Here is a 115,343-nt window from a genome sequence, read left to right as displayed (position 1 = left end):
GCGGCCGCTGCCGCCCGGCGGATCGGCTTCCCCGTGGTGGTCAAGCCGCTCGACGGCAACCACGGGCGCGGGGTGTGCCTGGACCTGCAGAGCGAGGACGACGTGCGGGCGTCCTTCGCCGTGGCGGAGGGCGAGTCCCGACGCGGCTCCGTCATCGTCGAGTCGTTCGTCACCGGTCGCGACTACCGCTGCCTCATCGTGGGCGGGAGGATGCAGGCCATCGCCGAGCGCGTCCCGGCCCACGTCGTCGGCGACGGCTCGCACACCGTCACCGAGCTCGTCGAGATCACCAACGCCGACCCACGCCGCGGGGTGGGGCACGAGAAGGTCCTCACCCGGATCAAGGTCGACGACGCCGCCGTGGCACTGGTGCGCGAGCAGGGCTGGGAGATGGACCAGGTGCCGCCCGAGGGCCAGATGGTCAAGCTCGCCCTCACCGGCAACATGTCCACCGGTGGCATCTCCGTCGACCGCACCTTCGAGGCGCACCCCGACAACGTCGAGATCGCCGAGGAGGCCGCCCGGATGATCGGGCTCGACGTCGCCGGCATCGACTTCATCTGCCCGGACATCGCCTCCCCCGTGCGCGAGACCGGCGGTGCGATCTGCGAGGTCAACGCCGCCCCCGGCTTCCGCATGCACACGCACCCCACGGTCGGCGAGCCGCAGTACATCGCCCGGCCCGTCGTGGACCTGCTCTTCCCGCCCGGCTCGCCGTCGCGCGTGCCGATCGTGGCCGTCACCGGCACCAACGGCAAGACGACGACCTCGCGGATGATCGCCCACATCTTCAAGGGGATCGGCCGCAAGGTGGGCATGACCTCGACCGACGGCATCGTCATCGACGAGCGGCTCGTATACAAGGCGGACGCCTCGGGGCCGCGCTCGGCCCGCATGGTCCTGCAGAACCCCCGCGTCGACTTCGCCGTGATGGAGGTCGCGCGCGGGGGCATTCTGCGCGAGGGCCTGGGCTACGACCGCAACGACGTCGCCGTCGTCACCAACATCGCCCCTGACCACCTGGGCATGAAGGGGATCGACACCCTGGAGCAGCTCGCCGACGTCAAGGCCGTCATCGTCGAGGCCGTCCCCCGCGACGGCTTCGCCGTGCTCAACGCCGACGACGACCTGGTGCGCAGGATGCGTCGTCGCTGCTCCGGCGGCGTCGTCTGGTTCTCGCTGCAGCCGCCGGGCAGCAAGGTCCGCGAGTACATCGACGACCACTGCCGCCGTGGCGGACGGGCCGTGGTGCTCGAGCCGACCGAGCGCGGCGACATGATCACCATCAAGCACGGCCGCCGGTCGATGCAGCTCGCGTGGACCCACCTGCTGCCGTCGACCTTCGGCGGCACCGCGAAGTTCAACGTCGCCAACGCCATGGCGGCCGCCGGCGCCGCCTTCGCGGCCGGCGCCGGGCTGCACGAGATCCGCCAGGGCCTGCGCACCTTCACGACGAGCTACTACCTCTCCCCCGGCCGCATGAACCTCGTCAACGTCCACAACGTCGACGTGTTCGTCGACTACTGCCACAACGCCCCCGGGATGCGGGTGCTGGGCGAGTTCGTCGACGGCTACGCCGAGCAGAAGTCCGGCCAGGCGGACCTGGGCAAGATCTCCCGGATCGGCATGGTCTCCACCGCCGGTGACCGGCGCGACGACGACATGCGGGAGCTGGGCGCCATCGCGGCACGGCACTTCGACGTGGTGGTCGTCCGCGAGGACAAGCGGCTGCGCGGGCGTGCCCTGGGCGAGACGGCCGAGCTGATCGCCGAGGGTGTGCGCTCGCAGATGGGCACGGAGGGGGTCCGCTGCCGCCAGGTCGAGGTCGTCCTCGACGAGGTGGACGCCGTCCGGCACTGCATGGCACGGGCCAACCCCGGCGACGTCGTCGTCCTGTGCGTCGACCAGCACGCCGAGGTGCTGGCCGAGCTCGAGACGATGACCCGGTCGGCCCAGGCCGGTGCGCACAACCGCGACGGCGTGAGCGACCCCGACCTCGACCCGGTGGAGCTGCAGAGCGAGGCCCAGGCGTCAGGTGACGAGGCCGCCGCCGAGGGCGAGCCCGTCACCGCCTGAGGCGGGCACGGCGCCCGGGCGGGGTCAGCGCGCCCGCAACTGCGCGGCGTACCGGGCCAGGGCCGGGCGGTAGGCCTGCGCGTCCTCGTCGCCGGCGTGGTGCAGCAGCACCTCGACGAGGTCGGCGACCGCCTCGCCCGCGCGGCCGCAGTCGTAGGCCGCGAGGGCCCGGAACGCCGCCACCGCCGCCGACCCGGGCCGCTCCGCCTCGAGCTCGGTCAGCAGGTCGTACGCAGCGACCGCGTCACCGGTGTTGCGCAGGCTCGACGCGAGCTGGATGCGGGCGCGGTGCCGCTGCGGCTCGCGCAGCCCGGCCGCCAGGGCCTGACGGTAGGCGGTCACCGCCTGGTCCTCCACACCCGCTGCGTCGAGGGCGGACGCGTACTCGTAGCCGAGGCGCGGGTCGGCGGGCCGTGCGTCGCGCAGGGCCTGCGCCGCCACGACCCGTGCCGCGTCGTCCTCGACCGCCCAGAGGGCCGCGATCTCCCGCTCGAGCTCGTGCTCGCCCCGCGCCGCCACCACCTTGCGGCGCACGTCGGCGGCCGTGTCGGAGGTGGCACCCTGCTCGGCCAGCCAGGCCGCCACCCCGGCCCGCTCCGAGTGGCACATCAGGGCGACCACATCGCCGTCGGCGGCCCCGGGCACGAGCGCCTGCAGGCCCTCCAGCTCGGTCTCGTAGGACTCGATGTCCGCCACCCCCGCGCGGGCCAGACCGACCCTCAAGTGGCCCTCCAGCTCCTCCATCGTGCGGCCCCGCAGGTAGTGCGCCTTGTGCGCGGCGACGACCCGGTCGGCCCGCAGCCCGGCGATCTCGCCCATGGCCTCGAGCAGCTCGTCGGTGCGGTCGCCGGCCAGGCCGAGGCCGAGGTGCACCTGCCCACCGGGGACCGTCAGCCCGTGGGCGACGTCGAGCAGCGCCTCGAGCCCGGCCTCGTTGTGCGCCAGGTCGACGATGACCGTGACCTCGGACCCGTCCTCGCGGCGGAGCGTGTAGGTGTTCATCCGGCCCGGGTTGAGCCGCTCGTCGGGGGCGAAGGTCCGCAGGCCCTCGACGACCGCCTCGCGCGGGATGCCCAGGCCCAGGGCCGCCGCGGCACCGGCGAGCACGTTGGCGAGGTTGTGGCGCGACAGGCCGGACAGGGTCGCGGGCACGTCGACGACGCTGACGAGCCGGTCGGGGTCACGGCCGGCCTCGAGGACGGTGACGTCGCCGTCGAGGACCGTGATGGCCCGGCCGCCGGCGTCCAGCGCCTGCCGGACGGCCGGGGCGTCCGGGCGGAGGGCGAAGACCCACGGCCGCGCGCGGGTGCCGGTGCGCATCGCCCAGACGCGGGGGTCCTCTCCGTTGAGCACCGCCCAGCCCCCGGGGCGGGTCGCCTTGGTGACGATGGCCTTGACCTCGGCCAGCTGGTCGACGGTGTCGATCCCCTGCATGCCGAGGTGGTCGGCGGAGACGTTCGTGACGACGCTGACGTCGTTGTGGCTGACCCCCATCCCCTTGAGCAGCATGCCTCCCCGGGCCGTCTCGAGGATGCCGAGCTGGACCCCCGGAGCGCCGAGCACGGCCCTCGCGCCGGCCGGCCCCGAGTAGTCTCCCGCCTCGACCAGCTCACCCTGCACCACGATGCCGTCGGTCGAGGACCACCCGGTGCGCAGGCCCGCCGTCATGCCGATGTGGCCCAGCAGCCGGGTGGTCGTCGTCTTGCCGTTGGTCCCCGTGACGGACGCGACGGGGATGGTGGGGCGCACGATCGACGGACGGTCACCGGGGGCGGCGCCGGCCACGAGCGCTCCCTGCTCGGCCACCGGGTCGCCACCGTCGAGCCACCCCTGCAGCACCGGGCCGGTGGCCTCCCCGAGGGCTCGCGCGCGCCCGCGGCGCCGCCAGACGAACGCCACGACCACCTGGTGGCGCGCCGAACCGGGGCGCACCCGCACGCCCAGCCGGGTCGTCCCGCTCGCCGCAGCGGTGGCGCGCACGGCCCGCACCACCAGCCGCATCACGAACCGCTGCCGCGCCTCGGTGCCCGGCGCGCCCGGCCGGGCAGCCGGCATACCGATCCTGGCGGCCAGGGCGACGAGGTCCTGCTCGTCCGCGGAGAGGTAGCCCGGCAGGTCGAGGGTGACCTTGACGGCCGGCTTGGCGAAGTACAGGTTCGGACCCTCGAGGACCCGGACCTCGCTCACGGTCACGGACGGGGCCACGCCGGGTGCGGAGGTCATGGCGTCAGACGCTACTGCCCGACGGGTGCTGTCGCGCCGCCGCTACTGGCCCATGGCGTGCACGCCGCCGTCGACGTGCACGATCTCGCCCGTCGTCGCGGGGAACCAGTCCGACAGGAGCGCCGCGCAGGCCTTCGCGGCGGGCAGCGGGTCGTTGACGTCCCAGCCGAGCGGCGCCCGCCGGCCCCAGGTGTCCTCGAACGCGACGAAGCCCGGGATGGACTTAGCCGCGGTGGTGCGGATCGGCCCGGCGGAGACCAGGTTGCTGCGGATCCCCCTGGGGCCGAGGTCGCGGGCGAGGTAGCGGTTGGTCGACTCGAACGCCGCCTTCGCGACGCCCATCCAGTCGTAGACCGGCCAGGCGAACTTCGCGTCGAAGGTGAGGCCGACGATCGCCCCGCCCTCGCGCATCAGCGGCAGCGCCGCCACGGCGAGCGACTTCAGCGAGTAGGCCGACGCGTGCATCGCGGTCGACACGTCCTCGAACGTGCCCTCCAGGAAGTTGAACGCACCCTGCGGCGCGAAGCCGATCGAGTGCAGCACCCCGTCGAGGTGGTCGACGTGCTCGCCGAGCCGCTCGGCCAGGCTGTCGAGGTCGTCCTGGTTGGTCACGTCGAGCTCGACGACCGGCGGCGTCGTGGACAGCCGCTTGGCGATGGTCTGGGTGATCCTGAAGGTGCGGCCGAAGGACGTCAGGACCACCTCGGCGCCCTGCTCCTGGGCCAGCTTGGCGACGTGGAACGCGATGGAGGAGTCCATGAGGACTCCGGTGACGAGCAGCTTCTTGCCCTCGAGCAACATGGGGACGTTCCCTTCTCGGTGGTGGGTCGCAGTGGCCCGGGTCAGTGGCCCATGCCGAGGCCGCCGTCGACCGGGATCACGGCGCCGGTGATGTATGCCGCGTCGTCGCCGGCGAGGAAGCGCACCGCCGCGGCGACCTCGTCGGCCTGGCCGAACCGGCCGGCCGGGATGCCGGCGAGGTAGGCCTTCTGCCGGTCCTCGGGCAGCGCCGCCGTCATGTCGGTCTCGATGAACCCGGGGGCGACGACGTTGGCGGTGATGCCACGGCCGCCGAGCTCGCGCGAGATGGAGCGGGCCAGCCCCACGAGCCCGGACTTGCTGGCCGCGTAGTTGGTCTGGCCGGGCGAGCCGTAGAGCCCGACGACGCTGGAGATGAAGATGATCCGGCCCTGGCGCGCGCGGATCATGCCCTTGACCGCGCGGCGGGCGCAGCGGAAGGAGCCGGCGAGGTTGGTGTCGAGGACGGTGTCGAACTCCTCGTCGCTCATCCGCATGAGCAGGGTGTCGCGGGTGATGCCGGCGTTGGCCACGAGCACCTCGACGGGACCACCCAGCAGCTCCTCGGCCTCGGTGAAGGCGGCGTCGACGCTGGCGGTGTCGGTGACCTCGCAGCGGACCGCCCGCAGGCCCTCGGGCGCCTCGCCGGACCGGTTCGTGACGACCACGTCGTCCCCCGCCGCGTCGAGGGCGCGGGCGATGCTCAGCCCGATGCCGCGGTTGCCCCCGGTGACGAGGATCCTGCGCCCAGCCATCGATCTCCTCCGTTGCCTCGCGGCGGTCGGTCGGTCGTGCGACGAGCCCCGTCCGGAGCCCGGTGCGACCCTACCGACTACCGATCGGTAGGCCGCATCCGTGACCACCCGGCCCCGACCGGTGCGTTGGTCCGTCGCGGCTTATCGTGGAGTGGTGCCGCGCACCCATCGTCCCCATCACGACGAGCCCGTCGTGCAGTCCGTGACCTCCGCTCCAGAGTCGCTCGCGGAGGAGCAGTCCCACCGGATCAAGCGCTACCTGCTGACGATGGCCGTGCGCACCGTCTGCTTCGTCGGGGCGGCGGTGACGGCGACGCGGGGGGCCTCCGCCTGGGTGTGGGGCAGCCTGTCGATCGCGGCCATCCTGCTGCCGTACATCGCCGTCGTCATGGCCAACGCCGTGAGCCCGCGGGCGCGCGGTGGCTCCCGGCCGGTGCTCCCGAACGGCGACGGGCCGCCGCAGATCGGGCCCCGGTGACCGAGCTCGTCTGCAGCGCCAAGGGCTGCCGTCGCGAGGCCACCTGGGCGCACCTGTGGAACAACCCCAAGCTGCACACGCCCGACCGGCGCAAGGTCTGGCTGGCGTGCGAGGACCACCGCGGCTCCCTCGGGGAGTTCCTGTCGCTGCGGGGGTTCCTCAGGGAGACCGTCGCAGCCGACGCCATCCCCGCGGACGCGGGCTGACCGGTCGGGGGGTCAGCCGCCGATCGCGGACATCGGCCGGGTCGGCTGGACGAACGCGTCGGTACCGATCCCGTGCCCGGGCGCCTTGCGCCACATCTCGCCCCGGATGAGGCCGGCGATCTCCTCGTCGCTCGCCCCGGCCCTCAGAGGACCGCGCAGGTCGGTCTCGGCCTGGGAGAACAGGCAGTTGCGCACCTGGCCGTCGGCCGTCAGCCGGGTGCGGTCGCACGCCGCGCAGAACGGGGCCGACACGCTGGCGATGATCCCCACGGTCTCGGGGCCGCCGTCGACGAGGAACCGCTCGGCGGGGGCGCTCCCCCGGTCCTCGGCGGGCAGCGGCGTCAGCGTGAACCGCTCGGCGAGCCGGTCGCGCACCTCGTCGGCGCCGATCATGGTCGAGGCGTCCCAGCCGTGCTGGGCGTCGAGCGGCATCTGCTCGATGAACCGCAGCTCGTAGCCCCGGTCCAGGCACCACTGCAGCAGCTCGCTGACGGAGTGGTCGTTGATGCCGCGCATCGCCACCGCGTTGACCTTGACCGGGGTGAGGCCGGCGGTGGCGGCGGCCTTGAGGCCCGCCTCGACGTCGTGCAGGCGGTCGCGGCGGGTGAGGTCGGCGAACTCGCGCGGGTCGACGGTGTCGAGGCTGACGTTGATGCGGTCCAGCCCGGCGTCGGCCAGCGGCTGGGCGAGCCGGTCCAGCCCCACCCCGTTCGTGGTCATGGCGATGGAGGGCCGCGGCTCGAGCGCGGCGATGCGCCGGACCACGTCGACCAGCGACCGGCGCAGGAGCGGCTCGCCACCGGTCAGCCGGACCTGGCGCACGCCGAGCCCGACGAAGATCCCCACGAGCCGGACGAGCTCGTCGTCGGTGAGCATCTCGGGCTTGGCGAGCCACGGCAGGCCCTCGGCCGGCATGCAGTAGCGGCAGCGCAGGTTGCACCGGTCGGTGACGGACACGCGCAGGTCCCGGGCCACCCGTCCGTACCGGTCGGGCAGTCCCGGCAGGTCGGCCGGCGGGCGTGCAGGGTCGCGCACCGTCGGGAAGGGGAGGCCGGTCATGACCCCCAGCCTAGGCCGGGTACCGTGAAGAAGTGTTCAGGACGCTCACCTCACGGCGCTGGCTGGGCGCCCTGGCGGTGGCCGCGGTGTTCGCCGTGGCAGCGTTCTACCTCGGCCGGTGGCAGTGGCACCGCTACGAGGCCAAGTCCGCGCGGGCCGACCGCATCCACGCCCACTACGGCGCCACGCCGCGCCCGGTCGGCGACGTCCTGGGACCCTCGCCGATGCCCCTCGCCTCGGACTGGACCCGGGTCACCATGACCGGGGCGTATGCCGCGGACGACCAGCTGCTCGTGCGCAACCGCCCGCACGACTCGGTCTACGGCTACGAGGTGGTCGTCCCGTTCCGGGCCCAGGGGGCCGGCACCGTGCTGCTCGACCGCGGCTGGGTCCGCAACGGGAAGACCGCCGAGACCCGCCCGGACGTGCCGCCCGTGCCGACCGGCCGGCTCACCGTCACGGGGTGGGTGCGCCAGGGCGAGCCGTCGCTGGGCCGCAGGATGCAGCCCGGGCAGCTCGCCAGCATCAACCTGCGTGAGGCGTCGGCCGCTGCGGGGACGCCGCTGCTGGGTGGGTACGTCATCGTCCAGCGGGAGCAGGCGGCCGACGGCACCAGCCCACCCCGGCCGGCTCCGCTGGAGGCACCGGACACCGACCTCGGCCCGCACCAGGCCTACGCGTTCCAGTGGTGGCTGGCCATGGTCGCGGGGTTCGTCCTCGTCTGGTTCGGCGCCCGGCGCGAGCACCTCGAGGCCGTCGACGCCGCCGCGGGCAACCGGTCGCCCGCGGGCGGCGGCACCGGACCCGGGGGCCGCGATGACGCCTCTGGGCCGGATGAGCCCGTCGAGCCCGTGGGGGCGCCGTCGGGACGCGGCGCCCGCTCCGGGAGGCCCAAGAAGGTCCGGATCTGGGACGAGGAGGACGGCTGACCCCGTCCTGGCAGGGATCCGGCGGACGTTGGCACCGGCGCAGTCGTGGCCGGCCGCGCCACCGCCTACCGTCGTGCTCGTGACGACTCCCGACCGCGACCGCGCGCTCACCCTCACGGCCGTCCCGGTCGTCCTCGTGCTGTGGGCCTCCGCGTTCGTCGCGATCCGGCACCTCGGTCCGTCGGTCTCCCCGGGCGCGCTCTCGCTCGGCCGCCTGCTCGTCGCCTCGGTGGTCCTCGGGGCCATGATGCTGACCCGTCCGCGCACCTGGCCCAGCCGGCGCGACGTACCGCTGCTCGTGGCCTGCGGGGTGCTGTGGTTCGGCGTCTAACGTCGCCCTCAACGCGGCCGAGCGCCGCATCGACGCCGGCACCGCGGCCATGCTGGTGCAGATCGGCCCGATCGTCGTGGCCCTGCTGGCCGCGGTGTTCCTCGGCAAGGCGCTCACCCGCTGGCTCGTCGCGGGCGCGGTGGTCGGGTTCGCCGGGGTGGTGGTGATCGGGCTGGCCGGGTCCGGGCACGCCGGGGGCGACGTGGCGGGGGTCGTGCTGGCCGTCGTGGCCGCCCTGACCTACGGCGCGGGCGTGGTCACCCAGAAGCCGCTGCTCTCCCGGCTCCCCGGCCTCGAGGTGACCTTCCTCGCCTGCGTGATCGGCGCCGTCGTCTGCCTGCCCTTCGCCCCCGACCTCGTCGGCACCGTGCACGAGGGCAGCGCGACCACGCTGCTGCTCGTGGCGTACCTGGGCGTCTTCCCGACCGCGATCGCGTTCCTGCTCTGGGCGTTCGCGCTCTCGCGGACCAACGCCGGGACGCTGGCGCTCACGACGTTCCTCGTGCCCGTGATCGCGACCGCGCTCGGCTGGCTCTTCCTGGACGAGCTGCCGCCTGCGGGCGCCTACCTCGGTGGAGCCCTCTGCGTCGTGGGGGTCGTGCTGACCCGTCGCCGCCCGAGGCCGGCGCGTCGCCCCGTCACCGAGGGCGAGCCGGAGCAGGACGCCGTGCGGTCCGCCTCCTGAACCGCGACCTGCGCGAACCGGGACCTACGCCGGGACGTCCGACTCCTGGTCGGCGAACTGCGTGGTGTAGAGGTCGCGGTAGAGGCCGCGCCGGGCCATGAGCTCGGCATGGGTGCCGCGCTCCACGACCCGCCCACCGTCGACGACGAGGATCTGGTCGGCCCCGCGCACGGTGGACAGGCGGTGGGCGATGACCAGGGCGGTGCGGCCGGTGAGCGCGGTGTCGAGCGCCCGCTGGACCGCGGCCTCGGACTCGCTGTCGAGGTGGGCCGTCGCCTCGTCGAGCACGATGAGGCCGGGGCCCTTGAGCAGGAGGCGGGCCAGGGCCAGCCGCTGCTTCTCGCCGCCGGAGAGCCGGTGGCCCCGGTCGCCGACGACCGTGTCGAGCCCCTCGGGCAGCGCGTCGACGAGGGACCAGACGTGGGCTGCCCGGAGCGCCTCGACCATGTCCTGCTCGGTGGCCCGGGGGGCGGCGTAGGCGAGGTTGGCCCGGATGGTGTCGTGGAAGAGGTGCGCCTCCTGCGTGACGACGCCGACGGTCGCGTGGACCGACTCGAGGGTCGCGTCCCGCAGGTCGACGCCGTTGATCCGCACGGCCCCGGTGGTGGGGTCGTAGAGGCGGGCGACGAGGCTGGTGATGGTCGTCTTGCCGGCGCCGCTCGGGCCCACGAGGGCGACGAGCTGACCCGGCTCCACGGTGAGGGTGACGTCGCGCAGGACCAGCCCGGAGCCCTTGCGGTCGCCGATGGCCGTGCTCTCGAGCGAGGCGAGCGACACGTCGTCGGCCGACGGGTACCGGAAGCCCACGCCGTCGAGCTCGACCGTCACCGGTCCCTGGGGCAGGGCGCGCGCGTCGGACCGCTCCTTCACCAGGGGCTCGAGGTCGAGGACCTCGAAGACTCGCTCGAACGACACCAGGGCCGTCATGACGTCGACCCGCACGTTCGAGATCGCGGTGAGCGGGCCGTAGAGCCGGGCGAGCAGCGCGGTGAGGGCGAGCAGGGTGCCGACGGTCAGGGTGCCGCTGACGGCCATGAGGCCGCCGAAGCCGTAGACCATGGCGGTGGCGAGCGAGGCCACGAGGGTCAGGGCAACGAAGAAGATGCTGCGGTTCATCGCGATCTTGACGCCCATGTCGCGCACCCCGGCGGCGCGCTCGGCATACTCCGCGTCCTCGCGGCGGGCGTCGCCGAAGAGCTTGACGAGCAGGGCGCCGGCGACGTTGAACCGCTCGGTCATGCGGGTGCCCATGTCGGCGTTGAGCCCCATCTGGGCGTGGCTGAGGCCGGCGAGCCGGCGGCCCATCCACCGGGCGGGGAGGATGAAGAACGGCACGAGCGCCAGCGACGCGAGGGTGAGCTCCCAGGACAGAGTCGCCATGGTGCCGATGATGAGGGTGAGCGACACGACGTTGCTCACCACGCTGGAGAGCACGGAGGTGAAGGCCTGCTGGGCACCCAGGACGTCGGAGTTGAGCCGGCTGACCAGCGCGCCGGTCTGGGCGCGGGTGAAGAACGCGATGGGCTGGCGCAGCACGTGGGCGAAGACCTCGGTGCGCAGGTGGTAGATCAGCCCCTCGCCGATCCGCGCGGAGTACCAGCGCTGCACGAGGGTGAGGGCGCCGTCGGCCACCGCGATCGCCGCCACCAGCAGGGCGAGGTCGACGACGACCGCACGGTCCTTGGGGATGATGCCGCGGTCGACGATGTCCTTGAGCAGCAGCGGTGTCGCCACGACCAGCGCGGAGTCGAGCACGACGACGACCACGAAGACGGCGATCTCGCGCTTGAAGGACCGGGCGTAGGAGAGGGTCCGCCGCGCCGTGCCCGGGGCCAGCTTGCGGTCCTTGACCGAGTCGTCACGGGTCAGCGAACGCATGGCCATCCAGCCAGACATGCTCATGCGTCACCTCCGAGTCGTTCCGGCGGGACAACGCCTGGGCGCCGGGTCGCATTCCCATGGTGCCGCCCGGCACCGACAGGCCCTCGGCGGGTCAGGTCCTCGCCCGCTGGAGCATCCCGTGCAGCAGCCGGCCCTGCGCCTCGCGCTCGAGCCGCAGCTGGGTCGCCGGGTCGCTGGTGGCGGCGGACCGCAGCAACGGCTTGAGCTCGCGCAGCGCGTCCGCGGGCGCCGACAGCAGCGCCGAGACCAGGTCGCCGGTGGTCGCCTCGAGCTCGGCGCGGGGCACCGCGACGTTGGCCAGACCCGTCGCGACGGCCTCCTGGGCCCCCACGAACCGCCCCGTCGCGCAGATCTCCAGGGCCCGGGCCGGTCCCACGAGCCGCACCAGCGGCCCGGTCCCGCCCAGGTCGGGGACGAGCCCGAGCGAGGTCTCGCGCAGGGCCAGCTGCACGTCGTCGGCGACGACCCGCAGGTCGGCGGCCAGGGCCAGCTGCATCCCTGCGCCGATCGCGTGCCCCTGGACGGCGGCGACCACGACCGCGGGCACGGACGCCCAGGTGGTGAAGCCGCGCTGGAACGCCTCGATCGCGTCGGCCGCGGCCGGCGCCCCGTCGACGGCGAGCCCGAGGATGTCCCGCTCCCCCGCGATCCCACCGGGGCGCAGCATGCCGCGGTCCAGCCCGGCCGAGAAGGACTGCCCCTCGCCGCGCAGCACGACGACCCGGACCGACTCGTCCAGGGCCTCGGCCGTCGCGGCCAGCGCCGCCCACAGGCTGGGCGCCTGGGCGTTGCGCTGCTCCGGCCGGTCGAGGCTGACGGTGACGAGCGGGCCCTCCCGGTCGACGCGCAGGTGCGGGTGGGGCCGGTCGGTCGTCGCGCTCACACGGGCAGGCTATCGGCGCGGGTCAGGACCAGCTGCGCCACCGCCTCGGTCTGGGCCAGCGCGCCGGGCACCATCATGACGCCGTGGCGCCCGCACTCCTGCGCCATGCGGTCGCGCAGGATCCCCTCCGCGACCATGAACGACACCGCGACGGTCCGCTCGGTCTCCCCCGGCAGCCGCCGGAGCACCTGGTCGAGGGTCGCTCCCCCGTCCAGGGCGGCGACGTCCCAGCGACCCCACCCCGGGCGCGGGTGCTCCTGGACCACGTGGGTCACGGCGGCCACCGCGTCGCTGTCGCTGGACCCCGCGGCATACAGCAGCACGGCGGTACGGGGGTCGGGCGCGACGCCGTGCGCGAGCAGGAGCTCCTCGGCCGCGTCGAGCAGGAGCGGGTGGGGCCCCAGGGGCTCCGCGAGGTCGACCCGCGAGCCCGACGTCGACGCGATCTGCTCGACGGCCGCGGGGACGTCCACCCGCGCGTGGTAGGCGGGGGTGATCAGCACGGGCACCACGACCGCGTGGTCGCCGAGCGCGGAGGCAGCCGCCGCCGGGGTCGGGTCGTGGTGGTCGAGGTAGGCCGTGTGGACGGGGCGCGCGGGCACGAGGGCCCGGACGTGGCCGGCCAGCGCCTCGACCCCGCGGGCGTGCCGCGGGTCGGGCGAGCCGTGGGCCAGCAGCACGATGTCGGGAGCACTCACCTGGGGGACGCTACTCCCCGGAGAGGTCGCCGAGGTGCTGGCGCAGCGACACGACCTCGCCGACGACCACGACGGCCGGTGCCCGGACCCCTGCCCGGGCCGCGTCGTGGGCAGCGTGCTCGAGGGTGCTCACCGTGGTGCGCTGCTCCGGCGTCCAGCCCCGCTCCACCAGGGCCACGGGGGTGCTCGCCGGGCGGCCCGCGCCGATGAGCGCCTGCGCCGTCTCGGCCAGCCGCGTCACCCCCATGAGCAGCACCAGGGTGGCGTCCGGGGCCGCGTCGGCCGCTGCCGAGAGCACGTGGTCAGCCCCCTCGTGGGCGGATGCCACGACGAACGAGGCGGTGACCCCGCGGTGCGTCACCGGGATTCCGGCGGCAGCCGGGACCGAGACGGCGGACGTGACGCCGGGCACCACCTCGACGGGTATGCCGTGCGCGGCGCAGTGCAGCGCCTCCTCGCCCCCACGGCCGAGGACGAACGGGTCACCACCCTTGAGGCGGACGACGTTCCGGCCCAGCGAGGCGTGGTGCACGAGCAGCTCGTTGATGCGGTCCTGGCCGACGGGGTGGTTGCCGGCGGTCTTGCCCACGTCGACGACCTCCACGTCGGCCGCGAGGGTGGCCAGCAGCCCCCGGGGGCCGAGCCGGTCGGTCACGACCACGTCGGCCGCCGCGAGCAGCGCGCGGCCGCGCACGGTGATGAGGTCGTCGGCGCCCGGGCCGCCCCCGACGAGGGCGACCCGCCCGGGACCGGCCGACGCCTCGTCCCGGACCCGGGCCGGGGCGGTCCGCCGCTGCCTGCGCACCGGCAGGGTGCCGGAGTCGAGGGCCGCGAGGACGGCGTCCCGGACCGCGGCGGCCCGGCGGGGGTCTCCCCCGGCGTTGACGGCCACGGTGACGCCCTCGCTCGCGGTGCCGGCACGGCCTCTCGCGACGGCCGGCGTCCACGCGGTGGAGGCGGTGGCGTCGTCGGCGCGGACGCACCAGACCCGGGCGGCCTCGGCCTCGCGGGCGACCTGGGCGTCCGTCGCCGGGTCGCCGGTCGCCGTGTGCACGAGCCACGCGGGCTCGGGCTCCAGCAGGTCCCCGGCCACGTAGTCCCGGTCATGCCACCGGACCGCGCCGTCCCCGGCAGCCTCCGCCAGGTCCTCGCACAGCCAGGGGGCCACGACGTCGACGCGGGCCCCTGCCTCGACCAGGCCACGGGCGCGACGCGCGGCCACGGGACCGCCGCCCACCACCACGGTGCGGCGGCCGTGGAGGTCGAGGGTGAGGGGGTAGTCAGCGTGCGCGGTCATCAGATGCCCTCGCCGGCCGCGCGGTCCGGGGCGTCGGCCATGCCGGCCGCGAGCGTCGCACCGTCGGCCTCGTCGATGAGCAGGAAGGCGCCGGTGCGCCGCAGGACCCGGTAGTCGTCGACGGGGACGTCCTCGGCGAGACGGATGCGCACGCGCCCGATCGCGTTGAGCGGCAGGCCGTCCGGGGCCGTGCGGTGCTCCATCGTCTCGATGTCGAGCTGGTCGACGACGTCCTCGACCAGGGCCCGCGCCGTGCGGGTGCCGACCCGGAGCAGCACCCGGTCGCGCCGGCGCAGCGGGCGGTCGGAGAGGACCGCCACCGTGCCCGCGACTGACCGGGTCAACAGGCCGGGCTCCTCGGCCGAGGCGATGAGGTCACCGCGCGAGACGTCGACGTCGTCGGCCAGCCGCAGGGTGACCGACTGGGGTGCGAAGGCCACGTCGAGCTGCTCGAGCGTCCCGTCGGCACGGGTGCGGTCGATGGCCTCGACGGTGGTCGCGCGGCCCGAGGGAAGGACGACCACGCGGTCGCCCGGGCGCACCACGCCGGAGGCGAGCCGGCCGGCATACCCGCGGTAGTCGGGGTGCTCGGAGGTCCGGGGCCGGATGACGTACTGCACCGGCAGGCGCAGCGGCTGGGTCGAGGGGTCGGTGCCCACGGGCACCGCCTCGAGGTGCTCGAGCAGGGTGGGCCCGGTGTACCAGGGCGCCCGCTCGGATCGGTCGACGACGTTGTCGCCGAAGAGCGCCGACACGGGCACGGCGACGACGTCCTCGATGCCGAACCGCGTTGCGTGCCGGGCGAACTCGGCCACGATCGCGTCGAACCGCTCCTGCGACCAGTCGACGAGGTCCATCTTGTTGACGGCGACCGCGACGTGCCGCACCCCGAGCAGGCCGGTCACCGCGAGGTGCCGCCGGGTCTGCTCGACGACCCCGTGCCGGGCGTCGATGAGGATGAGGGCCAGCTCGGCCGTGGAGGCGCCCGTGACCATGTTGCGCGTGTACTGGACGTGGCCGGGGGTGTCGGCCAGGACGTAGGAGCGGGTCGCCGTGGAGAAGTACCGGTACGCGACGTCGATCGTGATGCCCTGCTCGCGCTCGGCCCGCAGGCCGTCGGTGAGCAGGGCCAGGTCGGCCGCGTCGAGCCCGCGCTCCCGGCTCACGCGCTCGACCGCGTCGAGCTGGTCGGCGAGCACCGACTTGGTGTCGTAGAGCAGGCGGCCCACCAGGGTCGACTTGCCGTCGTCGACCGACCCGGCCGTCGCCAGCCGGAGCAGGTCGTGCCGTGCGGCGAGCGCCTCGGCGCGTACCGGGGAACCAGTATCGGCGGCGGTGACGGGAGCGGCCACGGCGGCCTCCTCGCGGGTGTCGACGGTGGTCATCAGAAGTACCCCTGCTTCTTGCGGTCCTCCATGGCGGCCTCGGACAGGCGGTCGTCGGCGCGGGTGGCGCCGCGCTCGGTCAGCCGGGAGGCGGCCAGCTCGAGGATGACCCCCGCCACGTCGACGGCCTCCGACTCGACCGCGCCGGTGCAGCTCATGTCGCCGACGGTGCGGTAGCGGACCCGGCGGGTCTCGACCGGCTCGGTGTCCCTGGGGCCGCCCCACTCCCCTGCAGTGAGCCACATGCCGTCGCGCTGGAAGACCTCGCGGTCGTGGGCGTAGTACAGCTCGGGCAGCGCGATCCGCTCGCGCTCGATGTACCGCCAGACGTCGAGCTCGGTCCAGTTCGACAGCGGGAAGACCCGCACGTGCTCGCCGGGTGCGTGCCGGCCGTTGTAGAGGTCCCAGAGCTCCGGACGCTGCCGGCGGGGGTCCCAGGCGCCGAAGGCGTCGCGCAGGCTGAACACGCGCTCCTTGGCGCGGGCCTTCTCCTCGTCGCGGCGACCACCGCCGAAGACCGCGTCGAACCTCCCCGCCTCGATGGCGTCCAGCAGTGGCACCGTCTGGAGGGGGTTGCGGGTGCCGTCGGGACGCTCGCGCAGCCGGCCGTCGTCGAGGTAGTCCTGGACGTTCGCCACCACGAGCCGGACCCCCAGGCGCTCGACCGTGGCGTCGCGGTAGTCGAGCACCTCGGGGAAGTTGTGCCCGGTGTCGACGTGCAGCAGCGCGAAGGGTAGGGGCGCCGGCGCGAACGCCTTGAGGGCCAGGTGCACCATGACGACCGAGTCCTTGCCGCCGCTGAACAGGATCACGGGACGCTCGAACTCGCCCGCGACCTCGCGGAAGATGTGGATCGCCTCGGACTCGAGGTGGTCGAGGTGGTCCAGGACCAGCGGCGTGGCTGTCGTGAGTGTCCGTGTCACAGCGTTTCCCGCCTCCGTCGTCGTGGTCATGTGTGCAGCCCGCACTCGGTCTTGTCCTTGCCGGCCCACCGGCCGGCCCGGGCGTCCTCGCCCGCGGCCACCGGGCGCGTACAGGGCGCGCACCCGATCGAGGCGTAGCCCTCCTGGCGGAGCGGGTTGAGGAAGACGCCGTTCTCCGCGACGTAGCGGTCGACGTCGTCGTCGGTCCACCCAGCGAGGGGGTTGAGCTTGACCAGGCCACGGCGGGCGTCCCAGCCGACCAGGTCGATGTCCGTGCGGGTCGGGGCGTCCGCCCGACGCATCCCGGTGGCCCACGCGGCATACCCCTGCAGCGCCCGGTCGAGGGGCTCCACCTTGCGCATCGCGCAGCAGGCGTCCGGGTCGCGGTCGTGCAGCCTGGGGCCGTGCTCGGCGTCCTGCTGGGCGACCGTGAGCACCGGCAGGATCGTGCGGATCCGCAGCGGCAGCATGGCCTGGTAGGCGTCACGCGTGCCGAGCGTCTCGGCGAAGTGGTAGCCGGTGTCGAGGAAGAAGACGTCGGCCCCCGTCAGCGTGGTGCCGACGAGGTGGACGAGCACCTCGTCACCCATCGACGAGGCGACCGTCAGCCCGTCGCCGTAGGTGTCGTACGCCCACCGCAGCACCTCGCGGGTCAGCTCGACCTTGTCGGCGTGTGCCGTGGCGTGCGCCTCGCGGGCGGCGAACCGTGCGGTGGCCTCCAGGACGGCGGTCACGGCTGCTCCTCTCGTCCGAGAGCGGCCTGCTCGGCCACCCGTCCAGGGATGTGCTGCGCCTCGACCCGGTCGAGCCGCACGGTGAAGACGCGGGCGCAGGCCCGGCACTCCCAGCCGCCGGACGGGTCCTCGACCGGCCAGAGGTCCTCCTCGGCGCAGAACGGGCAGTGCCGGACGACCCCGCGCGGGCTGTCGCTCATCGCAGGTCGTCCTCCTCGGCCCGGTGGGCCCAGTGGGCGAAGGACTCCTCGCCCTCGCGCTGGGCGAGGAAGGTGCGGGCCAGCCGCTCGAGGTAGTCGGGCAGGTCCACCGCCCGGATCTTGAGCGCGCGGGTCTTGCGCGCGAGCTGTGGTTCGGTGCCGAGGCCGCCGCCGAGGTGGACCTGGAAGACCTCGACCAGGGTGCCGTCCTCGTCGGTCTGCACCATCCCCTTGAGGCCCACGTCGGCGACCTGGAAGCGGGCGCAGGAGTTGGGGCAGCCGTTCACGTGGATGGTGAAGGGCACGTCGAAGTCGGGGAGGCGGCGCTCCATCTCGGCGATGACGGTGTTCGCGCGGCCCTTGGTCTCGACGAGGGCCAGCTTGCAGAACTCGATGCCCGTGCAGGCCATCACCCCGCGACGCCACTCCGACGGGTCGGCGGGCAGGCCGAGGTCGGCCAGACCCGCGGTGAGGGCGGCCAACTCACGCTGCGGCACGTCGAGCACCAGGAGCTTCTGGTGGGCGGTGAGCCGCACCCGGCCGGAGCCGTGCCGCTCGGCGAGGTCGGCGACCGCCGACAGGGTCGTGCCGCTGACCCGCCCGGCGAGGGGGGCCACCCCGACCCAGAAGCGGCCGTCCTGCTGCGGGTGGACCCCGACGTGGTCACGCCGGTGGGCGCTCGGGGCCTGCGGTTCCGGTCCGTCGGCGAGGCGGCGGCCCAGGTAGTCCTGCTCGAGCACCTCACGGAAGCGCTCGACGCCCCAGTCGGCCACGAGGAACTTGAGCCGGGCGCGGTTGCGCAGCCGGCGGTAGCCGTGGTCGCGGAAGATGGAGACGACGCCCTTCCACACCTCCGGCACGTCGGCCAGCGGGACCCAGGCGCCGAGCCGCTGGGCGAACATCGGGTTGGTGGACAGGCCGCCCCCGACCCACAGGTCGAAGCCGGGGCCGTGCTGGGGGTGGACCACCCCGACGAAGGAGACGTCGTTCGCCTCGTGCGCCACGTCCAGGCTGGGGCTGCCCGAGATCGCCGTCTTGAACTTGCGGGGCAGGTTGGAGAACTCCGGGCTGCCGATGTACCGGCGGCGGATCTCCGCGACCGCGGGGCTCCCGTCGAGCACCTCGTCCGCGGCGATGCCCGCCACCGGGGAGCCGAGGATGACGCGCGGGGTGTCACCGCACGCCTCGGCCGTCGTCAGCCCCACGGACTCCAGCCGGCGCCAGATCTCGGGGACGTCCTCCACGCGGATCCAGTGCAGCTGGACGTTCTGCCGGTCGGTGATGTCGGCGGTGTCGCGGGCGAAGTCGCGGCTCACCCCGGCGACGGCGCGCAGCTGCTCGCCCGACAGGGCGCCGCCGTCGCTGCGGACCCGCAGCATGAAGTACTCGTCGTCGAGCTCGGCCGGGTCGAGCGTGGCGGTCCGGCCGCCGTCGATCCCGGGCTTGCGCTGGGTGTACAGGCCCCACCAGCGCATCCGCCCGCGCAGGTCCTCCCCCGGGATGCTCGCGAACCCCTCCTTGGCGTAGACCTGCTCGATCCGCGCGCGGACGTTGAGGCCGTCGTCCGCCTGCTTGAGCTCCTCGTTGGCGTTGAGCGGCGTCCGGTCGCCGTCTGCCCACGCACCGGTGGCCTTGTCGGCCTGCCGGCGGGGTCGGGTCGGGGTCTGCGTCACCCGCCCTATTCTGCACGGCTCGTTATGGATCGCATAACGGTCCATTATCCGACCGCAATTCCCACCGATCCAGTGGGAGTCGGGACCGACGGGTCAGGCCAGGGCGATGAGGTCCCGGTAGTCCTGACCCCAGAGGTCCTCGACCCCGTCGGGCAGCAGCAGGATCCGCTCGGGCTCGAGCGCGTCGACGGCGCCCTCGTCGTGCGTGACGAGCACCACCGCTCCCTTGTACGTCCGCAGCGCGCCGAGGATCTCCTCGCGCGACGCGGGGTCGAGGTTGTTGGTCGGCTCGTCGAGCAGCAGCACGTTGGCGCTGGACACCACGAGCATGGCCAGCGACAGCCGGGTCTTCTCGCCACCGGACAGCACGCCGGCCGGCTTGTCGACGTCGTCACCGCTGAACAGGAACGACCCGAGCACCTTGCGGACCTCGGTCTCGCCGAAGCTGTCCGGCGCCGCGGACTTCATGTTCTCGAGGACCGAGCGGGTGACGTCGAGGTTCTCGTGCTCCTGGGCGTAGTACCCGAGCTTGAGGCCGTGGCCGGGCTCGACCTGCCCGGTGTCGGGCTCGTCGACACCGGCCAGCATGCGCAGCAGCGTGGTCTTGCCGGCACCGTTGAGGCCGAGCACGACGACCCTGGACCCCCGGTCGATCGCCAGGTCGACGTCGGTGAAGATCTCCAGCGAGCCGTAGGACCGGGACAGCCCGCTGGCGCGCAGCGGGGTGCGGCCGCACGGTGCCGGGTCGGGGAAGCGCAGGCGCGCCACCTTGTCGGTGACCCGCTCCCCCTCGATGCCCGCGAGCATCCGCTCGGCCCGCTTGATCATGTTCTGCGCGGCGACGGCCTTGGTCGCCTTGGCGCGCATCTTCTCGGCCTGCTCCATCAGGGCCGCGGCCTTCTTGGTCGCGTTGGCGTACTCGCGCTTGCGGCGCCGCTCGTCGGTCTCGCGTGCCTGGAGGTAGGCCTTCCAGCCCACGTTGTAGAGGTCGAGCTCGGCGCGGTTGGCGTCGAGGTGGAAGACCCGGTTGACGACGGAGTCCAGCAGCGCCACGTCGTGGCTGATGACGACCAGGCCACCGGAGTAGCCCTTGAGGTAGTCGCGCAGCCACGCGATCGAGTCGGCGTCGAGGTGGTTCGTGGGCTCGTCGAGCAGCAGCGTCTCCGCGCCCGAGAAGAGGATCCGCGACAGCTCGACCCGGCGGCGCTGGCCACCGGACAGCGTGGCGAGGGGCTGGCCGAGGATGCGCTCGTCGAGGCCCAGCGCACTGGCGATGGACGCGGCCTCGGACTCCGCTGCATACCCGCCACGGGTGGTGAACTCGCCCTCGAGCCGGCCGTACCGGCGCATGGCCTTCTCACGGGTCTCGTCGTCGGCGCTGGCCATGCCGCCCTCGGCGGCGCGCATCTCGCGGACGATGCGGTCCAGACCGCGCGCGGACAGGATCCGGTCGCGCGCGAGCACCTGCAGGTCCCCGGTGCGCGGGTCCTGTGGGAGGTAGCCGACCTCGCCGGAGCTCGTGACCGAACCGGCGGCCGGCTGCCCCTGCCCGGCGAGCACCTTGGTGAGGGTGGTCTTGCCGGCGCCGTTGCGGCCGACCAGGCCGACGCGGTCCCCGGCTGCGATCCGGAAGGTGGCTCCGTCGAGCAGGAGTCGGGAGCCGGCACGAAGCTCGACTCCACTGGCGGCGATCACGACGGGGCTCCTGACCTCGGACGGCACCATGACTTCGCACGGCACGAGGGGGCGCCCTCCGCGAAGTTGCGGGGGCGCCGACTGGGGACTGAGATCACTAGTCTAGCGAGCGTGCGCCGCCCCTGAGCACACGCCCACAGGCCGCGGAGGTCAGATGAGCTTCAACGACGACGTCAAACTCGACACTTCGCAGGTCGGGGGCGGCGGAGGCGGCGGCGCCCCCGGGGGCCTCGTCGTCGGGGGCGGGGTCGGCGGCATCATCCTGCTCATCATCGGCCTCATCTTCGGCATCAACCCCGGCTCGGTGCCGAGCAGCCCCGGTGCGGGCAGCGACTCGGGCACCGGCTCGGTCCAGCCCGGGGGCCAGACGGATGCGTCCCAGTTCTCCGAGTGCAGGACGGGGGCCGACGCGAACCGCAGCGACACCTGTCGCGTCATCGCCACAGTCAACTCGGTCAACACGTTCTGGGGCAGCGAGCTGCCGCGGTACGGGCGCAACTACACCCCGGCCAGGACGATCCTCTACAGCGGCTCGACCCAGTCTGCGTGCGGCACCGCCTCCAACCAGGTCGGGCCGTTCTACTGCCCCCTGGACAAGCAGGTCTACATCGACGCCAGCTTCTTCCAGATCCTGTCCGACCAGTTCGGGTCGAGCAGCGGCCCCCTGGCCCAGGAGTACGTCGTCGCCCACGAGTACGGCCACCACGTGCAGGACATCCTCGGGCTCCTCGACCGGGCCCAGCAGGACCCGCAGGGCCCCAACAGTGGGAGCGTGCGCGTGGAGCTCATGGCCGACTGCCTCGGTGGTGTCTGGGCCAACCACGCCACGCAAACCAAGGGCGAGAGCACGAGCGGCGGCCAGGTGGCCTTCCTCAAGCCGCTCACCGACAAGGACATCGAGGACGCGCTCTCGGCCGCGTCGTCGGTCGGTGACGACCGGATCCAGCAGAAGACCCGGGGGCAGGTCAGCCCGGAGACGTGGACGCACGGGTCGGCTGCGGCCCGGCAGAAGTGGTTCACCACCGGCTACCGGTCCGGCGACCTCAACCAGTGCGACACCTTCAGCGTCGACAAGGTCGAGTGACGTCCCGCCCGACCGTCAGCGGTCCTCGATCGTGACGCGGACGGCGCGGCCCCGCCGCAGGGCGTCCTCGAGCACCGACCGGCGCGGGTCGGGCAGGTCGTAGAGCTCACGTCGCGGCAGGGCGGCGAGGACCGCCAGGCGCGGGTCGGCCAGCACGTCACGCACAAGGGCCTTGTCGCCGCCGACGACGAGCCCTGCCGGGGGTGGTGAGAGCAGGAGACGTGCGGCATGGTCGGCCACGGCACGGACGAGCTCGTCGGCCTGGTTGCCGCGACGCCGCGCGAAGCGCTGCTGGGACCAGCCGCCTGCCGCCGTGCGCGACTGGACGTGCCGGGTGCCCACCTTGGACGCCGTGTAGGCCGCGTCCTCCGCCAGCCCCACGGCATACCCACCGCGGCGCACCAGGACCACCGCGAGCGGCGCGTGGTCGAACCGGTCGGTGGAGACCACGCGCTGCCGCGGGTCGGGCCCCGGGTTGTTGGCGGCGAACCGCTCGCGCCAGCCCTCGAACCGCTCGGGGTCGACCTCGACGACGCGAGTGCTCACCGAGCAGCCGGGGTCAGCGAGTCAGCGGGTCAGAGGTTGAAGCCGAGCGCGCGCAGCTGCTCGCGGCCGTCGTCGGTGATCTTGTCCGGGCCCCACGGCGGCATCCAGACCCAGTTGACCCGGTAGGAGGCCACGAGCCCCTCGAGGGCCTGCGCGGTCTGGTCCTCGATGACGTCGGTCAGCGGGCAGGCCGCCGACGTGAGCGTCATGTCGAGCACGGCGTGGTTCTGCGCGTCGACGGTGATGCCGTAGACGAGGCCGAGGTCGACGACGTTGATCCCGAGCTCGGGGTCGACGACGTCGCGCATGGCCTCCTCGACGTCCGCGACGTTCGGCTGGGCGGTCGTGGTCTCGCTCATCGTCCTACCTTGTCCTCGGTGTGCTGCTCGCGGCCCGCGGCCGCGCTGGTGTCGATTCCTGCCTGGTGCAACGCGTCGGTGAGGGCCATCCATCCCAGCAGAGCACACTTCACCCGCGCCGGGTACTTCGAGACCCCCGAGAACGCGACGCCGTCACCGATGACGTCCTCGTCGCCCGGGTCCTGACCCTTGGAGGTGAGCATGCGCCGCATCGCCTCGTGCGTCGTCATCGCCTCGGCGACGGTGTGCCCGATGACCTCGTCGGCGAGCACGCTCGTCGACGCGGTGGAGATCGAGCAGCCCAGCGCGTCGTACGACACGTCGCGGACCACCGCGTCGGGGCCTTCGCCCTCAACCTGGACGCGCAGGGTCACCTCGTCGCCGCAGGTCGGGTTGACGTGGTGCACCTGCGCGCCGAACGGCTCGCGCAGGCCCGCGTGGTGCGGGCGCTTGGAGTGCTCGAGGATGAGCTCCTGGTAGAGGTCCACGTCAGACCGCCACCCCGAAGACGGCGGGCACCCGGTCGAGGGCCTCAAGCATGGCGTCGACCTCGCCGGGCGTCGTGTAGGCCGCGACGGAGGCTCGCGTGCTGGCGGTGACGCCCAGCCGACGGTGCAGCGGCCAGGCGCAGTGGTGGCCCACGCGGACCGCGACACCCTGGTCGTCGAGCACCTGGCCGACGTCGTGGGCGTGGACGCCCTGGACGTCGAACGCCACGGCACCGACCCGGTCGACGGCGTCGGCCGGTCCGACCACGCGGACCCACGAGCGCTCGGCCAGCCCGGCCAGCAGCCGCTCGGTGAGAGCGTGCTCGTGGGCGGCGATGCGGTCCAGGCCGAGCTCGCCGAGGTAGTCGATGGCCGCGGCGAGGCCCACGGCCTGCGCGGCGTTGGGCGACCCGGCCTCGAACCGCTGCGGCGGCGCGGCGTAGGTGGATCCCTCCATCCGGACGGTCTCGATCATCGAGCCGCCGGTGATGAAGGGCGGCATCGCGTGCAGCAGCTCGCTGCGGCCCCAGAGGACGCCGACGCCGGTGGGGCCGAACATCTTGTGGCCCGAGAACGCCGCGTAGTCCACGCCGAGGTCCCCGACGTCGAGCGCCAGGTGCGGCGCCGACTGGCAGGCGTCGAGCACGGTGAGGGCGCCGACCCCGCGGGCCGCGTCCACGAGCCGGCGCACGGGGTTGACCGTGCCCAGGACGTTGCTGACGTGGGTGAAGGCGAAGACCTTGGTGCGCTCGGTGAGCAGGTCGCCCAGGGCCGCACCGTGCCGGCCGTCGAGGTCGAGCCGCCCCTCGTCGGTGACGCCGACCCAGCGCAGCGTGGCGCCGGTGCGGCGGCAGAGCTCCTGCCACGGCACGAGGTTGGCGTGGTGCTCCATCTCGGTCACGAGCACCTCGTCGCCCTCGCCGAGCGTGAGGCGCGGGTCCTTGGGCTGGCCGGCCACCGTGCCCGAGAAGGCGTAGGCGACGAGGTTGAGCGCCTCGGTGGCGTTCTTGGTGAACACCACCTCGTCCTCGGCACCGCCGACGAAGTGCGCCACGGTCGCCCGTGCGCCCTCGTAGGCGTCGGTGGCCTCCTCGCTGAGCTGGTGCGCCCCGCGGTGCACCGCGGCGTTGACGTGCTCGTTGAACGCGCGCTCGGCGTCCAGCGCGCCGGCATACCGCTGCGAGGTGGCACCCGAGTCGAGGTACACCAGCGGCGTCCCGTCGCGCACGGTGCGCGACAGGATCGGGAAGCCGGCCCGGATGCGGGCCAGCTCCTCGTCGCCGAACGGGGTGGTCATGCGGTGCCGCTCAGGCCTGCGCGGTCGCGACGTAGCGGTCGTAGCCCTCGGCCTCGAGGCGGTCGGCCAGCTCGGGGCCACCCTCCTCGACGACCTTGCCGTCGATGAACACGTGCACGAAGTCCGGCTTGATGTACCGCAGGATGCGCGTGTAGTGCGTGATGAGCAGGACGCCGACCTCGGTCGACTCCTTCGCTCGGTTGACGCCCTCGGACACGATGCGCAGGGCGTCGACGTCCAGGCCCGAGTCGGTCTCGTCGAGGATCGCGATGCGCGGCTTGAGCAGCTCCATCTGGAGGATCTCGTGGCGCTTCTTCTCGCCACCGGAGAAGCCCTCGTTGACGTTGCGCTCCGCGAAGGCCTCGTCCATGCGCAGGTCCGCCATGGCGCCCTTGACGTCCTTGACCCAGGTGCGCAGCTTGGGGGCCTCGCCGTCGACCGCGGTCTTGGCGGTGCGCAGGAAGTTCGAGACGGTCACGCCGGGAACCTCGACGGGGTACTGCATCGCGAGGAACAGCCCGGCCCGGGCGCGCTCGTCGACGCTCATCGCGAGGACGTCCTCGCCGTCGAGGGTCACGGTGCCGCCGGTGACGGTGTACTTGGGGTGGCCGGCGATGGAGTACGCCAGGGTCGACTTGCCCGAGCCGTTGGGGCCCATGATCGCGTGGGTCTCCCCCGACTTCACCGTCAGGTCGACGCCACGGAGGATCTCCTTGGTGCCGTTCTCGGTCTCGACCGTGACCTGGAGGTTGCGGATCTCAAGAGTGGACATGCGGTAGGTTCCTCGTTCTTCTTCTCGGGAGGCTCAGGCGTTCAGGGGGGTCGTGCCGACGAAGACCTCGTCGCCCTCGACCTTGACGGGGTAGACGTTCACCGGGACCGTCGCGGGCGGCCCGGACGGCGTGCCGGTGCGGACGTCGAAGCGCGAGCCGTGCAGCCAGCACTCGAGCGTGTGGTCGTCGAGCTCGCCCTCGGAGAGCGAGACGTTGGCGTGGCTGCAGGTGTCGTCGAGGGCGTAGATCTCGCCGGAGCGGGTCCGGACGATCGCCATGAGCTGGCCGTAGACGTCCGCGGCGGCGGCGCCGTAGGCCGGCAGCTCGTCGACCCGGCAGACGCGCACGTAGTCGACGTCGTCGGTCTGGGTCACCTCGGCGGCGGCGCTCACGCGGGGACCTCGTCGGACTCGGTGACGGTGACCCGCGGGCGCTCGGTGCCGGCGAGCTCGGCGTCGATGACCGCCATCAGGTGGTCGGACACCTCGGGCACGCCGATCCGGGCCACGACGCTGGCGAAGAAGCCGCGCACCACGAGCCGCCGGGCGACGTCCTCGGGGATGCCGCGCGCCTGCAGGTAGAACAGCTGCTCGTCGTCGAACCGGCCGGTCGCCGACGCGTGGCCGGCCCCGACGATCTCCCCGGTCTCGATCTCGAGGTTGGGGACGGAGTCGGCCCGCGCCCCCTCGGTGAGGACGAGGTTGCGGTTGAGCTCGTAGGTGTCGGTGCCCTCGGCGCTCGCGCGGATGAGGACGTCCCCGACCCAGACGGTGTGGGCGGTCTCGCCCTGCAGCGCGCCCTTGTACTCGACGTTGGAGTGGCAGTGCGGCGCCTCGTGGTCGACGAACAGCCGGTGCTCCTGGTGCTGGCCGGCGTCGGCGAAGTAGACGCCGAGGCCCTCGAAGGAGCCGCCGGGACCGGCGTACCGGGCGTTGGTGGAGACCCGGACGACCTTGCCGCCGAGGGTCACGACGATGTGCCGCAGCCGCGCGTCGCGCCCGATGAGCGCGTCGTTCTGCGTGACGTGCAGCGTGTCGTCGTCCCACTCCTGGACGGTGACGAACGTGAGGTCCGCGCCGTCGCCGACCTTGATCTCGACGGCGGCACCGCACTCGGCGGAGCCGCGGTGCGTCAGCACGACGGTCGCCCTGGAGTGGCGGCCGGCGTCGATGACCAGGTGGCCGTTGACGCGCGCCAGGTCGCGGGCCTCGACGGTGATGTGGACGGGCTCGGCGAGCTCGGCCTCGGCCGGGATGCTGACCCGTGTGGCATTGGGCTCCCCCGCCCAGGCGACCGCAGCGGCCCGGTCGGCCGGGACGAGGACGCCCGTGGCCTGGGGGTCGACGCGGTCGGTGGTGACGCCCTCGGGCGCCCGCACCTCCAGGGTCAGCTTGTCGACCTCGGTCGCACCGGGCTGGAACAGCGCGGACAGCCGGTCCACCGGGGTGAACCGCCACTCCTCCTCGCGGCCACCGGGGACCGCGAAGTCCTCGAGGGCGTACGAGGTCTTGCGCTCGGCCCGCGACTGGTCGGGGACCATGGTCTCGCCACTGTGGGTGTGTGCCCCGCTAGTGGGCTTCCTGTCAGCCAGAAGGCTCATCAGCCGACGGCTCCTTCCATCTGAAGCTCGATCAGGCGGTTCAGCTCGAGGGCGTACTCCATGGGCAGCTCGCGCGCGATGGGCTCGACGAACCCGCGCACGATCATCGCCATGGCCTCCTCCTCGGTCAGGCCGCGGGACATGAGGTAGAACATCTGGTCCTCGGACACCTTGGAGACGGTCGCCTCGTGGCCCATCGTCACGTCGTCCTCGCGGATGTCGACGTAGGGGTAGGTGTCCGATCGGCTGATCGTGTCGACGAGCAGGGCGTCGCAGACGACCGAGGACCTCGAGCCGTGCGCGCCCTCCATGATCTGGACCAGGCCGCGGTAGGACGTGCGGCCGCCACCACGCGCCACCGACTTCGACACGATGGTCGAGGAGGTGTTGGGCGCGGCGTGGACCATCTTGGAACCGGCGTCCTGGTGCTGGCCCTCGCCCGCGAACGCGATCGAGAGGGTCTCGCCCTTGGCGTGCTCGCCGAGCAGGAAGACGGCCGGGTACTTCATGGTCACCTTGGAGCCGATGTTGCCGTCGATCCACTCCATCGTCGCGCCCTCGGCCGCGGTCGCCCGCTTGGTCACGAGGTTGTAGACGTTGTTCGACCAGTTCTGGATCGTGGTGTACCGGACGCGGGCGTTCTTCTTCACGACGATCTCGACGACCGCGGAGTGCAGCGAGTCGGACTTGTAGATCGGCGCGGTGCAGCCCTCGACGTAGTGCACGTACGAGCCCTCGTCGGCGATGATCAGCGTCCGCTCGAACTGGCCCATGTTCTCGGTGTTGATCCGGAAGTAGGCCTGCAGCGGGATGTCGACGTGCACGCCCGGCGGCACGTAGATGAACGAGCCACCCGACCACACGGCGGTGTTGAGCGCGGCGAACTTGTTGTCACCGGCGGGGATGACGGACGCGAAGTACTCGCGGAACAGGTCCTCGTGCTCGCGCAGGCCCGTGTCGGTGTCGACGAAGATGACACCCTTCTCCTCCAGGTCCTCGCGGATCTGGTGGTAGACGACCTCCGACTCGTACTGGGCCGCGACCCCGGCGATGAGGCGCTGCTTCTCCGCCTCGGGGATGCCGAGCCGGTCGTAGGTGTTCCTGATGTCCTCGGGCAGCTCGTCCCAGGTGGTCGCCTGCTTCTCGGTGGACTTCACGAAGTACTTGATGTTCTGGAAGTCGATGCCGGTGAGGTCGCTGCCCCAGCTCGGCATGGGCTTCTTGTCGAACAGGCGCAGCGACTTCAGCCGCAGGTCGAGCATCCACTGGGGCTCGTTCTTGCGGCCCGAGATGTCGCGGACGACGTCCTCGTTCAGGCCACGTCGGGCGGACGCGCCGGCCGTGTCGCTGTCGGCCCAGCCGTACTCGTAGCGCCCGAGGTCCTTCAGACCCGGGTTCAGCTCCTCGATGGTGCTCATCGTGAAGACCCTTCTGTTGGTGTGACAGCAGTCGGTCGGGTGGCAGCGGGGACTGCCGGGGTGGGGACGGACGGGCTCGTGGGGACGAACGTGGTGCACACGTGGTCGCCGTGGGCCAGGGTGGCCAGGCGCTGGACGTGGACGCCCAGCAGCCGCGAGAACGCATCGGTTTCAGCGTCGCAGAACGCAGGAAATTCCCGGGCCGCGTGCTGGACCGGGCAGTGCCCCTGGCAGAGCTGGATGCCGGTGAACGGGCTCGCGCTGCCGGGCTCGCCGACCGGGCGCGCCGTGGCGGCGAAGCCGTCGCGGGTGAGGGCGGCGACCAGGGCGTCCACGCGCGCCCCGGTGTCCGGGCCCGCCTCGGCGAGCTCCCCGGCATACCGCTGCTCCAGCTCGCCCACGCGGGACTCGGCGAACCGGCGCACCGCGCCGTCACCGGCCTCCGCGGCCAGGAAGCGCAGCGCCTGGGTGGCGAGGTGGTCGTAGTCGGACTCGAGGGCCTGGTGCCCGGCGTCGCTCAGGACGTACGCGCGGGCCGGCCGGCCGCGTCCCCGCACACCGTGCGTCGACTCGCGCTCGGCGATGAGGCCGGCCTCGGCGAGGTTGTCGAGGTGGCGCCGGACCGCGGGCGCGGTCAGGCCGAGCTCCTCGGCGAGGGTGGCCGCCGTGATCGGGCCCTGCTCGCTGATCGCCTGCAGCACCCGGTCGCGCGTGCGCGACTCGAGCACCTGGGGGGCGACCGCGATATTCACAACACCGATGTTACGTAATTGTCGGCAGCGAGCGAAAGCAAGGTCACCCTTACCCGGGCCCGGGCTCCCGGGCCATCGGTGCCCGGTCAGCCCAGCAGGCCCCGGTCGCGGGCCACGGCGACCGCCTCCCCACGGCCGGCGACGCCGAGCTTGGCCAGGATGTTGGAGACGTGGACGCTGGCCGTCTTGGTGCTGATGAACAGCTGCGTGCCGATCTGCCGGTTGCTGCGGCCGAGCGCCACGAGGGCCAGGATCTCCCGCTCGCGCGGGGTGAGCGCCTCGCCGTGCCGGTCCGCGGGACGGGAGGAGGCGGCGGCCCGCGCGCCGCCCGCAGCGCGGATCTCGGCCCGGAGCGGCTCCGCCCCGAGCTCGCGGGCCGTGCCCAGGGCAGCCTGGAGCACGGTGGACGCCTCGGGGTCGCCGACCGCCTGCAGCGCGGCGCCGAGCCGCACCTGCGACCGGGCCGTCTCGTACCGGTGCCCGTAGGCCGTGAACGCCTCGACCGCGCGGCGCCAGGCGGCGACGAGGGCCTCGCTCTCGACCTGCTCCCCGCCCAGCCAGCGCAGGCGCAGGGCCTCCGCCCGAGCGCGGGCGATCCACGCCTGGGCCTCCGGGCCGTGCTGGCCGGGCATCTCGGACACCCGTGACCACACCTGCTCGGCGTCGTCGGCGGCGGTGCGCCCCCGCGCGAGCAGCTCGGGGCGCTTGGCGGTGGGCGCGGCGGCGACGTGGCCGGCGAGCTGGCCCAGCAGGAGGGCGCTGAGCCGTGTCTGGGCCTGGAAGTGGCGGTGCCAGATGTCGGTGAGGACCTCGACTGCCTCATCGTGCACCGCGATGGTGGCGGCGAGGTCGCCGGAGTGGCCGTACAGGTCCACGGCGGCGCCGCCGGCGAACACGGCGACGAGGCCCTCCTCCTCCCACCACGGGCGGGTGGCTCGCACCGCGTCGGCGTCCGCGCGCTCACCGCGTGCAGCAGCGAGGAACAGGCGAGCGGCGGCGAGCAGCGCGCCGGCGGGTTGGGGCGGGTCCTCGCCCCGGGTGTCGAGCACGGCGTCCGCCTCGGCCCAGCGCCCCGCCTCGTAGGCCGCGACCCCGGCGAGCAGCCGGGCGTCGAACGCGTAGGGGGCCCAGGCGAGACCGGCCAGGCGCCCGGCCTCGGCACCCTGGCGGTAGACCTCCACGGCACGGTCCAGGCGGCCGACCCGGTGGTGCAGGGAGCCCAGGTGGTGCAGGGCCCGTACGAGGGCCGGGTCGCCGGCCGCTCCCCCCGTGGCGATGATCCGCTCGAGGGTGGCCTGGCTGGCGTCCGGGTCGCCCACCCGCTCCAGCACGCGTGCCTCGACGACCCGCACCTCGTCGGCGACCTCGGGCAGCCCCGCCGCGGTCGCCGCCTCGACCGCCTCGCGCGTGGCGGCCGCGGCCTCCTCGTCGCGGCCGCGGTCGACCAGCGCCTGGACCCGTGCGCCGAGGAGGCGGGCCCGGACCTGCGCGGCGCCCGGGTCGTCCGCGAGCCCGGCGGCGTCGAGCAGCCCGAGCCCCTCCTTGGTCGCGGCCAGCGTGTCGAGGGTGCTCTCGGTGAGCCGGGCGGTGGTCGCCAGCGCGGCGAGGAGCTCGGCCCGGCCGAGGGCGCCCGCCTCGGGGGTCCTGCGCGCGAGCCGCTCCTCGAGGAGCGCGAGCGCCTTGAGGGCGCGGCCCCGGGCGGTCGAGGCCGCCGAGGCCCGCAGCACGACGCGGTCGGCGTCGGGGTGCTGATCCGGCATGAGCGCGAGTGCACGCTGGTAGTGCCGCCAGGCCTCGTCCGGACCGCCGACCGACATCGCCGCGTCACCCGCGTTGATGCTGGCGGTGAGGGCGACCTCGCGGTCCCCGGCCACGGCGGCGTGGCGGGCGACGTCCGCCCAGGTGCCGAGCGACGGGTCGGACCCCAGCGCGGCGGCGTAGCGCTCATGGGCGCGCACGCGCTCCCCCGGCAGCAGGTCGTCGTAGACCGTCTCGGCGAGCAGGGCGTGCCGGAAGGCGTACCCGCCGGTCTCGGTCGGGACGAGCACGTGCTGCTCGACGGCGTCGCGCAGGCCCTGGTCGAGCTCGGCCTCGTCGAGCCCGGCCACGGCCGCCAGCAGCAGGTGGTGGACCTGACGCCCCGCGGCGGACGCCATCCGCACCACGTGCTGGCCGTGCGGCCCGAGCTGGTCGAAGCGGACCAGGAGCAGGCGGGAGAGGTCCTCGGCGACGCCCTGGTGCCCCAGCGAGCTGGCGGCCACGAGCTCCTCGACGAAGAAGGCGTTCCCCTCCGCGCGCTCGACCACGGCGCGCACCTGCCCGTCGGTCAACCGCTGCGGCGCGAGGCCGTGCACGAGCTCGCGGACGGCCGCCTCGGGCAGGGGCTCCAGCTCGAGGCGGTGCAGGTCACCCAGGCGGGACCAGTGGGCCAGGGTGGAGCGCAGCGGATGGCGCCGGTGCAGGTCGTCGCTGCGGTAGGACGCCACGACGGAGACGCGCCCGGAGAAGCCGCGGGTGAACAGCAGGGTCAGCAGGTCGCGGGAGGACTGGTCGGCCCAGTGGACGTCCTCGACCACGACGAGGACCGGGCGCTCGTGGGCGAGGTCCTCGAGCGCGGCGTGCACGGCCTCGACGAGCTCGGCCCGGTCGATGGCCTCCCGGCCCGGTCCGGGGGTCAGCTCGTCGGCCCGGCGCCGGCGGCTCGGGAACAGTCCGGCGAGGTGCGGGTGGGCCAGGAGCACGCGCTCGATGGCCTCGGGCTCGTGCACCTCGAGGCGGCCCAGCATCTCGCTGAACGGGAGGTACGGCAGGGCCTGGCCGGCCTCGCCGAGGCAGTGCCCCACGAGGACCGCCCACCCGGCGTCGCGGGCCCGGCCGGCGACCTCGGCCAGCAGCCGGGTCTTGCCGATCCCGGCGTCGCCGGAGAGCAGGACGAGGCCGGAGGCGTCGTCACGCGGGCCGAGCCCGACGAGGTCGGCGAGCCGCGCGGCATCCGCCTCGCGCCCGACGAACACTCCCCCGGCGGTACCGTCCAGTCCCACGCTCCCGATTATGTCGGGGCGGCCCGACACCGCGGGGGCGGTCGAGGCCACGCTCAGGCCGGGCGGGGGCTGGTGCGGGCCCGCCGGTGCCCGGTGCGCACGGTGCGCAGGGCCTCGCGGACGAGGCCCGCGTGGTGACGGCCCCCGGCGGCACGACCGGCGACGGTGCCGGCCAGCATGCGTTCGCGGCGGTAGGCCACCTCGGCCTGGACGAAGATCGGGTCTGCGATGGTGCTCATGGCTGCTGCTCCTTTGTCTGTTGCTTCCTGTGCTGATGGCTCCACGCTGCGCGCCTGAGGTGGGCGCCCACATGGGGCGGATGCCTTATCCCTGCGGCGGGGCGCACCCACCGGGGGCCTCACGTGCCGGCCCGGTGGGCGAGTGGCCCGCGAGCGGCTCAGGCCGGTCGAGGCGTGGGGCGCGCCGGCCCGCGGCCGGGGCGCCGCCGCCAGGGCAGGTGCCACTCCAGGGAGGGGCGACGCCGAGGCGTACGCCGGCGTGCGGCGTTGGCGCGCCCCAGTGACTCCTGCTTCCAGGCCAGCTCTGCGGCGACGGTGAGGGGATGGGCGGTGAGGTTCACGGCACTCTCCTGTGACTGGGCGCCGCCCACGGTGGGCGACGTCGGCAACGCTCCGCCCCTGAGGCCCCCCGCCACCCGGGGCAGATGCCCGATCCTGCGGCCACGGCCACCTCAGGTGTCGTCGGTCACGGTGCCCGCGCCCGAGGCGGGACCCCCACCGCGACCGACCTAGAATCGAGGGCGTGCCACCCGCCGTCTCCGTCTCCGCCGTCGCCAAGCGCTACGGCCCCGTCACCGCCCTCGACGGCGCCACCTGGACGGCCGGGTCCGGGCAGGTCACGGCGGTCCTGGGGCCCAACGGCGCCGGGAAGACGACGCTCGTCGAGTGCTGCGAGGGGCTGCGCCGTCCCGACAGCGGCGAGGTCCGCGTCCTCGGCCGCGACCCGTGGCACGCGTCCGCCGACCACCGCGCACGGGTCGGGGTGATGCTGCAGGACGGTGGCCTCCCCGCGTCGGCGCGCCCCGTGCGGCTCCTCGACCACCTGGCCCGGATGTATGCCGCCCCGGCGGCCGTGGACGACCTGGTCGAGCGGCTCGGCATCGGGGCCTTCGCCGGCACCTCGGTGCGGCGCCTCTCCGGCGGCCAGCGCCAGCGGGTCGCCCTCGCCGCCGCGCTCGTGGGCCGCCCCGAGGTCGCCTTCCTCGACGAGCCGAGCGCCGGCCTCGACCCGCACGCCCGCCTCGACGTCTGGGACCTCGTGCGGTCCGTCGCCGACGGCGGGGCGGCGGTCGTGCTGACGACGCACTCGTTCGAGGAGGCGGAGCGCCTCGCCGACCGCATCGTCATCGTCGCCGCGGGCCGGACGGTCGCGGAGGGCACGCCGGCCGAGGTGGCCGCCGGCGAGAGCCTCGAGCGCCGCTACTTCGCCCTGACCGGGAGGGCCGCCGCGTGACCGCCGCACCCACCCCTGCGCCCACGCCCGCGCTCACCGGCGGCAGCGACGCCGCCCCGGCGCTGCAGCGGGTCCTGGCCCAGGCCCGGTTCGAGGCCGGCAGCCTCCTGCGCAACGGCGAGCAGCTCCTCGTGGCGCTGGCCCTGCCGGTCGCGGTCCTCGTCGCGGTGGTGCACCTCACGGCGGTCTCGCTCGGGAGCGGGCCGCGGGTCGACCTCGCCGTCCCCGGGGTGCTCGCCCTGTGCGTCATCTCCTCGGCCTTCACCGGCCAGGCCATCGCCACCGGGTTCGACCGCCGCTACGGCGTGCTGCGGCTGCTCGGGGTGACCCCGCTCGGCCGCACCGGCCTGCTCGCGGCCAAGGCCGTGGCGGTGCTGGCCGTGGTCGCGCTGCAGGTCGTCGTCGTGGGTGGCGTGGGCCTGGCCCTGGGCTGGCACCCGGCACTCGCCGGCATACCGGCCGCGCTGCTCACCACGCTGCTCGGCACGTGGGCGTTCGCGGCGCTCGCCCTGCTGCTCGGCGGCACGGTGCGGGCCGAGGGCGTGCTCGCCCTCGCCAACCTGCTCTGGATCGCCTTCCTGGGGCTCGGCGGCGTCGTGGTCGCCGGCTCCGAGCTGCCAGGGAGGTATGCCGGGGTCGTGCGCCTGCTGCCGTCGGCGGCCCTCGGTGACGGCCTGCGTGCCGCCCTGGCCCACGGATCGGTGGACGCCGGCGCCTGGCTCGTCCTGCTCGTCTGGGCGGTGGCGGCCACGGCCCTGGCACGCCGGCTGTTCCGCTGGAGCGACTGAGCCGCCAGCGCCCGCCGGAAGGCCGTCACGGTCGCCAGCATCGCCAGACCGCCCCCGAGCCAGAACGGCTCGTAGAGGCCGAGCGACCACCGCACGCCGTCGGGGACGCCGTTCGCCCCACCGGCGAAGACGGCGGTCGAGGCCACGTGCCCCAGCATCACCAGGTGGGCCAGCGTCGCCGGCCACAGCAGCCACGACCGGGCCGCGAGCTTTCCCGGGCGCTGGTCGGGCCGGAGCAGCCACGACACGACCGCCCCGGCGAGGCAGAGCGGGATCGCCAGCAGGTCGATGACGAAGAGCGCGGTGCTGTCGAGCACCGACACCCAGCGCGGCAGCAGGGCCGTCCCCCCGAACCCCCAGTAGACGTGGACCGCCGCGAACAGCAGCATCCACCCGGCACTCGCCCGCCACGCGTTCCTCAGCATGTGACCAGTCAGCCAGCGGTGGGGCGCCGGCACCATGAGGTGGATCCCCCACCGGACCCCCAGCGGCCTCAGGGACAGCCCTGAGCCGTACCCTCGTGGGGTGGCCACAGCAGCACCCGCACCGCCCCGTCCGACCCCCGTGAGGACCTCCGGGTCACCGTGGCTGCCCCGCATCCTCCTGCTCAACCTCGTCGTCGAGGTCCTCATCGTCGTGACCGGCGGGCTGGTGCGCCTCACGGGCAGCGGCCTGGGGTGCCCGACCTGGCCGCAGTGCGTGCCCGGGTCGTACACCCCGGTCCCGCACCAGGCCGAGGGCTACCACCGCTACATCGAGTTCGGGAACCGCACCCTCACCAGCCTGGTCGGCGTGGTGGCCCTCCTGGCCGTCTACGCCGTGTGGCGGTGGAGCGGCCCCACCCGCACCCGCTGGTATGCGCTGGGCGAGCGTGGCGGCTCGCGGCGCGAGCTGCTGGTCCCCGCGGTGCTCGTCCTGGCCGGGGTCGTGGTCCAGGCGGTGCTGGGCGGGATCACGGTCCTCACCGGGCTGAGCCCGTTCACCGTCTCGCTCCACTTCCTCGTCTCCATGGTCCTGGTCGGGAGCGCGGCCTACGCCTGGGTCCGGGAGCCCACCCCACCGGGTCCCCGCCCCCTCACGGTGCACCCCCTCGTCGAGCGCCTCGGCTGGGTCACCTGCGGCGTCGGCGCGGTGGTGCTCGTGCTCGGCACCGTCGTCACCGGCAGCGGGCCGCACTCCGGCGACGCCGTGCACCCCGCGCGCTACGGCTTCGACCCGCGCTCGGTGTCGTGGCTGCACGCCGACGCGGTGATGCTGTTCGTCGGCCTCGTCCTGGCGGTCTGGCTGGCCGCCCGGCTCACGGGGACGGATGCCTCGTCGGCCCGGGCCTGGCTCGTCGTGCTCGGCGTGACGGCCCTGCAGGGCGTGGTCGGCTACGTGCAGTACTTCACCGGTCTGCCGTGGGGCGTGGTGCTCGCGCACATGCTCCTCGCCACCCTCCTCGTCGTGGCGCTGGTCCGGGCTATGGTCAGCCTGCGCGACCTCGGCGGAGCCGGCCAGACGGCGGGCTGACCCGGCCGGACGGGCGCTCGCCCAGTTACACAAGTGCTCTTGTGCGATATCTCTTGCACAACTAGTCTTGCGGACATGACCCCTTCCCAGACCCCGCGCAGCTCCCGCCCCGGCGTGCGCTCCGTCACCGATGCCAAGGCCCTGTCCGCCATGGCCAACCCGTTCCGGGCCCGGATGATGGACGCCCTCAAGGTCGACGGTCCGTCGACGGCCTCGCACCTGGCCCAGCGCACCGGCCAGGCGGTGGGCAGCGCGAGCCACCACCTCAAGGTCCTCGCCGAGGCCCGCCTGGTGGAGGAGGCCCCCGAGCTCGCCCGTGACCGGCGCGAGCGGTGGTGGCGGCTCGTCGACGCCGGGACGAGGTGGTCCCGCGCCGACTTCGCGGACGACACCGCGGCCGTGACCGCGGCCCACGCCGCCGAGGCGATGCACCTGCAGCGACAGTTCGAGCGCGTGCAGCAGTGGAACGCCCAGGCGCCCGACGTCCCCGAGTGGGACTCCGCGGCCTTCGCCACCCAGAACTGGCTGCGGCTGACCCCCGAGGAGCTCGGCCGGGTGGCCGAGGAGATCGTCGACGTGCTGATGCGCTGGGGCAACCGCGAGGTTCCCGACGACGGCGCCGAGCGCGAGCCCGTCCTGGTGTTCGCCCGAGGGTTCCCGGCCCAGCCGTGAGGACCCACCCCGCACCGGTTGCCGCCGCTCCCCCGCTGTCGCGCAACCGGGACTTCGGCCTGCTCTGGTTCGGCGAGGGCGTCAGCGTCCTCGGCAACGCCACGACCTCGGTCCTCCTGCCGCTGCTCGCCGTGGTGGGCTTCGACGCCGGGCCGGGCTGGATGGGGCTGCTCACCGCCGCGGCGTGGGCGCCGTGGCTCGTGGTCGGCCTGCCGGCCGGCGCGTGGGTCGACCGGCTCCCGGCCCGGCGGGTCATGGTCACCAGCGACCTCGTCGCCGCGCTGACCCTGGCCAGCGTCCCGGCGGCCTGGGCCCTGGACGTGCTGACCCTGCCGCACCTCGCAGCAGCTGCCTTCGCGAACGGCGTGTGCACCGTCTTCTTCCGCGCGGCCTACCCCGGCCTCGTGCGGCAGGTGGCGCCCCGCGAGCAGCAGGAGCAGGCCTTCGCCCGCCTCTTCGGCACCGAGTCGGCGATGCAGGTGGCCGGGCCCGGTCTCGGTGGCCTGCTCGCCCAGCTGCTCTCGGCGGCCTGGGGCCTGGCTGCCGACACGCTCAGCTTCCTCGTCTCCGCGGTCTGCCTGCTGCGGCTGCGGCTCGACCGCCCCGGCCCGGAGCAGCCCGCCCCGGTGCCGGCCGCCGAGACCGCCTCGCTGTGGGCGCGGATCCGCGAGGGCATCGACTATATCCGGCACGACCGGCTGCTCCGGTACTTCACCGTCGTCGGCGGCGTCAGCAACTTCGGCCTCACCGGGTACGGCGCCCTGCTCGTCCTCTTCCTCGTCCGCGAGGCCCACCTTGAGGAGGGTGCGGTGGGCGTCGTGATGGCCGTCGGGGCGGCCGGCGGCGTCGTGGGCGCGGCGGTCGCGACCCGGGTCTCACGAAGCCTCGGGTCGGCCCGCACGCTGCTGGCGCTGCAGCTGCTCGCCGGACCTCCTGCCCTCCTGGTCCCCCTGGCCGCCCCCGGACCGCGTCTCGCCGCGATGGTCCTCGGCATGCTGCTCGTCGGGATCGGCGTCGTCGCCGGCAACATCGTCCGCGGCGCGTGGCGCAACCGCTACGTCCCGGCCGAGATGGTGGCCCGGCAGGTGACGACCGCCCAGGTGGTCAACCTCGGGACGATGCCGGTCGCCGGGCTCGTCGCCGGTTGGCTCGGGTCCGCGGTCGGGCTGCGCGAGACCATCGCCCTGATGGCAGGGGTGCACGTGCTGGCGTGCCTGTCGATGTGGTGGAGCCCGCTGCGGGGCCTGCGCGAGCTGCCAGAGCCCGCCGCGAACCCGGCGGGCGAGGACCTCAGCGGCCGGTGACCGAGAGGTAGAGCAGCGGGTCCAGCGCGACGCCGAGGAACAGGATCGCGACGTAGCTGATCGAGAAGTGGAACAGCCGCATCGGCTTCAGGACGGTGGGCCCCGCACCCGCCTTGGCGGCGCGCAGCAGGCGGTACGCCTCGGCCAGGAAGAACCCTCCGGTCACCACCGCGGTCGCGAGGTAGAGCCAGCCCATCGGGTTGACCCACACCAGCGCCAGCGACGCGATGACCATCGCCCAGGAGTACGCGACGATCTGCCGGGCCACGACGACGAACCGCTCGACGACCGGGAGCATCGGCACGTGCGCCGCGGCGTAGTCGTCCTTGAACTTCATCGACAGCGGCCAGTAGTGCGGCGGCGTCCAGAAGAAGATGACGAGGAAGAGCATCACGGCCGACCACGAGACCGAGTTCGCCACGGCCGCCCAGCCGATGAGGACCGGCATGCAGCCGGCGGCCCCACCCCAGACGATGTTCTGCCGGGTCCGCCGCTTGAGCAGCATCGTGTAGCCCACGGCATACATGAGGATCGCGCCCAGGCTCAGGGCCGCGGACAGCACGTTGACGAAGGCGAGGAACCACGCCGTCGACGCGACGGTGAGGACCACGCCGAAGACCAGGCCCGCCCGCGGGCTCACCTCACCGGTGACCATCGGGCGGTTGCTCGTGCGGTGCATCTCCGCGTCGATGTCGCGGTCGTAGACGCAGTTGAACGTGTTGGCGGCGCCGGCACTCAGGGCGCCCCCGACGAGCGTCGCGACGATGAGCCACAGGGAGGGAACTCCCTTGTGGGCCAAGAACATCACCGGCACGGTCGTGACGAGCAGCAGCTCGATGATGCGGGGCTTCGTGAGGGCCAGGTAGGCCGCCGCCCTGCTGCGCCTCGCCGGCGCCGGGGTCGCGGGGACGCGGGCGGTCCCATCGAGTGCGGTCACGGCGTCCTTCGCAGGTGGAGCAGGTCTGTCTGGCCCGGCCAGTCTAGCCCCGCGCCCCCGGGCCCCGGCCCACGGGACTGGATGCGACGCAGGTCACGGCCGGGACTAGTCTCGGTGGCGTTGTCGTTGCCATCGGTGCAGCCGGCAGTGCACCCAGCGTGAGGAGACCTCTCAGTGCCCACAGCAGCCCGTTCGCCCCAGTCCCCGGCCACGGCCACCCGGAGCAAGTCGCTGAAGCGACCGGTCGCCCGGAAGGTGGGCTGGACGGACCTCGACGTCCGGGCCGTCGACACCGCGCGGGTCCTCGCGGCGGACGCCGTGCAGAAGGTCGGCAACGGCCACCCGGGCACCGCGATGAGCCTCGCCCCCGCGGCATACCTGCTGTACCAGAACGTGATGCGGCACGACCCGAGCGACCCGCACTGGCTCGGCCGCGACCGGTTCGTCCTGTCGGCGGGCCACTCCAGCCTCACCCAGTACATCCAGCTGTACCTCTCCGGCTACGGCCTCGAGCTCGACGACCTCAAGGCCCTGCGCACCTGGGGCTCGAAGACCCCCGGCCACCCCGAGGTCCACCACACCGACGGCGTCGAGATCACGACCGGGCCGCTCGGCTCCGGCCTGGCCTCCGCGGTCGGCATGGCCTTCGCCCAGCGCCGCCAGCGGGGTCTGTTCGACCCCGAGGCCAGGCCGGGCACGAGCCCGTTCGACCACCACATCTGGGTGATCGCCTCCGACGGCGACATCATGGAGGGCGTCACCCACGAAGCCTCCGCCCTCGCCGGCCACCAGGAGCTCGGCAACCTCACGGTCATCTACGACCAGAACACGATCTCGATCGAGGACAAGACTGAGATCTCCTTCTCCGAGGACGTCGCGGCCCGCTACGACGCGTACGGCTGGAACACCGTCACGATCGACTGGCGCGGTGACGGCTCCGCGGGCGGGTACGTGGAGAACGTGGACCAGCTGTACGGCGCGCTCGAGCGCAGCCGCACCTCGCGCCGGCCCACCCTCATCGTCCTGCGGACGATCATCGCGTGGCCGGCCCCGAACAAGCAGGACACCGGCAAGTCGCACGGCTCCGCCCTCGGCCCGGACGAGGTCGCGGCGACCAAGGAGCTGCTCGGCTTCGACCCCAAGAAGACCTTCGAGGTGCCCCGCTCGCTGCTGGCCCACACGCGCAGGGTGGGCAAGCGCGGCCAGGCCGCCCGCAAGCAGTGGGACAAGGGGTATGCCGCGTGGCGCAAGGCGAACCCCGAGCGCGCCACCCTGCTCGACCGGCTCGTCGCGCACGAGCTGCCCGCCGGCTTCGACAAGAAGCTGCCCGTGTGGGAGGCCGACGCCAAGGGCATCGCCACCCGTGCGGCGTCGGGCAAGGTGCTGGGCGCGCTGGCCGACGTCGTCCCGGAGCTGTGGGGCGGCTCGGCCGACCTCGCCGAGTCCAACAACACCACGATGGAGGGCCAGCCGTCCTTCATCCCCCGGGCCAAACAGACCCGCGAGTGGAGCGGCGACCCGTACGGGCGCACCCTGCACTTCGGCATCCGCGAGTTCGGGATGGGCTTGATCCTCAACGGGATCGCGCTCGAGGGGCTCACCCGCCCGTACGGCGGCACGTTCCTCGTGTTCTCCGACTACATGCGCCCGTCGGTGCGGCTCGCCGCCATCCAGCGCGCGCCCGTCACCTTCGTCTGGACGCACGACTCGATCGGCCTCGGCGAGGACGGCCCGACCCACCAGCCGATCGAGCACCTCGCGGCGCTGCGGGCGATCCCTGACTTCGACGTGGTCCGTCCCGCCGACGCCAACGAGACCGCGGCCGCCTGGGTCGCGATCCTGAAGAACCGTCGCCCGGCGGGCCTGGCACTCTCGCGCCAGCCGCTGCCCGTCGTCCCGCGCGGCGGTGCCGACGGTGCCGCGAAGGCCAGCAACGTCGCCAGGGGCGGCTACGTCCTGTACGACTCGAGCACCCCCACGCCGGACGTCATCCTCGTGGCCACCGGCTCGGAGGTGCAGCTCGCCGTCGCCGCCCGCGAGAAGCTGGAGAAGTCCGGCGTGGGCACGCGGGTGGTCTCCATGCCGTGCCGCGAGTGGTTCGACGAGCAGTCCGCGTCCTACCGCGAGAAGGTCCTGCCCGCCGCGGTCCGGGCGCGCGTGTCCGTCGAGGCCGGGGTGCCGCAGGGCTGGCGCGAGATCGTCGGCGACGCCGGCGAGATCGTCGCCATCGACCACTTCGGCGCCTCCGCCGACGCGGCGACCCTCTTCCGCGAGTTCGGGTTCACCCCGGAGACCGTGGTCGCCGCCGCCAAGAAGTCCCTCAAGACCGTCAAGGGAAAGTGATTCCGATGACCGAGAACGCAGCACTGAAGGCTCTCGCCGACAACGGCGTGTCCGTGTGGCTCGACGACCTCTCGCGGGACCGGATCGAGACCGGGAACCTGCAGGAGCTCATCGACACCAAGGGCATCGTCGGCGTGACGACCAACCCCTCGATCTTCCAGGCCGCCCTCGCCAAGGGCGACCGCTACGACGCCGACCTGCGCAAGCACGCGGCCGCCGGCGACACCGTCGACCAGGCCGTCTTCGGCCTCACCACGGACGACGTGCGCAACGCCGCCGACATCCTCCGGCCGGTGTTCGAGAAGACCCACGGCCGCGACGGCCGGGTCTCCATCGAGGTCGACCCGCGCCTGGCCCACGACACCGCCAAGACGGTCGAGCAGGCCAAGCAGCTGTGGACCACCGTCGACCGGCCCAACGTGCTCATCAAGATCCCCGCCACCGTCGAGGGGCTGCCGGCCATCTCGCAGGTGCTGGCCGAGGGCATCAGCGTCAACGTCACCCTGATCTTCTCGCTCGACCGGTACCGCGGCGTCATGAACGCGTTCCTCACCGGCCTGGAGCAGGCGCGCGAGGCCGGCAAGGACCTGTCGCAGATCCACTCCGTCGCCTCGTTCTTCGTCTCCCGGGTCGACACCGAGGTCGACAAGCGGCTCGACGCGCTCGGCACCGACGAGGCCAAGGCCCTCAAGGGCCAGGCCGGCGTGGCCAACGCGCGCCTGGCCTACCAGGCGTACGAGGAGGTGTTCTCCACCCCGCGCTGGAAGAACCTCTCCGACGACGGCGCCAACGCCCAGCGTCCGCTGTGGGCCTCCACCGGGGTGAAGAACCCCGACTACTCCGACACGCTCTACGTCACCGAGCTGGTCGCCCCCAACACGGTGAACACCATGCCGGAGAAGACGCTCGAGGCCGTCCTCGACCACGGCGACATCCGCGGTGACGCCGTCACCGGCGCCTACGCGCAGGCCGGCGAGCTGCTCGACCACCTCGAGTCCCTCGGGATCTCCTACACCGACGTCACCGACGTGCTGGAGAAGGAGGGCGTGGAGAAGTTCGAGGTCTCGTGGCAGGAGCTGCTCGACGAGGCCCAGCACGACCTCGACCTCGCGCGCGCCGACGTCGACGCCGAGGGCAAGGCGGAGGACAGCCAGGACCAGGACGTCCGCACGACCGCCCAGGGCGGCGCCGAGGGCGACAAGTGAGCGCACTCGGCGTCGTCGCCTCGGGCGCGGCCGCCGACGCGATCGCGGCCAAGGTCCCCGACCTCGTCGAGGCGCAGTTCGCCAGCCACCTGTTCGCCCAGGACGCCACCCTCTGGGGCCCCGACGCCGAGTCCGAGGCCGCGATCCGCCTCTCCTGGGTGAACCTGCCGCGCTCCTCGCGCCCGCTCGTCGGTGAGGTGGCCGCCCTGCGCGACCAGCTCCGGGGCGAGGGCGTCGACCGCGTGGTCCTCTGCGGGATGGGCGGCTCCTCGCTGGCCCCCGAGGTGATCTGCGCGACGGCCGGGGTCGACCTGGTCGTGCTCGACTCCTCGCAGCCCGACATGGTCCGCGACGCGGTCACCGACCTCGAGCGCACCGTCGTGGTGGTCTCGAGCAAGTCCGGCTCCACCGTCGAGACCGACTCCCAGCGCCGCGCCTTCCAGGCCGCGTTCGCGGACAAGGGCATCGACCCGACGACCCGGATCGTCGTGGTGACCGACCCGGGCAGCCCGCTGGACGAGCAGTCCCGCGCCGACGGCTACCGCGTCGTCAACGCCGACCCCAACGTCGGCGGCCGCTACTCCGCGCTCACCGCGTTCGGGCTGGTCCCCTCCGGCCTCGCCGGCGCGGACATCGAGGCGCTGCTCGACGACGCCGAGGCAGTCGCCGACGTCCTCAGCGCCGACGACGACGCCAACCCGGGCCTGCGCCTCGGCGCCGCGATCGCGGGCACCGACCCGCTGCGCGACAAGCTCGTCCTCGTCGACGCCGGCTCGGGCATCGTCGGCTTCGCCGACTGGGCCGAGCAGCTGATCGCCGAGTCCACCGGCAAGCAGGGCACCGGCATCCTGCCCGTGGTCGTCGGCGCGGAGGACGACCCCGAGGTGCGGCGGCCCGCCCCCGACGTCACCGTGGCCCGCCTCGTGGGCGACGACGACGACACCGACTCACCGGGCGAGCCGGTGCACGCCGACCACTCGACCGTCGAGGTCAGCGGCCCGCTCGGGGCCCAGCTGCTCCTCTGGGAGGTCGCGACGGCGGCAGCCGGGCGGCTGCTCGGCATCGACCCGTTCGACCAGCCCGACGTCGAGAGCGCCAAGAAGGCCGCGCGGACCCTGCTCGACCAGGGCATGGGCGCCGCCGACGCGCCGGCCGCCACCGACGGAGCCATCGAGATCCGCGCCCTCGGCGGGGACTGGCTCAGCGGCGCGAGCACCGTGCCGGACGCGCTCGCCGCCCTGTTCGGGCAGCTCGACGCCGACCGCGGCTACCTCGCCGTCATGGCCTACCTCGACCGCATCGCGGACGCCGACCTGGCCTCGGTGCGACCCGGGCTGGCCCGGCACACCGGCCGCCCCACCACCTTCGGGTGGGGGCCACGGTTCCTGCACTCCACCGGGCAGTTCCACAAGGGCGGGCCCGCCACCGGCGTGTACCTCCAGGTGACCACCGAGCCGCACGAGGACCTCGCGGTCCCCGGTCGCGAGTTCAGCTTCGGCGACTTCGTGGCGGCCCAGGCCGCCGGCGACGCCCAGGTTCTGGCCGAGCACGGCCGCCCCGTGCTGCGGCTGCACCTCACCGACCACGACGCCGGCCTGGCCCAGCTCACGTCGGTCCTGCGGGAGCTCAGCGGCGCCGAGGGCACCGCATGAGCCCCACCAGGGTGACGCAGGACCAGAACCCGCTGCGCGACCCGCGCGACAAGCGGCTCCCCCGGATCGCCGGGCCGAGCGGCCTCGTGCTCTTCGGGGTGACCGGCGACCTGGCGCGCAAGAAGCTCATGCCGGCCATCTACGACCTCGCCAACCGCGGCCTGCTGCCGCCGGGCTTCGCGCTCGTCGGCTTCGCCCGGCGCGACTGGGCCGACCAGGACTTCGGCAAGATCGTCTACGACGCGGTCAAGGAGCACGCCCGCACCCCGTTCCGGGAGAGCGTGTGGCGCAACCTCGCCGAGGGGTTCCGCTTCGTGCCGGGCACCTTCGACGACCCCAACTCCTTCGACCTGCTGTCCCACACAGTGAAGTCGCTGGAGGAGGAGCGCGGGACCGGCGGCAACCTCGCGTTCTACCTGTCGATCCCGCCGTCGTCGTTCTCCGTGGTGTGCGAGCAGCTCGAGCGCTCGGGCCTGAGCCGTCCCGAGGGCGACTCGTGGCGGCGGGTCGTCATCGAGAAGCCGTTCGGCCACGACCTCGAGAGCGCGCGGGAGCTCAACTCCATCGTGGAGAGCGTGTTCCCGCCCGACTCGGTCTTCCGGATCGACCACTACCTGGGCAAGGAGACGGTGCAGAACCTGCTGGCCCTGCGCTTCGCCAACCAGATGTTCGAGCCGGTCTGGAACGCCAACTTCGTCGACCACGTGCAGATCACCATGGCCGAGGACATCGGCATCGGTGGCCGCGCGGGCTACTACGACGGCATCGGCGCCGCGCGCGACGTCATCCAGAACCACCTGCTCCAGCTGCTCGCGCTCACCGCGATGGAGGAGCCGGTGTCGTTCCAGGCCGACCACCTGCGCGCCGAGAAGGAGAAGGTCCTCTCCGCCGTCCGGCTGCCCGAGGACCTCGGGAAGGCCACGGCCCGGGGGCAGTACGCCGCCGGGTGGCAGGGCGGCGAGCAGGTCATCGGCTACCTCGACGAGGACGGCGTCGCGGCGACCTCGCGCACCGAGACGTATGCCGCGATGAAGCTCGAGATCGACTCGCGCCGCTGGGCGGGGGTCCCGTTCTACCTGCGGACCGGCAAGCGGCTCGGCAAGCGCGTCACCGAGATCGCGGTCGTCTTCAAGAAGGCGCCGCACCTGCCGTTCGAGCACACCGCCACCGAGGAGCTCGGCCAGAACGCCATCGTCATCCGGGTCCAGCCCGACGAGGGCATCACCATGCGGTTCGGCGCCAAGGTGCCGGGCGCGCAGATGGAGGTCCGCGACGTCACGATGGACTTCGGGTACGGCCGCTCGTTCACCGAGTCCAGCCCCGAGGCGTACGAGCGGCTCATCCTCGACGTGCTGCTCGGCGACCCGCCCCTGTTCCCCCGCCACGAGGAGGTCGAGCTGTCCTGGCAGATCCTCGACCCGGTGGAGCGCTACTGGGCCAAGCAGAAGGGCCGCGTCGAGCCGTACGCGGCCGGCGGCTGGGGCCCCGAGAGTGCCGACGAGATGATGCGCCGTGACGGCCGCGTCTGGAGGATGCCTTGACCACCCCATTCAGTTCACCCACGCAGAGCGTGGGACCCTCCCCGCTGCGCTCCTCCGATACTGAACGGGGACCCCGGTGATCGTCGACCTGCCCAGCACCACGACGGTGGCGATCAGCAAGAAGCTGGTCGCCCTGCGCCAGGACACCGGGGCGATGGCCCTCGGCCGCGTCCTCACGCTGCTCATCGTCGTGGACGAGAAGGATGCCGAGGAGGCCATCGAGGCCGCCAACGACGCGAGCCGGCAGCACCCCTGCCGCATCATCGCCGTGGTCCTGGGCAACCGGCGCGGCCAGTCCCGCATCGACGCCCAGATCCGGGTCGGCGGCGACGCCGGCGCCAGCGAGGTCGTCGTGCTCCGGCTCTACGGCGCGCTGACCCAGCACGGCCGCAGCGTGGTCATCCCGCTCCTGCTGCCCGACTCCCCCGTCGTGGCCTGGTGGCCCAAGGACGCCCCGACCGACGTCGCCGCCGACCCCATCGGCGAGATGGCGCAGCGCCGGATCACCGACGCCGCCGAGTCGAAGAACCCGCGGGCCACGCTGAAGAACCGCGCGAGGACCTACACCAAGGGCGACACCGACCTGGCCTGGACCCGGATCACCCTGTGGCGCGGGCTGCTCGCCGCGGCGCTCGACCAGGCGCCGTTCGAGCCGGTGCTCGAGGCGACGGTGACGGGTGGCTCGGACTCGCCCTCCACCGACCTGCTCGCCGCCTGGCTGGCGCAGACGCTGCGCTGCCCCGTGCAGCGGGCCAGGACCCGTGCGGGCACCGGCCTGGTGAGCGTGCGCCTGGACCGGCGCAGCGGCGCCGTGGACCTCGTCCGCCCCGACGGGGTCATCGCGACGCTGAGCCAGCCCGGGCAGCCGGTGCGCCGGATCTCCCTCGCGCGTCGGGGGACGGCCGAGTGCCTCGCCGACGAGCTGCGGCGGCTCGACCCCGACGAGATCTACGAGGAGACGATCAGCAAGGGCCTGGCGCGGGTCGGGACCAAGTCGGTCACGGCGAGCGAGGCGGTCCGCGAGGGCGAGGCGCCCTCGGTCAAGGAGGCCGAGCGCGAGTCCCGCAGGATCGCCCGCGCCAACTCGCACGCGGGCAGCGCGCAGATGGTCAGTGCTTCCCCGCCGGCGGAGCGGGCGGACGACACCGCCGTGCGCGACGCCGCCGCCCGCAAGCTCGCGTCCACGCGCGAGGGCGGTGACGGCGCGACCACCCCGGCGACCACGAAGGCGGCTGGCACGAAGGCGGCGGCCACCAAGGTGGCCGGTGCCAAGGTGGCCGGTGCCAAGGCGAAGGCCGCGGCCGCGCGCACGAAGGCGGCGACCACCCAGGCGAAGACCACCAGCAGGAGCAAGGCCGAGGAGGCTGCGTCATGACCGGGACCCGCGTCGTCGTCCACCCGTCCCAGCAGGCGTTGGCCGACGCCGCCGCGGCCCGGCTGGTCACGGCCCTCGTCGACGTCCAGTCCCGTGGGCGGGTGCCCCAGGTGTCGCTGACCGGCGGCTCGATGGGCTCGGCGATCATCGCCTCGCTCGCGGCCCTCCCGGCGCGTGACGCCGTCGACTGGTCGTCCGTGTCCATCTGGTGGGGCGACGAGCGCTACCTGCCCTCCGGCGACCCGGACCGCAACGACACCCAGAACGACGAGGCGGGCCTCAGCGGGCTCGGGCTGGACCCCGAGCGCGTCCACCGCGTCCCGGGGCCGGACGCCTCCGAGTCGGCGGAGCAGAGCGCCGAGGAGTATGCCGCCACCGTGCGCGCGACGGGGGCCGGCGAGTTCGACGTGATGATCCTGGGGGTGGGACCCGACGGTCACGTCGCGTCGCTGTTCCCCGGCCACCCGGCCCAGCAGACCACCGGGGTCATCGCAGTCGCCGTCCACGGCTCCCCCAAGCCCCCGCCGGACCGGGTCTCCCTGACGTTCGAGTGCCTCAACCGTTCCGAGCGGGTGTGGTTCCTCGTCGCGGGCACGGACAAGGCCGAGGCCGTGCGCAACGGCGTGGAGGGCGCGGGACCGGACCGGTCCTCGGCCGCGCAGGTGCACGGGTCCACCGAGACGCTGTGGCTCGTGGACGTGGACGCCGCGTCCGCGCTCGAGTCCCGACGCAGCAGCTGACGGGGCCGGGCGCCTCCTCCCGGTCGACGGTCGCGGCGGCTGGTCAGGTCCCCGCGAGTGGCTCGGCGTCCGCGACACCGAGCTCCACCGCGAGCCGCCGCAGGTAGCCGGCGAACCCGCCCTCGGCCACCCGTCCCGTGCCTCGCGCGGACGTCCGCACGCGGGTCGTGTCCGTGGCGACGCAGCGCCGGCCTGCAGCACGCAGGGCCGCGACGAGGTGCACGTCCTCGTCCACGCCCAGTGACGGGAAGCCGCCCGCCGCCGCGTAGGCGTCGCCCCTGACCCCCAGGTTCGCGCCGTGCACGTGCGGGTGGCCCTCGCCCAGGGTGTGGCGCGCCCACCAGCGGGATCGCAGCTCACCCGGCAGGCCGGCCGGCTCCACCGTGCCGAGGACGAGCTCCGCCCCGGCCTCCGCCAGCTCGACCTGGCGTCGGAGCCAGTGGCGGGGCACGGTGGTGTCCGCGTCGGTACAGGCGAGCCACGTGTGCCGCAGGAGAGCGGCCGGCGTCCCCTGGAGCACCGCGGCCGCGCCGGCAGCGCGGACCGCCCCCACGACGCCCGCGTCGGACGACAGGGCACGCACCCCCCGACGCGCCGCGACGACGGCGGCGGTGCCGTCGGTGCACCGGTCGAGCACCACCAGCACGGTCACGTGGGTGTCCGGGCGCCAGGCCTGCAGCTCGGCGCGTGCCAAGTCGATGCTGTCGAGGCAGGCCGGCAGCAGCTCCTCCTCGTCGCGGGCGGGGACGACGACGGCGACCGTCCCGACCCGCCCCGTCGGGGCCGGGGCCGTCCCGAGGCGCTCGGCGGCGCCCGTGCTCACGCCCTGCCCTCCCGGCGCGCCGGCGTGGGCGTGCCGGGCGCTCCGAGCAGCTCCACGAGGAAGTCCTGCTCCTCGTGCCGGACGAGCACCTCGAGCCCGGCGACGGCGCGCACCGCTGCGTGCACGTCCTCGCCGTCGAGCGGCCACCCCTCCACCGGGTACCGCCAGTCGCAGAGCAGGACCGTGCCGCCGGGAGCCAGGGACGAGGGGATCCGCTCGACGACCCCCGAGAGCTCCTCGGGGGTCCAGAAGTAGCCGACCTCGGACAGGACGACCAGGTCGAACCGGCCTTCGGGCCAGTCGCGCGGCACCCTGGCCCGGCGCAGCTCGACCCGGTCGCCCCGGGGGCCCAGCCGTTTCGCGGCCCTGCGCAACGCCTCGGTGCTGACGTCCAGCGCGAGCACCGACTCGGCCCGCGCGGCCAGCTCGGCGGTGAGCACGCCCGTCGAGCACCCGACCTCCAGGACCCGCCCGAGCCGTTCGGTGAGCGGGGCGGCGAGGGTGGCCGCCCGCTTGCGCCGCTCGTACCACGACGTGTCGACGTCCCAGGGGTCCTCGCTGTCCCCGAACATGCCGTCGAAGACGGCGTCCCGGGGGTCCGCACCGTCCCGGTCGTCGTCCACGTGCCCCTCCCCGCTGCCCCCGGACGCGGCGCGGGTGGCGTCCGGGGCCGCTGCGGCGACCCCCGCTTGCACGTAGGTCTCGAAGGGGCGGTCGAAGTGCGCGAGCACGTGCGGTCCGAGCAGCGCCTCGTCACCGGGCAGGTCGGACAGCGCCCTGGTCTGGGAGGCGTGCAGGGCGAGGGCACTGCGCTTCGCCACCACCTGCCGGGGCTCGAGGTCGACGGCCAGGAGCTGGTCCCAGGGCGCGGAGAGCGGGTGGCCCCAGTGCCAGAGCCACACCGGGTACTCCAGCAGCCGGGCCCCCGCCGCCGCCACCACCCGCGCGGCCACGCGGCCCGCGGCCTCGTGGTCGGCGTGCCCGTCGCGGCGCCACGGAGCCAGGACCAGCGTCGCGGGTCCGGTGACGCGCACGGCCAGGGCTGCCGCCAGGGCCGCCTCGCGCGAGGCGAGCCGGCCGTCCGGCAGGTGGAGCAGGTCGAGCTGCGCGTCCGGCGCCACGTCCCGCACCGCGTGACGGACCTCGTCCTCGCGACGGGCCGCCAGCTGGGCCGGCGTGTGGGTCGTCGAGTCGGGGTGGGAGGCCTCCCCCATGGTCGCCACGACGACCTCCACCGGCACCCCTGCCGCGCCCGCGGCGGCCACCAGGCCGGCGCAGCCCAGCGTCTCGTCGTCGGGGTGGGCGGCGACGACGACGAGGCGGTCGACGCCCTCGAGCAGCCCTGCGGGTCGGGTCCGCCGGACCCACGCCCACGGAAGGGCCGCCACCCACTGCGACTCGTGCGTCCCGGGGTCACGGTGGTCGAACGCCGGAGCCTCGGCCTCGCCTCGGGCCTGCGTCCTCATCGGGCCGGCCCGTCCTCACCGAGCAGCAGCCCGCCGAGGACCGCCTGGTCGCGTTCGGCGTGGTGCTGCCGCACGTACACCTGCAGGTCGGCGACCCGGGCGGCGTGCGCCGCGTCCGCCGTGAGCGGCCCCGGGCCGAGCGCGTGGGCCCCGTGGGCCAGGACCTGCTCCACCGCGTCCACGACGACGCCCCGCACCCGCGCGGCGAGCAGCGCTCCGGTCGCACCGGTGGCCGCACCGGAGTCGACCGACCGGGCCGCCTCGTGCAGGACCGCACGGGCTGCGTGCAGCGCGGTGTCGACCGCGCCGAGGTGCATGAGCGCCACCTGGTCTGGCGGCCGGCTGCGGCCGGCCGCGAGCAGGGTCCGGGCCAGCCCGACCCCGCCTCCGTACCAGCAGGCCGCCACGCCGATCCCGCCCCAGGCGAAGCCGGGACGCGTCAGGTACCAGTCGTCCGGCCCCACGGGCGTCGCCGGCACCGACTCGAACCGCAGCGCCAGGCTGGGCACGTCGCGCAGGCCACGGGCCACCCAGCTCCCGCCGGCGCCGGACACTCCGGGGTCCCGCAGGTCGACCGCGAACGCGCGCCTGGACCCCGGTGCGGTGTGGGCCGTCACGACCGCGTGGCTCAGGCGGTCCGCCAGCGAGCACCACGGCTTCACGCCGTCGAGCCGCCAGCCGCCGTCGTCGCTGCCGGTCGCCTCGAGCCGCACCCCGGGCCCCTCGGCGGCGAACACCCCCCACGTCGAACCGTCCCGGGGCGCGGCCGGGGCCACGCCGGCCTGCCCGAGGATGGCCAGGGCGTCGAGGTGCGGCTCGACCACCCGGGCGGTGGTGAGGTCCAGCGCGCCGAGGCTGGCCAGGGCCGACCACAGCCGGTCCGTGCGCCCCTCCCCCGGTCCGGGCAGCACGGCACCGAGGCGACGCGCGAGCCCGAGCGAGGCCTCGACATCACCCGCCGCCGACGCCGCGGTGGCGAGCAGCTCGCCCTCCTTGGCTCCTGCGCCGTTCCCGTGACCGCCGTCGGGCTCGAGCCGGACCGGTGTCACCGCCGGCTCGCGCGGGGGGACGGGGGCGGCGGGCGCGGGCGGGTCGGTCGCGGAAGGCACCACCCCACCCCATCACGCCCGGGACGAACCCGCAGGTGAGCAGGGGTGCACGGGGTGCACGCACGACGGCGCCCCGGGACGCGGGTCCCGGGGCGCCGTCGGTGCAGCGGCCTGCCGCTACTGGATGAGCTTGCGGTCGCGCAGCGTGGCCAGGGCCTCCTCGAGGATGGCCTTGCCGTCGGCGTCGGAGCGCCGCTCCTTCACGTACGCGAGGTGGGTCTTGTAGGGCTCGACCTTCGGCGGGGCCGGCGGGTTGGCCTCGTCCTGGCCGGCCGGGAAGCCGCAGCGCGGGCAGTCCCAGGTCTCGGGGACCGCCAGCCCGGGCTCCTCGGCGAAGCTGGGCCGGGTCTGGTGGCCGTTCGCGCACCAGTACGAGACGAAGACGCGGGGAGCGGCCTCGCCGCGCTCGGCCTCGCCCATCGGGCCAGCACCGACACGGCTGCCGCGGATTGCGTTGCCACCTGCCATGGGTCGAGTCGTCCTTCCGGGATCAGCTGGAGAAGCGTTCGATGAGACCGAGGCCCACGATGCACGCGAACCACACGAGGCCAACGGCGATCGTGAAGCGGTCGAGGTTGCGCTCGGCCACCGACGAGGAGCCCAGCGAGGTGGACATGCCGCCGCCGAACATGTCCGACAGGCCGCCGCCCTTGCCCTTGTGCAGCAGGATCAGCAGGGTCAGGAACAGACCACCGAGAACCAGCAGGACCTGCAGGCCGATGCGCACGGCTTCCACGGAGCACCCATCTTCGAGTCGACGTCGTCATGCGCTGCCCGTTTCGGCAGCAGCGGTCAGGATACCTGCTCGCGGGTCACGCAGTCGCCAGGTGGTCCCGGTAGCGGCAGATCGAAGCGAACTCGGCCGGGTCCGTCGACGCCCCTCCCACGAGGGCTCCGTCGACGTCCTCCTGCGCCATGATCGCCGCGACGTTGCCGGCCTTGACCGAGCCGCCGTAGAGGATCCGCACGCCGTCGGCGAGGTCGCCGGAGTAGAGCTCGGCCAGCTTGGTCCGGATGGCCGCGCAGACCTCCTGCGCGTCCTGCGGGGTGGCCACCTCACCGGTGCCGATCGCCCAGACCGGCTCGTATGCCACGACCACCGTCCGCGCGTGCTCCGCCGGCACCCCGTCCAGCCCGGCCTCGAGCTGGGCGAGCACGTGGTCGACGTGCTCCCCCGGCTGGCGCACCTCGAGCGGCTCGCCGACGCAGAAGATGGGCGTGAGCCCGTGCCGGAAGGCGGCCTTGACCTTCGCGGCCACGACCTCGTCCGTCTCGTGGTGGTACTGGCGCCGCTCGCAGTGCCCGACGACGACGTAGGTGCACCCGAGCTTGGCCAGGAACGCGCCCGACACCTCGCCGGTGTAGGCCCCGCTGTCGTGCTGGGAGAGGTCCTGCGCTCCGTGGCGCAGCTCGAGCCGGTCGCCGTCGATGAGCGTCTGGACCGAGCGGATGTCGGTGAACGGCGGCAGCACCGCCACCTCGACGGCACCGAAGTCGTGCTTGCCGTCGCGCAGGGTCCAGTCCAGCTTCTGCACGAGGTGCGTGGCCTGGAGGTGGTCGAGGTTCATCTTCCAGTTGCCCGCCATGAGCGGCGTGCGACCGGTGGTCGTCTTCGCGGCCATCAGCCGGCGTCCTCCTGCGTATCCTGCTCGTCCAGGACGGTCAGCCCCGGGAGCTCCTTGCCCTCGAGGTACTCCAGGCTCGCCCCGCCACCGGTGGAGATGTGGCCGAACTGGTCGTCGGTGAAGCCGAGCCGGCGCACGGCGGCGGCGGAGTCGCCACCGCCCACGACGGTCAGCGCGCCCTCCTCGGTGAGCTCGACGAGGGCCTTGGCGACGGCAGCCGTCCCCGCGGCATACGGCTCCATCTCGAACGCGCCCATCGGGCCGTTCCAGAAGACGGTGCGGCAGCCCTCGAGCTTCTCGGCGAACAGCACGCCGGACTCGGGCCCGATGTCCAGGCCCATCCGGTCGGCCGGGATGGCCCCGGCCGGGACGACCTCGTGGTCGGCGTCGGCCGAGAACGCGGTGGCGGCCACGATGTCGACGGGCAGCACGATCTCGACGCCGCGCTCCTTCGCCCGGTCGAGGTAGCCCCTGACGGTCTCGACCTGGTCGGCCTCGAGCAGCGAGGTGCCGACCTCGTAGTCCTGGGCCTTCAGGAAGGTGAAGACCATGCCGCCCCCGATGAGCAGCCGGTCTGCCGTCTGCAGCAGGTTGTCGATGACGCCGAGCTTGTCGGACACCTTCGCGCCGCCTAGCACCACGGCATACGGCCGCTCGGGGTCCCCGGTGAGCCGGCGCAGCACGCCGACCTCGGTCTCGACCAGGCCGCCGACGGCCGCCGGCAGGAGGCGGGCGACGTCGTAGACGGACGCCTGCTTGCGGTGCACCACCCCGAAGCCGTCGGAGACGTAGGCGTCGGCGAGGCCGGCCAGGGCCTGGGCGAACTCGGCCCGCTCCTCGTCGGTCTTGGCCGTCTCGCCGGGGTTGAAGCGGAGGTTCTCCAGGAGCACGACGTCGCCGTCCTGCGCGGCGTCGACCGCGGCCCGGGCGCTCTCCCCCACCGTGTCGGTCGCGAACGCGACGTCGCGACCGAGCAGCTCGCCGAGGCGCGCCGCCACCGGGCGCAGCGAGTACCGCTCCTCGGGGGCCCCCTTGGGCCGGCCGAGGTGGGCGCACACGACGACGCGCGCGCCCGCCTCGGACAGGGCCGTGATGGTGGGCACCGAGGCGCGGATCCGTCCGTCGTCGGTGATCGTGGTCCCGTCGAGGGGGACGTTGAGGTCGGACCGGACGAGCACGCGCTTGCCGCGCAGGTCGCCCAGGTCGGCGATGGCACGCATCAGGACCAGCTCCGTATCGGTGGGGTCACCCGGCGCGTCAGAGCTGGGTGCCGACGAGCAGGGTGAGGTCGGCGAGGCGGTTGGAGTAGCCCCACTCGTTGTCGTACCAGCCGATGACCTTGACCTGGTTGCCGATCACCTTGGTGAGGCCGGCGTCGAAGATGCACGACGCGGGGTCGGTCTCGATGTCCTTGGAGACGATCTCGTCCTCGGTGTAGCGCAGGATGCCCTTGAGCGGGCCCTCGGCGGCGGCCTTCACCGCGGCGTTGACCTCCTCGGCCGTCACCTCGCGGGACGCCTCGAAGGTGAGGTCGGTCGCCGAGCCGGTCGCGATCGGGACGCGCAGCGCGAACCCGTCGAGCTTGCCCTTGAGCTCGGGCAGCACCAGGCCGATGGCCTTCGCCGCGCCGGTGGAGGTCGGCACGATGTTGAGCGCCGCGGCGCGGGCGCGACGCAGGTCCTTGTGCGGCCCGTCCTGGAGGTTCTGGTCCTGGGTGTACGCGTGGATCGTCGTCATGAGGCCCTTGACGATGCCCACGGAGTCGTTGAGCGCCTTGGCCATCGGGCCGAGGCAGTTCGTCGTGCAGGACGCGTTGGAGATGATGTGGTGGTTGGCCGGGTCGTAGTCGGAGTCGTTGACGCCGAGCACGATCGTGACGTCCTCGTTCTTGGCCGGCGCGGAGATGATGACCTTCTTGGCGCCGTTGTCGAGGTGGACCTTCGCCTTGGTGGCGTCGGTGAAGATGCCGGTCGACTCGATGACGACGTCGGCCCCGAGCTCGCCCCACTTGAGGTTGTTCGGGTCGCGCTCGGCGAACGCCTTGAAGGTCTTCCCGCCCGCCGTGATGTCGGTGTCGGTCGAGGTGACGTCACCGTCGAAGCGGCCGAGGATCGAGTCGTACTTGAGCAGGTGCGCCAGGGTGGCGTTGTCGGTGAGGTCGTTGACGGCGACGACCTCGATGTCGGCGCCGGAGGCCTGCACGGCGCGGTAGAAGTTGCGGCCGATGCGGCCGAAGCCGTTGATACCAACGCGAACGGTCACGGTTCACTGCCCTTCGAGACGGGGTGGTGTGCCGCGTCCTCGCGGCACTCTTGCTTCGCTCCCGACCCTATCGGCTGGGTCCGGCGCCGCACAGGGCGGTCCGGCGTACGGGCTGGTAACCCGGGCGGGCCCATGGCGTCAGCTGTCGCCGCCGAAGAGGTCGCGCGTGTAGACCTTCTCGGCAACCTGCTCGAGCTCGGGCACCATGCGGTTGGCCACGATGACGTCGGACACGGCGGTGAACTCCTCGAGGTCGCGCACCACCCGGGAGCCGAAGAAGTGGTCGTCCTCGAGTGCCGGCTCGTAGACGACGACCTCGACACCCTTGGCCTTGATCCGCTTCATGATCCCCTGCACGCTGCTGGACCGGAAGTTGTCCGAGCCCGACTTCATGATGAGCCGGTGGATCCCGACGACCCGCGGTCGCCGCCGCAGGACGTCCGTGGCGATGAAGTCCTTCCGGGTCGTGTTGGCCGACACGATCGCCTCGATGAGGCTCTGCGGGACGTCCTGGTAGTTGGCCAGCAGCTGCTTGGTGTCCTTGGGCAGGCAGTAGCCGCCGTAGCCGAAGGACGGGTTGTTGTACCCCGGCCCGATCCGGGGGTCCAGGCCGACGCCCTCGATGATCTGGCGCGTGTCCAGGCCGTGGGTGAGGGCGAAGGTGTCGAGCTCGTTGAAGAAGGCGACCCGCATCGCGAGGTAGGTGTTCGCGAACAGCTTGATCGCCTCGGCCTCGGTGCTGTCCGTGAGCAGCACCGGCACGTCCGGCTCCTCGGCGGCGCCGCGCAGCAGCTCGGCGAAGGCCTTGCCCCGCTCCCCGCGGTCGCCGACGACGATCCGGGTGGGGTGCAGGCTGTCCCACAACGCCTTGCCCTCGCGGAGGAACTCGGGGCTGAACACGACCGGCACCCCCAGCCGGGCCGAGAGGCCGCGGGTGAAGCCGACGGGCACCGTGGACTTCACGACGAGCGTGGCCCGGGGGTTGAGGCGGGCCGCCTGCGCGGCGACCTGCTCGACCGTCGAGGTGTCGAAGTAGTTGGTCACCGGGTCGTAGTCGGTGGGGGTGGCGACGACCACGAACTCGGCCCCGGCATACGCCTCCTGCGGGTCGGTCGTGAACGACAGCCGCAGCCCCCCGCGCCCGAGCCGGCGCTCGATGTCGGCGTCGACGATCGGGCTGTGGCCGCGGCGCAACCGCTCGACCCGCTCCGCGTCGATGTCGAGCGCGACGACGTCGTGCTCCCCCGACAGCAGGACGGCGATCGAGAGGCCGACGTAGCCGGTGCCGACGACGGCGACCCGCACGGTCAGGCCTCCAGCATGTCGGGGGTGAGGTTCGCGTCGGTGCCGGGGATGCCGAGGTCCTCGGCGCGCTTGTCGGCCATCGCCAGCAGCCGGCGGATCCGCCCGGCGACGGCGTCCTTGGTCATCGGCGGCTGGGCCAGCTGGCCGAGCTCCTCGAGCGAGGCCTGCTTGTGCTCCAGCCGCAGCTCGCCCGCCTCCCGCAGGTGGTCGGGGATGTCCTCGCCGAGGATCTCCATCGCCCGGTGCACGCGCGCCCCGGCGGCCACCGCGGCGCGGGCCGAGCGGCGCAGGTTGGCGTCGTCGAAGTTGGCCAGCCGGTTGGCGGTCGCCCGGACCTCGCGCCGCATCCGGCGCTCCTCCCAGGCCAGGACGGCCTCGTGCGCGCCGAGGCGGGTCAGCATCGCGCCGATGGCGTCGCCGTCGCGGATGACGACGCGGTCGACGCCGCGGACCTCGCGCGCCTTGGCCGAGATGCCCAGGCGGCGGGCAGCCCCCACGAGCGCGAGCGCGGCCTCGGGCCCTGGGCAGGTGACCTCCAGGGCCGACGAGCGGCCCGGCTCCGTGAGCGAGCCGTGGGCCAGGAACGCCCCACGCCAGGCGGCCTCGGCGTCGCACGAGGACGCGCTCACGACCTTCGGGGGAAGGCCGCGGACAGGGCGCCCGCGCGAGTCGATCAGCCCCGTCTGCCGGGCCAGCGCCTCGCCGTCCTGGACGACGCGCACGACGTAGCGGCTGCCCTTGCGCAGCCCGCCCGCGGCGAGGACGAGGACCTCCGACGGGTGGCCGTAGAGATCGCCGATGCTCTTGCGCAGGCGGCGCGCGGCGTTCGCGGTGTCGAGCTCGGCCTCCACGACGATCCGCCCACCGACGATGTGCAGTCCGCCGGCGAACCGGAGCGTGGCAGCAACCTCGGACTTGCGGCAGCAGGGCTTGGTCACGTCCAGCCTGCTCAGCTCGTCCTTGACCCGTGCCGTCATCGCCATCCGCTCATCCTGCCCATCTCGCTCATGCCGCGCCCCTGGAACCGAAGACGTCACGATACGCCGCAGCGAGGCGCAGCGAGTCATGCTGCCCCGGCGCTCCCCGCCGAGCGACCGGCGCGAGCACCAGCTCGGCCCCGAGCCGGCTCGCGGTGGCCCGCAGCCGCACCTCGTCGTCGACCGCGCCCGGGTCGGCGAGGACGACGTCGAACCGCATCCGCGGCGCGTGCTCGGCGAGCACCTCGAGCTGCCCGGCGGCGGAGATCCCGGCCGTCTCCCCGGAGTGCTCGAGGTTGAGGGTGAGGCAGCGGCGGGCCGCCGTGTCGTGCAGGGCGTCGCGCAGGGCCGGCACCATGAGGTGGGGCATGACCGAGGTGAACCAGGAGCCGGGGCCCAGGATCACCCAGTCGGCCTCGCGCACGGCCTCGACGGTGGCGGGCGCCGCCGGCGGGTCGGCCGGCTCGAGGGCGATGCTGCGCACCGTGCCCCGGGTCTTGGCCACGGCCACCTGGCCGCGCAGCGCCGTGACGGCGTCCGGGTGCGCGGGGTCCAGGCCCGCGACCTGCGCGGTGATCTCGAGGGGCACCGCCGCCATGGGCAGGACCCGGCCCCGGGCGTTGAGCAGCCGCCCGACGAGGTCGAGCCCCGTGACCGGGTCGTCGTGCAGGTCCCACAGGGCGGTGATGAGCAGGTTGCCCAGGGCGTGGCCGTTGAGCGGCCCGTCGCCCTGGAACCGGTGCTGCAGGACGTCGCGCCAGGTGTGGCCCCACTCGGTGTCGTCGCACAGGGCGGTGACGGCCATCCGCAGGTCGCCCGGCGGGAGCACCCCGAACTCCTCCCGGAGCCGCCCGGACGAGCCGCCGTTGTCGGCGACGGTCACGACCGCGGTGATGTCGTCGGTGACGAGCTTGAGCGCCTCCAGCGACGCGGCGAGGCCGTGGCCGCCGCCCAGGGCGACGACCGCGCGTCCGCTCACTCCTGCCCCAGGTCGCGGTGGACCACGAAGGTGGCGATCTCGGGGCTGCCCAGGCGCCGCCGCAGCGCCTCGGCCGTGGCGACCGAGCGGTGCTTGCCGCCGGTGCAGCCCACGGCGAGCGTGACGTAGCGCCGGCCCTCGCGCAGGTAGCCGGCTTTGACCGGCTCCATGAGGTCCACGACCCGGTCGAGGAACTCCTCGGCGCCCGGCTGGCGCATGACGTACTCCGCCACCTGCGGGTCCTGGCCGGTGAACGGCCGCAGCTCGGGGATCCAGAAGGGGTTGGGCAGGAAGCGCATGTCGAACACGAAGTCGGCATCGAGGGGGACGCCGTACTTGAACCCGAACGACATCAGCGCGATCCGCAGCTTGGGGGCGCGGTCGGCCGAGAAGACGGGTTGGACCTTCTTCGCCAGCTGGTGGACGTTGAGGCCCGAGGTGTCGATGACGACGTCGGCCCGGGCCCGCAGCTCGGCCAGCAGCTGGCGCTCGCGGGTGATGCCGTCGAGCAGGCGGCCCTCGCCCTGCAGCGGGTGCGGGCGGCGCACCGACTCGAACCGGCGCACGAGCGCCTCGTCGGTGGCGTCGAGGAAGACGACGCTCGGCTGCCAGCCCCGCGCGCTGAGCTCGTTCAGGGCCGTCTGCAGGTGGGCGAAGAAGCCCCGGGCCCGGACGTCGACGACGGCGGCCAGCCGGGGCAGGTCGGCCGCACGGTGGTTCGAGTGGGTCAGCTCGACCAGCGGAACCAGAAGGTGGGGCGGCAGGTTGTCGATGACGTACCAACCGGAGTCCTCGAGGACGTTGGCCGCGGTGGTCCGCCCCGCACCGGACATGCCGGTGACGATGACGAGCTCGTTGTCCCGCAGACCGGGAGTGGTCGAGCTGCCGGGCCCCTGCGCGTCCTGCGCGCCACCACTCACTGCTGCACCTCGTCGTCGACGATCTCACCGGTCATGAGGTTCACCGCGGGTGCGGGCGAACCCTCCGAGGACAACTCTGCCGCAATCGTGGCGGCCAGCGCAGGCCCGATGCCGGAAACGGCCTGCAGCTCCTCGGCGGTGGCCGCGCGGACCTTCTTCACCGAGCCGAAGTGCCGCAGCAGCGCCTTGCGCCGGGACTCCCCCAGTCCGGGTATGCCGTCGAGGGCGCTGGCGGTCATGGCCTTGGACCTGCGCTGGCGGTGGAAGGTGATGGCGAACCGGTGCGCCTCGTCGCGCACGCGCTGCAGCAGGTAGAGGCCCTCGCTGGTCCGGGGCAGGATCACGGGGTGGTCCTGACCGGGGACCCACACCTCCTCGAGCCGCTTGGCGAGCCCGACGACGGCGACGTCGTCGATGCCCAGGCGCTCGAGGGCGGCACAGGCCGCGTTGACCTGCGGCAGCCCGCCGTCGACCACGACGAGGTTGGGCGGGTACGCGAACTTCTTCGGCCGGCCGGTGTCGGGGTCGATCCGCTCGGGACCGGCCTCGGGGTCGGGGCCGAGCTCGACGTCCGAGGAGGTGTCCCGCTCCTCGAGGTAGCGCTGGAACCGGCGGGTGAGGACCTCGTCCATCGCCGCGGTGTCGTCGACCTGCTCGCCGCGGACGACGAACCGGCGGTACTCGGACTTGCGGGCCAGGCCGTCCTCGAACACCACCATCGAGCCGACGACCTGTGAGCCCTGGATGTGGCTGATGTCGAAGCACTCGATCCGCAGCGGCGCGTCGGCGAGCTCGAGCGTCTCCTGCAGCTCCTGGAGGGCCTGGCTGCGCGCGGTGAGGTCGCCGGCCCGGGCGAGCTTGTGCCGCGCCAGCGACTGCTCGGCGTTGCGCCGGACGGTGTCGAGCAGGGTGCGCTTGTCCCCCCGCTGCGGGACGCGGAGCTGCACGCCGGAACCCCGGAGGGCGCCGAGCCACTCGGCCACCGCGTCGTCGTCCTCGGGCAGGACCGGGACGAGCACCTCGCGGGGCACGCCCTCGCCGGTCTCCCCGCCGTACACCTGCTGCAGCAGGTGTCCGACGACCTCGGGGACCGTCTCGGCATCCATCTCCGCCACCCAGCCACGCTGCCCGCGGATGCGGCCGCCGCGCACGTGGAAGACCTGGACCGCCACCTCGAGCCCGTCCTCGGCGAGGGCGAAGACGTCGGCGTCGGTGCCGTCGCCCAGGACCACCGCCGACTTCTCCAGCGCCTTGCCGAGCGCGACGAGGTCGTCCCTCAGCCGGGCGGCCTGCTCGAACTCGAGCTCGCGCGACGCCGCCGCCATCTCGCGCTCGAGCCGCTTGACGAACCGGGTGGTGTCACCGCCCATGAAGTCGCAGAAGTCGTCGGCGATGCGCCGGTGCTCCTCCGCGCTCACCCGGCCCACGCAGGGTGCCGAGCACTTGTCGATGTAGCCGAGCAGGCAGGGCCGGCCCACCTGTCCGGCGCGCTTGAACACCCCTGAGGAGCAGGTGCGCACGGGGAAGACCCGCAGCAGCAGGTCGAGCGTCTCCCGGATCGCCCAGGCGTGGGCGTAGGGGCCGAAGTACCGGGTCCCCTTGCGCTTGGCCCCCCGCATCACCTGGGCGCGGGGGTACTCCTCCCCCAGGGTGACCGCGAGGTACGGGTAGGACTTGTCGTCGCGGTACTTGACGTTGAACCGCGGGTCGAACTCCTTGATCCAGGAGTACTCGAGCTGGAGGGCCTCGACCTCGGTGGAGACCACCGTCCACTCGACGCTGGCCGCGGTGGTGACCATGGTCTGGGTCCGCGGGTGGAGCTGGGAGAGGTCCTGGAAGTAGGAGGACAGCCGGGGCCGCAGCGACTTCGCCTTGCCGACGTAGACGACCCGGCCCGTGCGGTCACGGAACCGGTAGACGCCCGGGTCGACCGGGATCTCGCCGGGAGCGGGACGGTAGGTCGACGGGTCAGCCACGGCTCCACTCTATGGAGGCGCCCCGACGGTGCGGCCAGGCGGGCGGGGTCAACTCACGGGGATGCCGTCAGCTCACGTGGATGCCGTCGGTGCCGATGGTGAGCTTCTTCTCGGCCAGCGGCGCCGGGGCCGGTCCGACCTTGACCTGCCCGGTCGCGGCGTCGTACTGGCTGCCGTGCCCGCACGGGGCTCCGCAGCTGATGACATTGTTCTCGACCTGGTTCACCAGGCACCCCTGGTGGGTGCACACCGCGGTGAACGCCTTGAACTCGCCGGCCTTGGGCTGGGTCACCACGACCTGCTGGTCGGTGAAGATCCGGCCGCCGCCCACCGGGATGCTCGCCTTGTCGATCGCCTTCTTCGCGGCGTCCTTCACCGCGCTCGTCGCCGACCCGACCGTGCTCGCGGCGTCCTGGGCCGAGCTGCACCCGGCGACGGCTGCTCCGACGCCGGCGAGCCCGGCGACGGCCAGGAGCGTGCGTCGGGTGGGACCGGTGCCGGTGGGCTCTTCGGGCGGGGTCATGGGGTCACCTTTCGGGAGCAGCTTCGGGGTCGACGCGGCCGGGAGGCCCGAGTATGCCGGTCCGCCCTGTGAAGGGGCGGCGTGGACCTGCCGACACGGGGACAACGGCTCCGGGCGGCCGCGGGTTCACCCGGGCAGGTCGCGGGCTGGTAACGACACGGTCACGCTGACGCCAAGCACCTCCCCCCGGCACCACTGCGCGAGGCATAGTCTGCACAAACCCCAGCCGGGGCTGGTGCGGGTTGCGCCTGCCTACCCGCACGCACGATTGACTTCAGGAGGAGTCTTGCGTTCTGTCTTCAAGATCGGCGCGCCGGTGGTTGCCGCCGCGCTCGCGCTGAGTGCCTGTGGTGGCACGAGCGGCGGCACCAGCTCCGCCGGCGGCGGCGGCAAGGCCTGTGACTACAAGGTCGGCTTCTTCGGCGCCCTCACCGGCGACGCGGCCAACCTCGGCATCAACATCAAGAACGGTGCCGAGCTCGCCGTCAACCAGTACAACGCCAAGCACTCCGACTGCAAGGTCACGCTCGTCTCGTTCGACTCCCAGGGCGACCCGGCCATCGCGCCGGGGCTGGCCCAGAAGGCCGTCACCGACAAGAAGCTCGTCGGCATCGTCGGCCCTGCGTTCTCGGGTGAGTCCAAGGCTGCCGACCCGATCTTCGACAAGGCGGGCCTGAACATCATCTCGGCCTCCGCGACCAACCCGGCGCTGGCCGAGAACGGCTGGAAGACCTTCCACCGCGTGCTCGGCAACGACGCCACGCAGGGCCCGGCGGCCGCGAAGTACATGAAGGACATCCTCAAGGCGCAGAAGATCTTCGTCTCCGACGACACGTCCGAGTACGGCAAGGGCCTCGCCGACATCGTCAAGAAGGACCTCGGGTCCCTCGTGGTCGGCACCGACGAGACCGCGGCCGACGGCAAGCAGGACGACTTCTCGCCCACCGTGACCAAGGCGAAGGCCTCCGGCGCGACCGCGTTCTTCTACGGCGGCTACTACTCCAACGCCTCCAAGCTGGTCAAGCAGCTCAAGGACGGTGGCTTCACCGGCACCTTCGTCGCCGCCGATGGCGTCAAGGACGACGGCTTCATCAAGGGTGCCGGCCAGGCGGCCGAGGGTTCCATCCTCACCTGCCCGTGCCTGCCGCCCGACAAGGCGCCCGAGTTCGCGGCCGCGTACAAGAAGGCCTACAACTCCGACCCGGCCACCTACTCGGCCGAGGCCTACGACGCGGCGAACGTCTTCCTCGACGCCATCGCGGCGGGCAAGACCTCGTCGGCCGACGTCAACGCCTTCATCGCGTCCTACGACAAGCAGGGCGTGACCAAGAAGATCAAGTTCGACGCCAAGGGCGAGCCGGCCGAGGTCTCCGTGTGGGCCTACAAGGTGACCGGCGGCAAGATCGTGCCCGACCAGGAAATCAAGTAACGACGCACTGGTAGCGGCCAGGACCCTCCTCAGCCAGGGTCCTGGCCGCTACCGTGTTCCCACCCGGACGCCGGGACCGGGCCGGACGCCTCCCCCCGCGCCAGCCCACGCCGGTCCCCCTCACACGGAGGTCTGATGGATCTTCTGCTCAACCACTTCTGGGAACTCACCATCACGGGACTGGCCTTCGGGGCCGTCTACGCCCTCGTGGCCCTCGGGTACACGCTGGTCTACGGCGTCCTGCGCCTGATCAACTTCGCGCACTCCGAGGTCTTCAGCTACGGCGGTTTCGCCGCCACCTGGGTGCTGCTCGCCCTCGGCGCGACCAAGGCGACCGGTCTCGGGGTGGCAGGTTTCCTCGTGGTCGGCTTCGCCGCCGCCATGGCGGTGTCGGCCCTGGTCGCCCTCGTCCTCGAGTTCGTCGCCTACCGGCCGCTGCGCAAGCGGAACTCGCCGCCGCTCATCGCGCTCATCTCGGCGATCGGCGCCTCGTTCGCCCTGTCGGAGGCCCTGGGCCTGCGCGACAAGCCGTTCAAGGCCCTCGGCCTGGACACCAAGCTCGGTGACTACGTCGGCCGGCCCCGCGAGGCCTCCCCCTTCCCGCTGCAGATCCACACCGTCCGGCTGTTCCGGATCGGCGACTACATGGTCTCCAACAAGGACCTCATCGTCCTCGGGTCGGCCCTGGTCATGATGGTCCTGCTGGACCAGTTCGTGAAGCGCTCACGCCTCGGGCGCGGCATCCGGGCCGTCGCCCAGGACCCCGAGGCCGCCGCGCTCATGGGCGTCAACCGCGACCGGGTCATCCGCCTCACCTTCGTCCTCGGCGGCGTCATGGCCGGTGCGGCGGCGATGATGTACCTCATCAAGATCGGCCAGATCCGGTACAACTCGGGCTTCCTGCTCGGCGTCAAGGCGTTCACCGCAGCGGTCCTCGGCGGCATCGGCAACCTGCGCGGCGCGCTCCTCGGTGGCTTCGTCCTCGGCGTCGCCGAGAGCTACGGCTCCGCGATCTTCGGGTCCAACTGGAAGGACGTCGTGGCGTTCACGCTCCTCGTCGTCATCCTGCTGTTCCGGCCCACCGGCCTGCTCGGCGAGTCCCTCGGAAAGGCACGCGCATGAACGCCGTTCGACACTTCCTCACCGGCGTCGGCGACCGGTACCGCGCCCTGCCCCGCTGGGCCCGGATCGTGCTCGTCCTCGCGCTCGTGGTGGTCGTCTACCTCCTGCCGATCCTCAACCCGCCGTTCATCACGACCCAGGACTCCGACTTCGGTGCGGTGCTGTTCCTGTGCGCGTTGTACGCGCTGGTGGCGATCGGGCTCAACATCGTCATCGGGTATGCCGGCCTGCTCGACCTCGGGTACATCGGCTTCTTCGCGATCGGCGCCTACACCGTGGGCGTCCTGGGCTCGCAGCACGCCAAGCTCCCGCTGCTGCTGTGCATCCCCGCGGCCATGGTCGTCACGCTCATCTCCGGCATCATCCTCGGCGCCCCGACCCTGCGGGTCCGCGGCGACTACCTGGCCATCGTCACGCTCGGCTTCGGTGAGATCGTCCGGCTCATCCTGGTCAACGGCGACACCCTGACCAACGGCAACCGGGGCATCTCGAACATCCCGACCCCGCCCAGCGTGGTCCTGTTCTCGCTCCCCCACCTGGAGTGGAACGGCCTCGTCGCGACGCTCAACCTCGACAACACCAGCACGGCGTTCGAGTTCAGCGTCACCGACTCGGTGCCCTACTACTGGCTGGCGCTGACCTTCGTGTTCATCGTCCTGTTCCTCGACTGGCGGATGCAGAACTCGCGGGTCGGCCGGGCGTGGGAGGCCACGCGCGAGGACGAGGACGCCGCGGAGCTCATGGGCGTGCCGACCTTCCGGTTCAAGCTGCTGGCGTTCGCCACCGGTGCCGCCATCGGTGGCCTGTCGGGGGCGCTGTTCGCCACCAAGCAGCAGTTCATCAACCCGGACAACTTCACCATCCTGTACTCGGTGCTGTTCGTGGCGATGGTCGTGGTCGGTGGCCAGGGCAACCGCTGGGGCGTCGTGGTCGCCGCCGCACTGCTCACCTGGGCACCGGAGAAGTTCCGCTTCCTGTCCGATGCCCGCTTCCTGCTCTTCGGCCTCGCCCTGATGGCCCTGGCGATCTTCCGGCCGCAGGGCCTGCTGCCCCCGCGGCGCTCGGTCCGCGCGAAACGGGCCGACGAGGTCGCCCCCGACCAGATCGACGCGGAAGGAGTCGCTCGTGTCTGACACCGCCCCCGACCCGGAGCTGCGCAAGGGCACCCGGGTGGACGACGACAGCGTCCTCGGACCCGACACCGAGGCCACCCCCGACACGTCAGTCGACATCTCCGTCGACGAGGTCCACGACCTCCCGGCGGGCAAGATGCTCGAGGTCGACGACGTGACGCTGCGCTTCGGCGGCGTCACCGCCCTCGACGGCGTCTCGTTCCACATCGACACCGGCGAGATCCTCGGGCTCATCGGGCCCAACGGTGCCGGCAAGACGACCTGCTTCAACGTGATGACCGGCGTCTACCAGCCCACCTCGGGCGGCGTCCGGTTCATGGGCGAGCCCCTGGGCAAGCGCAAGAAGTTCCAGATCACCAAGCTGGGCATCGCGCGCACCTTCCAGAACATCCGCCTGTTCCACAACATGACCGCGCTCGAGAACGTCCTCGTCGGCGCGGACGCCCACCACTCGACCGGCATGGGCACCGCCCTGCTCCGCCTGCCCAAGCACCGGGCCGAGGAGCAGGAGGGCATGGACCGCGGCTACGAGCTGCTCAAGTTCATGGGCCTGGAGAAGCGGGCCGACGAGCTCGCGCGCAACCTGCCGTACGGCGACCAGCGCCGCCTGGAGATCGCGCGCGCGCTGGCCACCAACCCCAAGCTGCTGTGCCTCGACGAGCCGGCCGCCGGCTTCAACCCGGCCGAGAAGGCCCGGCTCATGGACCTGATCCGGTCGATCCGCGACCAGGGCTACACCGTGCTGCTCATCGAGCACGACATGAAGCTGGTCATGGGCGTCACCGACCGGATCGTCGTGCTCGAGTTCGGCAAGAAGATCGCCGAGGGCAAGCCGGCGGAGATCCAGGACAACCCCGCGGTCATCGCCGCCTACCTGGGAGTGGATGAGAATGCTTCTTGAGGTCGACGACCTCTGCGTCAACTACGGGCGGATCGAGGCCATCCGCAACATCTCCTTCCGGGTCGACGAGGGTGAGGTCGTCACCCTCATCGGCGCCAACGGCGCCGGCAAGACGACGACGATGAAGACCGTGTCCGGTCTGCGGCCTGTCCGGGCGGGCGCGATCCGCTTCCAGGGCCAGGACATCACCACGATGCCGGCGCACGACCGGCCGGTGCTGGGCATCGCCCAGTCCCCCGAGGGGCGTGGCTGCTTCGTCGGCATGACGGTCACCGAGAACCTCGACATGGGCGCCTACGCCCGCAAGGACCGCAAGTCCCCCAAGGTGCGCGAGGACCTGGACCGGGTGTTCGGGCTCTTCCCGCGGCTGGCGGAGCGCCGCACCCAGGTCGCGGGCACCATGTCGGGTGGCGAGCAGCAGATGCTCGCCATCGGCCGGGCCCTAATGGCCTCACCCAAGCTCCTGCTCCTCGACGAGCCGTCGATGGGGCTGGCGCCCAAGCTGATCCAGCAGATCTTCGAGATCATCACCGAGATCAACAAGCAGGGCACCACGGTGCTGCTCGTGGAGCAGAACGCCGCGCAGGCGCTCAAACGGGCGCACCGGGCGTACATCCTCGAGACCGGCGAGATCGTCCGCGAGGGCAGCGGCCAGGAGCTGGCCAACGACCCGGCCGTCAAGGCGGCCTACCTCGGCGGCGACATCTAGGCCCGCTCGACCGACCACGACGACGGGCCCCGGAGGTTTCGCCTCCGGGGCCGTTCCGTCTGCCCTACCCCTCCACTTGTTGCCAGCAGATGGTCACCAAGCACGCCCAAGACGAGCGCGGTGACCACCACGTGGCAACAAGTGGGGAATCAACGGGTCGAGCGAGGAGTCTTCCGCGCCGCAGACTTGGCCGGAGCGGCCTTCTTCGCCGGAGCGGCCTTCGCGGTGCTGGCGGTGGTCCGCGTCGCCGTGCGCTTGGTCGCCGCCGAGGCCGCGGCCGTCTTCTTCGTCGCCCGGCTGCCGGTCGGCCTCGTCACGGTGCGTGCACTCTTGGCCAGGACGGGCGCGAGGAAGCGGCCGGTGTGGCTGTCCTCGACCTGCGCGACCTGCTCGGGCGTGCCCTCGGCGATGACCTTGCCGCCACCGTGGCCGCCCTCGGGACCCATGTCGATGATCCAGTCGGCGTTCTTGATGACGTCGAGGTTGTGCTCGATGACGATGACCGTGTTGCCCTTGTCGACCAGGCCCTGCAGGACGAGCAGCAGCTTGCGGATGTCCTCGAAGTGCAGGCCGGTCGTCGGCTCGTCCAGGACGTAGATGGTCCGGCCCGTCGACCGCTTCTGCAGCTCGGAGGCGAGCTTGACGCGCTGGGCCTCGCCACCGGACAGGGTCGGTGCGGGCTGGCCGAGCCGGACGTAGCCCAGCCCCACGTCGTTGAGGGTCTTCATGTGCCGGGCGATGCCGGGCACCGCGGCGAAGAACTCGGCGGCCTCCTCGATCGGCATGTCGAGGACGTCGGCGATCGTCTTGCCCTTGAAGTGCACCTCGAGCGTCTCCCGGTTGTACCGGGCGCCGTGGCAGACCTCGCACGGGACGTAGACGTCCGGGAGGAAGTTCATCTCGATCTTGATGGTGCCGTCGCCGGAGCACGCGTCGCAGCGTCCGCCCTTGACGTTGAACGAGAACCGGCCCGGCTGGTAGCCGCGGATCTTGGCCTCGGTCGTCGTCGCGAACAGCTTGCGGATCGCGTCGAACACGCCGGTGTACGTCGCCGGGTTGGACCGCGGGGTGCGGCCGATCGGGCTCTGGTCGACGTGGACGACCTTGTCGAGGTGCTGCAGTCCCGTGACCGTCTTGTGCCGGCCGGGCACGTGGCGGGCGCCGTTGAGCTTGTTGGCCAGGACGTTGTAGAGGATGTCGTTGACCATCGTCGACTTGCCCGAGCCGGAGACGCCCGTGACCGCGGTGAGGGTGCCGAGCGGGAACGACACGTCGACGCCCTGGAGGTTGTGCTCGCGCGCCCCGACGACCTTGACCTCGCGGCCCTTCTCGCGCGGCCGGCGCACCTCCGGGGTGGGGATCTCGAGCCGCCCCGAGAGGTACTTGCCGGTGAGCGAGTCCGGGTGCTCCAGCAGGCCCTTGACCGTGCCGGAGTGCACGACGACGCCGCCGTGCTCCCCCGCACCCGGGCCGATGTCGACGACCCAGTCCGCCGTGGCGATGGTGTCCTCGTCGTGCTCGACGACGATGAGCGTGTTGCCGAGGTCGCGCAGCCGGGTGAGGGTCTCGATCAGGCGGTGGTTGTCGCGCTGGTGCAGCCCGATGCTCGGCTCGTCGAGGACGTAGAGGACGCCCACGAGGCCCGACCCGATCTGGGTGGCCAGCCGGATGCGCTGCGCCTCGCCACCGGACAGGGTCCCGGCCGGCCGGTCGAGCGAGAGGTAGTCGAGGCCGACGTCGAGCAGGAAGCCGAGGCGCGCCTCGATCTCCTTGATGACGCGCTCGGCGATCTGCCGCTCGCGCGGGGTGAAGTCGACCTCCTTGAGGAAGGTCGCGCAGTCGGCGATCGCGAGGGCACAGACCGCCGAGATCGACTTGCCGCCGAGCAGCACGGCAAGCGACTCCGGCTTGAGCCGCGCGCCGCCGCACTCGGGGCACGGCACCTCGCGCATGTACCCCTCGTACCGCTCGCGGCTCCACTCCGAGTCCGTCTCGGAGTGCCGGCGGCGGACGAACGGGACGACGCCCTCGAACCCCGTGGTGTACGAGCGCTCCCGGCCGTAGCGGTTGCGGTAGCGGACGTGCACCTTGTAGTTCTGGCCGTGCAGCAGCGCCTCCCGGGCGCGGGCCGGTAGCGAGTGCCACGGGGCGTCCATCGAGAACCTGAGGTCCTCCGACAGCGCCGTCATGACCCGCTGGAAGTACTCCGCCGAGCCGCTCCCCTGGGCCCACGGCGCGATCGCGCCCTCGGCCAGGGAGAGGTCCTCGTCGGGCACCAGCAGCTCGGGGTCGACCTCGAGCTCGGTGCCCAGGCCGGTGCACTTGGGGCAGGCACCGAACGGGCTGTTGAACGAGAACGAGCGGGGCTCCACCTCGTCCATCGACAGCGGGTGGTCGTTGGGGCAGGCCATCTTCTCGGAGAAGCGACGCTCCCGCTCGGGGTCGTCGGCGTCGCGGTCGACGAACTCGACCACGAGCACGCCCCCGGCCAGCGACAGGGCGGTCTCGACCGAGTCGGTGAGCCGGCGCTTGGACCCGGCGTCGTCGCCCTTGGCCACGAGCCGGTCGACGACGACGTCGATGGTGTGCTTGACCTGCTTCTCGAGCTTCGGCGGGTCGGTCAGCGAGACGACGTCACCGTCGACCCGCGCCCGCGAGAAGCCCTTGGTCTGCAGCTCGGCGAACAGGTCGACGTACTCGCCCTTGCGCGCCCGCACCACTGGCGCCAGCACCTGGAAGCGGGTGCGCTCGGGCAGCTCGAGCAGGCGGTCGACGATCTGCTGCGGGCTCTGCCGGGTGATCGGCTCGCCGCAGACGGGGCAGTGCGGTCGACCGGCGCGGGCGAACAGCAGTCGGAGGTAGTCGTAGACCTCCGTGATGGTGCCCACGGTGGACCGCGGGTTGCGGTTGGTCGACTTCTGGTCGATCGAGACGGCCGGCGACAGGCCCTCGATGAAGTCGACGTCCGGCTTGTCCATCTGGCCGAGGAACTGGCGGGCGTACGCGGAGAGGGACTCGACGTAGCGACGCTGGCCCTCGGCGAAGATCGTGTCGAACGCCAACGAGGACTTGCCGGAGCCCGAGAGCCCCGTGAAGACGATCATCGAGTCGCGGGGCAGCTCGATCGAGACGTCGCGGAGGTTGTGCTCGCGGGCCCCACGGACGATGAGCTGGTCGTGCGTCGGACGGCGTGCGGGCAGGGCAGAAGTCACGGTGTCCATCGTAGGTGGGGCCACCGACATCGCCCGCCGGAGCCCTCACCCGCCCTCACCCGCCCTCACCCGCCCTCCCCCTCCCCCGCCCGCCCGCGTGCGGGGCCGTCGGCACCCGGCATACAGTCGCCGCATGCCAGGCCACTCCAGCACGCCCATCGAGGAGTACGCGCTCCTCGGCGACGCCGAGACCGCGGCCCTGGTGAGCCGGGAGGGGTCGATCGACTGGCTGTGCCTGCCCCGGTTCGACTCCCCCGCCTGCTTCGCCGCCCTGCTCGGCACCCCCGAGCACGGGCGGTGGCTGCTCGGGCCCCGGGACGAGGCCCGCAGCACCCGCCGCTACCTGGACCACTCGTTCGTGCTCGAGACCGTGCACGAGACGCGGACGGGGGCGGTCAGGGTCACCGACCTGATGCCGATCGGCGACGGACGGGCCGACATCATCCGCAGCGTCGAGGGCCTGCACGGCGTCGTGGCGATGCGGCACGAGTGGGTGGTCCGGTTCGAGTACGGCCAGGTCCGGCCCTGGGTCTCGCACGGGACGGGTCACCGCCTCGACGGCGACGTCATCCGGGCGGTCGCCGGCCCCGACATGCTCGTGCTGCGCGGCACGCGGCTCCCCCGCGCCGAGGGCGGCCGGCACGTCGACGAGTTCGAGGTGCGGGCGGGCGAGACCCACACGTTCTCGACCACCTGGTTCCCGTCCTACGAGCCGGTCCCGCCCCCGCTCGACATCGACAGCCGGATCGAGGAGACCGTGCGGGTCTCGACCCAGTGGGCCTCGCGGTGCGACTACGAGGGGCCCCACCACGACCTCGTCGTGCGGTCCCTGCTGACCCTGCGGGCGCTGACGCACTCGCGCTTCGGCGGCATCGTGGCAGCCCCCACGACCAGCCTCCCCGAGGACTTCGGCGGGGAGCGGAACTGGGACTACCGCTACTGCTGGCTGCGTGACGCCTCCCTGACCCTGGAGGCCCTGCTGGCCTCCGGGTACGTCGAGGAGGCGCGCCTGTGGCGCAACTGGCTCGTGCGGGCCGTCGCCGGCGACCCCGAGGACCTGCAGATCATGTATGCCGTCGACGGGGCCAGGCGGCTGCCGGAGCGCACCCTGGACCACCTGCCCGGGTACGCCGACTCGACGCCCGTCCGGGTCGGCAACGGCGCCGTCGGGCAGCGGCAGTCCGACGTGCTCGGCGAGGTGATGATCGCGCTGGACGAGGCGCGCCGGCGCGGCCTGGAGTTCCTGCCCCAGGCGTGGGCCGTGCAGCGCGTCCTCGTCGACGAGCTGGCCCGGCACTGGGACGCCCCCGACAACGGGCTGTGGGAGATCCGCGGCCCCCGGCGGCACTTCACGCACTCGCGGGTCATGGTCTGGGCCGCGCTCGACCGGGCCGTGCGGGGCGTCGAGGAGTGGGGGCTCGAGGGACCCGTGGAGCAGTGGCGCGACCTGCGCGACCGGGTGCGTGAGGAGATCCTCGAGAAGGGGTACGACGCCGAGCGCGGCACCTTCACCCAGCACTACGACACCAGGGAGGTCGACGCCTCGCTGCTGCTGATCCCCCTCGTGGACTTCCTGCCGGCCGACGACCCGCGGGTCCTGGGCACCATCGCCGCCGTGGAGGAGGACCTCGTGCGCGACGGCTTCCTCCTGCGCTACCGCACCCAGAGCGGGGTCGACGGCCTCGCGGGGGACGAGCACCCCTTCCTGGCCTGCTCGTGGTGGCTCGTGAGCGCGTATGCCGTGAGCGGCCAGGTCGCCAAGGCCACCGCCCTGATGGACCGCCTCGTCACCCTGTTCAACGACGTGGGGCTGGTCTCCGAGGAGTACGACCCCGCGAACGCGCGCATGGTCGGCAACTTCCCCCAGGCGTTCTCCCACCTCGCCTTCATCGGGGCGGCGCACGCCCTCGCGGCGGCCAGCCGGACCTCGGGCAGCGACGCGCCGTCCGACCCGGTCACCCCCGAGCCGGCGGTCGGCGCCCGGGTCGGCGGGGAGGGCACGCCGGAGGCGGCGGGCGCCGATCCCGACGCACACGGTGCGCGCAGCGGCCCGGGCTCCTAGCCTGCGGGCATGGAGTCCGACCTCGCCGCCCTGGCCGCCCACACCGACCGCCTGCTCGCCACGGCATCCTCGCTCGACGACCCCGGCGCCGCCTCGCTCTGCGACGGCTGGACGCGCGGCCACGTCCTGACGCACGTCGCCCGCAACGCGGAGGCCATCGACCGGTTGGCGCAGTGGGCCCTGGACGGGACGCGGCGCGAGATGTACCCCGGCGGGACCCGGGCCCGGGACGCCGAGATCGAGGCCGGCGCGGCGCGGTCCGTGCCCGAGCTGGTGGCCGACGTGCGGACCACGGCCGACGCTCTGACGCCGGTCCTGGACCGGCTCGCCACAGCCCCCCGCGCCGTGGACCACGTGGAGATGCGGGGCGGGCTGGCGGTGTCACCCGACGTCCTGCCGACCCTGCGGCTGCGCGAGGTCGTGTTCCACCACGTCGACCTCGCGGCGGGCTTCGGCTTCGCCGACGTGGAGCCGGAGCTGACCCGCCGCTTCGTCGCCGACGGGGTGGCCCGCCTGGGCGCCGCGGCGCCCGGGCTGGCCCTGTCCCTGCGCAGCGACGAGGGCGACACCTGGCTGCTCGGGCCGGACGGTGCCGACCGGGCCGAGGTCAGCGGACCGCTCGGCGGCCTGCTGCTGTGGCTCGCCCGTCGCGACCCCAGCGGGGTGCGGTCCGACCGGCTCCCGGAGCTGCCGCGCGGCTCCTGAGGCTGCGCCGCGCCTCGTGCCGTGGTGACGCGGTCGCGTGCCGTCAGGTGGTCCCGCGCCGTCAGGCGGTCACCCGGGCACCGGTGATCCCGGCCCGGCGGGCGATGGCCACGGCGGCCAGCGCCGAGTGCACCTTGAGCTTGTGCAGGATGCTCTGGACGTGCGTGCGCACGGTGTTGGGCGACACGTGCAGCAGCTCGCCGATCTCGGTCCGGGTCAGCCCCTCGACGAGGCAGGAGAGCACCTCGAGCTCACGGGCCGTCAGCTCGCCCACGCCCTGGAGGTTCTCCAGCTGGGGCTGGGCGCCCCGCGACATCCCCACGAGCACCTGGGCGAGCAGGTCCGCCGGGATCCGCGTCTCCCCCCGGGCCACGCCGCGCACGGCGTCGGCCAGCGTGTCGGCGGTCACCGTCTTGGGGAGCCAGCCGCGCACCCCCAGCTGCACGGCCTCGACCACGCGTCCGTCGGACTCCGCCCCGGTCGCCACGAGGATCCCCGCCGTGGGCCGGGTGCGCAGGACGTGCCGGGCCACCTCCAGCCCGTCCTCGCCGGCGAGGCCGAGGTCGAGGACGAGCACGTCGAAGTCGACGTCCCCCACGAGACGCAGGGCGGAGCTCAGGCTGGTCGCGGCACCCACCACCAGCAGGTCCAGGTGGTCTCCCAGACACAGGGCAAGGGCGTCGACGAACACCTCGTGGTCGTCGACGAGGACGACGCGGATCGGCGACGGCATGCGCACAAGGCTCCCGTGCCGGGCCGGTCGGCGGTAACCGGCCCGTGCTGGAGAGGCTGCTACGACAAAAGGGTGACGGCCCGCCTGCGATGCAGGCGGGCCGTCACCCTCGAGCCCGGATCCTCCCCGGGTCTCAGCGCAGGTGCGCCGGCCACGTCTCCTGCGACCCGTGGGCCGAGATGAGCGCGGCGGCCTGCAGGCGCGAGTGGACCCCCAGCTTGGTCAGCAGGTTCTGCACGTGCGTGCGAGCGGTGCTGCGCTGCACCCCCAGCGACGTGGCCATCTCCTCGGTGGTCTGGCCGTCCATGATGCACCGCATCACCTGCCACTCCCGGTCGGTGAGGAACTGCAGCGCCCACAGCGGGTAGTCGGAGGACTTCTGCGGGCGCAGCGCGCGCTGCAGTAGGGACGGCTCGACGGCGAGCTGGCCGCGGACCGCACGGTCCAGCATCTCCACGATCTCGACGATCGGCTTCTCCTTGCCGACGTACCCCGAGGCGCCCTCGGCGATGGCCCGGCCCACGATGGCGTGGTCGGCCTCCGCGGAGAGCATCACGACCTTGGTCGTCGGCGACAGCTCACGGATCTGGTGGATCGCGGCGAGCGAGGTGCCGCCGGGGAAGTTGACGTCGAGCAGGCAGACGTCCGGGTGGTGCTGCGCCACGGCCTCGACCGCGTCGTCCGGCGTCTCGGCGAGCGCCATCACCTCGTGCCCACGTGCCCCCAGGGCGAGGCCGAGGGCCTCGAGCAGGAGCAGGTGGTCGTCACAGACCACGATCCTAATGAGGCCACCGACCTCAGGGCCCGCGGGGCGAGCCTGATCTCGGCCTCGACACCGCCACCCGCGCCCCCACGGATCTCGAACGACCCGCCGCACGACGCGACCATGGCCCGCGTCGTCGTCAGGCCGAGCGACGTGCGCGACGTGATCTTCCCCAGGCCCGGTCCGTCGTCGACCACCCTGAGGCGCACGCCCAGGGCGTCCTGCTGGACCTCGACGCGCACGTGCCCACCGTCGCCGGCCGCACGGACGGCGTTGTCGAGCACGCAGGCCAGGGCCCTGCTGAGCGCGACCGGCCGGGCCGACGCGCACGCCACCCCGTCCCCGACGAGCTCGATCTCGCACGCCGCGGTCGCCCGCGCGCGCTCGACGCCGTGGGCCGCCACCTCGGCGACGTCCGTGGCGACGACCGCGTCGGTCGCACCGCCGCCGAGGCTGGCCTCGACCAGCTCGGCGAGCCAGCGTGCCTGCCCGGCGATGACGTCGAACTTGCGGGTCGTGTCTCCCCCCTCCGTGCCGGCCATCAGCAGGATGGCCGCCAGCGGCTGCCGCAGGTCGTGCAGCAACGCTCGAACGGTGTCGATCTCCCCTCCAGCGACTGGGCGCTGGACCTCCTGAACCACTGCAGTCATGTGCTTCCCTCACAACCCGCGAGCCCGGGACAGGCACCCCCTGTGCGCCCCGATCGGCTTCGCGACCGCTCAAAAGTAGGACGCCGGAAAGAGGAGCAGCAATAGTCAATCGGGACTAGGCGATACCACTGATTTCCCCCGCTTGCCTCGCGTGGGAGGAGAATGCGTCCCATGGCGATGACCAGCGACGACGTACCGGGCCGAGCCGAGGAGCACCACACGTGGGGCGGTCTCACGATGTGGCGGGCTCCGGTCTCCGCGATGGACAACAACGCCTACCTCCTGCGCTGCTCGAGCACCGGCCAGATGCTGCTCGTCGACGCCGCCGACGAGGCCGAGCGGCTGCTCCGGCTCGTGGCGCAGGCGGGCGGGGACCTGCGCACCGTCGTGACCACCCACCAGCACTGGGACCACCACCGGGCCCTCGCCGCGGTCGTGGCTGCGACCGGCGCGTCCACCGCGTGCGGCGCCGACGACGCCGGGGGTATGCCGGTGCGCCAGGACCGGATGCTGTCCCAGGGCGACGTCGTCCGCGTCGGTGACGTGGAGCTGGAGGTGGTGCACCTGCGGGGGCACACCCCGGGGTCGGTCGCCCTGGCCTACCGCGACCCGCAGGGGCCCACTCAGCTCCTCACCGGTGACTCGCTCTTCCCCGGCGGCGTCGGCAACACGAAGAACCCCGGCCAGAGCTTCGACTCGCTCATCGAGGACGTCACCACCCGCGTGTTCGACGTCTACGACGACGACACGGTGGTCTGGCCGGGCCACGGCCCGAGCACCACGCTCGGGGCCGAGCGGCCGCACCTGCCGGAGTGGCGCGCCCGGGGCTGGTGACCGCCGGCAGGCTCACTAGAGTCGCCGGTTGTGACGCCCCGCCAGCCACCCGCATCCCCGCTGCTGCTGGTGCTGGCGGCGATCGCGTCGGTCCAGCTCGGGGGTGCCCTGGCGGCCACGCTCGTGCCCCGGATCGGGGCGGGCGGCTCGGTCACCCTGCGGCTGCTGTTCGCTGCCGCGATCCTCGGGGTGCTGGCCCGGCCGAGGCTGAGGGGACACTCCCGGCGCGCCTGGCGCGTGGTGCTCGGGTTCGGCCTGGCCCTCGGCCTGATGAACCTGGCCTTCTACGCCTCGCTGGCGCACCTGCCGATCGGCGTCGCGGTGACCGTCGAGTTCCTGGGCCCCCTCACCCTCGCCACCGTCCTGTCCAGGCGAGCACGCGACCTCGCCGCCGTCGGCGCCGCGGCCGTCGGGGTGGTCCTCATCTCCGAGGCCCTCGACACGCCGTGGCAGCAGCTCGAGTGGACGGGGCTGGGACTGGCCGCCGTCGCGGGTGCCTGCTGGGCGGCCTACATCGTCGCGAGCCGGCACGCCGGCCGCGAGTTCGTCGGGCTCGAGGGCCTCGCCCTGGCCATGGCGGTGGCCCTGCTCGTGGGACTGCCGTTCGGCGCCGCGTCGGTGCCGCAGTGGACCGGTGAGGCGGTGCTCAAGGGCCTGGGCATCGCCGTGCTGTCCTCGGTCCTGCCGTACTCCCTCGAGTTGGCCGCCCTGCGGCACCTGAGCCCTCGGACCTTCGGGATCCTGCTCAGCCTCGAACCCGCTGCCGCTGCCCTGGCCGGGCTCCTCGTCCTGGACCAGCGGCTGCACCCCGGCCAGCTCGCCGGCATGGCCCTCGTCGTGCTGGCCAGCGCCCTGGTGATGGGCTCCGCCGGCCAGCCGCGCGACCCGGCCGCCTCAGGGGGCTGAGCGCTCGACCTCGCGGTCCCGGTCGTCGCGCCGCGTCTTCCACAGGCTCGCGACGGTGGTCACGCCGAGGATGACGACGATGGCGCCGAGCGACACCGAGATGGGGATGTCCGGGGCTGCCTCCACGTGCCGGCCGCCGTTGATGAACGGCAGCTCGTTCTCGTGCAGGGCGTGCAGCACCAGCTTGACGCCGATGAACGCGAGCAGCACGGCCAGGCCCAGGCTGAGGTAGACGAGCTTCTTGAGCAGGCCGCCGATGAGGAAGTAGAGCTGCCGCAGGCCCATCAGGGCGAACAGGTTGGCGGTGAGGACGAGGTACGGCTCCTTGGTGAGGCCGTAGATTGCCGGGATGGAGTCGAGGGCGAAGAGCAGGTCGGTCGTGCCCAGCGCCACGATGACGATGAACATGGGGGTGGCGAGCTTCTTGCCGTCGACCTTGGTGAAGAGCTTCGGCCCGTCGTACTCCTTGGTGGCGGGGAAGCGCCGCTCCACCCAGCGCATGAAGCCGTTCTCCTCGTACTCCTCGTCGTCGTCGGCGTTCTCCCTGGCGAGCTTGACCGCGGTGTAGATGAGGAAAGCGCCGAAGATGTAGAAGACCCAGGAGAACTGGTTGATGGCGGCCGCGCCGACGGCGATGAAGATGCCGCGCAGGACGATGGCGATGACGATTCCGACGAGCAGGGCGGTCTGCTGCAGCTTCTCGGGCACGGCGAACCGCGCCATGATCAGCAGGAAGATGAAGAGGTTGTCGACCGACAGCGAGTACTCGGTGAGCCAGCCCGCGTAGTACTCGGTCATGAACTTCGCGCCGGCCTGGTCGTGGGTGAACCACCACACGCCGAGGCCGAAGACCAGGGCCGCGCCCACGTAGACGGCCAGCGCGAGGCTGACCTCCTTCGTGGTCGGCACGTGCGGCCGGCGGGCCACCACGAAGATGTCGAAGAGCAGCACCGCCGCCATCAGGCCGATGGTGAGGTACCAGACCCAGGGGGCGACCTCCATCTGCGTGGTGGTGGTCGCTGCGAGTGTGGTCACGGTCAAGGGTCCTCCGGTCACGACGAGGTGGCCGGAGGTCTCTCCCGCCCCGTGAGGTGCGGACCGGAGCCCCGGGCCGTTGGCCGTGATGACGAGGACACCGCGATGGGGATACTCCCCTCCGAATGGTGCGACCAGTCTCCCAGACCACGGGGGCGGCCCCAAATCGAGTCCACTCCGCGGCGGGACCTACTTGGTCGCCTCCGACATCTGGCGCAGCTCCTTCTTGAGGTCACCGATCTCGTCGCGCAGCCGCGCCGCGAGCTCGAAGTGCAGGTCGGCGGCCGCCTGGTGCATCTGGGTCGACAGCTCCTGGATGAGGTTGGCCAGGTCGTTGGCCGGCAGCCCGCGCAACCGGTCGGCGGCGACCCCGGCGTCGGCCTGGACGGTGCCGCGGCCACCCCGCTGCCCGGACTTGCCGCGGGACTGGCTGCGGCCGGACCCGATGAGGGCCTCGGTGTCGGCGTCCTCGCGCTGGATCAGGTCGGTGATGTCGGCGATCTTCTTGCGCAGCGGCTGGGGGTCGACGCCGGCCGCCGTGTTGTAGGCGATCTGCTTCTCGCGCCGGCGCTGGGTCTCCTCGATCGCCTCCTGCATGGAGGGGGTGACCGAGTCGGCGTACATGTGCACCTGGCCGGAGACGTTGCGGGCCGCGCGACCGATCGTCTGGATGAGCGACCGGGCCGAGCGCAGGAAGCCCTCCTTGTCGGCGTCGAGGATGCTCACGAGCGAGACCTCGGGCAGGTCGAGTCCCTCGCGGAGCAGGTTGATGCCGACCAGGACGTCGTACTCGCCCATCCGCAGCTCGCGCAGCAGCTCGACCCGGCGGAGCGTGTCGACCTCGCTGTGGAGGTACCGGACCCGCACGCCCTTGTCGAGGAGGTAGTCGGTGAGGTCCTCGGCCATCTTCTTGGTCAGGGTGGTGACGAGGACGCGCTCGTTCTTCTTCGTGCGCTCGCCGATCTCGTGCAGCAGGTCGTCGATCTGGCCCTTGGTCGGCTTGAGGATGACCTCGGGGTCGATGAGCCCGGTCGGCCGGATGATCTGCTCGACCACTCCCGTCGCCTGGGCCAGCTCGTAGGGGCCGGGGGTGGCGGAGAGGTAGACGGTCTGGCCGATCCGGTCGAGGAACTCCTCCCACTTCAGCGGGCGGTTGTCCATCGCCGACGGCAGCCGGAAGCCGTGGTCGACGAGCATGCGCTTGCGCGACATGTCGCCCTCGTACATCGCGCCGATCTGCGGCACGGTGACGTGCGACTCGTCGATGACGAGCAGGAAGTCCTCGGGGAAGTAGTCGAGCAGCGTGTTGGGCGCGGTGCCCCGGGCCCGGCCGTCGATGTGCATCGAGTAGTTCTCGATGCCCGAGCACGACCCGACCTGGCGCATCATCTCGATGTCGTACGTGGTGCGCATGCGCAGGCGCTGGGCCTCGAGCAGCTTGTTCTGCTTCTCCAGCTCGGCCAGGCGGTCGGCCAGCTCGAGCTCGATGCCCCGGATCGCCCGCTCCATCCGCTCGGGGCCGGCGACGTAGTGCGTGGCGGGGAAGACGTACATCTCCTCCTCCTCGCGCATCACCTCGCCGCTGATCGGGTGGAGCGTGTAGATCCGCTCGATCTCGTCGCCGAAGAACTCGATGCGCACCGCGAGCTCTTCGTACACGGGGATGATCTCTACCGTGTCGCCCCGCACCCGGAACGTCCCGCGGGTGAACGCGAGGTCGTTACGGGTGTACTGCATCTGCACGAACCGCCGCAGCAGGTCGTCGCGGTCGACCTGCTGCCCGACCTTGAGCCGGGCCATCCGGTCGACGTACTCCTGCGGGGTGCCGAGGCCGTAGATGCAGGACACCGAGGCGACCACGACGACGTCGCGGCGGGTCAGCAGCGAGTTGGTGGCGCTGTGCCGCAGCCGCTCGACCTCGTCGTTGATCGAGGAGTCCTTCTCGATGTAGGTGTCCGTCTGCGGGATGTACGCCTCGGGCTGGTAGTAGTCGTAGTACGAGACGAAGTACTCGACCGCGTTGTGCGGCAGCAGCTCGCGGAACTCGTTGGCGAGCTGGGCGGCCAGTGTCTTGTTCGGCGCCATCACCAGGGTGGGGCGCTGCACCTGCTCGATCAGCCAGGCCGTCGTCGCGGACTTGCCCGTACCCGTGGCGCCGAGCAGGACGGTGTCCTTCTCCCCCGCCCTGATCCGCCGGGAGAGGTCGGCGATGGCGGCGGGCTGGTCACCGGCGGGCTGGAACTCGGAGACGACCTCGAACGGGGCCACCGTGCGCTGCAGGTCGGTCGTGGGACGCATGGATCCACCGTATGCCGTGCCACCGACACCGCACCCCGCGCACCTGCGTGGGCGGTCTTGTCCCACCCCCGCGCTAGCGTGTGCCCGCCCCGCTCCCCGAAACCCGGAGGTCCTCCGTGCCCGCCCCGGCGACGACGCCACCGCTCACCCGCCGCGGCATACCGGTCGACCCGCGCCTGCGCGTGCTCGCCCTCGGCACCTTCGTCAACCGGGCCGGGGCCGGGGCGACCCTGACCACCTTCGCCCTGTACTTCACCCGGGAGGTGGGTCTGTCGGCCGCCCAGGTCGGCGTGGCCCTGTCCGTCGCGGCAGTCGTCGGCATGGTGGCGCAGGTCCCGCTCGGCCACCTCGGCGACGTCCGCGGCCCGCGCGAGGTCATGTCCCTGCTCACGGCAGCGTTCGGCGCCGTGGGGCTCCTCTTCCTCGTGGTGCGCGACTTCTGGGCGCTCACGGCGGTCCTGGCCGTCGTCACCGCGCTGCAGAACGGCGGGGGCGCCGTGCGCAACGGCTACATCGGCCGCATCGCCGTCGGGGGTTCGGGCGTCGCCTTCAAGGCCTACCTGCGGGCGGTCACCAACCTGGCGATCTCGCTCGGCGCAGCGCTGGGCGGCATCGCGCTGTGGATCGACCGGCCGTGGGCCTACCTGGCCGTCTTCGCCGTCGACGGCGTCACCGGCATCGTCGCGGGCCTGGTCAGCCTGCGCCTCCCCCACCTCGCGCCGGCGCCCGCGCGGCAGGTGGGCGAGCCGCGGCTCGCGGTGCTGCGGGACACGCCGTACGTCGTCGTGACCCTGCTGACGGGCGTGGTGGCGATGCACTTCGTGGTGATGGAGGTCGGCATCCCGCTGTGGATCAGCCAGCACACCAGGGCCCCCACCGCGATGGTCGCCGCCCTGCTCGTCCTCAACACCGTGGCCGTGACGCTGTTCCAGGTGCGCATGACGCGAGGGGTCGACGGCGTGGCCGAGTCGGCTCGGGCCATGGTCCACGGCGCCGTCTGGATCGCCGCGGGCTTCGCCGTCATCGCCACCTCGGGCTGGCTGGGTCCGGCCGGGGCCGCGGCGGTCCTCGTCGTCGGGGCGGCAGTGCACGTCGTGGGCGAGATGCGCTCCAGCGGTGGCCAGTGGGGGGTGCAGATGGGCCTGGCGCCGCAGGAGCGACAGGGCCAGTACCAGGGCTTCGCCGGCCTCGGGTTCTCGCTCTCCAACGTCGTGGCGCCCACCCTGATCACTTTGCTGTGCATCGAGTGGGGCTGGCCGGGCTGGCTGGTCCTGGCCGCCCTCGTCCTCGGCGCCGCCCTCGCCCTGCGCCCCGCCACCGCCTGGGCGCAGCGGACCCGGGAGCGCTACGGCGCCCTGTCCGCCACGGGCTGAGACGTCCCTGCGACGCCTGCCCCCCGGGCGTTGACTGCCGGGATGGACGTGGCGACCGTCGGCACCGCCCGCCGCTGGGCCATGCTGGCGGCCAGCACGGCGGCGCAGGCCGCCGGGGCCGTGGCCCTGCACGGGCCGGCCTTCCTCATCCCCGTCCTGCACCGGCGAGGTGGGCTGTCGCTGCCCGCGGCCGGTCTCGTCGCAGCCGCGCCGACCATCGGGGTGATGCTCTCCCTCGTCGCCTGGGGCCTGCTCGTGGACCGGCGGGGCGAGCGGCTCGCGCTGCTGTCCGGGCTGGCCGCGGCGGGCGCCTGCTCGCTGGCGGCCGCCTGGGGGTCGGGCGTCGGCTGGTGGGCGGCGTGGCTGGTGCTCGCCGGCGCGGCGGCGGGTGCCGCCAACGCGGCGAGCGGTCGCGTGGTGGTCGGCTGGTTCCCGGTGCGCCGACGCGGCCTCGCGATGGGCATCCGGCAGATGGCCCAGCCCCTCGGCGTGGGCGTCGCCGCCGTCACGATGGCGCCCCTGGCGGACGCCCACGGTGTCCGGTCGGCGCTCCTCGTGCCCGCTGCCGCGGCCCTCCTCGCCCTCGTCGCGGTGGCCGCCGTGGTCCTCGACCCGCCCCGTCCCGCCCGGACGGTGGAGCACACCGCGAGCCCCTACCGCGGTGACCGCACCCTCGCCCGGGTCCACGGTGTCTCGATGCTGCTCGTGGTGCCGCAGTTCCTCGTCTGGACGTTCGGCCTGGCCTGGCTCGTCGACGACCGGGGCTGGTCGGCGGAGTCGGCGGGCGTCCTCGTCGCGGCGACGCAGGTGGCGGGCGCTCTCGGGCGCATCGCGGCGGGCGCCTGGTCCGACCGGGTCGGCAGCAGGATGCGGCCGCTGCGCTGGGTCGCCGTCTCCGTCGTCGTGACCATGCTCGCCCTGGGCGCCACGGCTGCCGCCGGCTGGGCCGTGGCCGCGTTCCTCCTCCTGGTGGCGTCGACCGTGACCGTGGCCGACAACGGGCTGGCCTTCACCGCCGTGGCCGAGCGGGCCGGGCCCTTCTGGTCCGGGCGCGCGCTCGGCATCCAGAACACCGGCCAGTTCCTGGCCGCCTCCCTCGTGCCACCCCTCGCCGGAGCCCTGGTGGAGCAGCTCGGGTATGCCGCCGCCTTCGCCGGTGCGGCTGCGTTCGCCGCCGTCGCACTCCCCCTCGTCCCGGTGCGCTCCGAGGCGCCGCTCCCGGGCGCCGGGGTCAGTCGCGCCCCGGCCGCCAACCGGTGAGCCGCACCCAGTCCTCCACCCGGGCGTGCACGGCGTCGAACCAGGGCTCCTTGGCCTCGGCGTAGGCGTCCACGCCCACCCCGGTGGCCGCGAGCCGGCGCTTCTCGGCGGCATACTCCTCGCGCGCCGAGGGGTCGGACCGCAGCCAGTCGCGGAAGGCCAGCGCCCAGCGCCACCCGGGGCTGCCGACCTCGCGGACGTGGACGTGGGCGGGACGCCCGGGGTCGGCGCCCGCGTGGAAGCGCTTCTCCCAGACCGCCCCGTCCTTGGCGTTGTCGAAGGCCACGGGCCCGGTGCGGGGGAAGCCGGAGTCCTGCAGCCGCCGGACGAGGGCGGGGTCGTCGGCGGCCCCCAGCGAGGCGACACCCACCTGCAGGTCGATGACGTCCTTGGCCATCAGCCCGGGGACGGCGGTGCTGCCGACGTGGTCGGCCGTGACGAGGGTGTCGCCGAACGCGAGCCGGATCCTTTCCAGGAGCCGCTCGGCCTGCGCCGGCCAGGTCGGGTCGGACGGCAGGAGGCGCAGCTCGTCGGACCGGGCCGCGCGGACCCCCGTCCGCACGTTGCGCTCGAACGGGACCAGACGGTCGTGCCAGAGCCGGTCGACGGCGCCCTCGAGCTGCGCCTCGCTCCCGCCGTTGTCCAGCCACACGTCCGCCGCGGCGTGGCGTTCGGCCCCCGAAGCCTGGGCCGCGATTCGGCGCCGGGCGTCCTCGACGTCCATGCCCCGGGCGCTCACGAGCCGGTCGAACCGCACCTCCTCGTCGGCGTCGACGACCACGACGAGGTGGTAGCCGGGGCCCATGTGCTTCTCGACGAGGAGGGGGACGTCGTGCACGACCACGGCATCGGCGGGGGCCGCTGCGAGCAGCTCGCCGGTGCGGCGCGCGATCAGCGGGTGGGTGATCCCCTCGAGGTCGCGGCGCGCCCCGGGGTCGGCGAAGACCACGGCTCCGAGTGCGGCACGGTCCAGCCCGCCGTCCGCGGCCAGGACCCGGTCACCGAACCGCCCCACGACGAGGGCCAGTCCCTCGCTCCCGGGCGCCACGACCTCGCGCGCCAGCACGTCTGCGTCGATGACGGTCGCCCCGAGCTCCGAAAGCCTCTGCGCGACAGTCGATTTGCCGGACCCGATGCCCCCGGTGAGGCCTACGCGCAGCATGCGCCGACCCTATCGTCCGGGCGCCACCGGCCCGGGTCACGACGGGGCCGGGCGGTAGGCCGCGTAGTCGAGCCGCGTCACCGGGCGGTCCACCAGCCTGCCGGTGCCGTCCGGCGTCGACAGCTCGCGCTCTCCCTGCACCAGCTGCACGCTGCTGGCGAGGGTGTCGGCGGTCACCGTGAAGACCAGCTGCGCCATCGCGAGCTCCTGCTCCCGGACGGACACGCGGGCGAAGCCCTTGGGGACGGACACCCGCGCGACCGCGTCCACGAGCCGCCCGGACAGCGGCGATCCCGTCGCAGGGAGGGCACTGCGCAGCCCGGCCGCCAGCTCGCCGGCCGAGAGCGGCTTCGCGAGACCGGCGAGGGCCGGCTCGAGCCCCGCTCCGGGAGCGACGGTGCGGCTCACGCGGGCAAGCCGGTCCCCACGCACGAGGTAGACCTGCACCGTCAGGGGTACCCCGGGGCCGCTCGAGGGACTGGGGCTGCCGACGGTCGGTGCCTGCACCGGTACGGGACTGCCCTGCGCGCCGACGGTGCACCCGCCCAGGACCAGCGCCACCAGCGCGACGAGCGCCGCCGAGGCCACCGTGCGGGACGCGAGCCGGTCCCGCCTAGCGGTGCGCGAGCGGGAGGTCGACGACAAGCCGGGCACCCCCCTCCGGTCGCTCCTCGACCCGGACCTGTCCGTCGTGGACGCCGACGTGCCGGGCCACGATGGCCAGGCCCAGGCCCACCCCCGTCGGGGAGTCGGTGCGGCCGCGCGCGAACCGTTCGAAGACACGGTCCCGCAGGTCCTCCGGGATGCCGGGGCCCGCGTCGTCGACCGCGACCCGCACCCCACCGTCGGCGAGCCCGACCCGGACGCCGGTGCAGCCGCCGCCGTGGGTCTCGGCGTTGCCGACGAGGTTGGCGACGACGCGTTCGAGGCGGCGTTTGTCGACGGTCATCGTCACGGCCTCGGCGGCGGGCTCGACCGTCGTCAGGGGGCGGCCCGCGGTCGCGTCGGCGGCCCGGCGGACGAGGTCACCGATCCGGGCGGGCTCCAGCACCACCTGGTCCCCCGCGTCGTGGCGGGAGATCTCCAGGAGGTCGACCACGAGGTGGCGGAAGCGTTCGAGCTCGGCGGCCAGCAGGTCCACCGGCTCGCGCACCTCCTCCGGCAGCTGGTCGTGGCGGCGGGAGATGACCTGCATCGAGTTGAGCATCGTCGTGAGGGGGCCGCGCAGCTCGTGGCTCACGTCGACGGCGAACCGGGCGTCGGCGACCACGTGCCGCTCGAGCGCCGCCACGGTCCGGTTGAAGGTCGCGGCGAGCTCGGCGAGGTCGGGGTCACCCGCCGCCTCGAGCCGCGTGTCGAGCCGACCCGCGGCGACCTGGGCGGCTGCCGAGTTGAGGGCGGTCAGCGGCCGCAGGGCGAGCGTGCTCGCGGCCCGGCCCAGACCGAGGCCGAGCAGGGCGGTGACCACGGCGGCCCCCGTCAGCCCGATCGACAGGGTGCGGGCCGCACGCGCCACCTCGGCGAGGGGGTAGACCTCGACGTAGGCGTCACCGCGGGCACGCATGGGCAGGGCCACCGCGAGGTACAGCCTGCCGTCGACCGTGACCCGCTGGGTGGCCTCCTGCCCGCTCCCGACGAGGGCCACGAGCGCGCCGGGGAGGCTCGAGGGCCCGATGGCCGGCTTGGTGCCGAACCACTCCCCACCCACCCGGGCCAGCTCCGCCACGGCGTCGGACCCGGTCAGGCCGTCGAGCACCCCGGGGACGTCGCTGGACCCGGCGTCCAGCGCGCCCTGGACCTCCGCCCGGTCGACCGCCGTCTCCGCCAGGGCGGTGCGCGTCGTCTGGTGGAGGACCGACTGGGTCACCAGGGTCCAGGCGAGCACGGCGAGCAGCGCGCAGAGCCCGAGGGCGAGCGCACCGAAGGCGAGGGTGACCCGGTTGCGCAGGCCGACGAGCACACCCTCACCCCGCCACCCGGTAGCCGAGGCCTCGGGCCGTGACGACGTGGCGCGGCGAGGCGGGGTCCCGCTCGACCTTGGTGCGCAGCCGCCGGATGTGCACGTCGACGATGCGGCTGTCGCCGAAGTACCCGTAGCCCCACACCCGCTCGAGCAGCTCCTCGCGGCTGAGGACGCGGCCGCCGGCGACCACGAGCTCTGCCAGCAGTCGGAACTCGGTGCGGGTCAGCGAGACCGGGTGGCCGGCCAGCTCGACCACGCCATCGTCCAGCCCGACCGACAGGTCCCCCAGCCGCACGCAGCGGGGATGGCTGTCCACCGCCGGCTCCACCCGGCGCAGCAGCGCCCGGATGCGCGCGGACAGCTCCTTGGCCACGAGCGGCTTCGTGACGTAGTCGTCCGCGCCGGCCTCGAGCCCGGCGACGACGTCGTGGCTGTCGGTGCGGGCCGTCACCATGATCACCGGCACCGTGCTGCGCCGCCGGATCTCGCGGCACACGGAGAACCCGTCCCGGCCGGGGAGCATCAGGTCGAGCAGGACGACGTCGGGCTCGACGGCCGGCAGGTCCGCCAGGCCCTGCTCCCCGTCGGGGGACTCGGACACGTGGTAGCCCTCGTCCTCCAGGGCCAGCCGCAGCACCCGCCGGACCCGGGGATCGTCCTCGACCAGCAGGACCCGCCGTGTCACGATCCGAGTCTCACGCCGCCGGCTGGGAGTTGGCTGGGAGCCGCAACACCGACCGAGCCGCTGTCCTTCACCGATCGAGCTGCCGTCCTCCACCGGCGGAGCCGCCGTCATGGAACCGACATGTCCGGCCCCGGGTGTGACGGTCCCGTTGCGGTCCCGTGACGGTTCGACCCGACCGACCCGCCGTGCCCGACCGGCGTGCCTACGGTCGCAGCGACCTCGTCGGTCCCACCGTGCCGGCGGGCGACCCCCTCGGAAGGAGACGTGATGACTCCCACGAAACCCCGGGCCGCGGCGCTGGCCACCATCGCCACCGTCAGCCTGGGCCTCACCGCCTGCGCCAGCAGCACCGGCGGCAGCGGCAGCACCGGCAGCTCGACCTCGGGTGGCACCGCCGTGAAGGGCGGCACCCTCAACCTGCTCGGCTCCGGCGACGTCGACTACATGGACCCCAACATCAGCTACTACTCCATCGGGTACCTCGGCCTGCGCCCGTGGAGCCGTCAGCTCTTCACCTACCCGGCAGTCACGGGGCAGACCACCAAGGCCGTCCCGGACATCGCCACCACGCTCCCCAGCGACGGCAACGGCATCAGCGCGGACGGGAAGACGTACACGATCAAGCTGCGGCAGGGCGTCAAGTGGGACACCTCGCCCGCCCGCCAGGTGACCGCCCAGGACGTGGTCCGAGGCGTCAAGCGCACGTGCAACCCCACCCAGCCGTTCGGCGGCCTGCCGGACTACGAGTCGCTCATCGTCGGGATGCAGTCGTTCTGCGACGGCTTCGCCAAGGCCGGCAAGACGGCCAAGGCGATCGCCGACTACCTGGAGAAGACCGACCTGCCCGGTGTGAAGGCCACCGACGCCGAGACCGTGGTCTTCACCCTCACCCAGCCCGCGAGCTACTTCGTCGACATGCTGACGCTGCCGGCCTTCTCGCCGGCCCCGGTCGAGTACGACGCGTACCTGCCGGCCAGCTCCGAGCTCGCCCAGCACACCATCAGCGACGGGCCGTACAAGATCCAGTCCTACCAGCCGACCAAGAACATCACGTTCGTGCGCAACCCCGCCTGGGACGCCGCGAGCGACCCCGTCCGCAAGGCCTACGTGGACAAGATCGTCGTCAACGAGACCGTGACCCAGGACTCGACCCAGCAGCAGCTGCAGACCGGCTCGCCCAGCGCGGACATGGAGTTCGACAACTTCCCGCCCGCCTCGCAGCTGCCCGGCCTGATCTCGAAGAAGGACCCGAACCTCAACCTCGGCCCCTCCGCCTCCTCGAACCCGTACATCGTCTTCAACATGGCCTCGCCCAACAACGGCGGCGCCCTGGCGAAGGTGCAGGTCCGGCAGGCGATCTCCTACGCGATCAACCGCAGCAACATCATCCAGGTGCTGGGCGGCCCGACGATCGACCCGCCGCTGACCCACGTCCTGCCCTCAGACATCGTCGGCGGGGAGAACAACTTCGACCTGTACCCCTACGACCAGGCGAAGGCCAAGCAGATGCTGGCCGCAGCCGGGTACGCGAACGGGCTCACCCTGAAGATGCTCTACCGCAACGCCTCCGAGGCCAGCAGCAAGACGTTCCAGACGGTCCAGCAGGACCTGTCCAAGATCGGCATCAAGGTCGTCGGCGTCGCCTCCCCGAACGCCGACTTCTACACCAAGTACCTCCAGGTGCCCTCCGTCGCCCACCGCGGCGTCTGGGACCTCGCGGTCGCCGGGTGGGGTGCCGACTGGTACGGCAACGCGGCCCTGTCGTTCTTCAAGCCGCTGTTCTACGGCAAGGCGGCCTTCCCGCCCGTCGGCAGCAACTTCGGCCTCTACGACAGCAGCAGGACCAACTCGCTGACCGAGCAGGCGGCCTCGGCGAAGACCGAGTCCGAGGCAGCGACCGCCTGGGCGGCTGCGGACAAGCAGGTCATGCAGGACGCCCCGTTCTACCCGATCACCAACCCGACCCAGCCGAACTACCACGCCTCGCAGGTGCACAACACCGTCTACGTCCCCGCGATCCAGAACTTCGACCCGACGAACGTCTGGCTCAGCGCCGACAAGCAGGGCGGCTGAGGCGGCGACCCGGGCGCCCGCCCACGGACGCCCGGACCCGCGCCCGGGCCGGCGACAGTCCTCCAGCCGGTCCGGGCGCCGACCACGACGGGAGGGCGACACCGCCCTCGGTGAAGGCAGGAACCCCATGGCACTGCTCGAGGTCCGCGACCTGCGCGTCTCCTTCGCCACCCCTGACGGGGTGGTGGAGGCGGTGCGCGGGCTGTCCTTCGACGTGGAGCGGGGCGCCACGCTCGCCATCGTCGGCGAGTCCGGCTCCGGCAAGAGCGTGGCCACCCAGACCATCACCGGGCTCACCCGTGGCGCCCGCGTCACCGGGTCCGCGCGGTTCGACGGCACCGAGCTCATCGGGGCCGACACCGAGGTGCTGCGCCGGATCCGCGGCGCCCGCATCGGCATGATCTTCCAGGACCCCTTGTCCAGCCTCCACCCGTACTACACGGTCGGCTGGCAGGTCGTCGAGATGATCCGCGCCCACCGCGACACCCCGCGCGCCGACGCGTACCGGCGCGCAGCCGAGCTGCTCTCCCTCGTCGGGATCCCGCACGCGGACAGGCGGATCCACGACTACCCCCACCAGTTCTCCGGCGGCATGCGCCAGCGGGTGATGATCGCGATGGCCATGGCGCTCGACCCCGAGCTGCTCATCGCCGACGAGCCCACGACGGCCCTCGACGTCACGGTGCAGGCCCAGGTGCTGGAGGTGATGGCGCGGCTCCAGCAGGACTTCGGCACGGCCATCATCATCATCACCCACGACCTCGGCGTGGTCGCCGAGATGTCCGACGAGGTCGTGGTCATGTATGCCGGCGCCGCCATGGAGCGCGCCCCGCGCCGCACGCTGTTCTACCACTGCCACCACCCCTACACCGAGGGCCTGCTCGCCTCCCTCCCGAGCCAGGGCGGCGCGGGCCAGCGCCTCACCCCGATCGCCGGGGCGCCCCCCTCGCTCATCGGGCTCCCCCCGGGGTGCCCGTTCGCGCCGCGCTGCCGGTACGTCTTCGAGCGTTGCCGGACCACCGCTCCCCCGTTCGACGTCGTGCGGGACGACCCCACCCACCGGTCGGCCTGCTGGCTGCCCGACGACCCGGCCCAGGAGGTGGCGTCGTGACCGACGTCCTGCTGCGGGCCGAGGGCGTGACCAAGGCGTTCCCCGTCCGCTCCACCGCATTACGCCGCAGCACCGAGGTGGTGCACGCCGTGGACGACGTGAGCCTCGAGGTGCGTCGCGGCGAGACGCTCGGACTGGTGGGCGAGACGGGGTGCGGGAAGTCGACGCTGGCCCGCTGCATCGCGCGGCTGCACGACCTGACGGCCGGCACGATCTGGTTCGACGGCACCGACATCAGCACCCTGGGGCGGCGCGAGATGCGGCCGCTGCGGCGAGACATCCAGGTCGTCTTCCAGGACCCGTACGGGTCGCTCAACCCGCGCCGACGGGTCGGGTCGATCATCGGTGACCCGTTCGTCATCCACGACATCGGGACGGCCGGTGAGCGCAAGGCCACCGTGCAGCAGCTCATGGAGCGGGTCGGCCTCAACCCCGAGCACTACAACCGGTTCCCGGCCGAGTTCTCCGGGGGCCAGCGCCAGCGCATCGGCGTGGCCCGGGCGCTGGCGCTGCGGCCCAAGCTGCTCATCTGCGACGAGCCGGTGTCGGCCCTCGACGTCTCGATCCAGGCCCAGATGATCAACCTGCTGCTCGACCTGCAGGACGAGTTCGGGCTGACCTACCTCTTCATCTCCCACGACCTGTCGGTGGTGCGGCACGTCAGCGACCGGATCGCGGTCATGTACCTCGGCAAGGTCGTGGAGGTCGCCCCGTCGGCGGAGCTGTTCGCCCAGCCCCGCCACCCGTACACCCGGGCGCTGCTGTCGGCCCTCCCTGTCCCCGACCCGGACCTCGCCGACAGCCGGGCACGCATCGTCCTGGCCGGTGACCTGCCGAGCCCGACGAACCCGCCCTCAGGGTGCCGCTTCCACACGCGCTGTCCCAAGGCACGGGCCGACTGCACGGCCACCGACCCCGACCTCGTCCCGGTGCTCGACGACTCCCCGGAGCACCGGACGGCCTGCCTGCACCCGCTCGCCACCGGCGAGGACCTCTCCCTGGCCACGCCGCAGGTGCACGACACCGAGATCGGTGCGGCCGCGGCGGGTGCGGCCGTGGTGAACGTGGACGGAGGGCGCCCGGACGGCGACGGCACCGGGCCCGACCGCACCTCCGGAAACGACCGCGCCCCCGGGGGCGAGCCGCAGGAGGAGCCGGCATGACCAACATCCTCGACGTCGAGCCGCTGGCCGAACCGACCGGCCAGGGCGTCCCCGCCATCGAGGGCCGCAGCCCGTGGCTGCTCGCCTGGCAGCGGCTGCGCCGCGACCGCGTCGCCATGGTCTCCCTGGTGGTGATCGTCCTCATCCTGCTCATGGCGGTCCTCGCGCCCTGGGTCGCCTCGCTGACCGGGCACCCCGTCGACGCGCAGTACCGCCAGACCGGCCTGACCCCCGAGGGGCTGCCGAAGCCCCCCAACGGGCAGTTCCTGCTCGGCACCGACGACCTGGGCCGCGACATCCTGGTCCGGATCGCCTACGGGGCGCGGATCTCATTGCTCGTCGGGGTCGTGTCGACCGCCCTCACCGTGGCGATCGGGGTGGTCGTGGGCCTGGCCGCCGGCTTCCTCGGGGGGATCGTCGACACCGTGCTGGCCCGCCTCGTCGACGTGGTCCTGTCGGTGCCGTTCCTGCTCGTCGCCATCGCGCTGGTCTCGATCACCGGGCCGAGCCTGACCGTCACGGTCCTGGTCATCGGCTTCTTCAGCTGGGCCTCGGTGGCCCGCATCGTGCGGGGCCAGGTGCTCTCGCTGCGGGAGCGGGAGTTCGTCGAGGCGGCGCGGTCGCTGGGGTCCAGCGACACCCGGATCATGTTCGTCGACATCCTGCCGAACGTGCTCGCGCCCGTGATCGTGTACGCGTCGCTGCTCGTCCCCGTGGTCATCGTGGTCGAGGCGACCCTGTCGTTCCTCGGTCTCGGCCTCCCCCCGCCCACCGCGGACTGGGGCGGCATGATCAGCGAGGCGCAGAACTACTACACGACCGCCTGGTGGTTCGTGGTCTTCCCCGGGGCCGCGCTCGTGGTCACGACCCTGGCCTTCAACCTGTTCGGCGACGGGGTCCGGGACGCGTTCGACCCGCGCAGCGACCGCGCGCTCGCCGCCAAGGAGGGGTGAGATGGTCCGCTTCCTCGTGCGCCGCACCGCCCTCGGGGTGCTCGTCCTCTGGCTCATCACCGTCGCGGTCTTCGGGCTGTTCTTCGTCGCCCCCAACAACGTGGCCCGCACCCTCGCGGGCCGGCAGGCGACCCCCGACGTGGTGGCCCTGATCCAGCACCGCCTCGGGCTCGACCAGCCGCTGTGGAAGCAGTACCTGTCCTTCGTCGGCAACGCCGTGCGCGGCAACCTCGGGTACGACTACTACCACCAGGTCCCCGTCACGACGATCATGGCGGACGCCCTGCCGATCACGATCTCCCTCGTCATCGGTGCCGCGGTGCTGTGGCTCGGCCTCGGCGTCTTCAACGGCGTAGTCTCGGCCGTCCGCCCCCGGTCGTTCACCGACCGGGCGCTCACCGCCTTCAGCCTGGTCTTCTACTCGATGCCGACGTTCCTGCTCGGACTGCTGCTGCTGTACTTCCTCTACTTCCGGCTGACCCTCGCCGGCCACGCGACCTTCCCGGCCGGCGGCTACGCCCCCTTCACCGGTGGCGTCACGACCTGGCTCCAGCACATGGCGCTGCCCTGGGTCACCCTCGCGCTCGTGTCCGCGGCGACGTACACGCGGCTGACCCGGGCGTCGATGCTCGACGTGCTCGGCGAGGACTACATCCGCACGGCCCGCTCCAAGGGAGTGCCCGAGCGCCGGGTCGTGGTGCGGCACGGGCTGCGCGCCGCGCTGACGCCGGTCGTCACCCAGTTCGGCATCGACGTCGGCACCCTCCTGGGCGGGGTCGTCGTCACCGAGACCGTGTTCAGCCTCCCCGGGCTGGGCAAGACCGCGATCGACGCCATCAACCAGCAGGACCTGCCGGTCATCATCGGGATCGTCCTCTTCGCGTCGGCGGCCGTGGTCGTGGCCAACATCGTGGTCGACCTCGCGTATGCCGTGCTGGACCCCCGGGTGCGCCTGCACTGAGGCGCCGGCCGGGCCCGCGCGAGCGGGTCAGTCGCCGGCGAGGCGGGCGGGGAAGCCGCCCGTGGCGATCGGCCCCCAGCGCGTCGGGGTGATGCGCAGGATCGACTTGCCCTGGTCGACCATCGCCTGCCGGTACTCGTCCCAGTCGGGGTGCTCGCCGGAGATGTTGCGGAAGTACTCCACCAGCGGCTCCACCGAGTCCGGGACGTCGAGCACCTCGCAGTCGCCGTCGACCTGCACCCAGGCGCCGCCGAAGTCGTCGGACAGCACGAGGACGCTGACCTGGGGACGCTGGCGCGCGTTGGCCGTCTTGGCCCGCTCGGGGTAGGTCGAGATGACGATCCGGCCGCTGTCGTCCACACCACCGGTGACCGGGGACGCCTGCGGGCGACCGTCCGAGCGCTCGGTCATGAGCAGCATGTGGTGACGCGGGCGGACGAACTCCAGCAGCCCGTCGAGGTCGACCTTGGTGTTCGTGGCGATGGTGCGCGGCATGCCGCCATCCAAACACGTCAGCCCACGGACGCACCCGGCGGCGCCGGGCGACGGGACACGACGAGGTGCCACCACACCATCACCACCGCGGACACGAGGCCGAAGGCGCTGATGCCCCGCACCACGGCGACGTACAGCAGCATCAGGGAGCCCTGCGTGGCTGCGGCGACCCAGGCCACGAAGCCGACCGCCACCAGCAGCGGCAGGCCCACGGCGAGGACGCTGACGACGCGGGCCTCGCGGGCACTCACCCGGCGGTGCGCCGGGTTGACCGCAGGCACCTCGGAGAGCACGCGGCGGCACCACCACGCCACGACGAGCAGCCCCACGACGCTGCTCGCGTACTGCGTGACGCCGTACACGGGCCACCCGCCGGGGACGGTGCGTTCCAGCAGCTGCGGCCAGCGGTGCACGGCCCAGCCGTCCGCGTGGGTGAAGGAGTCCCACAGCAGGTGGGTCAGGCCGCCGAGCAGGACGCCCGGCACCGACCACAGCCACTCCCGCTGGTCCAGCGGGCGCGGCACCGGCACCCGCTCCCGGATGCGGCGTGGCGCGAGGTCGCGCAGCACCGGGGCCGCGGCGACCCGCCACAGCCCCGACAGGACGAGTCCGAGCAGGAGGTCCAGGGTGACCAGGCCGAGCAGCGAGTGGGACACCGCCCGGTAGTCCCCGAGCGGGACGAAGTACAGGACGTCGGGGACCATCGAGCCGACGACGAGGGCGCACGGGACCACCCAGCGCGGCCGTTCCCGGCCCACGACGGGAAGGACGGCTGCCACGTGGGCCGGCGTGAACGGCATACCCACGAACCTATCCCGGGACGGCACGAGGCCCGGCCCCCTCGCGGGGACCGGGCCTCGTGGTGTCGACCGTCGGCGCACCGGGGTGCGCCCAGGGGTCAGTTGCCGGTGAGCTTCTCGCGCAGTGCGGCCAGCGCCTCGTCGGAGGCGAGGGTGCCCTCGGAGGCCGGAGCCGACGAGGACCCCGAGTCCGAGCTGCTGCTGCTGCCACCGGAGGAGTAGGACGTCGACGTCCCAGCGCCCGAGGCGGCCTCGGCGTCGTCCTTGGCGGCCTGCTCGACCTGGGCCTTGTGGGCCTCCCAGCGGGCGTGGGCCTCGGCGTACTGCTTCTCCCACTTCTCGCGCTGGGTCTCGTAGCCCTCGAGCCACTCGTTGGTCTCGGGGTCGAAGCCCTCGGGGTACTTGTAGTTCCCCTGCTCGTCGTACTCGGCGGCCATGCCGTACAGCGTCGGGTCGAACTCGGACACCGGCGCGCTCTCGTCGTTCGCCTGCTTCAGCGACAGCGAGATGCGGCGACGCTCGAGGTCGATGTCGATGACCTTGACGAAGATGTCGGCCCCGACCTGGACGACCTGCTCCGGCAGCTCCACGTGGCGCTCGGCCAGCTCGGAGATGTGGACCAGGCCCTCGATACCGTCGTCGACGCGCACGAACGCACCGAACGGGACGAGCTTGGTGACCTTGCCCGGGACGACCTGGCCGATCGCGTGGGTCCGGGCGAAGTGCTGCCACGGGTCCTCCTGCGTCGCCTTGAGCGACAGGGAGACACGCTCGCGGTCCATGTCGACGTCGAGGACCTCGACGGTGACCTCCTGGCCCACCTCGACGACCTCGGACGGGTGGTCGATGTGCTTCCAGGACAGCTCGGAGACGTGGACGAGGCCGTCGACCCCGCCGAGGTCCACGAACGCACCGAAGTTGACGATCGAGGACACGACGCCGGAGCGGACCTGCCCCTTCTGGAGCTCCTTGAGGAAGGTCGTGCGGACCTCCGACTGGGTCTGCTCGAGCCAGGCACGGCGCGACAGGACCACGTTGTTGCGGTTCTTGTCGAGCTCGATGATCTTGGCCTCGATCTCCTTGCCGACGTACGGCTGGAGGTCGCGGACGCGACGCATCTCGACGAGCGACGCGGGAAGGAAGCCGCGCAGGCCGATGTCGAGGATGAGGCCACCCTTGACGACCTCGATGACGGTGCCGGTGACGACGCCGTCCTCCTCCTTGATCTTCTCGATCGTGCCCCAGGCCCGCTCGTACTGAGCGCGCTTCTTGGACAGGATCAGGCGGCCTTCCTTGTCCTCCTTCTGGAGGACCAGGGCCTCGACCTCGTCGCCGACGGAGACGACCTCGGACGGGTCGACGTCGTGCTTGATGGACAGCTCGCGCGAGGGGATGACGCCCTCGGTCTTGTACCCGATGTCGAGCAGGACCTCGTCGCGGTCGACCTTGACGATGACTCCCTCGACGATGTCGCCGTCGTTGAAGTCCTTGATGGTCGCGTCGATAGCGGCAAGGAGGTCTTCCTCAGAGCCAATGTCGTTGATGGCGATCTGAGGGGCGGTCTTCTCGACCGTGCTGGCAGTCATGTAGTAGGAACTCCGATGATGGGCAGGAAATAGAAGGTGTGGATGTGCGACCCGCGGATCGTCCCGCACCCTGGGGCACGGACACGACGAAGCGAGCACACGGAGGTGCTGCTCCACCTTACCGGCGGCGTCCGTCGGGGGTCAAAAGCGCGGAGGGTATGCCGTTGAGCGAGTTTGCGCAGGTCAGCCGCCGGGTCGCGGGGGCGGACGAGACCGCCGCCGCGAACCGGTCCTGGTGGGACGCCGAGGCCGGCGAGTACTACGCCGAGCACGGGGCCTTCCTCGGGGACTCCGAGTTCGTCTGGGGGCCCGAGGGGTGGCGCGAGTCCGAGCTGGGGCTGCTCGGCCCGCTCGAGGGCCGACGGGTGCTGGAGGTCGGGGCCGGCGCCGGCCAGTGCTCGCGATGGGTGGCCGGGCGCGGGGCCTCGGTCGTCGCGACGGACCTCTCCGGCGGGATGCTGCGCCAGGGCGTCGCGCTCAACCGCAGGGCCGCTGCCCCCGCCCAGCCGGTCCCGCTGCTGCAGTGCGACGCCGTCGCGCTGCCGTTCGGCGAGGGCAGCTTCGACGTCGTGTTCACGGCCTACGGCGCCGTCCCGTTCGTCGCCGACTCGGCCGCGCTGATGCGCGAGGCGGCCCGGGTGCTGCGCCCCGGCGGCCGCTTCGTCTTCTCCACCACGCACCCGTTCCGCTGGGCGTTCCCGGACGACCCGACCGAGCACGGGCTGACCCTGACGCAGTCGTACTTCGACTGCACGCCGTACGTCGAGGCCGACTCCGACGGCGAGGCGACCTACGTCGAGCACCACCGCACGCTGGGTGACCGGGTGCGCGAGCTGGTGGCCGCGGGCCTGGTCCTCGTCGACCTCGTGGAGCCGGAGTGGCCGGAGCGCAACACCCAGACGTGGGGCGGCTGGTCGCCCACCCGCGGACGGCTGTTCCCGGGCACGGCGATCTTCGTCTGCGTCCGGGGCTGAGGGGTTCGTCGCATCTGCGCTGATTACGCGTGAAACGCGCTCAACCTGCAGTTTTGTCCCCCCGGCCCTAGCGTGGTCGCGGTTGCCGCGGAGCCCCCGACCCCGAGGGAGCGCGCGCCGCCGCTCACTCGAGGAGGAGGAGAACCGTGGCGTCAGACGTCGAGACAGGACGCATCACCACCGACATCCCGGCCCGGATGGACCGGCTGCCCTGGGCCCGCTGGCACTGGCTGGTCGTGATCGGCCTGGGCACCGTCTGGATCCTGGACGGCATCGAGGTCACCATCGTCGGGTCCATGTCCGACGCGCTGAAGCCGGAGAGCACCGGCCTGGGCCTCAGCAGCTCCGACATCGGCCTGGCTGGCGCCGTCTACGTCGCGGGAGCCTGTCTCGGTGCCCTGCTGTTCGGGCAGCTGACCGACCGGTTCGGCCGCAAGAAGCTCTTCCTGCTCACCCTGGGGATCTACACCATCGCCACCGTGGCGACGGCGTTCGCCCCGAGCCCACTGTGGTACTTCGCCGCCCGGTTCGTCACCGGCATGGGCATCGGTGGCGAGTACGCCGCGATCAACTCCGCGATCGACGAGCTCATCCCCAAGGACTACCGCGGGCGCGTCGACGTCGCCATCAACGGCTCGTTTTGGGTCGGCGCGGCGCTCGGCTCGCTGCTCACGATCCCGCTGCTCGACCCCAAGGTCGTCGACCCGGCGATCGGGTGGCGCCTGGCGTTCGGCATCGGCGCCGTCCTCGCGATCGGCATCCTGTTCGTGCGACGCAACGTCCCCGAGAGCCCGCGCTGGCTGTTCATCCACGGCCGCGACGAGGAGGGCGAGCAGATCGTCAAGGACATCGAGCGCACGGTCTCGGAGGAGACCGGCGGCTCGCTGCCCGAGCCCACCGAGGAGCCGATCACCATCCGGCAGCGCCGGACGATCTCGATCCCGGAGATCGCCAGGACGGTGTTCACGCTGTACCCCAAGCGGACGATCCTGTGCTTCTCACTGTTCGTCGGCCAGGCGTTCCTCTACAACGCCTTCTTCTTCACCTACGGCGACACCCTCACCACGTTCTTCGGGGTCAAGCAGACCGGCTGGTACCTCGCGGTCTTCGCGGTCAGCAACTTCATGGGTGCGCTGCTGCTCAGCCCGCTGTTCGACAAGATCGGCCGGGTCCGCATGATCACCGGCACCTACATCGTGTCGGGCGTGCTGCTCGGCATCGCGGGCATGATGCTCGGCGGCCTCAACGCGATGACGCTGACGGCCTTCGGCGTCGTGACGTTCTTCTTCGCCTCGGCCGGCGCCAGCGCGGCCTACCTCACGGCCAGCGAGGTCTTCCCGCTGGAGACCCGGGCCCTGTGCATCGCGTTCTTCTACGCCATCGGCACCGCGGTCGGCGGCATCAGCGGCCCGCTCCTCTTCGGCAAGCTGATCGACGACGCGTCGAAGTCCAAGGACATCACCGGGCTGGCGTTCGGCTACTTCCTCGGGGCTGCCCTGATGATCGTCGCCGGGCTCGTGGAGGCCTTCCTCGGTGTCAAGGCCGAGGGGCAGTCGCTGGAGAGCATCGCCCAGCCGCTGACCGCCGAGGACGCGGGCGGCTCCGACGGGGCACGCGAGGGCAGCGGGCGCGCGGTGCCGGGCGCCTCCCCCGCCTGAGGCCAGGCCACAGGCACGTAGCGCACGGACACACGAAGGGGGCCGACCGGGATCTCCCGGTCGGCCCCTTCGTCGCGCCGCGACGGGTCAGACGACGCGCCGCCTCAGCATGGCTGCTCCCGCCGCCAGGGCGAACACGACAGCTGCGCCGAGCCCACGCCCGAGGTTGCGGCCGCCCTCGCCGTCAGCGGCGGCGAGCTCGAAGGAGTACGCCGTCTGGCCGGCCGCGCCGGCCGGCGCGCCGTAGGCCATGCCCTCCGCCTTGGCCCGCTGGGCGCCGGCCTCGATGAGGGCGTACTTCTGGCCGTAGTCGGCGGCAGTGGACTTGCCGGCCTCGATCAGCTTCTTGGTGCCCTGGTCGGAGAGCTGCTGCGCCCCGTCCTTGATCTTCGGGGCACCGGACGCGGCCTGGTCCAGGCCGTCGGCGAGCTGGGTCGAGCCGCTGGCTGCGTCCCCGAGGCCGCTGGACAGCTGGTTGGCGCCGTCCTTGAGCTGCCCGGCCCCGGCATCGAGCTTCCCGGCACCGGTGGACAGGTCGCCCAGACCGGAGTCGAGCTGCTTGGCCCCGTCGGCGAGCTGAGACGACCCGCCGGCCAGCTGGTCAGCGCCCGCCGAGGCCTGCCCGAGTACGTCGGACACGCTGGCGGCGATCCCCGCGACCAGCTGGTCGATGCCCGCTGAGACGAGGCCCTGGACTTGGTGGATGCCACAGGGGTTCGACTTCTTGGTCGGATCCTTGAGGTCACAGGCCGGGTTGCTGACACCCAGCTGGACCTTGGTGAGGCCTCCACGGATCTGGTCCAGCCCGTAAAGAAGAGTCTTCTCCGTGTCCTTGTCACCCACGCCGGCGACAAGTTGATCGAGGGCGTAGAGCGCGGTCTGGCCGGGCACGTCTCGTGACCCGATGTTGGCGAGGATCTGGTCCAGTCCGTACAGCGCGGTGGTGCCCGGAGTAGAACGGGATCCCAGACCGGCTACCACCTTTGCGAGGGTGATCTTGGTCGTCACTGCCTCGCTCGCCTTGGCGTCAGGGACCCCAGGCACGCTGAAGAAGCTCGGTGCGATCTTGGTGCAGACGTCGGTCGGGTCAGACACGAAGTGTGCGATGTCGACCGCTCCGGTGCTCGTGAGGCCCGCCGTGTTGTTGGGGCACCCGAGGACGAACTGGAGGTTCATCAGTCCCTGCTTGGCGCCCGGATTCGTAGGGCTGGCGTTGTCGAGACCAGCGAGGATGCTGGTAAGGGCCTGCTTTGCCCCCGGCTCCGAGGCGCTGTTCTTGTCCAGTTTGTCCATCAGCTGTTCGAGAACCTGCTTGACACCGCCGGGGTCCGTTGCCCCCAGGGCGCCCGCGGGGTGGTCAAGGCCTGCCGAAAGCTGGTCGACGCCATCCTGCATCTGGTTGATGCCCCACAAGATGGTGTTCGTGGCCTTGGGCGAACCGATGCCGCTCTGAACCGCCTTAAGGGCGGCCTTGAGCTGGGCCACGCCATCGGCAACATCGGGGTTCGCGGGTAGCTGCTCCACGCCGGATTGGATCAGGGCAAGACCGTCGGCCAGAGCGGCCGACCCGTCGGCAACTTGGGAGGCGCCGTCCGAGACCTGCGACGAGCCGCCCTTGGCCTTCGCCGCACCGTCCTTGAGCTGGCCTGTGCCGTTCTTGAGGTCACCCGCACCCGCCGCCAGCTTGGCTGCACCGGGCGCTGCCTGACCGGCGAGGCCGTCGTGCAGCTGGTTGGCACCGTCGCGAAGCTTGATGAGACCTGCGAGCAGGTCGCCAGCACCATCACGGAGCTTGAGCAGGTTGCTGTCGATCTCGGTGGCGCCGGCCGTCAGCGTGGCACCGGTCTGGGCACCGCCCTTGTACGACTCCGCGCCGCCCTTGAAGGACGGGCTGTCCAGGGGGCTGACGGGCAGGGCCGAGATGGACGCCTTGGGGATGACCCCGTCGGCGATCCGGGCCTCGTAGCCGAACGTCGCCTCAGGCTTCCCGATCGGCCCGAAGAGGGTCATGGTGAAGGACATCTTCGTGCCGCCGCGCCCGTCACCGGCGATGTTGGCCTCGTTGGACCGGACGTCGGTGAAGGTGGACGGAAGGACGGTCGTGAGAGAGCCGATCATGGGGATGACGACGTCCTCCGTCGCGGTGGCAGTCTTGCCGGTCCCGTCGTTGAAGGACACCTCCTGCGGCTTCCCGGTGACGTTCCGGACCGTGTACTGCACCTTGAGGTCTCCCGCCTTGCCGACGACGTCTCCCGGCTGCACCTGCTTGCCGTCCAGGAAGTACTTGACGTCGACCTCGAGCGGGAGTCGCTTCGTGTAGTCGCTGACGGAGCGGAGACGCAGCTCGCCGTCGACGGTGTACTGGCCGACCATCTGGCCGCCCTTGACGTCGAAGCCACCGAAGCTGTCGAGGTTGCGAAGGCCCCTGGTCTCCACGGGGTTGGCGAGGTCCACGGTCCCCTTGCCCTCCATGGCGACCTGCTCGTAGACCCGAGCCACGTCGACCTTCCCGCTGGCATTGAGGTACGCCTGCACCGTCTCGGTGTTGGACACCAGGACGTCGGAACCGGAGGCAGCCATGGCAGGCCCCGCCGCGAGGATGGCGGCCGCCGGGACGGCGAAGAACGCGGCGCCTGCCAGCGTCACTGACTTCTTGATCACTTGTTGTCTCCTGCCACGAGGCCGTCGATGCCGACCGTGTCCACGTTGTCGTCGCCCGAGCGGGCCGAGCCCCGGCTGAACCAGCTGTCCCACGTGCCCCTCGAGTGCGCACCCGCCTGCCCCAGCGGGATCAGGGATGCGGCGAGGAACCCCAGGGCCACGGCGAACAGGACCGTGGTCCCGGCGGCCGGCGACTCCTGCAGGAACTGTGAGGGAGCGTTGGTGTACGTCTCCTCGTAGGCGCCGACGATGGCCGCGGCGCCCAGCAGGCCGCTCCAGAGCGGCAGGTTCCCCGCGCTGACCGCGCAGGCGACCCCGATGACGGCGACGACCAGGAAGGCTGCGACCGCGCGGCCCCCTGCCGAGTCCGGGAGCACGGCGGCCCGCAGCGCGAACCCGATCCACGCCGCGACGAAGCCGACCAGGAAGCCGCCGAGCTTGCCGAGAGGCGGCTCGTGCGGCACCAGCCCGAGGACGCCGCCCAGGGCGGCTCCCAACAGGGCCACGTGCTGCAGGTCGAGACCGAACAGCTGTCCGAGTCCGATGATCAGGGCCGCGAAAACGGCCAACACAAGCCCGACGACCAGGCCTCTGCGCATGTCCACCTCACAGGAAATGCACCCGGCGTCCATTGGCGGGTGCGTGGTTACCGGAGAGTATGGGGCACTCCCGCCGAAAAAATCACGTCTGTGACCCGACTCGCAGGGCGCGAGCCGTGACACATCCGCTGTTCGGTTCGTTATTGACGGTTTGCCCCGCATTCGGCCGCTGTGCGCGGGAGCAGACCCGGTTGCGACCTGACGCGCGAGCCCAGTGGGTCGGGCCGGCGCCGATCGCAGCACGCTGGCACAGCGGCGCCGAGGACGACAGGGACCTAGGGCACTTCCTTCGCTCGCACCCGGGCGGTCAGTGCGCGGCGTCGTGCCAGGAGCGGCCGACCCCGACGCTGACGTCGAGCGCGACGTCCATCTCGACGGCGTGGCCCATCTCGCGGCGGACCAGCGCCTCGACGTCGTCGCGCTCCCCCGGCGCGATCTCGAGGACGAGCTCGTCGTGCACCTGGAGCAGCTGGCGCGACTTCGCCCCAGCCTCGGTGAGCGCCCGGTCGACCCGCAGCATCGCGACCTTGATGATGTCGGCCGCCGAGCCCTGGATGGGCGCGTTGAGGGCCATCCGCTCGGCCATCTCGCGGCGCTGGCGGTTGTCGCTCGTGAGGTCGGGCAGGTAGCGCCGGCGCCCCAGCATGGTCTGGGTGTACCCGGTCGCCCGCGCCTCGGCCACGACGTCCCGCAGGTAGTCGCGCACGCCGCCGAACCGGGCGAAGTACTCGTCCATCAGCCCCTGGGCCTCGCCCGTGGAGATCGTCAGCTGCTTGCTCAGGCCGAACGCCGACAGCCCGTACGCGAGGCCGTAGGACATCGCCTTGACCTTGGACCGCATCTCGAGCGTGACGTCCTCGGGCTCGACCGAGAACACCCGCGACCCGACGAACCGGTGCAGGTCCTCGCCGGTGCGGAACGCCTCGATCAGCCCCTCGTCGCCGGACAGGTGCGCCATGATCCGCATCTCGATCTGGCTGTAGTCGGCCGACATCAGCGACTCGTACCCGTCGCCGACGACGAACACCTCGCGGATCCGGCGGCCCTCCTCGGTGCGGATCGGGATGTTCTGCAGGTTGGGGTCGGTCGACGACAGCCGGCCGGTCGCGGCGATCGTCTGCTGGTACGTCGTGTGGATGCGCCCGTCCTCGGCGACCGACTTCAGCAGCCCCTCGACGGTGACCCGCAGCCGCGAGGCGTCACGGTGCCGCAGCATGGCCTCGAGGAACGGGTGCTCGGTCTTGGCGTAGAGGTCGGTCAGCGCGTCGGCGTCGGTCGTGTACCCGGTCTTCGTGCGCCGCGTCTTGGGCAGGCCGAGCGTCTCGAACAGGACCACCTGCAGCTGCTTGGGCGAGCCGAGGTTGACCTGCTCGCCGCCGATCGCGTCGTAGGCGTCCTGCTGGGCCTCCCGGACCTTGGCGGCGAAGTCGGCCTCCAGCCCCGTCATGGTGTCGACGTCGGCGGCGATGCCGGTGCGCTCCATGCCCGCGAGCACGCGCTCGAGCGGCAGCTCGACGTCCTGCTGGAGCGACGCCCCGCCGGTCGCCTCGAGCTGGTCCGAGAGCGCCGCCGCCAGGTCGAGCACGGCGCGGGCGCGGACCATGGCGTCCTGCGCCCCTCCGAGGTGCTCGTCGCCGAAGTCGAGCAGGCCCTGGCCCGTCGACTCGGTCTCGGCCCGCAGCTCGCGGCCGAGGTGGCGCAGCACGAGGTCGGCCAGGTCGTAGGACCGCTGGTCGGGCCGCACCAGGTAGGCGGCCAGCGCGGTGTCGGTGGCGACACCCTGCAGGTCCCAGCCGCGAGCGTAGAGCGCGAGCATCGGCCCCTTGGCGTCGTGCAGGACCTTGGGGCGGTCGGGGTCGGCCAGCCAGGCGCCGACGGCGGCCTCGCCCTCCGGGTCCAGGGTGGTGAGGTCGAGGTATGCCGCGGCGTCGCCCTCGGTGGCCAGGGCGAGGGCGGTGGCGTCGCCCGTCCCCCGCCCCCAGTGACCCACGAGGTGCACGCCGACCCGGGCCCCGGGCGCGGCATACGTCGTGAGCCACCCGGCCACCTCCTCGGGTGCGAGCACGGCGCCCTCGAGGTCGAAGCCGTGGTCGGCCTCCTCCTGGGGGGCCTCGAGGTACTCGAAGAGGCGGTCGCGCAGGACTCGGAACTCGAGGCTGTCGAAGACGGTGTGGACGAGCTCGCGGTCCCAGTTCCGGCGCTCGAGCTCGTCGATGGTGACGGGCAGTGGCAGGTCGCGGACGAGGTGGTTGAGGCGCCGGTTGCGCAGCACGTCGTTGAGGTGCTCGCGCAGCGACTCCCCCGCCTTGCCCTTGATCTCGTCGGCGTGCGCCACGACGCCCTGCAGGTCGCCGTAGAGCGCGAGCCACTTGGCGGCGGTCTTGGGCCCGACGCCCGGGACGCCGGGCAGGTTGTCGCTGGACTCGCCCACGAGCGCGGCGAGGTCGCTGTAGCGCTCGGGCGCCACGAGGTACTTCTCCTCGACCTTGGCCGGGTCCAGCCGCCACACCTCGGAGACGCCTCGCACCGGGTAGAGCAGGGTGACCTGATCGGTGACGAGCTGGAAGGCGTCGCGGTCGCCGGTGCAGATGACGACGTCCATGCCCTGCTCGGTCGCCTGGGTGGTCAGCGTGGCGATGACGTCGTCGGCCTCGTAGCCGTCGACCTCGACCCACCGGATCTTGAGCGCGTCGAGGATCTCGCGCACGAGCGGTATCTGGCCCGAGAACTCGCTCGGGGTGGCCGAACGGGTCGCCTTGTAGTCGGCGTACTCCTCGCTGCGGAACGTCTGGCGTGAGACGTCGAAGGCGACGGCGACGTGGGTCGGCTGCTCGTCGCGCAGCACGTTGATGAGCATCGAGGTGAAGCCGTAGACCGCGTTGGTGTGCTGGCCCGTGCTGGTGGAGAAGTTCTCCGCGGGCAGCGCGAAGAACGCGCGGTAGGCGAGCGAATGACCGTCGAGGAGAAGCAGGCGACTCACACGTGGCAGCCTAGGGCCCGTGACCGACACGACGAACCATGAGGCCTTCCTCGAGGCGCTCGAGACGATGAACCCGAACTCGCTGATGAAGCGGATGGAGATCGAGATCCTCGAGGCCTCCCCCGAGCGGGTCGTCGCCCGCATGCCCGTCGAGGGCAACACCCAGCCCTACGGCCTGCTGCACGGAGGCGCCTCGGTCGTGCTCGCCGAGACGCTCGGGTCGATCGGGTCCGCGCTGCACGCCGGCCCGGACCGCATCGCCGTCGGCCTCGACATCAACGCCACGCACCACCGCGCCGCCCGCTCGGGCTTCGTCACCGGGACCGCGACGGCGCTGTCCCTGGGGAGCACCCTGGCGTCCTACGAGATCGTCGTCACCGACGACCACGACCACCGCGTGTGCACCTGCCGGATCACCTGCCTGCTGCGCGACGCCCCTCCCGGAGGCACCCGCCCCCGCCCCTGACGGACGCCGCACCCTCCTTCGCGCAAAACAACGGTTGCGCGGCATACCTCGGGTTGATGTCCCGACGTATGCCGCGCAACCGTTGTTTCTCGGGGTCGCGGGCGCGAGGCGGTCAGCCGGCGAGGCGGCTGCCCGCGGAGGCGCGGGCCTTGGCGCGCAGCGAGCGCCGGCGGTGCAGCAGCTGCTCGAGCGAGGCGTGGTGCCGCTCGTCGGTGCCCAGGCGGCGGCGCAGCGCGGACACCGTGGTGATGCGGCGGACCACCTGGGAGCTGAACCCCAGGCGGGCGAAGAACCGGTTGGCCTCGCGGTGGGTCGCCGGCACGTTGCAGCCGATCTGCTCACAGCCGCGCGAGTCGGCATACAGCGTCACGGCGCTCATGAGCTGGCGGGCGACGCCGTGCTTGCGGGACGCCGGGGCGACGTAGAGCTCGTCGATGGTGACGCAGGGGGCGTCGGTGAGCGCCGAGAAGGGGCTGGTGGCGGCGACGGCGAAGCCGACCGCCTGGCCGTCGCTGGAGGCGAGGTAGGCGCGCACGTCCTCGCGGTGCAGCGCTGAGGCGATCCGACCCTCGGACGCCGCCCGGGCCACCACCTCGGGGCTCACCCCGGCCTCGACGCGGGAGGCCATCCAGAGCTCGGTGAAGGATCGCTCCTCCTCCTGCCCCACACGTCGCACGCTGATCGAGGGACGGCTCACAAGACTCCTCCAAGGTCGTTGGTCAAGCTCCTGCAGGCTCGGCCCCCCCGACCGATGTCAGGCGCCCGGCCGGGCACCCGAGGAAGGACTCTAGGCCCACCTGCAACCATCGGGAAAGGACCGACTTTCAACAATCGTCCGGATGGCTGAGATTGCGTTCGGCAACCATCGTTCACCGCGTCGTCACGGTTTCGGTGCCCGGTCACAGCGGCCGCTCGAACACGTAGTCGTCCTCGTACCGCGCCCCCACGAGAAAGCGCTTCGTGCCCACCTGCTCGAAGCCGCTCTTGCGGTAGAAGCGTTGCGCCCGCTCGTTGAGCTGGTTGACGCCGAGCCACACCCCTTGAGCGCCGCGGCCTCGGGCGGCCTCCAGCGCAGCCGTCATGAGCAGGCGGCTCACCCCGGCGCCGTGGTGGCCGGGCAGCACGTAGATCTTGGACAGCTCCGCGGTCGGCCGCAGCCGGATGGCGGCGCGGACGTCGTCGTCGGCCGGCTCACCGTTCACGAGCATGGCGTACCCCGTCGCCGTCCCCTCCTCGTCGGCGAGGAACAGGTCGCGGCCCGGGTCGGCCAGGTAGCGCTCGAAGCAGCCCACGGACAGGACGTCCGCCACGAACGTGGCGACCGACTCCGCGGTGACGTGCGGCGGACAGGCGAGGGCGAAGGTGGCTGCCGCCACCTCGTGCAGCACCGGGGCGTCGCTCGCGGCGGCTGCCCTGACCGTGGCGGCCACGCTCAGGCCTTGTCCATCCCCGTGATGACGGCCTCGGCGACCTCGCGCATGCCCAGGCGCCGGTCCATGGCCGTCTTCTGGATCCAGCGGAAGGCCTCGGCCTCGGTGATCTTGAGCTTCTTCTGGAGGATGCCCTTGGCGCGGTCGACGGCCTTGCGGGTCTCGAGCCGCTCACCGAGGTCGGCGACCTCCTGCTCGAGGGCGTGGACCTCGGTCCAGCGGTGCCGCGCGATGTCGATGGCGGGCCCGAGGTCGCTGGCCGTGAACGGCTTGACGATGTAGGCCATGACGCCCGCGTCGCGGGCGCGCTCGACCAGCTCGGTCTGGCTGAAGGCCGTGAGCATGACGACGGGGCAGATCCGGGCTGCGCCGATCTGCTCGGCGGCCGTGATGCCGTCCATGACGGGCATCTTGACGTCCATGATCGCCAGGTCGGGCTGGAGCTCGGTCGCCATCTCGACCGCCTGCTCGCCGTTGCTCGCCTGGCCGACGACCTCGTAGCCGGCCTCGGTCAGCATCTCGGCCAGGTCGAGGCGGATGAGGGCCTCGTCCTCGGCGACGAGGATGCGCAGGGACGACGGCGCCTTGGCGTCGGCGTCGGGGGTCTGTGCCTGGGTCTCGCTCACCCGGGACAGCCTAGTTGAGCCCCCCTGGAGGCACGGCGCGGGGACGGGCCCCGGGACGCGTCGCGTGAGGACGGGCCCGGCTCGCCCGTGGCGGCCCCGGCCGGGCCGCACCCCGCTGCGTCGCGCGCCCGGCAGGGATGGCTCCCGGCTCCCCGGCGGGGGAGAATCGGAGCGGCCGGCCAGCCCGGCCCCCCTGCCCGGTGCGCCGGGCCCGGCCTCTGGAGGCGCCGTGGGTGAGTCGGCCCGTTCCCGCCGCCGGCCGACCTCTGCCGCGATGCGGGTCGTGTGGGCGGTGGTCGCCTTCCTCGGCGGCGGTCTCGCGGGGCTCTTCCTGGTGCTGCCGCGCACGAGGTTCCTGCGTCCGCGCCGGGTGCTCACGTGCCCGCTCTGCCAGCGCCGGCACCGGCGCCTGCTCACCGGGATGGTCGTCCTCGCGCTGCTGTCCGTGGCGGGCTTCGGGCTGCGGGTCTCCCAGCGCGCCCGCGAGCTCCCGGCCTGCGTGGCGGACACCTCGATCGCGGAGGGCCGGCGGGTGATCGACCCGGCGGCTCCCAGCCGCCCGGCCCCGTGGTCGACGGTCCGCTCGGTCATGACGGCACCCGTCAGCGGGCTCGCGCTGGGCTTCGCGGAGGTGCGGGGGCGGGGCCTGTGCAGTGTCGGGAACCCACCCATGACCCTGGCCTTCGTCCCGCAGGCGGGGCACCGCGCCGGCAGCATGGTGGGCGAGGTGTTCCTCGCCTCGCCCCAGCCCCGCATCAACCCCGTCCGGGCGCGGGAGCTCGCGCTGCACGAGTCGCGGCACGTCGACCAGTGGGCGGTGTGCAGCATCGTGGGCGGGATCGCGCTGCTGCCGGTCCTCTACCTCGTCGACGACAGCCTGTACCCGGACTCGCTGAACCACTTCGAGCAGGCAGCGGGTCTCGACGACGGCGGCTACCCGCCACCACCGCAGCCGACGCCGGGCCCACGCGGCTGGGCCGTGGCGCTCTGGGTGGGGGTCGTGCTGCTCCTCGCCCGGCGCCGCATCCGGTGGGTGGTCCGGACGGTGGTCCGGCGGCGCAGCACCCACAGCGCGGGCCGGTGCGCGGTCCACACGACCGGCTGGACCTGACCCGGGCCGGTCGGTCCGGCACCCAGGCGCCGCTCGTGGCGGGTCACCCGGTCGGGGGCTGGTCCTTGAGCAGGTGGAGGAGCGCGTCCGTCCCCGTGTCGACGAGGGCATACCTGCTGGCGCCCGTGCGTCCGTGCAGGACGAAGACGAACCGCCGCTCGTCCCGGTCCTCGAGCTCCCACCAGCCGGTGTCCGCGATCGACTTGGTCTCGTCCTCGTACGTCGCGTGGTCGAGGTCGTGGTCGGCGACGGGTACGGCGAGGCGGTTGGCCTGCGGGCTCGTGGGCAGCCCCTTGGGCACGGCCCACGACCGCAGCACGCCGTCCTCCTCGAGCCGCAAGTCGAAGTGGTGCCGCGGGCGCTGGTGCTCGTGCAGCACGAAGACGGGACGGTCGCCACTCACCCGCCCAGTCCACCAGAACGCGCCGCACGCCGCCCGGTGCCGGGCGGCGTGCCGCGTGGTGCCGAAGGGGGGACTCGAACCCCCACGCCCTTGCGGGCAGAGCATTTTGAGTGCCCCGTGTCTGCCATTCCACCACTCCGGCTCGCCGGCGCACGGCGCCGGTGGACGCCCCAGGGCGACGCGCACAGCATACAAAGGGCGGCGGCCGTGCAGCGCCACCCCGGCGGGTGCCTCAGAGCTCGTTGAGGTCCTCGTATGCCGGTGCCACGCCGTTGACGGCGTCGCCCATCTTGTGCACGCGCAGGGCGTTGGTCGATCCGGGGATGCCCGGCGGGGAGCCCGCGACGAGGATGACGAGGTCGCCCTCCTGGGCCCGGCCCTGCGCCAGCAGTGACCGGTCGACCTGCAGGGCCATCTGGTCGGTGTGGCGCGCCATGGGCACGAGGAAGGTCTCGATGCCCCAGGCCAGCGCCAGCCGCGAGCGGGTGTGCTGCTCGGGTGTGAAGGCCAGCATGGGGATCCGCGGGCGCATGCGCGACATGCGCTTGGCCGTGTCACCGGACTGGGTGAAGGTGATGAGGAACTTGGCCCCGAGCAGGTCGCCGATCTCGACGGCCGCCCGCGAGACGGCGCCTCCCATGGTGTGCGGCTGGGTGCCCAGCGGCGGGATGCGCTCGAGGCCGTGCTCCTCGGTGCTCTCGATGATCCGGGCCATGGTCTGGACGGCCTGGATCGGGTAGGCCCCGACACTGGTCTCGCCGGACAGCATGAGGGCGTCGGCGCCGTCGAGGACGGCGTTCGCGGCGTCGGACGCCTCGGCGCGGGTCGGCCGCGGGGCGTCGATCATCGACTCGAGCACCTGCGTCGCGACGATGACCGGCTTGGCCTGGCGTCGGGCGATCTCGATGGCGCGCTTCTGCACGATCGGGACGTCCTCGAGCGGCAGCTCGACGCCGAGGTCGCCGCGCGCGACCATGACGCCGTCGAACGCCTGGATGATCTCGGTGAGCGCCTCGACGGCCTGCGGCTTCTCGATCTTGGCGATGACCGGCAGTCGCACGCCGACCTCGTCCATGACCTCGTACACGTCGTCGAGGTCCGCGGCGGATCGCACGAAGGACAGCGCGATCATGTCGGCGCGCAGCTTCAGCGCCCAGCGCAGGTCCTCCTTGTCCTTCTCGGACAGGGCGGGGACGGACACGGCGACACCGGGCAGGTTGATGCCCTTGTTGTTGGAGATGGTGCCCCCGACGGTGACGGTGCAGCGCACGTCGGTGTCGGTCACCTCCGTGGCCTGGAGCGCCACCTTGCCGTCGTCGATGAGCAGGACGTCCCCCGCCCGCACGTCGCCGGGAAGCCCCTTGTACGTGGTCCCCACCTCGTCCCGGGTGCCGACGACGTCACGGGTGGTGATGGTGAAGGTGTCGCCGTTGGCCAGCGAGACCGGGCCGTCGCCGAACCGGCCCGTGCGGATCTTCGGGCCCTGCAGGTCGACGAGGACCCCGACCGCGTGGCCGGTCTCGTCGCTGGCCCTGCGGATCTCGCGGTAGATCCGCTCGTGCTCGGCGTACTCGCCGTGGGAGAGGTTGAGCCGGGCCACGTCCATCCCCGCGTCGACCAGCTCGCGGATCTTCTCGGGGGTGGAGACGGCCGGGCCGAGGGTGCACACGATCTTGGCGCGACGCATACGCCGACCCTATCGGTCGCCCCGGACGCGACGTGACCCCGGTCACCTCCGGACACGGCTCCAAGCCCTGCCCCTCGCCCCTGCACTGCGCGACGAATCTTGGCCCAAGATTCGCTGTGCGGGTGAAGCTTCACCCGCACAGCGAATCTTGGGCCAACCTTGCGCGGTGGCGTAGCCGCGCGGGGGCGGCGCGGGCGGTCCGTCGGAACGGCGGGGCGGGGTCAGACGACGAGCGGGCGGTCCGTCGGGTCGATCGGGCGCGGGAGGGCGGTCGAGCCGGTGAGGTAGCGGTCGACCCCGGCGGCCGCGGACCGGCCCTCGGCGATCGCCCACACGATGAGCGACTGGCCGCGACCGGCGTCACCGGCGACGAAGACGCCCGGCACCGACGTCATGTAGTCCTTGTCGCGCTTGACGTTCGAGCGCTCGTCGAGCTCGACCTCCAGCTGCTCGACGACGCCCGGGCCCTGTGGTCCGAGGAAACCCATCGCGAGCAGGATCAGCTGGGCGGGCAGCACCCGCTCGGTACCCTCGACCTCCTCGAACCGGCCGTCCTTCATCGTCACGTCGACCAGGCGGATGCCGCTGACCTTGCCGTCCTCGCCGAGGATCTCCTTGGTGGAGGCGGCGTACACCCGCTCACCACCCTCCTCGTGCGCGGAGGCGACGCGGAAGAGCGTCGGGTACGTCGGCCACGGCTGACCGGCGACGCGCTCCTCGCCGGGCCGGGGCATGATCTCCAGGCTCGTGACCGAACGCGCGCCCTGGCGGTGCGACGTGCCGATGCAGTCGGCACCGGTGTCGCCGCCGCCGATGACGATGACGTCCTTGCCCTCCGCCGTGACCTGTCCCTCGACCGCCTCGCCGAGGGCGGCGCGGTTGGCGGGCGGCAGGAAGTCCATGGCCTGCATGACGCCGTCGAGCTCGCGCCCGGGCACCGGCAGGTCGCGCGGCACCGTGGCGCCGACGGCCAGGACGACGGCGTCGTACCGGTCGCGCAGCTGCTTGCCGGTGACGTCCCCGCCGACGTCGACGCCGCTGCGGAACCGGGTGCCCTCGGCCTCCATCTGCGCGATGCGCCGGTCGAGGACGGCCTTCTCCATCTTGAACTCGGGGATGCCGTAGCGCAGCAGGCCGCCGGGCTTGTCGGCACGCTCGAACACCGCGACCGTGTGGCCGGCGCGGGTCAGCTGCTGGGCGGCGGCGAGACCGGCCGGGCCCGAGCCGACGACGGCGACCGTCTTGCCGGAGAGCCGCTCGGGCGGCTGCGGCTGGACGTACCCGGAGTCGAAGGCCCGCTCGATCGTGGTGACCTCGACCTGCTTGATCGTCACCGCGGGCTGGTTGATCCCCAGCACGCAGGCGGTCTCGCAGGGCGCGGGGCACAGCCGGCCGGTGAACTCGGGGAAGTTGTTCGTGGCGTGCAGCCGCTCGATCGCCTCGCGCCAGTCGCCCTTCCACGCCAGGTCGTTCCACTCGGGGATGAGGTTCCCGAGCGGGCAGCCGCTGTGGCAGAAGGGGATGCCGCAGTCCATGCAGCGGCCGGCCTGGCGCTGGAGCTGGCCGAGCTCCTGCTCCTCGTAGACCTCTTTCCAGTCCTTGATCCGGACCGGCACCGGCCTGCGGGCGGGCAGCTCGCGCTCACGGGTCTTCAGGAAGCCCTGGGGGTCAGCCACGGGACGCCTCCATGATCCGCTCCCACACCTCGGGGCCGTCGACGTCGAGACCTTCCGCCTCGGCGGCGGCGCGCACGTCCAGGACGCGCTGGTAGTCGCGGGGCAGCACCAGGGTGAACCTCTCCTTCGCGGTCTCCCACTCCTGCAGCAGGTGGGCCGCCACGGCCGACTCGGTCCAGTCGAGGTGGCGCTGCAGCAGGTCGCGGACGGTCGTCTCGTCGTCGGGGCGCAGCGGCCCCACGTCGACGAGCTCGGGGTTGACGCGGTCGGTGTCGAGGTCGAGGACGTACGCCACTCCCCCGGACATCCCGGCCGCGAAGTTGCGCCCGGTCGGGCCGAGCACCAGCACGGTGCCGCCGGTCATGTACTCGCACCCGTGGTCGCCCACGCCCTCGACGACGGCGGTCGCGCCGGAGTTGCGGACGCAGAACCGCTCGCCGACCATCCCGCGCAGGAACAGCTCGCCGGTGGTGGCGCCGTAGCCGATGACGTTGCCGGCGATGACGTTCGCCTCGGCCTGGAGTGGCGCGCCCCGGTCGGGGCGGACGACGACCCGTCCACCGGACAGGCCCTTGCCGACGTAGTCGTTGGCGTCGCCGAGCAGCCGCAGGGTGATCCCGCGCGGCAGGAAGGCGCCCAGCGACTGGCCGGCCGAGCCGGTCAGGGTGAGGTCGATCGTGCCGTCGGGCAGGCCCTCGGGGTGGGCCTTGGTGACCTCGTGCCCGAGCAGGGTGCCCACGGTGCGGTTGACGTTGCGGACCGCGACCTCGCCAGTGACGGCCGTGCCGTCGGTGATCGCCTCGCGGGCGATCGCGATGAGGCTGTGGTCGAGCGCCTTCTCCAGGCCGTGGTCCTGGCCGGTGGTGTTGCGCCGGGCCGAGCCGTCGGGGCTCTGGACGTCGGCAAAGATCGGCGACAGGTCGAGGCCGGCGGCCTTCCAGTGGTTGACGGCCTTGGTGGCGTCGATGGCGCCGACCTGGCCGATGGCCTCCTCGAGCGTGCGGAACCCGAGGGCCGCCAGGTGCTCGCGGACCTCCTCGGCGATGTACTCGAAGAAGGTCTGGACGAACTCGGGCTTGCCGGAGAAGCGGGCGCGCAGCTCGGGGTTCTGGGTCGCGATGCCGACCGGGCAGGTGTCGAGGTGGCAGACGCGCATCATGACGCAGCCGCTCACCACGAGCGGCGCCGTGGCGAAGCCGAACTCCTCGGCGCCGAGCAGCGCGGCGACGACGACGTCGCGGCCGGTCTTGAGCTGGCCGTCGCACTGGACCACGATCCGGTCGCGCAGGTTGTTGAGCACCAGCGTCTGCTGCGTCTCGGCGAGGCCGATCTCCCAGGGGCCGCCGGCGTGCTTCAGCGAGGTCAGCGGCGAGGCGCCGGTGCCGCCGTCGTGGCCGGAGATGAGCACGACGTCGGAGTGCGCCTTGGAGACGCCTGCCGCCACCGTGCCTACCCCGATCTCGGAGACCAGCTTGACGTGGATCCGGGCCTCGGGGTTGGCGTTCTTGAGGTCGTGGATCAGCTGGGCCAGGTCCTCGATGGAGTAGATGTCGTGATGGGGCGGCGGGCTGATCAGGCCGACACCGGGCGTCGAGTGCCGGGTCCGGGCCACCCACGGGTAGACCTTGTGCCCGGGCAGCTGGCCGCCCTCGCCGGGCTTGGCGCCCTGGGCCATCTTGATCTGGATGTCGCCGGACTTGGTGAGGTACAGCGACGTCACGCCGAACCGGCCTGACGCCACCTGCTTGATCACCGAGCGGCGCTCGTCGTCGAGCAGCCGGTCGACGTCCTCGCCGCCCTCACCGGTGTTGGAGCGCGCCCCGAGCCGGTTCATCGCGATGGCGAGGGTCTCGTGGGCCTCCTTGCTGATCGAGCCGTACGACATCGCGCCGGTGGAGAACCGCTTGACGATCTCGCTGACCGGCTCGACCTCCTCGAGCGGCACCGGGGGCCGCTCGGGCGAGGAGGTGAACTCGAAGAGCCCGCGCAGCGTCATGAGCCGCTCGGACTGCTCGTCGACCCGCTGGGTGTACTGCTTGAACACGTCGTACCGCCGCTGGCGGGTGGAGTGCTGCAGCCGGAACACGGTCTCGGGGTCGAACAGGTGCGGCTCGCCCTCGCGGCGCCACTGGTACTCGCCACCGACGGTGAGCTTGCGGTGCGGGAGCCGGACGCCGTCCGGCGGGTATGCCGCGGCGTGCCGGGCCGCGGTCTCCGCGGCCACGACGTCGAGCCCGATGCCGCCGAGCTGGGAGACGGTGCCGGTGAAGTAGCGGTCGACGAGCTCCTGCGAGAGGCCGATCGCCTCGAAGACCTGCGCGCCGCGGTAGGACGCGACGGTGGAGATGCCCATCTTCGACATCACCTTGAGCACGCCCTTGCCGAGGGCCTTGATGAGGTTGGCGACGGCCTTGTCGGCGCTGACACCCGTGATGGCGCCGGAGCGGACGAGGTCCTCCACCGACTCCATGGCGAGGTAGGGGTTGACCGCGGCCGCGCCGTACCCGATGAGCAGGGCGACGTGGTGCACCTCGCGCACGTCACCGGCCTCGACCACGAGGCCGACCAGGGTGCGGGTCTTCTCGCGGATGAGGTGGTGGTGGACCGCCGAGGTCAGCAGCAGCGACGGGATCGGGGCGAGGTCGCGGCCGGAGTCGCGGTCGGACAGCACGATGAAGCGGGTGCCCTCGGCGATGGCCTGCGACACCTCGGCGAAGATCTCCTCGAGACGCGCCTCGAGCGCCGCGGCCCCGCCCGAGACGTCGTAGAGGCCGCGCACGACGTGAGTCGCGTACCCGGGCAGGTCGCCGTCGGCGTTGATGTGGACGATCTTGGCGAGGTCGTCGTTGTCGATCACCGGGAACGGCAGCAGCACCTGGCGGGCGTGGGCCGGCGTCGCGGCCAGCGCGTTGCCCTCGGGCCCGATGACGGTGCCCAGGGAGGTGACGAGCTCCTCGCGGATGGCGTCCAGCGGGGGGTTCGTCACCTGGGCGAAGAGCTGGGTGAAGTAGTCGAAGATCAGCCGCGGCCGGTCGGACAGCACCGCGATCGGCGTGTCGGTGCCCATCGACCCCAGCGCCTCGGCGCCGGTGCGGGCCATGGGCGACAGCAGGATCTTGAGCTCCTCCTGGGTGTAGCCGAAGGTCTGCTGGCGCCGGGCGACGGAGGCGGCCGTGTGGACGATGTGCTCGCGCTCGGGC

At 72.7% G+C, this 115,343-nt stretch carries 102 protein-coding genes and 1 tRNA gene (2 of these 103 running past the window's edge); 38 read left to right on the top strand and 65 right to left on the bottom strand.

The genetic code is table 11. The features are described 5' to 3' along the window. A protein-coding gene (gene cphA, locus ACYVDO_RS13900; RefSeq protein ID WP_460936842.1) for a cyanophycin synthetase crosses the window boundary here: on the top strand, window positions 1-2,076 show its 3' portion. It extends 768 nt beyond the left edge of the window; the window shows 2,076 of its 2,844 coding nt (coding positions 769-2,844); the start codon falls outside the window, past its left edge; it ends in the stop codon at window positions 2,074-2,076. A 24-nt stretch (window positions 2,077-2,100) separates the two neighbouring features. On the opposite strand, the gene ACYVDO_RS13895 is transcribed toward cphA, so the two are convergent. Genes ACYVDO_RS13895 through fabG form a run of 3 tightly spaced genes read right to left on the bottom strand, consistent with a single transcriptional unit; the run spans window position 2,101 to window position 5,852 of the window. Further along, window positions 2,101-4,299 (bottom strand): tetratricopeptide repeat protein, encoded by a 2,199-nt coding sequence (locus ACYVDO_RS13895; protein WP_460936840.1) that lies wholly within the window; start codon window positions 4,297-4,299, stop codon window positions 2,101-2,103. Between the two features lie 42 nt (window positions 4,300-4,341). Then, entirely contained in the window at window positions 4,342-5,100 is a 759-nt protein-coding gene (fabI, locus tag ACYVDO_RS13890; RefSeq protein WP_460936838.1) for an enoyl-ACP reductase FabI, read from the bottom strand. Between the two features lie 41 nt (window positions 5,101-5,141). Next, a complete protein-coding gene (gene fabG / locus ACYVDO_RS13885; RefSeq protein ID WP_460936836.1) occupies window positions 5,142-5,852 on the bottom strand; it encodes a 3-oxoacyl-ACP reductase FabG in 711 nt (236 codons plus the stop codon). A gap of 154 nt (window positions 5,853-6,006) precedes the next feature. Here fabG and ACYVDO_RS13880 point away from each other — a divergent pair, with 154 nt between their 5' ends. Both ACYVDO_RS13880 and ACYVDO_RS13875 read left to right on the top strand, forming a co-directional pair. Continuing rightward, a complete protein-coding gene (locus tag ACYVDO_RS13880) occupies window positions 6,007-6,330 on the top strand; it encodes a DUF3099 domain-containing protein (protein WP_460936834.1) in 324 nt (107 codons plus the stop codon). Further along, the gene (locus ACYVDO_RS13875; protein WP_460936832.1) at window positions 6,327-6,536 is read left to right on the top strand and encodes a hypothetical protein; all 210 of its coding nucleotides are present in this window, start codon (window positions 6,327-6,329) and stop codon (window positions 6,534-6,536) included. Before ACYVDO_RS13880 ends, ACYVDO_RS13875 begins: the two co-directional genes overlap by 4 nt. Window positions 6,537-6,548: 12 nt before the next feature. Here the strand turns inward: ACYVDO_RS13875 and moaA are convergent, their stop codons facing one another. Then, window positions 6,549-7,595: a GTP 3',8-cyclase MoaA gene (gene moaA, locus ACYVDO_RS13870; protein ID WP_460936830.1), complete on the bottom strand. Its 1,047-nt coding sequence runs from the start codon at window positions 7,593-7,595 to the stop codon at window positions 6,549-6,551. Window positions 7,596-7,627: 32 nt separating this feature from the next. Between moaA and ACYVDO_RS13865 the strand changes: the two genes are divergently transcribed. From ACYVDO_RS13865 to ACYVDO_RS13855, 3 genes are all read left to right on the top strand, one after another. Further along, entirely contained in the window at window positions 7,628-8,524 is an 897-nt protein-coding gene (locus ACYVDO_RS13865; RefSeq protein WP_460936828.1) for an SURF1 family cytochrome oxidase biogenesis protein, read from the top strand. 79 nt (window positions 8,525-8,603) lie between these two features. Further along, window positions 8,604-8,855, top strand: a complete 252-nt coding sequence (locus ACYVDO_RS13860; RefSeq protein WP_460936826.1) for a hypothetical protein — start codon at window positions 8,604-8,606, stop codon at window positions 8,853-8,855. A 28-nt stretch (window positions 8,856-8,883) separates the two neighbouring features. After that, window positions 8,884-9,540, top strand: a complete 657-nt coding sequence (locus ACYVDO_RS13855; protein ID WP_460936872.1) for a DMT family transporter — start codon at window positions 8,884-8,886, stop codon at window positions 9,538-9,540. A 24-nt stretch (window positions 9,541-9,564) separates the two neighbouring features. Here ACYVDO_RS13855 and ACYVDO_RS13850 read toward each other — a convergent pair whose 3' ends face one another. From ACYVDO_RS13850 to ACYVDO_RS13805, 10 genes are all read right to left on the bottom strand, one after another. Next, window positions 9,565-11,442 carry an ABC transporter ATP-binding protein gene (locus ACYVDO_RS13850; protein ID WP_460936824.1) on the bottom strand — a complete coding sequence of 626 codons (1,878 nt, stop codon included), beginning with the start codon at window positions 11,440-11,442 and terminating at the stop codon, window positions 9,565-9,567. A gap of 91 nt (window positions 11,443-11,533) precedes the next feature. Further along, the gene (locus ACYVDO_RS13845; protein WP_460936822.1) at window positions 11,534-12,325 is read right to left on the bottom strand and encodes an enoyl-CoA hydratase/isomerase family protein; all 792 of its coding nucleotides are present in this window, start codon (window positions 12,323-12,325) and stop codon (window positions 11,534-11,536) included. Further along, window positions 12,322-13,023 (bottom strand): sirohydrochlorin chelatase, encoded by a 702-nt coding sequence (locus tag ACYVDO_RS13840; RefSeq protein WP_460936820.1) that lies wholly within the window; start codon window positions 13,021-13,023, stop codon window positions 12,322-12,324. Before ACYVDO_RS13840 ends, ACYVDO_RS13845 begins: the two co-directional genes overlap by 4 nt. Window positions 13,024-13,033: 10 nt before the next feature. Further along, window positions 13,034-14,320, bottom strand: a complete 1,287-nt coding sequence (gene cobA / locus ACYVDO_RS13835; protein WP_460936818.1) for a uroporphyrinogen-III C-methyltransferase — start codon at window positions 14,318-14,320, stop codon at window positions 13,034-13,036. Then, window positions 14,320-15,705: a sulfate adenylyltransferase subunit 1 gene (locus tag ACYVDO_RS13830; RefSeq protein WP_460936816.1), complete on the bottom strand. Its 1,386-nt coding sequence runs from the start codon at window positions 15,703-15,705 to the stop codon at window positions 14,320-14,322. The genes cobA and ACYVDO_RS13830 overlap by 1 nt, the downstream gene beginning before the upstream one ends. Beyond that, window positions 15,705-16,658, bottom strand: a complete 954-nt coding sequence (gene cysD, locus ACYVDO_RS13825; protein WP_460936814.1) for a sulfate adenylyltransferase subunit CysD — start codon at window positions 16,656-16,658, stop codon at window positions 15,705-15,707. The genes ACYVDO_RS13830 and cysD overlap by 1 nt, the downstream gene beginning before the upstream one ends. Further along, a complete protein-coding gene (locus tag ACYVDO_RS13820) occupies window positions 16,655-17,362 on the bottom strand; it encodes a phosphoadenylyl-sulfate reductase (RefSeq protein WP_460936812.1) in 708 nt (235 codons plus the stop codon). Before ACYVDO_RS13820 ends, cysD begins: the two co-directional genes overlap by 4 nt. After that, complete coding sequence (locus ACYVDO_RS13815; protein WP_460936810.1) at window positions 17,359-17,562, bottom strand: hypothetical protein; 204 nt, start codon at window positions 17,560-17,562, stop codon at window positions 17,359-17,361. The genes ACYVDO_RS13820 and ACYVDO_RS13815 overlap by 4 nt, the downstream gene beginning before the upstream one ends. After that, a complete protein-coding gene (locus ACYVDO_RS13810; protein ID WP_460936808.1) occupies window positions 17,559-19,280 on the bottom strand; it encodes a nitrite/sulfite reductase in 1,722 nt (573 codons plus the stop codon). The genes ACYVDO_RS13815 and ACYVDO_RS13810 overlap by 4 nt, the downstream gene beginning before the upstream one ends. A gap of 48 nt (window positions 19,281-19,328) precedes the next feature. Beyond that, entirely contained in the window at window positions 19,329-20,930 is a 1,602-nt protein-coding gene (locus ACYVDO_RS13805; RefSeq protein WP_460936806.1) for an ABC-F family ATP-binding cassette domain-containing protein, read from the bottom strand. A gap of 154 nt (window positions 20,931-21,084) precedes the next feature. Here ACYVDO_RS13805 and ypfJ point away from each other — a divergent pair, with 154 nt between their 5' ends. Continuing rightward, window positions 21,085-22,014, top strand: a complete 930-nt coding sequence (gene ypfJ / locus ACYVDO_RS13800; RefSeq protein ID WP_460936804.1) for a KPN_02809 family neutral zinc metallopeptidase — start codon at window positions 21,085-21,087, stop codon at window positions 22,012-22,014. Between the two features lie 15 nt (window positions 22,015-22,029). Here ypfJ and ACYVDO_RS13795 read toward each other — a convergent pair whose 3' ends face one another. The 12 genes from ACYVDO_RS13795 to ACYVDO_RS13740 all read right to left on the bottom strand — a co-directional run bounded on the left by ACYVDO_RS13795 (window position 22,030) and on the right by ACYVDO_RS13740 (window position 32,868). Next, the gene (locus ACYVDO_RS13795; RefSeq protein ID WP_460936802.1) at window positions 22,030-22,560 is read right to left on the bottom strand and encodes an acVLRF1 family peptidyl-tRNA hydrolase; all 531 of its coding nucleotides are present in this window, start codon (window positions 22,558-22,560) and stop codon (window positions 22,030-22,032) included. 29 nt (window positions 22,561-22,589) lie between these two features. Further along, window positions 22,590-22,919, bottom strand: a complete 330-nt coding sequence (locus ACYVDO_RS13790) for a metal-sulfur cluster assembly factor (protein ID WP_460936800.1) — start codon at window positions 22,917-22,919, stop codon at window positions 22,590-22,592. Further along, window positions 22,916-23,407, bottom strand: coding sequence for a Fe-S cluster assembly sulfur transfer protein SufU (sufU, locus tag ACYVDO_RS13785; protein ID WP_460936798.1), 492 nt, complete (start codon window positions 23,405-23,407; stop codon window positions 22,916-22,918). The genes ACYVDO_RS13790 and sufU overlap by 4 nt, the downstream gene beginning before the upstream one ends. 1 nt (window position 23,408) lies before the next feature. Beyond that, entirely contained in the window at window positions 23,409-24,704 is a 1,296-nt protein-coding gene (locus ACYVDO_RS13780; RefSeq protein WP_460936796.1) for an aminotransferase class V-fold PLP-dependent enzyme, read from the bottom strand. Between the two features lie 10 nt (window positions 24,705-24,714). Continuing rightward, a complete protein-coding gene (gene sufC, locus ACYVDO_RS13775; protein ID WP_460936794.1) occupies window positions 24,715-25,476 on the bottom strand; it encodes a Fe-S cluster assembly ATPase SufC in 762 nt (253 codons plus the stop codon). 33 nt (window positions 25,477-25,509) lie between these two features. Continuing rightward, window positions 25,510-25,869, bottom strand: coding sequence for a non-heme iron oxygenase ferredoxin subunit (locus tag ACYVDO_RS13770; RefSeq protein ID WP_460936791.1), 360 nt, complete (start codon window positions 25,867-25,869; stop codon window positions 25,510-25,512). After that, a complete protein-coding gene (gene sufD, locus ACYVDO_RS13765) occupies window positions 25,866-27,077 on the bottom strand; it encodes a Fe-S cluster assembly protein SufD (protein WP_460936789.1) in 1,212 nt (403 codons plus the stop codon). The genes ACYVDO_RS13770 and sufD overlap by 4 nt, the downstream gene beginning before the upstream one ends. Next, window positions 27,077-28,495 carry a Fe-S cluster assembly protein SufB gene (gene sufB, locus ACYVDO_RS13760; protein ID WP_460936788.1) on the bottom strand — a complete coding sequence of 473 codons (1,419 nt, stop codon included), beginning with the start codon at window positions 28,493-28,495 and terminating at the stop codon, window positions 27,077-27,079. Before sufB ends, sufD begins: the two co-directional genes overlap by 1 nt. Beyond that, window positions 28,492-29,247 carry a helix-turn-helix transcriptional regulator gene (locus tag ACYVDO_RS13755; protein ID WP_460936786.1) on the bottom strand — a complete coding sequence of 252 codons (756 nt, stop codon included), beginning with the start codon at window positions 29,245-29,247 and terminating at the stop codon, window positions 28,492-28,494. Before ACYVDO_RS13755 ends, sufB begins: the two co-directional genes overlap by 4 nt. An 86-nt stretch (window positions 29,248-29,333) precedes the next feature. Next, window positions 29,334-32,288, bottom strand: coding sequence for a helix-turn-helix transcriptional regulator (locus ACYVDO_RS13750; RefSeq protein ID WP_460936784.1), 2,955 nt, complete (start codon window positions 32,286-32,288; stop codon window positions 29,334-29,336). 53 nt (window positions 32,289-32,341) lie between these two features. Then, window positions 32,342-32,527 carry a hypothetical protein gene (locus ACYVDO_RS13745; protein WP_460936782.1) on the bottom strand — a complete coding sequence of 62 codons (186 nt, stop codon included), beginning with the start codon at window positions 32,525-32,527 and terminating at the stop codon, window positions 32,342-32,344. Window positions 32,528-32,685: 158 nt separating this feature from the next. Then, the gene (locus ACYVDO_RS13740; protein ID WP_460936781.1) at window positions 32,686-32,868 is read right to left on the bottom strand and encodes a hypothetical protein; all 183 of its coding nucleotides are present in this window, start codon (window positions 32,866-32,868) and stop codon (window positions 32,686-32,688) included. A gap of 182 nt (window positions 32,869-33,050) precedes the next feature. On the opposite strand from ACYVDO_RS13740, the gene ACYVDO_RS13735 reads away from it, so the two are divergent. The 5 genes from ACYVDO_RS13735 (at window position 33,051) to ACYVDO_RS13715 (ending at window position 38,037) form a co-directional block, all read left to right on the top strand. Then, a complete protein-coding gene (locus ACYVDO_RS13735; protein WP_460936779.1) occupies window positions 33,051-33,761 on the top strand; it encodes an ABC transporter ATP-binding protein in 711 nt (236 codons plus the stop codon). Beyond that, window positions 33,758-34,549, top strand: a complete 792-nt coding sequence (locus tag ACYVDO_RS13730) for an ABC transporter permease (protein WP_460936777.1) — start codon at window positions 33,758-33,760, stop codon at window positions 34,547-34,549. The genes ACYVDO_RS13735 and ACYVDO_RS13730 overlap by 4 nt, the downstream gene beginning before the upstream one ends. Before the next feature lie 525 nt (window positions 34,550-35,074). Continuing rightward, the gene (locus ACYVDO_RS13725) at window positions 35,075-36,061 is read left to right on the top strand and encodes a COX15/CtaA family protein (RefSeq protein WP_460936775.1); all 987 of its coding nucleotides are present in this window, start codon (window positions 35,075-35,077) and stop codon (window positions 36,059-36,061) included. A 75-nt stretch (window positions 36,062-36,136) separates the two neighbouring features. Then, window positions 36,137-36,733 carry an ArsR/SmtB family transcription factor gene (locus ACYVDO_RS13720; RefSeq protein ID WP_460936773.1) on the top strand — a complete coding sequence of 199 codons (597 nt, stop codon included), beginning with the start codon at window positions 36,137-36,139 and terminating at the stop codon, window positions 36,731-36,733. Beyond that, the gene (locus ACYVDO_RS13715; RefSeq protein WP_460936771.1) at window positions 36,730-38,037 is read left to right on the top strand and encodes an MFS transporter; all 1,308 of its coding nucleotides are present in this window, start codon (window positions 36,730-36,732) and stop codon (window positions 38,035-38,037) included. Before ACYVDO_RS13720 ends, ACYVDO_RS13715 begins: the two co-directional genes overlap by 4 nt. Here ACYVDO_RS13715 and ACYVDO_RS13710 read toward each other — a convergent pair. Then, window positions 38,024-38,974, bottom strand: coding sequence for a heme o synthase (locus ACYVDO_RS13710; RefSeq protein WP_460936769.1), 951 nt, complete (start codon window positions 38,972-38,974; stop codon window positions 38,024-38,026). The genes ACYVDO_RS13715 and ACYVDO_RS13710 overlap by 14 nt on opposite strands. 174 nt (window positions 38,975-39,148) lie before the next feature. Here ACYVDO_RS13710 and tkt point away from each other — a divergent pair, with 174 nt between their 5' ends. From tkt to pgl, 6 genes are all read left to right on the top strand, one after another. Next, window positions 39,149-41,317: a transketolase gene (gene tkt, locus ACYVDO_RS13705; RefSeq protein WP_460936767.1), complete on the top strand. Its 2,169-nt coding sequence runs from the start codon at window positions 39,149-39,151 to the stop codon at window positions 41,315-41,317. Window positions 41,318-41,322: 5 nt separating this feature from the next. Continuing rightward, entirely contained in the window at window positions 41,323-42,522 is a 1,200-nt protein-coding gene (gene tal, locus ACYVDO_RS13700) for a transaldolase (protein ID WP_460936766.1), read from the top strand. Further along, window positions 42,519-44,174, top strand: coding sequence for a glucose-6-phosphate isomerase (locus ACYVDO_RS13695; RefSeq protein WP_460936764.1), 1,656 nt, complete (start codon window positions 42,519-42,521; stop codon window positions 44,172-44,174). The genes tal and ACYVDO_RS13695 overlap by 4 nt, the downstream gene beginning before the upstream one ends. After that, a complete protein-coding gene (zwf, locus tag ACYVDO_RS13690; protein WP_460936762.1) occupies window positions 44,171-45,715 on the top strand; it encodes a glucose-6-phosphate dehydrogenase in 1,545 nt (514 codons plus the stop codon). Before ACYVDO_RS13695 ends, zwf begins: the two co-directional genes overlap by 4 nt. A 76-nt stretch (window positions 45,716-45,791) precedes the next feature. Continuing rightward, complete coding sequence (opcA, locus tag ACYVDO_RS13685; protein ID WP_460936761.1) at window positions 45,792-47,090, top strand: glucose-6-phosphate dehydrogenase assembly protein OpcA; 1,299 nt, start codon at window positions 45,792-45,794, stop codon at window positions 47,088-47,090. After that, window positions 47,087-47,830 (top strand): 6-phosphogluconolactonase, encoded by a 744-nt coding sequence (gene pgl / locus ACYVDO_RS13680; RefSeq protein ID WP_460936759.1) that lies wholly within the window; start codon window positions 47,087-47,089, stop codon window positions 47,828-47,830. Before opcA ends, pgl begins: the two co-directional genes overlap by 4 nt. 43 nt (window positions 47,831-47,873) lie before the next feature. Here pgl and ACYVDO_RS13675 read toward each other — a convergent pair whose 3' ends face one another. The 14 genes from ACYVDO_RS13675 to ACYVDO_RS13610 form a co-directional block, all read right to left on the bottom strand. Continuing rightward, window positions 47,874-48,653 (bottom strand): glycosyltransferase family 2 protein, encoded by a 780-nt coding sequence (locus ACYVDO_RS13675; protein ID WP_460936758.1) that lies wholly within the window; start codon window positions 48,651-48,653, stop codon window positions 47,874-47,876. After that, window positions 48,650-50,119, bottom strand: coding sequence for a PIG-L family deacetylase (locus tag ACYVDO_RS13670; protein ID WP_460936756.1), 1,470 nt, complete (start codon window positions 50,117-50,119; stop codon window positions 48,650-48,652). Before ACYVDO_RS13670 ends, ACYVDO_RS13675 begins: the two co-directional genes overlap by 4 nt. Further along, on the bottom strand, window positions 50,116-51,228 hold the full coding sequence (locus ACYVDO_RS13665; protein WP_460936754.1) for an acyl-CoA dehydrogenase: 1,113 nt from the start codon (window positions 51,226-51,228) through the stop codon (window positions 50,116-50,118). Before ACYVDO_RS13665 ends, ACYVDO_RS13670 begins: the two co-directional genes overlap by 4 nt. A 117-nt stretch (window positions 51,229-51,345) precedes the next feature. Then, window positions 51,346-51,696, bottom strand: a complete 351-nt coding sequence (locus ACYVDO_RS13660) for an RNA polymerase-binding protein RbpA (protein WP_316009085.1) — start codon at window positions 51,694-51,696, stop codon at window positions 51,346-51,348. Window positions 51,697-51,718: 22 nt separating this feature from the next. Further along, on the bottom strand, window positions 51,719-51,964 hold the full coding sequence (gene secG, locus ACYVDO_RS13655; protein ID WP_460936751.1) for a preprotein translocase subunit SecG: 246 nt from the start codon (window positions 51,962-51,964) through the stop codon (window positions 51,719-51,721). 76 nt (window positions 51,965-52,040) lie between these two features. Further along, a complete protein-coding gene (gene tpiA / locus ACYVDO_RS13650) occupies window positions 52,041-52,850 on the bottom strand; it encodes a triose-phosphate isomerase (RefSeq protein ID WP_460936749.1) in 810 nt (269 codons plus the stop codon). Continuing rightward, window positions 52,850-54,073: a phosphoglycerate kinase gene (locus ACYVDO_RS13645; RefSeq protein WP_460936747.1), complete on the bottom strand. Its 1,224-nt coding sequence runs from the start codon at window positions 54,071-54,073 to the stop codon at window positions 52,850-52,852. The genes tpiA and ACYVDO_RS13645 overlap by 1 nt, the downstream gene beginning before the upstream one ends. Before the next feature lie 37 nt (window positions 54,074-54,110). Next, window positions 54,111-55,115 (bottom strand): type I glyceraldehyde-3-phosphate dehydrogenase, encoded by a 1,005-nt coding sequence (gene gap, locus ACYVDO_RS13640; RefSeq protein WP_460936745.1) that lies wholly within the window; start codon window positions 55,113-55,115, stop codon window positions 54,111-54,113. 138 nt (window positions 55,116-55,253) lie between these two features. Beyond that, the gene (locus ACYVDO_RS13635) at window positions 55,254-56,420 is read right to left on the bottom strand and encodes a nucleotide sugar dehydrogenase (protein WP_460936743.1); all 1,167 of its coding nucleotides are present in this window, start codon (window positions 56,418-56,420) and stop codon (window positions 55,254-55,256) included. Between the two features lie 2 nt (window positions 56,421-56,422). After that, window positions 56,423-57,403 (bottom strand): DNA-binding protein WhiA, encoded by a 981-nt coding sequence (gene whiA / locus ACYVDO_RS13630; protein WP_460936741.1) that lies wholly within the window; start codon window positions 57,401-57,403, stop codon window positions 56,423-56,425. Window positions 57,404-57,425: 22 nt separating this feature from the next. Continuing rightward, complete coding sequence (locus ACYVDO_RS13625; RefSeq protein ID WP_460936739.1) at window positions 57,426-58,376, bottom strand: gluconeogenesis factor YvcK family protein; 951 nt, start codon at window positions 58,374-58,376, stop codon at window positions 57,426-57,428. Beyond that, complete coding sequence (gene rapZ, locus ACYVDO_RS13620; protein WP_460936870.1) at window positions 58,373-59,242, bottom strand: RNase adapter RapZ; 870 nt, start codon at window positions 59,240-59,242, stop codon at window positions 58,373-58,375. Before rapZ ends, ACYVDO_RS13625 begins: the two co-directional genes overlap by 4 nt. A gap of 50 nt (window positions 59,243-59,292) precedes the next feature. Continuing rightward, on the bottom strand, window positions 59,293-61,272 hold the full coding sequence (gene uvrC / locus ACYVDO_RS13615; protein ID WP_460936737.1) for an excinuclease ABC subunit UvrC: 1,980 nt from the start codon (window positions 61,270-61,272) through the stop codon (window positions 59,293-59,295). A gap of 67 nt (window positions 61,273-61,339) precedes the next feature. Beyond that, window positions 61,340-61,795 carry a Rieske (2Fe-2S) protein gene (locus ACYVDO_RS13610; protein ID WP_460936735.1) on the bottom strand — a complete coding sequence of 152 codons (456 nt, stop codon included), beginning with the start codon at window positions 61,793-61,795 and terminating at the stop codon, window positions 61,340-61,342. Window positions 61,796-62,081: 286 nt separating this feature from the next. On the opposite strand from ACYVDO_RS13610, the gene ACYVDO_RS13605 reads away from it, so the two are divergent. From ACYVDO_RS13605 to ACYVDO_RS13585, 5 genes are all read left to right on the top strand, one after another. After that, window positions 62,082-63,224, top strand: a complete 1,143-nt coding sequence (locus tag ACYVDO_RS13605; protein WP_460936733.1) for a branched-chain amino acid ABC transporter substrate-binding protein — start codon at window positions 62,082-62,084, stop codon at window positions 63,222-63,224. 135 nt (window positions 63,225-63,359) lie between these two features. Then, window positions 63,360-64,346: a branched-chain amino acid ABC transporter permease gene (locus ACYVDO_RS13600; protein WP_460936731.1), complete on the top strand. Its 987-nt coding sequence runs from the start codon at window positions 63,360-63,362 to the stop codon at window positions 64,344-64,346. Beyond that, a complete protein-coding gene (locus ACYVDO_RS13595; protein ID WP_460936729.1) occupies window positions 64,343-65,479 on the top strand; it encodes a branched-chain amino acid ABC transporter permease in 1,137 nt (378 codons plus the stop codon). Before ACYVDO_RS13600 ends, ACYVDO_RS13595 begins: the two co-directional genes overlap by 4 nt. Next, window positions 65,472-66,380, top strand: a complete 909-nt coding sequence (locus ACYVDO_RS13590; protein WP_460936727.1) for an ABC transporter ATP-binding protein — start codon at window positions 65,472-65,474, stop codon at window positions 66,378-66,380. Before ACYVDO_RS13595 ends, ACYVDO_RS13590 begins: the two co-directional genes overlap by 8 nt. Beyond that, the gene (locus tag ACYVDO_RS13585; protein ID WP_460936869.1) at window positions 66,370-67,089 is read left to right on the top strand and encodes an ABC transporter ATP-binding protein; all 720 of its coding nucleotides are present in this window, start codon (window positions 66,370-66,372) and stop codon (window positions 67,087-67,089) included. The genes ACYVDO_RS13590 and ACYVDO_RS13585 overlap by 11 nt, the downstream gene beginning before the upstream one ends. 149 nt (window positions 67,090-67,238) lie before the next feature. Here the strand turns inward: ACYVDO_RS13585 and uvrA are convergent, their stop codons facing one another. Continuing rightward, the gene (gene uvrA / locus ACYVDO_RS13580; protein ID WP_460936725.1) at window positions 67,239-70,310 is read right to left on the bottom strand and encodes an excinuclease ABC subunit UvrA; all 3,072 of its coding nucleotides are present in this window, start codon (window positions 70,308-70,310) and stop codon (window positions 67,239-67,241) included. A gap of 124 nt (window positions 70,311-70,434) precedes the next feature. On the opposite strand from uvrA, the gene ACYVDO_RS13575 reads away from it, so the two are divergent. Next, window positions 70,435-72,363: a glycoside hydrolase family 15 protein gene (locus tag ACYVDO_RS13575; RefSeq protein ID WP_460936723.1), complete on the top strand. Its 1,929-nt coding sequence runs from the start codon at window positions 70,435-70,437 to the stop codon at window positions 72,361-72,363. Window positions 72,364-72,372: 9 nt separating this feature from the next. Continuing rightward, window positions 72,373-73,068, top strand: a complete 696-nt coding sequence (locus ACYVDO_RS13570; protein ID WP_460936721.1) for a maleylpyruvate isomerase family mycothiol-dependent enzyme — start codon at window positions 72,373-72,375, stop codon at window positions 73,066-73,068. A gap of 61 nt (window positions 73,069-73,129) precedes the next feature. On the opposite strand, the gene ACYVDO_RS13565 is transcribed toward ACYVDO_RS13570, so the two are convergent. From ACYVDO_RS13565 to ACYVDO_RS13555, 3 genes are all read right to left on the bottom strand, one after another. Further along, window positions 73,130-73,801 (bottom strand): response regulator transcription factor, encoded by a 672-nt coding sequence (locus ACYVDO_RS13565; protein WP_460936719.1) that lies wholly within the window; start codon window positions 73,799-73,801, stop codon window positions 73,130-73,132. A 133-nt stretch (window positions 73,802-73,934) separates the two neighbouring features. Then, the gene (locus tag ACYVDO_RS13560) at window positions 73,935-74,576 is read right to left on the bottom strand and encodes a response regulator (RefSeq protein WP_460936717.1); all 642 of its coding nucleotides are present in this window, start codon (window positions 74,574-74,576) and stop codon (window positions 73,935-73,937) included. Next, complete coding sequence (locus ACYVDO_RS13555; RefSeq protein ID WP_460936715.1) at window positions 74,504-75,214, bottom strand: sensor histidine kinase; 711 nt, start codon at window positions 75,212-75,214, stop codon at window positions 74,504-74,506. The genes ACYVDO_RS13560 and ACYVDO_RS13555 overlap by 73 nt, the downstream gene beginning before the upstream one ends. 171 nt (window positions 75,215-75,385) lie before the next feature. On the opposite strand from ACYVDO_RS13555, the gene ACYVDO_RS13550 reads away from it, so the two are divergent. Further along, window positions 75,386-76,048 (top strand): MBL fold metallo-hydrolase, encoded by a 663-nt coding sequence (locus ACYVDO_RS13550; RefSeq protein ID WP_460936713.1) that lies wholly within the window; start codon window positions 75,386-75,388, stop codon window positions 76,046-76,048. Between the two features lie 30 nt (window positions 76,049-76,078). Continuing rightward, a complete protein-coding gene (locus ACYVDO_RS13545; RefSeq protein WP_460936711.1) occupies window positions 76,079-76,954 on the top strand; it encodes an EamA family transporter in 876 nt (291 codons plus the stop codon). Here the strand turns inward: ACYVDO_RS13545 and ACYVDO_RS13540 are convergent. Both ACYVDO_RS13540 and uvrB read right to left on the bottom strand, forming a co-directional pair. Continuing rightward, window positions 76,943-77,956, bottom strand: a complete 1,014-nt coding sequence (locus ACYVDO_RS13540; protein WP_460936867.1) for a TerC family protein — start codon at window positions 77,954-77,956, stop codon at window positions 76,943-76,945. The genes ACYVDO_RS13545 and ACYVDO_RS13540 overlap by 12 nt on opposite strands. A gap of 222 nt (window positions 77,957-78,178) precedes the next feature. Then, complete coding sequence (uvrB, locus tag ACYVDO_RS13535; protein WP_460936709.1) at window positions 78,179-80,287, bottom strand: excinuclease ABC subunit UvrB; 2,109 nt, start codon at window positions 80,285-80,287, stop codon at window positions 78,179-78,181. Between the two features lie 116 nt (window positions 80,288-80,403). Between uvrB and ACYVDO_RS13530 the strand changes: the two genes are divergently transcribed. Further along, on the top strand, window positions 80,404-81,660 hold the full coding sequence (locus ACYVDO_RS13530) for an MFS transporter (protein ID WP_460936707.1): 1,257 nt from the start codon (window positions 80,404-80,406) through the stop codon (window positions 81,658-81,660). Between the two features lie 42 nt (window positions 81,661-81,702). After that, a complete protein-coding gene (locus ACYVDO_RS13525; RefSeq protein WP_460936705.1) occupies window positions 81,703-82,920 on the top strand; it encodes an MFS transporter in 1,218 nt (405 codons plus the stop codon). Here ACYVDO_RS13525 and coaE read toward each other — a convergent pair. From coaE to ACYVDO_RS13505, 4 genes are read right to left on the bottom strand one after another with little or no spacing between them, the layout of a single operon-like run. Beyond that, the gene (coaE, locus tag ACYVDO_RS13520) at window positions 82,892-84,082 is read right to left on the bottom strand and encodes a dephospho-CoA kinase (protein ID WP_460936703.1); all 1,191 of its coding nucleotides are present in this window, start codon (window positions 84,080-84,082) and stop codon (window positions 82,892-82,894) included. The two genes, ACYVDO_RS13525 and coaE, sit on opposite strands and share 29 nt — an antisense overlap. Window positions 84,083-84,118: 36 nt before the next feature. Continuing rightward, window positions 84,119-84,670: a hypothetical protein gene (locus tag ACYVDO_RS13515; protein WP_460936701.1), complete on the bottom strand. Its 552-nt coding sequence runs from the start codon at window positions 84,668-84,670 to the stop codon at window positions 84,119-84,121. A 25-nt stretch (window positions 84,671-84,695) separates the two neighbouring features. Continuing rightward, complete coding sequence (locus ACYVDO_RS13510) at window positions 84,696-86,042, bottom strand: HAMP domain-containing sensor histidine kinase (protein ID WP_460936699.1); 1,347 nt, start codon at window positions 86,040-86,042, stop codon at window positions 84,696-84,698. Between the two features lie 4 nt (window positions 86,043-86,046). Next, window positions 86,047-86,730 (bottom strand): response regulator, encoded by a 684-nt coding sequence (locus tag ACYVDO_RS13505; RefSeq protein WP_460936697.1) that lies wholly within the window; start codon window positions 86,728-86,730, stop codon window positions 86,047-86,049. Window positions 86,731-86,997: 267 nt separating this feature from the next. On the opposite strand from ACYVDO_RS13505, the gene ACYVDO_RS13500 reads away from it, so the two are divergent. From ACYVDO_RS13500 to ACYVDO_RS13480, 5 genes are all read left to right on the top strand, one after another. Continuing rightward, window positions 86,998-88,803: an ABC transporter substrate-binding protein gene (locus ACYVDO_RS13500; RefSeq protein ID WP_460936695.1), complete on the top strand. Its 1,806-nt coding sequence runs from the start codon at window positions 86,998-87,000 to the stop codon at window positions 88,801-88,803. A 127-nt stretch (window positions 88,804-88,930) separates the two neighbouring features. Continuing rightward, window positions 88,931-89,914, top strand: a complete 984-nt coding sequence (locus tag ACYVDO_RS13495; RefSeq protein WP_460936693.1) for an ABC transporter ATP-binding protein — start codon at window positions 88,931-88,933, stop codon at window positions 89,912-89,914. Further along, window positions 89,911-91,077, top strand: a complete 1,167-nt coding sequence (locus tag ACYVDO_RS13490; RefSeq protein WP_460936691.1) for an ABC transporter ATP-binding protein — start codon at window positions 89,911-89,913, stop codon at window positions 91,075-91,077. The genes ACYVDO_RS13495 and ACYVDO_RS13490 overlap by 4 nt, the downstream gene beginning before the upstream one ends. Further along, window positions 91,074-92,030, top strand: a complete 957-nt coding sequence (locus tag ACYVDO_RS13485; protein WP_460936689.1) for an ABC transporter permease — start codon at window positions 91,074-91,076, stop codon at window positions 92,028-92,030. The genes ACYVDO_RS13490 and ACYVDO_RS13485 overlap by 4 nt, the downstream gene beginning before the upstream one ends. A gap of 1 nt (window position 92,031) precedes the next feature. After that, window positions 92,032-92,991, top strand: coding sequence for an ABC transporter permease (locus ACYVDO_RS13480; RefSeq protein WP_460936687.1), 960 nt, complete (start codon window positions 92,032-92,034; stop codon window positions 92,989-92,991). A 27-nt stretch (window positions 92,992-93,018) separates the two neighbouring features. On the opposite strand, the gene ACYVDO_RS13475 is transcribed toward ACYVDO_RS13480, so the two are convergent. The 3 genes from ACYVDO_RS13475 to rpsA form a co-directional block, all read right to left on the bottom strand. Beyond that, window positions 93,019-93,486 carry a PPOX class F420-dependent oxidoreductase gene (locus ACYVDO_RS13475; protein ID WP_460936685.1) on the bottom strand — a complete coding sequence of 156 codons (468 nt, stop codon included), beginning with the start codon at window positions 93,484-93,486 and terminating at the stop codon, window positions 93,019-93,021. Between the two features lie 17 nt (window positions 93,487-93,503). Then, window positions 93,504-94,286, bottom strand: coding sequence for a DUF4184 family protein (locus ACYVDO_RS13470; protein ID WP_460936683.1), 783 nt, complete (start codon window positions 94,284-94,286; stop codon window positions 93,504-93,506). Window positions 94,287-94,384: 98 nt separating this feature from the next. Beyond that, window positions 94,385-95,872, bottom strand: a complete 1,488-nt coding sequence (gene rpsA / locus ACYVDO_RS13465; RefSeq protein ID WP_460936681.1) for a 30S ribosomal protein S1 — start codon at window positions 95,870-95,872, stop codon at window positions 94,385-94,387. Window positions 95,873-96,030: 158 nt separating this feature from the next. Here rpsA and ACYVDO_RS13460 point away from each other — a divergent pair, with 158 nt between their 5' ends. Both ACYVDO_RS13460 and ACYVDO_RS13455 read left to right on the top strand, forming a co-directional pair. Continuing rightward, the gene (locus tag ACYVDO_RS13460) at window positions 96,031-96,846 is read left to right on the top strand and encodes a class I SAM-dependent methyltransferase (RefSeq protein WP_460936679.1); all 816 of its coding nucleotides are present in this window, start codon (window positions 96,031-96,033) and stop codon (window positions 96,844-96,846) included. Window positions 96,847-96,992: 146 nt separating this feature from the next. Beyond that, a complete protein-coding gene (locus ACYVDO_RS13455) occupies window positions 96,993-98,504 on the top strand; it encodes an MFS transporter (protein WP_460936677.1) in 1,512 nt (503 codons plus the stop codon). A gap of 87 nt (window positions 98,505-98,591) precedes the next feature. Here ACYVDO_RS13455 and ACYVDO_RS13450 read toward each other — a convergent pair whose 3' ends face one another. From ACYVDO_RS13450 to polA, 3 genes are all read right to left on the bottom strand, one after another. Next, entirely contained in the window at window positions 98,592-101,165 is a 2,574-nt protein-coding gene (locus ACYVDO_RS13450; protein WP_460936675.1) for a hypothetical protein, read from the bottom strand. Next, window positions 101,162-101,734 carry a hypothetical protein gene (locus tag ACYVDO_RS13445; RefSeq protein ID WP_460936673.1) on the bottom strand — a complete coding sequence of 191 codons (573 nt, stop codon included), beginning with the start codon at window positions 101,732-101,734 and terminating at the stop codon, window positions 101,162-101,164. Before ACYVDO_RS13445 ends, ACYVDO_RS13450 begins: the two co-directional genes overlap by 4 nt. A gap of 337 nt (window positions 101,735-102,071) precedes the next feature. Continuing rightward, window positions 102,072-104,744, bottom strand: a complete 2,673-nt coding sequence (gene polA, locus ACYVDO_RS13440) for a DNA polymerase I (protein WP_460936671.1) — start codon at window positions 104,742-104,744, stop codon at window positions 102,072-102,074. Window positions 104,745-104,811: 67 nt separating this feature from the next. Between polA and ACYVDO_RS13435 the strand changes: the two genes are divergently transcribed. Beyond that, window positions 104,812-105,210: a PaaI family thioesterase gene (locus tag ACYVDO_RS13435; protein ID WP_460936865.1), complete on the top strand. Its 399-nt coding sequence runs from the start codon at window positions 104,812-104,814 to the stop codon at window positions 105,208-105,210. 112 nt (window positions 105,211-105,322) lie between these two features. On the opposite strand, the gene ACYVDO_RS13430 is transcribed toward ACYVDO_RS13435, so the two are convergent. The 3 genes from ACYVDO_RS13430 to ACYVDO_RS13420 form a co-directional block, all read right to left on the bottom strand. Further along, on the bottom strand, window positions 105,323-105,907 hold the full coding sequence (locus ACYVDO_RS13430; RefSeq protein ID WP_460936669.1) for a GNAT family N-acetyltransferase: 585 nt from the start codon (window positions 105,905-105,907) through the stop codon (window positions 105,323-105,325). 202 nt (window positions 105,908-106,109) lie between these two features. Next, the gene (locus ACYVDO_RS13425; protein WP_460936667.1) at window positions 106,110-106,640 is read right to left on the bottom strand and encodes a GNAT family N-acetyltransferase; all 531 of its coding nucleotides are present in this window, start codon (window positions 106,638-106,640) and stop codon (window positions 106,110-106,112) included. 2 nt (window positions 106,641-106,642) lie between these two features. Next, window positions 106,643-107,266 (bottom strand): ANTAR domain-containing response regulator, encoded by a 624-nt coding sequence (locus ACYVDO_RS13420; RefSeq protein WP_460936665.1) that lies wholly within the window; start codon window positions 107,264-107,266, stop codon window positions 106,643-106,645. 229 nt (window positions 107,267-107,495) lie between these two features. Between ACYVDO_RS13420 and ACYVDO_RS13415 the strand changes: the two genes are divergently transcribed. Continuing rightward, window positions 107,496-108,377: a hypothetical protein gene (locus ACYVDO_RS13415; protein ID WP_460936663.1), complete on the top strand. Its 882-nt coding sequence runs from the start codon at window positions 107,496-107,498 to the stop codon at window positions 108,375-108,377. Between the two features lie 43 nt (window positions 108,378-108,420). Here the strand turns inward: ACYVDO_RS13415 and ACYVDO_RS13410 are convergent, their stop codons facing one another. The 5 genes from ACYVDO_RS13410 to gltB all read right to left on the bottom strand — a co-directional run. Further along, window positions 108,421-108,780, bottom strand: coding sequence for a DNA polymerase ligase N-terminal domain-containing protein (locus ACYVDO_RS13410; RefSeq protein WP_460936661.1), 360 nt, complete (start codon window positions 108,778-108,780; stop codon window positions 108,421-108,423). A gap of 56 nt (window positions 108,781-108,836) precedes the next feature. Next, window positions 108,837-108,922: transfer RNA gene (locus ACYVDO_RS13405), tRNA-Leu, on the bottom strand. A gap of 90 nt (window positions 108,923-109,012) precedes the next feature. Next, complete coding sequence (gene pyk, locus ACYVDO_RS13400; protein ID WP_460936659.1) at window positions 109,013-110,467, bottom strand: pyruvate kinase; 1,455 nt, start codon at window positions 110,465-110,467, stop codon at window positions 109,013-109,015. Window positions 110,468-110,688: 221 nt separating this feature from the next. After that, a complete protein-coding gene (locus ACYVDO_RS13395) occupies window positions 110,689-112,143 on the bottom strand; it encodes a glutamate synthase subunit beta (protein ID WP_460936657.1) in 1,455 nt (484 codons plus the stop codon). Further along, window positions 112,136-115,343 carry the 3' portion of a glutamate synthase large subunit gene (gltB, locus tag ACYVDO_RS13390; protein ID WP_460936655.1) on the bottom strand. 1,337 nt of this gene lie beyond the right edge of the window, so the window shows 3,208 of its 4,545 coding nt (coding positions 1,338-4,545); its start codon lies beyond the right edge, outside the window — the gene reads right to left on this strand; the stop codon is at window positions 112,136-112,138. The genes ACYVDO_RS13395 and gltB overlap by 8 nt, the downstream gene beginning before the upstream one ends.

The organism is Phycicoccus ginsengisoli, assembly GCF_054779295.1.
Note: the sequence above shows the minus strand (reverse complement) of the source record. Positions and strands in the feature narration are given on the sequence as shown.

Bases quoted from the DNA above. Each gene is read 5' to 3' on its own strand.
- ACYVDO_RS13895 (WP_460936840.1), bottom strand. From the start codon at position 4,299: ATGACCTCCGCACCCGGCGTGGCCCCGTCCGTGACCGTGAGCGAGGTC.
- fabI (WP_460936838.1), bottom strand. From the start codon at position 5,100: ATGTTGCTCGAGGGCAAGAAGCTGCTCGTCACCGGAGTCCTCATGGAC.
- fabG (WP_460936836.1), bottom strand. From the start codon at position 5,852: ATGGCTGGGCGCAGGATCCTCGTCACCGGGGGCAACCGCGGCATCGGG.
- moaA (WP_460936830.1), bottom strand. From the start codon at position 7,595: ATGACCGGCCTCCCCTTCCCGACGGTGCGCGACCCTGCACGCCCGCCG.
- ACYVDO_RS13850 (WP_460936824.1), bottom strand. From the start codon at position 11,442: ATGAGCATGTCTGGCTGGATGGCCATGCGTTCGCTGACCCGTGACGAC.
- cobA (WP_460936818.1), bottom strand. From the start codon at position 14,320: ATGACCGCGCACGCTGACTACCCCCTCACCCTCGACCTCCACGGCCGC.
- ACYVDO_RS13830 (WP_460936816.1), bottom strand. From the start codon at position 15,705: ATGACCACCGTCGACACCCGCGAGGAGGCCGCCGTGGCCGCTCCCGTC.
- cysD (WP_460936814.1), bottom strand. From the start codon at position 16,658: ATGACCACGACGACGGAGGCGGGAAACGCTGTGACACGGACACTCACG.
- ACYVDO_RS13815 (WP_460936810.1), bottom strand. From the start codon at position 17,562: ATGAGCGACAGCCCGCGCGGGGTCGTCCGGCACTGCCCGTTCTGCGCC.
- ACYVDO_RS13810 (WP_460936808.1), bottom strand. From the start codon at position 19,280: ATGGACCGTTATGCGATCCATAACGAGCCGTGCAGAATAGGGCGGGTG.
- ypfJ (WP_460936804.1), top strand. From the start codon at position 21,085: ATGAGCTTCAACGACGACGTCAAACTCGACACTTCGCAGGTCGGGGGC.
- ACYVDO_RS13790 (WP_460936800.1), bottom strand. From the start codon at position 22,919: ATGAGCGAGACCACGACCGCCCAGCCGAACGTCGCGGACGTCGAGGAG.
- ACYVDO_RS13780 (WP_460936796.1), bottom strand. From the start codon at position 24,704: ATGACCACCCCGTTCGGCGACGAGGAGCTGGCCCGCATCCGGGCCGGC.
- sufC (WP_460936794.1), bottom strand. From the start codon at position 25,476: ATGTCCACTCTTGAGATCCGCAACCTCCAGGTCACGGTCGAGACCGAG.
- sufD (WP_460936789.1), bottom strand. From the start codon at position 27,077: ATGAGCCTTCTGGCTGACAGGAAGCCCACTAGCGGGGCACACACCCAC.
- sufB (WP_460936788.1), bottom strand. From the start codon at position 28,495: ATGAGCACCATCGAGGAGCTGAACCCGGGTCTGAAGGACCTCGGGCGC.
- ACYVDO_RS13745 (WP_460936782.1), bottom strand. From the start codon at position 32,527: ATGAGCACCATCGCAGACCCGATCTTCGTCCAGGCCGAGGTGGCCTAC.
- ACYVDO_RS13720 (WP_460936773.1), top strand. From the start codon at position 36,137: ATGACCCCTTCCCAGACCCCGCGCAGCTCCCGCCCCGGCGTGCGCTCC.
- tal (WP_460936766.1), top strand. From the start codon at position 41,323: ATGACCGAGAACGCAGCACTGAAGGCTCTCGCCGACAACGGCGTGTCC.
- zwf (WP_460936762.1), top strand. From the start codon at position 44,171: ATGAGCCCCACCAGGGTGACGCAGGACCAGAACCCGCTGCGCGACCCG.
- pgl (WP_460936759.1), top strand. From the start codon at position 47,087: ATGACCGGGACCCGCGTCGTCGTCCACCCGTCCCAGCAGGCGTTGGCC.
- ACYVDO_RS13670 (WP_460936756.1), bottom strand. From the start codon at position 50,119: ATGAGGACGCAGGCCCGAGGCGAGGCCGAGGCTCCGGCGTTCGACCAC.
- ACYVDO_RS13660 (WP_316009085.1), bottom strand. From the start codon at position 51,696: ATGGCAGGTGGCAACGCAATCCGCGGCAGCCGTGTCGGTGCTGGCCCG.
- tpiA (WP_460936749.1), bottom strand. From the start codon at position 52,850: ATGGCCGCGAAGACGACCACCGGTCGCACGCCGCTCATGGCGGGCAAC.
- ACYVDO_RS13645 (WP_460936747.1), bottom strand. From the start codon at position 54,073: ATGCGTGCCATCGCCGACCTGGGCGACCTGCGCGGCAAGCGCGTGCTC.
- whiA (WP_460936741.1), bottom strand. From the start codon at position 57,403: ATGGCGATGACGGCACGGGTCAAGGACGAGCTGAGCAGGCTGGACGTG.
- ACYVDO_RS13610 (WP_460936735.1), bottom strand. From the start codon at position 61,795: ATGACCCCGCCCGAAGAGCCCACCGGCACCGGTCCCACCCGACGCACG.
- ACYVDO_RS13600 (WP_460936731.1), top strand. From the start codon at position 63,360: ATGGATCTTCTGCTCAACCACTTCTGGGAACTCACCATCACGGGACTG.
- ACYVDO_RS13595 (WP_460936729.1), top strand. From the start codon at position 64,343: ATGAACGCCGTTCGACACTTCCTCACCGGCGTCGGCGACCGGTACCGC.
- ACYVDO_RS13585 (WP_460936869.1), top strand. From the start codon at position 66,370: ATGCTTCTTGAGGTCGACGACCTCTGCGTCAACTACGGGCGGATCGAG.
- uvrA (WP_460936725.1), bottom strand. From the start codon at position 70,310: ATGGACACCGTGACTTCTGCCCTGCCCGCACGCCGTCCGACGCACGAC.
- ACYVDO_RS13575 (WP_460936723.1), top strand. From the start codon at position 70,435: ATGCCAGGCCACTCCAGCACGCCCATCGAGGAGTACGCGCTCCTCGGC.
- ACYVDO_RS13570 (WP_460936721.1), top strand. From the start codon at position 72,373: ATGGAGTCCGACCTCGCCGCCCTGGCCGCCCACACCGACCGCCTGCTC.
- ACYVDO_RS13565 (WP_460936719.1), bottom strand. From the start codon at position 73,801: ATGCCGTCGCCGATCCGCGTCGTCCTCGTCGACGACCACGAGGTGTTC.
- ACYVDO_RS13555 (WP_460936715.1), bottom strand. From the start codon at position 75,214: ATGACTGCAGTGGTTCAGGAGGTCCAGCGCCCAGTCGCTGGAGGGGAG.
- ACYVDO_RS13550 (WP_460936713.1), top strand. From the start codon at position 75,386: ATGGCGATGACCAGCGACGACGTACCGGGCCGAGCCGAGGAGCACCAC.
- ACYVDO_RS13540 (WP_460936867.1), bottom strand. From the start codon at position 77,956: ATGGAGGTCGCCCCCTGGGTCTGGTACCTCACCATCGGCCTGATGGCG.
- uvrB (WP_460936709.1), bottom strand. From the start codon at position 80,287: ATGCGTCCCACGACCGACCTGCAGCGCACGGTGGCCCCGTTCGAGGTC.
- ACYVDO_RS13525 (WP_460936705.1), top strand. From the start codon at position 81,703: ATGGACGTGGCGACCGTCGGCACCGCCCGCCGCTGGGCCATGCTGGCG.
- coaE (WP_460936703.1), bottom strand. From the start codon at position 84,082: ATGCTGCGCGTAGGCCTCACCGGGGGCATCGGGTCCGGCAAATCGACT.
- ACYVDO_RS13500 (WP_460936695.1), top strand. From the start codon at position 86,998: ATGACTCCCACGAAACCCCGGGCCGCGGCGCTGGCCACCATCGCCACC.
- ACYVDO_RS13495 (WP_460936693.1), top strand. From the start codon at position 88,931: ATGGCACTGCTCGAGGTCCGCGACCTGCGCGTCTCCTTCGCCACCCCT.
- ACYVDO_RS13485 (WP_460936689.1), top strand. From the start codon at position 91,074: ATGACCAACATCCTCGACGTCGAGCCGCTGGCCGAACCGACCGGCCAG.
- ACYVDO_RS13480 (WP_460936687.1), top strand. From the start codon at position 92,032: ATGGTCCGCTTCCTCGTGCGCCGCACCGCCCTCGGGGTGCTCGTCCTC.
- ACYVDO_RS13475 (WP_460936685.1), bottom strand. From the start codon at position 93,486: ATGCCGCGCACCATCGCCACGAACACCAAGGTCGACCTCGACGGGCTG.
- ACYVDO_RS13470 (WP_460936683.1), bottom strand. From the start codon at position 94,286: ATGCCGTTCACGCCGGCCCACGTGGCAGCCGTCCTTCCCGTCGTGGGC.
- rpsA (WP_460936681.1), bottom strand. From the start codon at position 95,872: ATGACTGCCAGCACGGTCGAGAAGACCGCCCCTCAGATCGCCATCAAC.
- ACYVDO_RS13460 (WP_460936679.1), top strand. From the start codon at position 96,031: ATGCCGTTGAGCGAGTTTGCGCAGGTCAGCCGCCGGGTCGCGGGGGCG.
- ACYVDO_RS13435 (WP_460936865.1), top strand. From the start codon at position 104,812: ATGAACCCGAACTCGCTGATGAAGCGGATGGAGATCGAGATCCTCGAG.
- pyk (WP_460936659.1), bottom strand. From the start codon at position 110,467: ATGCGTCGCGCCAAGATCGTGTGCACCCTCGGCCCGGCCGTCTCCACC.